Source organism: Paenibacillus sp. OAE614 (assembly GCF_040546645.1).
Classification (GTDB): domain Bacteria; phylum Bacillota; class Bacilli; order Paenibacillales; family Paenibacillaceae; genus Paenibacillus_AQ; species Paenibacillus_AQ favisporus.
This window is the reverse complement of the sequence record NZ_JBEPOD010000001.1, coordinates 2,319,350-2,434,692: the sequence shown is the minus strand read 5'-3', so window position 1 is coordinate 2,434,692 and position 115,343 is coordinate 2,319,350. Positions and strand designations below refer to the sequence as shown.

The following is a 115,343-nucleotide window of genomic DNA, read 5'->3' as shown; positions in this document are numbered from 1 at the left end:
CGCCCCCCGGCCAATGCTTCACCATGGCGTTGACGCTGTCATAGCCCCAGCCTTCCTGAATTTCGCGTTCTCCCTCCGAAGTCTGGAAGCCATCGACGTACGCCCGGGCCATATCGGCCGCCAGCGCCGAATCTTCCCCGAACGTTCCGTTGAAGCGGAACCAGCGCGGGTCAGTGGCGATATCGATCTGCGGGGACAACGCCGTCGACAACCCCAATGCGCGGTATTCCTTCGAGGCGATCTCACCGAATTTCCGCGTCACCTCCGGGTCGAAGGTCGCCGCAAGGCCCAAGGTCTCCGGCCACATGGAGATGGCGCCGCCGGAGCCAGCGTTAAACTCCGAACTGGAGTCGGAGCCGTGCCGCGGATCGGAGCTGTTGTTCGCCGGAATGCCAAGACCATGACCCTCGGCAAACGCCTGCACCCGGTTGTTCCATTTGGCGGCGGTCTCCGGGCTCTCCACAGTGGTAACCAGGATATGCCGCACGTGATCCTGTGCCAGAAAATGAAGCTGTTCATCGGTCAGCTCCCACGGCTTGGCGCCGCTCTCTTCAAAGGATTTGCCTCCGTAGGTTGCGGAGAACCAGCCTCCGCTCGCCGCAGGCACCGCCTGATGCCGGCTGTACAGCATCAGACCGGCAATTTGCTCGGTCGTCATCTTGGACGCCAGATCTTTCGCCCGCTCCACAGGCGACAGCCTCCAATCCTCATAAGGATCCAGTTGACCGTCCCTGCTCAGGTCCTTGAAATAAAGGCCGTCCTGTTCCAGGATCTTTACGCCCGAGGCAGCCGAATAGCCCAGCGTCGGCCCATCGGGATTGTTCACATAACGAATTTCTTCTATATTTAGCGCAGCTTTTGTATTCGACATGTTCTCTTTCCTCCACTCCATCATCCGGATTACGAATTTAGTTTCAACTTGGTGTTCAGATCGTCGATGATTTTCGATAAATCCGCTTCCGACGTTCCCCCGCCCATCATGCCGGACAGCGAGCGCAGAGCGTCATACTTACGCCACTTCACAACGGCCTCGAACAGCTCGGCGATTCCGTCGTCTCCCATGCTCTCGGCAAACATAGCTCCCATCTGTTTCAGGCGCTCCAGGCTGCCCTCCATCGCTTCCTCGGCAATCGCAGCCGTTTCGGGAATGGCCATCAGCTCGTAGAACTTGGTGTTGCGCCCCACTTTCCGGAATGGAATCCCGGTCGATTCCAGGCTAAGGGTGACCGACAGGGGCGTATCCGCCGATGATGGACCTGCAACGATGTCGTAAGCGCCGGATTCGGCAAACCAGTCATGAATATCGGTATTGAAGTAGGCAAAAGCCCGTTGATCCAGCGCAAAATGGACCGTCTTGGCTTCACCCGGCTGCAAATGAACCTTGGCAAACCCCTTCAGCTCCTTGACCGGTCTGACGACATGGCTCTCCAGCGGCTTGACGTACAGCTGCACGATTTCCTTGCCCGCAACCGCACCGGTGTTGCGAATGGTAACAGACACGTTGACGGTGTCGGTATCCTTCATGGAAGTTCGGTCAGCCCGCATATCTTCATAAGCAAAGGTTGTGTAACTAAGACCGTAACCGAATGGGAAAAGCGGCTCCTCTTTTTTCGCTTCATAATACCGGTAGCCTACGAACAAGCCTTCCCCGTACGTCACTTCGCTCTTGCCCCCCGGGAAATTCAGGAACGCCGGCGTCTGTTCCAGCCGAACGGGAAACGTCTCCGCCAGCTTGCCGCTTGGGTTCACCTTCCCGTACAGCACGTCGGCCGCTGCGCTTCCCGTCGCCTGCCCGCCCAGATAGCCTTCCAGCACCGCTTGGACTTGCGGAAGCCAAGGCATCGTCACCGGCGATCCGTTGGACAGCACAACGACCGTGTTGGGCTGCGCCGCCGCGACCGCCTCAATCAGGCGGATGTGCGAGGAAGGCATATCCAGCCGTGTGCGGTCGACGCCTTCCGATTCGAATGAATCCGGCAGGCCGGCGAAGATGACGGCCACGTCTTTGCTTTGCGCCAGCTTCACGGCTTCTTCGATCAAGCTGTCGTCGGCTTCGCCATCTTTGAGCAGGTAGCCCGGGGCAAACGCACAGTCAGCAGACATTCCCGCAATTGCATCGAACGGAGCGTCCATCCGGGTCGGAGTAATGTGCGAGCTGCCGCCATCGAACGGAGCGTCCATCCGGGTCGGAGTAATGTGCGAGCTGCCGCCGCCCTGGTATCGCGGATGCTTGGCGAATGCGCCGATGACGGCGACCGATTGCTCCGGCTTCAGCGGGAGCATGCCTCCCTCATTCTTTAAGAGAACCATACAGTCCGCGGCCGCGCGCCGGGCAAGTTGGTGATGGGCTTCCGCATCGTAGGCGAAGCCTTCCTTTTTACCATCGTATCCTTTAAATATGACAGTGAGCAGACGGCGAACCGCCTCATCCAGCACCGCCTCGTCCAGTTCTCCAGATTGAACTGCCTCTACGATCATCATGTCATGCTCCGGACCGACATAAGGCATTTCCAGCTCCAGTCCGGCCTTTAGTCCCTTCACCCGTTCGTTGATGGCGCCCCAATCGGTCATGACCAGTCCGCCGTGGCCCCATCGTTGCTTCAGCACCTGGTTCAAAAGGTAATCGTTCTCCGAGCAGTAATCGCCGTTCACCTGGTTATAGGCGCACATCACGGTCCAGGCATCACCTTCGATAACCGGCCCCTCAAAGCTGCGCAGGTAAATTTCGTTCAGCGTCCGCTCGTCGACCACAGCGTTAATCGAGTTGCGCAGCGTCTCCTGATTGTTGGCCGCAAAATGCTTCACCGACGTTCCGACGCCTTGGCTTTGGACGCCTTTCACATGGCTCGCACCCATTTCCGAGGACAGGTACGGATCCTCCGAGAAATATTCGAAGTTTCTGCCGCACAGCGGTGACCGCTTAATATTGACCGCAGGTCCGAGGATAATTTGCACGTCCTCCTGCTGGCACTCCTCGCCGATCGCGGCGCCGACCTCCAGGATCAGCTCGCGGTCCCAGGAAGAGGCCAGACCCGCTCCGCTCGGGAAGCAGGTGGCCGGCACCGTCTTGCTCGACAAGTCCCCCGGATTGGCCTGCTTGCGCAGGCCGTGCGGACCGTCCGTCATCACAATGGACGGAATGCCGAGACGCTCAACCGGTTTGGTCTGCCACATATTCAGCCCCGAGCATAGGCTGGCTTTTTCTTCTAAGGTCATTTGAGAGATGATGTCTGTCAGATTTCGTTTCATGATACACTTCTCCCCATTTCCAGATTAGTTGGATTACTTTCACCAGCGTGCTCCCCGACTTCAGGCAGCGGCTTGAGCGCGGCCACCCCGGCCACGACGCAGACCGCAAGCACGATATAGAAGAAGGACCAGCCGCCGATGTTCAGCAGCAGCGGTGCGATGGCCGGCACGATCGACTGCGGCAGCGCGTTGGCTACGTTCATAATGCCAAAGTCTTTGGCCGCGTCTTCCTTGTTCGGAAGGATTCGCGAAACCAGTGCCATATCGACCGCCGTGAAACAGCCGAACCCGAGTCCCATCACGGCGGATGCTACGATAAATGCCGTGTTATGCGCGATAAAAGCATAGATGAGAATGGCTGCGATAATAATGAGAGCCGAGATATACAGGAACGGCTTTTGCTTACGGAACTTATCGGATAAGACGCCGCCGAAAATACTCGTGACCGCCATCGCCACCATGGACACGATGTTAATGGTAGCCACGGCTGCGGTTGCAGCGTTTTCACTATAACCCATGCGGTTAACCAGCATAACGGTCAGATACAAGCTGCTGCAGTACCCCATCATTAACAGAAACTTGGATACAACCGCCCAGCTGAACGCCGGGAATTTTCTCGGGTTTGGGTAGACTCTGCTCAGCTTTTCGCCAAGCGTCATCTTTTCCTGCGCCATGTGTTCGATCTGCACTTTTCCGTCCTGGATGATAAACAGGCTGATGATAGGCCCCACGATCCCGATGGCCGCAAGCAGGCTCCATTTCGTCGTCGAGGAGGCGTCCGTCATGGCCGTCATCAGCACCATGCCCAGCGCCATAGCTACCGGTAACACGGTACCCAGCAGCCCGGAGATCGTTCCCTGCTTCTCTTCCTTCACCTGATCGGGAATCAGCGCTGTGTACGCGGCCATGCCGAAGTTGAAGAACAATTGGGCGATCGCCCAGCCGATGATGATCTGCCAGATTTGCGTGGACATTCCGACCCACAGCAGTGCGGCACAGCCAAACAGGGGGCCGAGCAGAATCCATGTGCGCCGGCGGCCGAAGGAGATGTTGGTCCGGTCGCTGATCGCTCCGCCGAGCGGGTTGCCGATCAGGGCAAAGAAGGCGCCAATCCCGGATACCAAGCCGTAGGAAGAGGTATAGCCGTTCGGATCGATTTCGACCATTTTAAAAGTTAATAGAAGCGTTGCAGGTGTCATGAGAGCCAGCATCATGCAGGCATATCCGAACATGATACCGAAAGTGAGCCGTTTGAATGGCGTGATCGTTTGACCGATAATTTTTGCTTTAGCCATATGGGTTGACCTCCTCATTGTTTGAAAACGTTTACAAATCAATTATAAAACAAACCGCCCAGCTCAGGAGAGGCGGCGGTTTGCAGTCTTTTATGGCCATTTTTAATTCATTTGTAAGCGTTTCACTTCACACAGCGAAAATTCAGGTTAAAAATTGACACAACCGCCGCGTCAAATGACCGGAATCAGCTCGACGAGCTCGACTGCGTGCGGTTCCAGGGTAAATATACAGGTCATATGGCGGTTCTCCACATTAACTTGGGTGATATGGCGACCGGGCTCTGATCTCTGCTTAATGTAATGCAGATCTTCCCCGGTCATGATAGACGGTGCACCCATTTCCACCCACAAGTCAAAGCTGCTCCCGCTCGACCGGTTCAAGGAACGGCGGACGATTTTATACCTGCCGTTGTCTATTCCATCCAGCTGGAATTCCAGCTTGACGGTTCTCTCGTTTTTGAACCCGCTGTACCGGCTGGTCGGTGTTACGAACGAAGTATCCCCCAGAGCATACAGGTCATCAAAGTGGCAGTAATTGTAGCACAGAATCTGATAGGCATTCGCGCTCTTCGTCACAATATAGCCTTCGCCGCGCTCAATAAGCTGATCCCCCAGCTTGGCCAGCAGCTCGTAGGCATACATAGCCGGCTTCGGAATCCCGTATTGGGCGATCAGACCCAGCCCGCCGTGGAACAACGCAGGAGATGCCGACGTTTCTTCGATATTGTCGCTGAGCACCCAGTAGCCGAAGCCCTGAATCCGGTCGAGATTATCGATCAAATTTTTCGCGATATATGCCGCCTTGTACAGCGTATCGTTGGTCAGCTCCCTGTGAAATGCCGTGGAATTGAATTCCGTCAGGTATATCTCGCGGTCCGACAGGCCTTCCTTTTCAAGAAGCTGCTTCTCCCGGGTCAGCATGTCCCGTAAATAATCCGGGTTCGGTGAAATGCCCCGGAACTCCTCCAGCAGGATGCGGTACGGCTCCAGTTTGCGCAGCTCGCTTTGTTCTTCATCCGGCTCGAAAAAACCCTCCAGATTTTCATGCGGATAAAAATGGCACGGGATAAAATCGGGCAGGCAATCCCGCTCCCGGCAAAAGGCAAAAAACCGCTCGCTGAACAAGTTGGAGCGAAGCGTTATAATCCGCCCTGGCGCCCCGATCCGCAAATTCCGCGAAATGTTCTTCATCGTATGGAAAGTCCGGGAATACAACTCGAAGTACTCTTCATCCGTTCCCGGCCAATACACCTCGAGCTCCGGCTCGTTCCAAAATTCGAACATCCAGCTCTCGACTTCCGCCGGACCGTACCTATTCATGCAGTGCCGGATAAAGCGGTCAATGAGCTCGCACCAGGTGTCGAGTGACTTTGGCGGGCTTGTATAGCTTCTGCGAAAATAGAGCCCCTTCTCCGGATCGGCCGCGAGCGCGGACGGCATAAACCCGAGCTCCACAAACGGCTTCAGATGAATGGAGAGCAGAAAATCAAATAATTGGTCAACGAGCCGGAAATTGTAGACGGGCTGCCCGTCCTCCCTCTCGTTGTAAACCATCATGCCGTCATCAAAAATGCCGTGAAAACGCAAAAAGCGAAACGGGCACCGCTCCTGAACGTAACGGAGCTGCCGCTGAACGTCGGCATGAAGTCCTTCCTTGGCTTTGCCGATCGTGATCAAGTTTTTCCACGTATGCGATATCGCCTGTGTCCTCACGGCCGCATCCACCTGGCGGGTGAGCGTTTCCAGCGAATGCACTTCCCTGCCGCCCGGCGATGCGCCCCGCTCCAGATATTGATTGATAATCCCGAGAGCGCTGGATTGATTGAACTCCATATAATTCGAAGTCGATTTTTCCTTCTTCTTTCCCGGCTCCGGCCGGTATTGTTTCCGATACTCGTTCGGCGTCACATGGTATCTGTTCTTAAACGCGGAATAGAACGACTTGGCGTTCGGAAAACCGTGAAACATGGCCAAGTCGGCAATGGGGATTTCCTCTTGGCGCAGCAGATCCTCGACGGCATTTTTTAACCGAATGCTGGTCAGATAAGCCTGAAAATTCAGTCCGATATTTTCGCTGAAAAATTTAGATAAATAAGGAACGGACAGAAACTCACGATCCGCTATGGACTGAAGGGTGATAGGCTCGCGGTAATGGTTATCGATATACGTAATAATCCGCAGCATCCGGTCCATGTACCGCTCACTGATACCGCCTTCGGACAGCGGGACCTTGAACTGCTTGACCAGGATGGAAAGAACGCGAAGCATCGCGGCCTGCATCTCCAGTTCGTACGTCTCTGTCTGCTTGTACTTGAGCTGGACCATCTCGGCAAGCAGCCGGCGCAGCCGGGAAACGGCATCGCTGGATTCCGGCCCGGCCTTACTGGCCTGAAATGCAAAGGAAAAGCCCTCAAAACCTGCAATATGTTCTTTCAAATAAGCGGTTGGAATTTGGTAGGTGGCGATAATGTTCATGTCCAGGCCAATGACCTCATGGACATGATGCTGGTTAATCAGCAGCACATCCCCTTCCTTGAGCGTATGGCTGACCGTGTCAATCGAAACCTCAAGCGTTCCCCGCAGCACAAAAATGATCTCAACGCTGTTATGCCAGTGGCTGGGCACGTAATTTACGCTGTGCAGGGATACGTCAAACGGAAGGCTGTCATCGATCTCGAGCAGCTCAAAAACTGAATTCGCCATACTTGGGCGGCCTCCTTAAACGCATCATTAGACCTAATTATAGCAGATGAAGATAGTTCATAAGTAATGCTTGGTTTCTGACTATGGCAGATGGGTTGTCAAAAGGCCTTGCTGACGGATGCCGATACGATAATTTTCTCATCCTCTGCTGTATAAATTTGTTAATTCCACCGGTCCACAGCAACTTTTATCCCTTTATAACGTCTGGAATATGTATCCAGATATACAAGAAAGGGTTGAGATTTCGGATGAACCACAAATTTGCGTTGTTTGCCGTGTGTGCGATACTGTGCGGATCGCTCAGCGCCTGTGCCGATTCTTCGGATTCAAATCACGTTGCTACAGGGTCTGCGCCAAGTAGCTCCAGCACTTCCGGGCAGCAGCCTACCGCCGATTCGGCCGGTCAATCCGGGACGAACGGTTCCCCGCAAGCGGCCGTCATTCCCAAAGGAGGCGGGAAGATCGCCGCGGAAAAAGCGCTGTATGAAATCTATTCCCGGACAGACATTGGCGATGAGGAGAAAGTGGCTCAAATGATGCGGCAAATTGCGGGGATCAATTGGACGACGTATAACCGGATCAGCGGCCAAAAGTCGCTTGAGACCGTTGAGTATCTCTATAAACAATTGGATAAGATCGAAACCGGAGATTATCCTAACATCATCAGGGGGGAGAACGGCACGGATGGCGCGCTTACCGAGAGTTATGACGCTATCCTGGCCGAGCTGTACACGCGGGAACCATCCAAGTTCATCGAAGCGCTCGCAGGTTTGGAAACTCCATCTCAAGTCGAGTCCGTAGTATCCCATCTGGCTTATGGACTAAGTTATCAGGATACCGCTCAGGTTAAAGGGAAACTGGAACAGTTGAAGCAAACAGGCGACTTGTCTGTGGCCGAGCAAAGCGTAGCGGATCAATTGCTTGATCGGTTGGATCATCCATACTAAAAAAGGCCGTATTCCCAAGTAGAAACCGGGAATATGGCCCGTGGAACGGATACGATGTCAAGATTTTATACATGCTGAGATTGGTTCTACAGCGAGCACGTTCCCATCAAAACTCCTCATCGATCAGATCCGCATTCACCGCCATGGCGGCTTTGCTCCCCTGACCTGCAGCAATGATCAGCTGCGAAGGCCCGAAACGGGCGGTATCGCCGGCAGCGTACACACCCTTCACGCTCGTTCTGCCCAGTTCATCCACGGCAATGCCGCCCGCCCCATCGGGCCGGCAGCCCAGCTGCGCCGCGAAGGGAGCCTTCTGTGACCAATGGGGTACGATGAAGCCTCCGGCTCGCGGTACGAATGCACCGCTGTGAAAGACAACTTCCGTTAACTGCCCTCCGTCTCCCCTGAACGAATGAATCGGCTCTTCCACAACCGGCACCCCCTTGACCTGGAGCCTTTCCTTTTCCCCGGACGTCAGAACAGGCTTGCCGTTCGTCAGGACGATTAAATTCCGGCTCCAATGGTGCACCGTCTTGACGAAGTGATACAGTCCCGGCTGCTCCGACAGCACAAACAATGGCCGGTCCTGCAGCTCATAGCCGTCGCAATAAACGCAATTAAAGATGCTTTTTCCATACAGCGGCTCTAGGCCGGGAACGCGGGGCAGCGTTTCGTGCAGCCCGGTAGCCAGAATGAGCGTTCTGGCCCACACTTCTTCCCGCATCGAAGTGATAACGCGGAAAGCACCGCGGGCCGGATGCACCTCCAGAGCCGTTGCCATGAACCGGCGAACGGTAGGATACCTCCCGATCTCCTCGTATGCCAAGCTTCGGAATTGTTCGGGGCTGACGCCGTCCCGCGTCAGATAGCCATGCGATACCCGTGTGACCCGGTTTCGAGGCTGGTCATTATCGATCAGCGCCGCCGTCCTGCGGGATCGCCCCAGCACCAATGCGGCATTCAGTCCGGCGGGTCCTCCGCCGATGATCGCGCAGTCCCATATCATTTTAAGCGAATCGCTCCTTCCATTCAGACCGCTGCCGGATGGTGATCATCCTGCATCAGGTCGCGACATTGCCGCCAGCGTCCTTCGGCTTCCCGCCACGCTCGTCGAACACCCGGATCCAGCGGTACCTGTTTACTTTTACGATCGCAACAAAGCATTTCAGGATTTGATCGCATTTGAGGCACATAAACGTAATAACCGGCGACAGATCAAACACAAACGCACACAGCGCCGAAGCCGGCAGCACGATCAGCCACATGAAAATGAAGTCGTTGTACAGGACGAACTTGGTGTCTCCTCCGCTGCGGACAATGCCGGTCAAGGCAGGCATCTGGTATGCCGTACCGACGACCGTCACCGACAGAATGGTCATGAACTGCAGGGCCAGCGTTTTGGAGCTCTCCGATATTGCATACAAATCGAGGACGACGTCCTTCACGGCAAACAGCAGGACCGCGGTCAGTACGCCGATGATCAAGTACAGCAGCTGCAGCGTTTTGCTGTAGGAAATGACCTTTCCTGTATTCCCTTCCCCGATCGTCTTGCCGATGATGACCGCCGTCGCGCTGGCCGATGCGTAAGTAACGACCGTGACCAGCTGAAAAATCGTATTCGCCACGCTGTTGGCGGCGATCGCCGCCTCGCCCATATGCCCCAGAATGGCGGTCTGGGCACCCATCGATACGGCCCACAGCAGGTTGGCCATCAGCACAGGTGATCCGATCCGCAGATACTGCTTAAACAGAGACTTGTCGATGCTGTAAAAATCTTTCAGCCTAAAGCGGATCCGCTGATCGAACTTCTTCACGAAGGTGAGGACGATCACGCATTCGATCACCCTTGCGGTCAGCGTGGCGATGGCCGAACCGCTCACCCCAAGGCGTGGGAAACCAAGGTGGCCATAAATCAGCAGGTAATTCAGGCACACATTAATGATCAAAGTGGACAGCGAAACGAGAAAGCCGATCCGCACGACCTCGACGCTGCGGAGCGCCGCCAGCAAAATGTTGGTCACCGCAAAAAATATGTACGAAAAACAGATGATCTTTAAATACTTCGCCCCTTCCGCGATCACGTTCTGCTCGTTCGTAAACAGCGACAGGCAGCCGTGCGGGAAGAAAAAAACGACCGCCCACATGATCACGCTTACAGCCAGGGCAATCCGCATCCCTATGCTGGAGGCCCGTTTGATGGCGTCTATATTTTTGGCGCCCCAATTTCGGGAGGACAGGATGACCAGCCCTTCGGCCGCGCCCATGACCAGCATATGCAAAATAAACTGGATCTGATTGGCCAGCGCAACCCCGGACAGCGCGGATTCACTGTATCCTCCAAGCAGCAGATTATCCGACAAATTGACGCCAAGCGTAATGATATTTTGCAGTCCGATCAGCACGGTTAACCGGATAAACATGCTGTAAAACGACCGTTCACGCACCCATATTCCCATGACTTCTCCTTCTTCGATATGTCGTGTAATAAGCTGATTATATTCTCAGCCAAAAGGAGCGCACAAGGCAGGAAAACGGTGGAAATGTACGGGAAAACCATGCCCGGAATCCTCCCAGCCCGCCATTCCCCCTGATTGCTCACAATACCGCACGTCTACACCGCTGCGCACTAATGACAAAAGCGGGCTCCCACAGAGCCCGTCTTCCATCGGTTTTTCTTTCCGGATTATGCTTGTTCTTAACTTACCTGCTTAGCGTCTTCCGGCTCAATGCGGTTCCAGTCCACCCTGTTTTTCTTGCGGAGCGACCAGGTAAGCAGCACGATGACGCCGATAACGACCGAGCCGATATTGACCAGGTATGCGCCGAGCGGAGAGTTGTACTGCACCTCGATGAGCGCCGAAGAAGACGGAACGACGACGTATCGGACCATTTCGAGCCATGCCACGTGGAAGCCGATGTTCATCCACAGATTGCCTGATAGAATACGGCACATTTGCAGCAGGGTGCCGAAGGCAATCAAGTTGATGATATAGTCTGCCGTAATTTGATCCCATGTGGCAATCCCAGCAGCTACCATGATTGCGGTGAGAGCGACCGGCGCAAGCACAAACAGGGTGACTTGCATCAGCAGAGCGATCCAGCGTGGGAACCGCGTGTTCAAATTGCGGAACAAATAGCCGCGGAAGGAAATCTCTTCGGGATAAGCCTCATAGAAAAATGCGATGGCCGTATTGATCAAAATCGCAAACAGCGTAGGCACGGGAAGATGCAAAGCGACGACTTCGAGCCAGCCTAAGGCGCTGCCGATCAGCAGCGAGGCTGCGGTAAGGAGCGCCAGGAAAGCTGCTCCAAGGAGAAAGTACGGCAGACCGGACGGCGGAGAACTTAGCCCGAGGCCGCTCCATGGCCGTCTGTCGGCATACCGCCTCAGCAAATAAATCAGGGGCACACTTATGCCTGTGGTTACGACGGCGAGAATCACCTGCAGGCCCAAAGTGGGAAAACCATAAGAGCCTGCAACCGTTGCAGCGGCCACGGCCAGGCCCAGCCCGGCGACAAACGCCAGCCAGCCGAGCACAATGCGCCAGAACAGCTGGATTCTGCCCTCTTGATCGCGGAAAAACCGCAATATTGTTTCTTTGCGGGACATGCCGGTTGATCTGAAAATGGCGAATCCTCCTTTCTGATTAAACCGTTGTCTGTCAGAATGCTTCTATCTGACATTGATATATATAGTAAGCTCACGAACGATGTGTTCCTGGTAAGAGACCCATTTTTTCATAGATCAAAGCCATTCTGCTAGAAACGTTACTCCGCTCAAGGGCAAACACCGCCTCTGTTCCGGCCGGCAAGTGACGGATGTTCTGAAGTTTTGAATTTTTTGATGCGCGGCCGGCTTGACAGTTAGAATGAAGAACTGGAACATAGTGGTATAAAAGAACAAATTGTAGGGATCCTATTTGGGGATTCTTATGGAGGAGGGTATCATTATGGAGCTTCAGCTATCTGGACAAACCACGCTTGTCACCGGTTCCACTTCCGGCATCGGCAAGGCCATCGCGTCTTCACTGGCTGCAGAAGGGGCCAAGGTTCTGATTAACGGCCGCCGTGAAGACAAAGTCCACGAAACGATCGAAGAAATCCGGGGGCGGCATACCGGAGCCGAACTCGTTCCCGCAGTCGCCGATCTGGGAACGGAACAAGGCTGCCTCACCATGATGGAACAGCATCCGGATGTCGATATCGTGGTGAACAATCTGGGCATTTTTGAACCGGCCGAATTTTTCGATATCCCGGATGAGGAATGGTTCCGCTTCTTTGAGGTCAACATTATGAGCGGTGTCCGCTTGAGCCGACATTATCTGAAACGCATGATGCAGCAGGACCGCGGAAGAATTATATTCATTGCCAGCGAAGCCGCCGTCATGCCGTCGCAGGAAATGGCGCATTACAGCGCCACCAAGACGATGCAGCTGTCGATCTCCCGCAGCCTTGCCGAGCTGACCAAGGGCACGAACGTGACGGTCAATACCGTGATGCCCGGCTCCACCCTGACGGAGGGGGTTGAGACAATGCTCGATACCCTGTATCCTGGCGAGTCGTTAACGATCCGGGAGGCGGAGCAGCGCTTCATGCGGGAAAACCGGCCGACCTCGATCATTCAGCGGCTGATCCGGCCGGAGGAAATTGCTCACCTCGTCACGTTTATAAGCAGCCCCCTCTCCTCTGCGATCAACGGGGCCGCGCTGCGGATCGACGGCGGGTTAGTCCGGAGCGTATTTTAGTGTGTACCGCCAACCGAAAAAAAGTGCCGTTGTCCCTTCCAAAGGGAGACGGCACTTTTCATTTTATGATGCAGCTGCCCACGCCCAACCTTAATGGGAGCAGCAGTCATTTTATTCAGGGAGGACAATGCCAAAATACTGCCTGAACGCATCCCGCTTCTCTTCCGGTGTCCGGGGAGTGAGAATGCGCACCTCCTTGCCGGCAAAGATCCGGAACTCGTCGCCAGCGACCGTGTTTCGCCCTTCCGGCGTGCGGATAAACACCATGGGCCCTTGTCTGAAAATCGATTCCGGAGCATGCTCGCACCAGAAGGAGGCCATCACATAATCCCGCGGCAGCTGGGGCTCTTCGGCAAAAGAATAAATGAGCCGCCAATCCTCCCCTTTCCGTTCCATCAGCTGCCAGCCGAAGAACGGATCCCGGTCCAGGCGGTAGCATTCGGTTCCCTGCGGCTGTTCCAGATGCTCCTTAATCAGTACAGGCCTGCCTGGGACATTTCCGCCTACCCCGACATCGCACAAATACCGGGCGCCTTCGGCTTCGACCTGAAGCACATGATGCCTCCGCTTCGGGGGCAGGTTATCCTCATCGCGCCAAAACCTTGCGAAATAGTGGGTCACGGGAAATCCCAGTTCGCCCAGCAGCCAGCCAAACAGCGCATTGAGCTCAAAGCAGTATCCGCCGCGCCGGCGCACGACGATTTTGTCGTATAGGTCCGAAATGTCTAGCGATAAGGGCACACCGTTTAAAATATCCAAATTTTCATAGGGAACGCTGTAAATATGGCAGTGCTGCAGTTCCGCCAGCGTGTCCGCCCCATTGTCCAGCTTGCCTTGGAATCCGATCCGGTCCAGATAAGCCTGAATTTCCGGCGTCTGCGATGGATGGTTAGTCACAACGAGCTACCTCCCTGCTGTTATAGTGCTGCGCATATCCATGCCGCTGCGTGCAAGCATCGGAATATCAGCCATACAGCTAATTTCTATAGCAGAGCTTCGTTCACCTTCTGCTGCTTACGATATTTACTCTGTTTTCCGCTTAAAAAATAACCGGGTCCACCAAAATACGGCATTTCCGATCAGCAAAATCGAGAACTCCCACCCTGTCTTACCCGTTGTGATCAAGTTGATAAGCGAATTTCTTTTTACATATCCTAAGAGTATTCAGGCATCATTTAATACAAAAAAGCGCAGAACAGGAGCATTACGGGGTTGCCCCCACTCCATATTCTGCGCTGTATCGGTTTAGTACTCTATCATGCCCAGCAGGTACTCCTCTTATACCGCCGTGTATCCCCCGTCGACCAGCAAGCTGGCGCCAGTGATGAAGGAAGCATCCTCACTCGCCAGGAACAGCACGGCTTTGGCGACTTCCTCCGGCTTGCCGAGCCGTCCCATCGGATGAAGGGCTGTCAGATGTGCGGTAATGGCTTCGTCCCTGCCCTGAATGAGCGGCGTGTCGATATATCCCGGGCACACCGCATTGATCCGGATGCCCTTGGCGGCATAATCGGCTGCCATTGACTGGGTCAACAGCTTCACCCCGCCCTTGGCGGACGCATAGGCCGTGACACCCGCCTTGCCTACATGGCTGTGAATGGATCCGCAGTTCACGATCGCCCCGCCCGTTCCTTGGGCGAGCATCTGCTGGATCGCATATTTGTCACTCAAAAATACACCCGTCAGGTTAATGTCAATCGTCCGCTGCCAGCTGTCCGACGATAACCGGTCCGCCGGTCCGTCCTTGGCGATACCCGCGTTGGCGAACAGGATGTCCAGCTTGCCGAACTTGGCGACCGTCTGCTCGACCATTCGCTGCACCTCGGCTTCTTGCGTCACGTCTGTTTTGACAAACAGCGTATCGTAACCCTGAGCGTTCAGCTCCTCTGAGAGGGTCTGGCCCCTGTCCGAAAAATCGGCGATAACGACCTCCGCCCCTTCGGAAGCAAACATCCGCACCGTCGCTTCCCCGATGCCGCTGGCGCCGCCGGTAACTATCGCTACTTTGGAATCAAATTTCATGATTTAACACGCTCCTATGAACTCACTTTAATGTACGGACTCTTAGATAGCCGTTGCCCCGCCGTCGATGACAAATTCGGATCCCGTGGAATACGACGACTCGTCCGATGCCAGGAATACCACCAGATTCGCTACTTCCTCCACCGTACCGAAACGGCCCATCGGCGCAACCTTTTTACCAAGTTCGGCTTCGGACATTTGGCTCACCTCGGACGCATAAGCGCCCATGGCGGTGTTGATGTAGGCCGGATGGATCGAGTTCACCCGAACGCCTGCGGCTGCGTATTCGATCGCGGCGTCCTTGGTCATCGTCCGGACCGCACCTTTAGAAGCTCCGTAAGCGATATGGCCGGATGCGCCCGTCAGCCCCGCAATGGAGGATGCGTTAATGACGGAACCACCCTTTTGTTTGGCCATGAGCGGCATCACGTGCTTCATCCCAAGGAAAACGCCGGTCACGTTGATCGCCATCATCCGGTTCCATTCCGCCAGTTCGATGTCGGCCAGCGGCTTGATGAAATAAATGCCGGCATTGTTGAACAAAATATCGATGCGGTCAAACTGCTGAACCGCGGCATTCGCTATTTCTTTCCACTCGTCCTCATTGCTGACATCATGACGGAATGCTGCAGCTTCGCCGCCGGCCTGCGCGATTTCCGCAGCCGTCTGCTTGGCGCTGTCGAGATCAATATCGGTAACGACGACTTTGGCGCCTTCTTCCGCAAAGCGGAGGGCCGTCGTCTTGCCGATCCCGGCGCCGGCGCCTGTAATCAGTGCAACTTTTCCTTCGAGTCTCATCATGAATCCCTTCCTTTCGTATCTCACATCATTATGTTAACATGTCTTGAGGTTCAGCAAAATTTAAACCTATTGAATTTTGTTTAAGGAAAACTTAAAGATCAAAGGATGATGCTCATGAATACGGAAAAGCTGGAGTACTTGGTGGAGGTGGCGCGGGCCGGTTCGATTTCCAAAGCGGCCGAGCAGCTTCACGTGACGATTTCAGCAGTCAGCCAAGCCATCACCAGTCTGGAATCGGAGTGGGGGATCAGCATTTTTACCAGGTCCAAATCCGGAGTCACCCTGACTCCCGAAGGCAAAATCATTATCAAAAAAGCGTATGAAACGCTGGAGAAATATGAAGATCTGCTGGAGGCCGCCCGCGGATTTTCGGGTACGGTCAAGGGCCGGCTGCGGGTGGCGACCATACCAAGCCCTATGTCTCTTCTTGAGCGTGTCGTGATCGAATTTAAAAAGAAGTTTCCGGACGTGAAGCTGGAGATCGTGGAAAAAGGCTCGCAGGACATCATTGACGATGTGAACCAGGACAAAAGCGATCTCGGACTCATCATTTTGTTCAAAAACCGGCTGATCGAACGCACCGGCCTGGCCTTCGAACGGCTGCTCCCCGTGCACATGGTCGCCGGCATCAGCAGCGCGTCGCCGCTCGCCCTGAAGCCCGCGGTCGGTCCTGAAGAATTAAGGCAGCAGACCGTCGTCCTCTATAACGACGATTATGTGAAGTGGTATATGGACGACTTTCAGTCACTTTATGGCCCGGTAGACGTGCTCTTCACCACCAATAACCGGGATCTGATCTTCAGGGCGTGCATGAATCATGGCGCCGTGACCATCGGGCTCAACTTTTCGTTCATGAACGAGCCGGCCTTCCGCAAGGACAATATCGCGATTCTTGACTTCGATCTGCCGGATCACGGCCCTGTCTACCTTGGCGTCATCCAGCGCAAGGAAAAGACCCATTCGCAGGTCTCCCGCCGTTTTATGGAGTGGTTAAAACATGACTTGGAAGAATTAGGGGCATCCATGCAGTCTTAAAAGGGGTTCAACTTTTAGCAAAAGAAAAAACATCACGGCATCGCGATGTTTTTTGCGGCTCATACGAGGGATTCATATCGCTCATTCCAATGAATCTCGCCCCTGGATATCCCGCAGGTATTCATCCAGGCGGTCCAAACGGTCATCCCACATCGATCGGAAAGACTCAAGCCAGTGGTCCAGCTCTTGAAATGGTTCGGTACGCAGCTTAATGATTCGCCGGTTGGCGGCAGGCTGCACTTCAACGAGGCCGGCCTCGTGAAGAACCCGAACATGCTTGGATGTCTGGGGCTGATTGAGTTCAAGCCGATTCGCGATATCTCCAATGGTCAGGGGGCCACGGTCGCGAATGAGCTCGATAATATGCAGCCGGTTAGGCTCAGCAAGCGCAGTCAAAGTTGTCGTGTTCATCTTCATGCCTCCTGACCAAATACTACCACAAAGGAATATTTAGAGAAAACGAAAATAAAAACAGCCAAAGCAAGGAAATTCCTGCTATGACTGTTTGGGTCCCAATCCATCCTGAACTTCAGGTAAGGATTGTATTGCCATATTACAGCGTCCCTTAGCGTTTCCGATTCTCCGACTTCATAAGTGCCTCGTTTGTGGAGGACGCCGCGAACCGGTCCACCCATTCGAAAGGAAGGTGATCGGTAATCAGCTTTCCGTAATATGCGGTCCTTACGATCCCCTCTTCATCGATCAGAAACTCGGCCGGAATGCGGTGGAAATTGGCCCCCTCTTCAGGCGTAAGCGGAAAACCGGCCGCCGCCGCTTCATCTGCCAGTTCATGAACATTCGGCAGCGCTAATGTAGCTTCCGTCTTGGATTCCGACGATTCGACTCCGTACAGGCTATAGATGTCGGCATTCGGATCGGCAATGAGCGAAAAAGGCGCCTGCTGCGCGCCTACATACTTGTGCAGGTTCGCTTCCGGCGATTCAAAAAACGCGATGACTTGAAGCCCCTGGCGACGCCAGTCGGGGTACCTCTGGATCATTTGATGAACGCGTAAATTGCACATAGCGCATGCCGCATTACGGAAGAACGACAGCAGCACCCTGCGGCCGCGGAATTGGTCCAGCGAAACCGGATCGCCGTGCTGGTTGATCGATTGGAAGAGCGGGGCTTTGTCCCCGGTCATCAGCAGGTTGGTCATGTAAATTCCTCCTCATGGATCTTCTATGCATGAGATGCATGAACCCACTTTAGCAGGAAGCTCCGGATTCCTCTGTGACCAGGTCACCAAACTCCTCTTCCAGCAGCTTGCGCTGCAAAATACGGACCGTTCCCCGGCTGGTCTCGATCCACCCTTTCCGCTGAAACCGGGCAAGTGCCCTTGTCACGACTTCGCGAACCGACCCGACCTCTTCGGCCAGCTCCTGATGGGTGATCCGAACCGTCGGCGCTTCCCCGGCCGTCATTCGCAGCAGCGCTCCGGCAAGGCGGTTGTCAAGCGGGAGGGTCTTGCGCTGCTGCGTCCGTTCCACCATGCGGAGCATGCCGTCAAGCAGCCCGCCGAACACCGTCGCGCGAATAGACTCGTACTCCTGTACCCAACGCATAAAGCTGCTTTTCCGCACAAACAGCACTTCCACTTCGGTCTCGGCAGTCAGCTCACCGGGATACTCGCGCCCGCTTAGACCGCTCAGCACCAAGAGTGAGCAAATTTCTCCCGCCGTCAGCAGGTTGATGACAGATTCGGAGCCATTTTCGCCGATCACCGTGATCCTCGCGGTTCCACTGAGAAGGAACATACCATATGCCGCTGCATCATCCCGGTGGAATATTCGCGATTTGGCGCTAAATCGACGGATAAACGGCCCGGACTCCCGCCACTCCTCAGGCGAAACTTCCGTCAGACACGGAAATACCTGGACGGGCTTGTCACTCGATTCATGTGATGTGCTCATGCGCTTTGTTCCTCCCAAATAGGTCACCCGTAATGACTATAGTATAGAAGATATTCGGCAGCAGCAAAAGCATAACGCAGCCGCATTCGCAGGGTTAGCGTGGCGCAGCGTCGGCTGGCGGCATAAAGATACAAAAAAACAGCCAAGGCTGAAATGCGATGGCTGGTTGATATAGATAAAACATGTGGGTTGCGCTGTTGATAGATCACATCGGCCTGTTGGCCAATTTTTTCCCTTTAAGCATCGATCTGAAGATCAGCCTGAGCAGCGGCGGTACGGCGAAAAAGATAAACAGGGTCCGGAACAGCTGGTAGCAGGTGACGACCGACAGGTCCCCGTTCACTTCCTTGGCGATCAGCGCCATCTGATCCATGCCGCCTGGCGAAAGGCTGAGAAATGACGTGACTTCCGTTATCGCGTGAAACTTGGTCAGCAGCACGCTGAGCCCGAGGGAGCATGCGATCAGCACGACACCGCTCAATATGGCGAGCAAAATGATTTTCACTTTGTGCTTCAAGTTTTCCGGTTTGAGCAGCAATCCGATATACCCGCCCATCATGAGCTGCGACAGGCTTAGGACCACCGGCGGGAGCGAATGTCCCTCATATCCTGATAAATTGAGCAGGATGGTGCCGATCATCGGCCCCAACAGAAAGGCTGTCGGAAATTTGATCCGTTTGCCCACCAAGGCAAATACGACGCATACCACCGCGAAAAGCCAAATATGCGGAAACAAGGCGGACCAATCGGCCGATGTCGCCGCAGATGCGGCTCCTGATGCATGCGATCCCGAGGGATGGAACAGCGGGCTGAAGATCAAAAGGGGCACACAGAAAATAATCATGATCAGCCGCGACACCTGAAGGAAGGTGACGACCGTCAGATCGATTCCCTCCACTTCCTCCGCCAGCGTGATCATTTGGCTCAGCCCCCCGGGAATGCTGCCCATCAGCACCGTAGGAAATGGGATTCCCGACAGAAAAGCGATCATAAAGGCGATCGCGGCAGCAACGACCAGCAGCAACGCCGTAAACAAGACCATCGTCGGCAGCTGATGCCCGATCTGCTTCAGCGTGGACAAGGTGAAAGACAATCCCATCGTATAACCGATGATGATCATCCCCGTATTGCGCACCTGCCCCGGCCAAAAGAAAGAAACGCCTTTAAACAGCTTGGAGCCGATCATGACAAAAACCATGGAGCCCAGCAGCCATGGTATCGGCATATGGATCCATTGGAAGATGAATCCGCCGATGACCGCAAACACGCAGGTCACCAAAAACCGCAGCCATTTGTTGTTCCTCAAACTTCTGTTGTTCAAGCTTGCGGTGTCTGTCATTACAGGCTCTCAGTCAGTTCAGCGATGCGCGCCCTGGCATCCCCTTGGTACAGACCGCCATGATAGCAGATGACGTTTTCGATCGGAAAGGCTTTGAATTTGGTGATCGACTGCATCGCTTCGTCCATATTCGGCGTCACCGGCGGATTCGGTCCCTGCAGCTCGCCGTTGTTAACGACCATGGCGTCACCGGTAATCAATGTTTTGCTCGGCTCGTGATACAAGCTGATATGCCCTGGAGTATGGCCCGGTGTATAAATGACGGTCAGTCCCCCGCCGAAAGGCAGCTTCTCGCCATCGGCAAGAAGGCGGGTCACATTGGTCACCTTTCCGGAAAAGGTCGCCTCAAAGGCTTCAGCTAATTGGGAGGGCAGCGACTCCAGCAGCCCCTTTTTACGGTCCCCGCTAAATTTAATCATTGGTTTGAGTCCGTCGATGTACGGCTGGTCTTCCGCATGTGCGTATACCTCCACGCCCTCGCCCTTAAATTGAGGCAGGCTGCCCACATGGTCGATATCCTGGTGGGTAACAATAATGGAATGAGGGGCGGCAGGGTCGATCCCAGCCTGAGACATGAGCTCCACGATTTTTTCGTAGCAGCCCGGCATCCCTGTGTCTACCAATACATAGGAATCCTTATCACGGATGACCACAGGATGAATCACCATCTCCCGATCACCCATGGAAAGGGACAGTTCCAGCATTTCGATCTGATCCGAAATTTTCATACTTCACGCCAAAGCATCTCGCTTTGGCTCACCTCCTGTCAACTTCAATATCCGCGTAAAACTCGCTAGTTCATTATATGACTCCCGAGTTTTTTGTGTCAATTCCTTTGTTGACCCTTTGCGGACATCATGTCAAAATGTGTAGGGGTGGTAAGGATGGAGCAAATCAAAAAGCAGCAGATCATCAATACGGCAATGCGTATTTTTAAAGAAAAAGGATATTTCGCCGCCTCCATGCAGGACATTGCGGAAGCATGCGGCATGGCCAAGGGCAGCATTTATAAAGTGTTTCCTTCGAAAGAAGACCTGTTTACCGGCGTTTTCACCTTCGTGCACCGGATGATGTTCGAGCAAGCCCGGGAGTTGGATCGCTCGCTGCGTCTGGCGGGGGACCCGCCGAAGGAAATTTTGCGGCGCAAGATCGAGTTTCAGCTTCAATACATGCTGGAAAACCACTTTTTTACGAGCGAGTTCAAAGAGCTGCCGATCACCGCTAACGAAAACTTCCAGGTGGAATGGAAAAAAAAGCGCGCCGCCTTTCTGACGTGGCACCGCGACTGCTTCTACGAAGCATACGGCGATTCCATCTCCCCTTATCTTGGGGATATCGTGGCGATCTACCGCGGCATGTCGCGGGAATATTTGTCCCATGCCGTCCAAACGGCCATCGCCTGCCCGATGGCGGAACTGGCCCGGTTTTGCGTAGACCGGATGGACGCGGTCATCCGCGACATGATCGATAAGGAGCCGGTCCCGATTCTCAAGGTGTCGAGCGCCTATTTTAACGACATCAATCCGGTGGACCTTCCGACCCGGCGGGCGAACCTGGGTGAGTTTCTGCAGTATTTTGCCCAAAAGGTCCAAGAGCTGCCCCAGCCGGAGCGGATTCAGAAAGAGCTGCTGGAAGTGATCGACCTGCTTCGGCGGGAGCTGGAACAGGATAAACCGAACGCGACTTTGGTCCGGGTATATACCAACTTTCTGGATTCCGTCGACGAGCTGAGACCTTACGTGAGGCAGCTGGGCCTCATGCTGAATCATGCGGCGAAACCGCAAAAAGACAGTCCGGATCAGGCATAAAGGCCTGACGGACTGTCTTTTTGCGGTTTTATTGATGACAGGGTCATACTCCTGCAGGCCTGACTCCAATGCCTTCCGCTTCCAGGCGCACACGAAGCTCCCTGGCAAAGGCTGTGGCATGCTCGCCGTCGCCATGAAGGCAGACTGTGTCAGCCTGAATGCTCACCTCCGCACCGTTCGCGGAAGTTACCCTGCCTTCCTTCACCATGCGGATCACCTGCCGAACCGCCTGATCGGTGTCCGTGATGAGCGCGTGGGGCAGCCTGCGAGGCGTCAGCGTGCCGTCGGGCTGATACGTCCGGTCGGCGAATACTTCGCTGGCCGTTGTGAGCCCGTACCTTGCCCCCGCAGCCAGCAGCTCGCTGCCCGCCAGGCCGTAGAGAATCAGGGACTCGTCCGTGCGGCAGACAGCTTCGGCGATTGCATCCGCCAGGGTAGCGGAGACCGCAGCCATGTTGTACAGGGCGCCGTGCGGTTTGACATGATGAAGGCGCCCCCCTTCCTGTTTGGCAATCGCCTGCAGTGCGCCGATTTGGTACGTCACCAAATCCATGGCCTCCTCCGGCGAAATATCCATGCTTCTTCTCCCGAAGCCGGCCAGATCCGGCAAACCGGGATGCGCGCCGATGGCGACCCCGCGGCTTAAAGCCAGCTTCACCGTCTTCCGCATGACGGAGGGATCGCCGGCGTGGTACCCGCAGGCGATGTTGGCGGACGTAATTTCCCCCATCAGCTCTTCGTCGGCCCCGATCCGATATACGCCGAATCCTTCCCCCATATCGCAGTTCAAGTCAATCCAACCCATCAAGCCATCCGTCCTCCTTTAATTTAAGGGCAATCATCCGGGCAAGCCGCTTTAACCGTATGCCCTGATCCATCCATAATTGTTCCGCTTCCGTCTGACTGATCTCCCTAAAGCGGAGGGTTGAACCGGGCGGTGTCTGCGCAACCACCGGCAGGTCAACACCGGCAACCTGGGCGATCTTCGGATAGCCGCCGAGCGTCTGGCGGTCAGCCATCAGAATGATCGGGTGCCCATCGGACGGTACCTGCACGGTCCCCATCGTCACACCTTCCGATGTGTATTCCTGCGGGCGGTGAAGCTGCAGCCGCGGACCTTCCAGCCGGTACCCCATCCGGTCCGATTGGGGCGTAACCCGGAAATCATGATCAAGCAGCGCGCGCCGGCTCACATCGTCGAAATCGCCGAATTGCGGTCCGCGGACGATCCGGACGTAAGGGTGCTCGCTGTAAGCGGGCCTTTCCGAGGCCGGAACCGCCCACCTCACCGCATCAAAAGGCTGCGTTCCCTTTGAGGATGGATGCCGCAACCGGCCATTGTCGGTCCCAATTGGGATGATGTCCCCTGCCTTCAACGCCCTTCCCTTCATGCCGCCGATCCCGGCACGGATATACGTGCTGCGGCTGCCAAGAATCTCAGGCACATCGATTCCTCCTGCAATTGCCAAATACGTCCGGCAGCCTGCCCTCGGCCCACTGAATGTGAGTGTACTGCCCTTTCGGACAAAGACGGGTCTCCACATCGGAACCGGTACACCGTCAATCTGCGGCGAAAAATCCCCTCCGGTCAGGGCTACCCACATCTCCCGCTCCATGCGGACGGACATCCCCGACCAGGTCACCTCGATGAGGGCGTCGCCCTCATCGTTGCCCACCAGCCAATTGGCCGTCCGGTGCGCAAAGCGGTCCATGGGGCCGGAGACGATGATCCCGTACTTGCCGTAGCCGGATCTTCCCAAGTCCTGGATCGTCGCCATCAGACCGGGTTTTATGACTGCTATGCTCATGACTGCGCCCCCTTGATCCGCTCGTATTCCACCGCGTCAATCTGACGGAACCGGATATATTCCCCTCCCCGCAGTAGCGCGGGCGGATCTTGATCCGGCCTGAACAGGGGAAGCGGCGTCCGGCCGATGATCTGCCAGCCGCCCGGGGTTTCCACCGGGTAGATTCCCGTCTGCGCCCCCGCGATTCCGACCGACCCGGCCGGGATGGCAAGCCGCGGCGACGGTTTACGCGGCGCGGCGATCCGTTCGTCGAGCCCGCCCAAATAAGGGAACCCGGGAGCAAACCCCACCGCATAGACCAAATAGGTCTGAGCTGTATGGATGCGGACCACATCCTGAGTGGTCAGGTTGTTGATGGAGGCGACTTCTTCTAAGTCCGGGCCAAACCCGCCTCCATAGCATACCGGGATGTCGATTACCACCGGCTCCGCTTCGGGCGTTCCCTGGATGTCCGCCATATAAGTTTCCAGAAGGGACTGCACATAATCCATCCGGCCGGTCTCGTGCAGCGGTAAATCAAGCTCGAACGGATCATAAAATACGGTCACGCTCGTAAACGCCGGAACACATTCGACAAACCCTGGAAAGGGATTTGCCTCAATGCGGCGGGTCAGCGTCTGAACCTCACGGTGCAAATCTTCGCTGACCGTGTCGCCAAGATGCACCACAACCGCCGATTCCCCTAAGGGTACGACCCTGCACGCTTCGTTTCGGTTCAAGGAATCCCCTCCTTCTGTATGTATAAATCCTCATCATCTATATGATAGCAGAGTCCATGCGGTATGCATTCGATTTTTTCTACACGGTGGCACTTCTAACTGAAGATTGAAGACCGACCCTTCAATGCAAAAAAGGCGCCTCAGGATCCCTGAGGCGACCTTGTTGTATCTGAATGCAGTACTGCATCTTGCAATGACCACCTTGACCGGGCTACTCAGCTACAACTTCGCCCAGCTTATCCAGCATAATCTTGGTCCCGTGCTCGCGCATCGAGGCTGTATCCAGTCCGTCGAGAAACGCACCATGTTCGGTATAAATCAATCTTGTTCCCTGCCCCGACGCCTGGAACTGGACCGACACGACCGAGATAGACATGCGGCTGTCGCCCTGATCCAACGTATACGTATAGACGATCCGCTCGTTCTCTGCGATCTCCTGGTAAACGGCATCAAAGGTAAACACCGGCCCATCCGGAGGCCCGCCGGCATTGACTTCGCGCCCCCCTACCTTAAACTCGAAGCTGTCGGCTTTCGGAAACCAGGCTGACTTCAGTTCGGGATCGGACCAGGCTGAAAACACCTTCGCCGGCGCTGCTTGATAATTGCGTTCAATAACAAATGTTTCGTGAATGACAGATCGTTCGTTATTCATGGTCATGGCCTCCCTGGATTGTTCCTATTCATTGGATCCGGCTGGTTTTCCCCAAGCGCCTCCCCGAGCCGGTCAAGGCTGCGCTCCATGCTTGTCCGTTTTTCCAAAAAGAACTTTTCCTTGCTCTTCTTCATCACTTCAAGCAGTGCGGTAAACTCGTTGACCGTCAACGTTTGGTCATGCTGCAGAAGAGCCGATACGTTTTCCAGCTCCTGCAGGAGCCGCTGCTGCAACCGGATGGTACTTCTCAGGCGGTCCATCTGGATCCGGACAATGTCGAGCGGGCTGAATTCGTTCCCCTCCACGATTTCCTTGACCTCATCGAGAGATAATCCCAGTTCTTTCAGAGACAATATTTGCTGCAATTTGGCCAAATCATGCCCGTTATAGATCCGGTGACCGGATTCGGTATGCCCGGACGGAGAAAACAGACCGATTTGATCGTAGTACCTTAACGTTCGGATCGTCAGTCCCGTCATGGCCGCCAGCTCCCCGACCTTCCACTGCGTGTTCATAATCATCCCCTTGCTTCGCGAAGACTTGTACCGGTAGCTCTAATATAAAACATTACGCAGCGTAAGGTTCAAGGGATTGCAAAAAAAAAAATCGAACGGCATCATGTCGTTCGATTTCAATATTCAGCAAACATGGAAAAGGATGAGTGGTATGACTAGGAGTGCTAATATGGCTGGAAATATCATTTGCCGAAAGAGCCCGCAAAGTCCGCAAATCCCCTTAGTATTGCTTAAGTCCCGCAGATTGTTATTCCTTATCTGTCTTTCTGAATTGTTCTTGTACCATTCATTCATTTCAATTTCACAGTCGTATAGCTAAAGTCCTGCCGCCATTAGGTGCTATTGTCTTTCTAGTATTGTTACTTATTATCATTCGGCGGACCTGGGTCAAGCTTTTGCTTCTTGACGATGCTTTTGCTTTTATCCATGCGATTGCTGGGCCGGTTCTTCCTCTACCCTCATTTCTAAAGCTGGCTCTTACTGGTGAATTACTCGTTTATTGCTCGGTGATTTGCTCGCGAATTGCTGGTGTATTGCTGTTAACAGTGCTGGTGAATTGATTGTCGCGCTATATGATACGAGAACTCGCTTTTGTCTGCTATGTCCTGCGGTCGCAGATTGCACAATACTATGCCCACCCTGCCTTGCAAAACTCGAACTCCTCATACGGCTCCGGCTATATTATTCGCTTTCGTCCGTTTCTGTCTTTATTTCTAACACGTTCTAACTTTTTCTTTCCTTGCCAGGTTCATGACCATCCGCTTGCCGCATTACAGCCCCAAGGGTTTATCCGAATGATAACAATTCTCCCGACTATTCAGGCTGCTCAAAATACTCCACCTTGACGGCATGAGCGATCAGCTTGCGGAAATAAGCCTCATCCGGATGAGCACACTGGACCCCGGTCCCCTCGAGGTACTCGAGTGTCTGCGGGCATGCGTAGCGGTAATTGGAGTTTTTCGCGCCGTCCCCCTCCAGCTGCGCCATAGCCAGCTCCAGGCCCGCCTGGTCCTTGGCCTGCTTCGGATCGAGAAGCCATTGCTCGTATTCCTTCCAATCGGTCAAGTCGATCGTATAACCGTATGCCTGGAAGAACCGCACCATGTTTCGATAAGATACCGTGACCGGGTTGCAGATATGAAACATCCGTCCGACGGTCGCGTCCTGAAGCGCCAAGGCGGCAATGGCTTCTCCCGCGAAATTGATCGGCGTCATATCGACTTCCCAGCGCACATCCGGCGCCTTCTTCAGCAGCAGCATCGCCTTAAGCATGCGGTAAAACGCATTGTTGTCGATGTTATTCTGGAATAAGCCGTTATCCGACCGGCAGGACAAATTGCCTACGCGATACACGGAAGCAGCAAGGCCTTCCCGGCCGGCTTGCACGACGAGTTTCTCGGCAGCAAGCTTACTGTTGGTATAGACGTTCTCGACGTATGCTTCGTCATAACCGGAGCCGGCCGTGATCGAAGCCCATTGGCCGTTCAGCGCCAAATCTTCCGGAATGCCAAGCGTCGAAATAAAATGGAACCGAACGCCCGGTTTGGATTTGGCCAATGCCAGCAGACGGTTCGTGCTGTCCACGTTGACCCTGGCAAAATAGTCCGCTTCCCCGAAATGCTTGACTTCCGCACCGCAATGGAGGATGGAGTCCAGGCGATCTGCCAGCATGTCCCGAACTTCCTCGCTCAACCCTAAATGCTCCTGTTCCAGATCGCCCTGCACGGCGATGACCCGATTGTCCATCAGACGTTTGACTTCATTCCCGAAGTATCCGACCATCGTCTGTTCCAGCCGGGCGTAAGGCTCCTGCACGCCGGATGGCCGAACGAGACAATAAATCGAAGCTTTCGATTGGCGAAGCAGCTCGTACAGCAGGTGAGAGCCAAGGTAACCGGTCGCGCCGGTCAGCAGAATGTTCTCCTGCGTGTATACCCGCCCTTCGGCAGGATCCTGAGGGTAAAAGCTCAGCGGAAACTCCGCCAAATCCTGCAGCGGAACGTCCTCACCGAATGCCTCCTCGGCTGTGGACGCTTCATGGGCCAGCACTTCGATCCGGCCGGCCAATGCGGCAATTGTCGGGTAGACGAAGAAATCGTTGATCTTCAGCTGCGGATAATTCGGCTTGAGCAGCACCAGAATCTCCAATATTTTCAAAGAGTAGCCGCCGATTTCAAAGAAATCGTCGTGGATGCCGATTCTCGTCTGGCCAAGCGCTTTCTCCCAGGCAGCGGCTACTTCCTTCTGAATGGCTGTGACCGGGGCATCATACGGCGAATCGTCCTCTTCCGGCACGATCTCGAAGGCCGCCAGCTTTTTGCGATCGATTTTTCCTGTCGGTGACAGCGGCATTTGATCCACGAAGCACATATATTTGGGAACCATGTAGCCGGGCACCTTTTGGCCTAAAAATTGGGCGAGGTCCCTGGAAAGAACCGGCTGCCCATCATTTGACGTATAAAAGGCAGCGAGCACTTTGGTTCCATCCGCTTCGGTTCTTGGAATGACAGCGATATCCTTGACGGACTCATGCTTTGCCAGATTGTCCTCGATCTCTCCGATCTCGATCCGGAAGCCCCGGATTTTTACCTGGGCATCCTTTCTCCCCCGATACTCCACCAGTCTGCTCGGAAGAAGGCGGACCATATCGCCCGAACGGTAAAATTTCTTGCCCGACTCCGGCGTAATCGGATCGGTGATGAAGGCTTCCTTCGTTTTTTCGGGCTGGTTCAAATACCCCTTGCCCACGCCGACGGAGCTGATCAGGAGCTCGCCGGTAACTCCGATCGGGCACAGCTCGTCGTGCTCGCTGACAATGTACAATTCATAATTGCTCAGCGGCGTTCCGATACATACTGTCGTCAGATCGTCCGGAACCGGATAATCGACGATATGGGAGGTTGCCACCGCCGTTATCTCGGTAGGACCGTAAAGATTGACGATCGGAACCTGCAGCTTTTTCTGCAGCATGCGTACGGCCTCTCCCGACAACGCCTCGCCACCGACGATGATGCTCTTGATGTTCCCGTATTTGGGCGCATCCTCTTCAGGCAAATGGGCGGCAAGCTGGTTGAAGAAAACGGTCGGCAGAATGGCGACGCGCGTCGCCTGCTGCTCCACCACCGCCGCGGTGAAGGCGTCGATGGAGAAACGCTCCTCATCGGTGAGCAGGTGCAGCCGGCTGCCGCAGGCCAGCGATCCGAAAATGTCATAGACCGACGCGTCAAAGCTGAACGTGGAGTACTGGAGAATCACGTCCTCCTCGGTCAGATCCATCTCCCTCCGCGTGGACTCCGCCAAGTTGACGACGCCTTGATGAGCGATCAGGGCTCCTTTCGGCTTGCCTGTGGAACCGGACGTATAAATGATATAGGCCAGATCATCCGGCTCAATGGCAACCGGGGATGCTGCTTCCGGGTAGGAGTCCGCCTGTTCTCCCGATGGGAGAATTTCCGGCTTCCTGTCAAAACCGGCAAGCAGCGTTTCCAGACGGTCCACATATTCAGCATGTGTCAGGATCATCCCGGTTTGCGTGTCAGCAATAATGTAGGCGTTTCTTTCATCCGGATGGGAAGGATCCAGCGGAATGTAAGCCCCGCCTGCCTTAATAACACCGAGCATGCAAACAATCGTTTCGAGGCTCCGCTTCATGAAAATAGGCACGAACTGCCCTTTTTGCAGCCCTTTGGACAGCAGCATGTTCGCGATCCGGTTAGACTGCCGGTCAAGCTGCTTGTAGGTTAACTGCTGCCCATCTTGAGTGACGGCGATCCGGTCCGGATACTTCGCTACGGTGGAAGCCATCATCCGGACGATCGTCGGCTGTTCCGGAAGGTCCATCTGCGTATCATTCAAAGCAGCATAAGCGGCCCGATCCTCCTCCAGCAGAAAAGGCAGGCGGCTGATTTCCAGATCCGCGTTGCGCAGCGCACCGCGAACGATTTGAGCGTAATGCCTGCTGAACTTGCGCACGGTCTGTTCCCGGAACAGCTGGCGCGCAAAGGCGATGCTCAGCGTCCAACGACCGGATTTCGCCTGAACGTTCCAGCCCAGCCAAGCCGAACGGCTTCCATGAACCTCGCCGTACACCGCTTGATAGCCGAGGGGCTGCCCTATCATTTCTTCAAGCTCCTGCAGACTCAAATCCGCAGCGTCCAGCTCTCCCAGCTTGGCTTCGATCCGCGCATAGACCTGCCGGAACGTATCCTGTCCGCTGATCGCTGCGCGAAGCGGCAGCAGTTCTCCTTGCCGGCTCACCACGCCAAGCAGCAAATCCTGATCGGCGCTCATCCTGTACAGGAACACCGCGTAACCAGCCAGCCACCAGGCACGAGGGTTGCCCAGCCGGCTCAGTTCAGCAGCCTCTTCCGGTCCCAAGTCCAGTGTTTCCGTGATCCGCAGCATATCGGGCTGAATTTCCCGCACCGGCTCATCCGTGTAGAGATTGAGTCCGGGCAGAGGAAGCTCGAGTTCCTGGGACCAGTATGCCTTGCTGCGCTCGCTTATCGATGTTGTGTTCAAAATGTTCAGCTCCTTCATGATTACACCCGCAATTTATCGACTAAGGTTTCCAATTGGTCAGCGACCTGGTTCATCTGATTGGCGGAATCATAAATTCTGTCAAAAGAAGCCTGCTGCTCCTGGGCGCTCGTCTTGATCTCGCTGGATACGGCCGAGTTTTTCTCCGCCAGCTCCGCAAGCTGTTTGATGGAAGCCGTTATTTGCTCGGTTTCGGCAACCATCTGCTGCGTTGCTGCAGAAACCTCCTGAATTTGGCTCGTAACCGAATCGGTCGCGATCATCATGCCTTTAAACAGGGAGCCGGTTTCCTTGACGACCTCAATCCCTTTGGCGACGTTCTGCTCGCCTTCGCTGATGGCCTCGACGGCCAGTGCGGTCTCATCCTGAATGAAGCGGATCAGCTCGATAATTTGTGTGGCGGATCTTCTGGACTCTTCGGACAATTTTTTGACCTCATCGGCTACCACGGCAAATCCCCGGCCTTCCTCGCCGGCCCGCGCCGCTTCGATGCTTGCGTTCAGGGACAGCAGATTGGTCTGGGAAGCAATCTCCGTAATGACCTGAACAATTTGGCCGATTTCCTGGGAACGGACCTGCAGCTTCTCAATAATGTCCACGGAATTTTTAACCGAGTGGTTGATCGAATTCATCTGCTCGATAACCTGCTCAACGTTCTCGTTCCCTTTTTCCGACTGATCCTTCATCTGCATCGAAATGTCCGACAGCTCGGACGTATTGCCGGCAATCGTGTTGACTCCTGACGAAATTTCCTCCAGCGAAACGACGCTCTCCGTGATGGACGTGCTCTGCAGTGCAACCCGCTCGGACATTTGTTCAATATTTTTCGTAATGGCCGACGAGTTTTTGTTATTGTTCTCCACAGCAGAGAACAGGAACTTCGATTGCTCCGCCGACTGCTCCGATACTTTTTTAATCGTCCCTACCAGCTCGTTGATTTGGTTCACCATCGTGTTGAATTTGGCGTTAACCTGTCCAAGCTCATCGTCGCCGGCCTTCAGCTGTACGGTAAAATCGCCTTTGCTGAGCTTGTCCAGCGCCGTCATAAGCGATTTGATCGGTGCAAACGTCCGTCTGTTCGTGTAATACTGCAGCGCCAATACGATAACCAGCGTAATCAGCAGGGCGAGCAGCGTGTTGCGAAGCAGATCATTCTGCCCGGAAGCGACCAGGCTGGCATCCACGTCGATGCCCATATAGGCAAAGATGTTGCCTCCTGCATCCTGGAACGGATACAGGACCGTGATCCATGTACCATAGTTATCTGTGTATGCTTTGGTAAACACCAGTTTTTTCGTTTTCAGCATTTCGCGGACAGCATCGGCATGTATTTTGGGCTGCTCGTACAGGTCGCCCAGATGCAAATTATCTTTGGCGAACATTTCCAGCACAGCCGACGGCATCGAAATTATCGAGGTTTGATTGCCTCCTTCGAGCTCTGGCCCGAAAATATACCCTTGGGCAATATTCGGATGTGTACGGGACAGCTCGTCAAAGATACCCGTTAGCTTTTGCTGGACAGCGGCGTTGGGATCCTTAACATCCTTGGCCTGCTCGACATCTTGTACCGATACGCTCTTCACCAAGGCATCCATCGTTTTACCGGAATCCGACTGCAGCTGCTCGGTCAGAACGGTTCCCTGGATATAAAAGCTTGCGCCAATGACGACTGCCCCGGTGATGAAAATATAAAGACTGGTCAGCAGCATACTTCTGCTTACAATACTTAAATTTCTAAACCGCCATTTCTTAGAAAATTGCTTAAGCTTGCTCATTTTCGTTTCTCTCCTTTAGTCTGTCTCTCTATTATGTAATCTCCAGGCACCTATCCACCCGGCTATCCCAGAAACGATCTTGGATTTCCGATCAACACCTCCCTGTGGCAGAAAACAGCATGTTCAGGGCAAAAAAATAGCAACCTATGGGAATGCAAACCACAGCTCACCAATTCATCTGCAACTGGCTGACATATCCCGTTTCGGAAGTAGTCCCTATAGCTTTGCGTCACTGCTTTTCAGCAGTTTTGCCTATGGATTTTACATGTACATTTTTATAGAAACTAATGAATAATTAGTAACTATAAATTGTTCATTTCGCAAACCTAGTCTACCATAATTTTCATGGATATTTCCATTCATTTCAGAAATTAACCTGCAAACATTTCCATATCCAACAGTTGCTCTATTTCCGGCGTGTAAATTTCGATCGGCCCCTTTGCTTTCGTACAGACCGCGAGCTTATATGGTCCATCCATAGGGATCAGCATAAACTGATAGTTGCGTGCTTCAATATCGGGACCGCTGTACTCTATTTTTCCGTCCGGACGAACCGTGATCGTAAATGAGCCCAGCGGCTGACTTAATCCTCTGCCGATGCACTTGATATAACTTTCTTTGAGCGTCCAGATGTCATAAAACCGGTTCAGCCGCTCTTCTTCGGTCAAGTGTTGAAGCATTCCGAGTTCAGCGGGTGAAAAACATGATTCAGCAATTCCCGGGTTCACAGGGAGCACATGCTCAACATCCACTCCGAGTTCAGATGGGCCGAGGGCGGCTACCACCCAATCTCCGGAATGGGAAAGATTAAAATGAATATCCGGTTCGTCTGCAAAGGCCGGTTTGCCAAATTCGCTGCGTGTCCATGGCTTGGAAAAGGCTGCAGCAGGCTTTACTTGGTTCACCGCCCAGCGCACCATGACCTCGCCGAACAGGCTTCTTACAGCATCCCTCCTGTTTCTGATTCGTCGTACTTGTTTGGTTCGTTCGGGAGAGACCCGTTTCATAAAATGATCGAAATGCGCCGCAGAAACGTTCTTGATCCCAAGCATATACAGTCTGATCATCAAGCCCTCCTGAGCACGCAGCTCCATTCGTAATCACCAGGTCCGCTTACAGCAGCTTTTGCTACTAAAATGAAAGGCGCGAAATCTAGTACATTTTCCCCAATTCATCGATTTGTTTAGGATGAACCTCCTACGAAAAACAAACATTCATTATTACTATTCGGCCAATTTTTCCTATTTTTTAATAGCTTCTAGCATTTGTACACAAATTGATCAACAAATTAGGTACAAACGTCTACACGCGACGCCTCTGGGGACAAGCCTCGCATCCCCTTCAGGCAAAAAAAGCCGGTCCTCGGATACCAGGAATCCAGCCTTTACCCGTACATCACCGCTGATCCGGGGCAGCTGCGTGGGAATAGCTCTCCTGCGAACGAGCCTTTCAACGCAAAAAAACCGCCCGGCAGCAGCCGGACGGTTGTACTTGATTGTAGCGTATTGATTGACAGGGCTGAACTTATCCTTCGGCCGTGACAAGCTGGTCGTCGAAATATACCGTTTTGCCGGTACGGGCAGACTCGTAAATGGCCTCCAAAACTTCCGTTACGACCAGCGCCTGTTCCGGTTTAACCATCGGCTCGGTATCGTTCAGAATGCTCTCGATCCAAAGACGGCATTCTCTGCCGGCTTGGCTCTCGGAATTGCCTGCGAAGTAGGCGACTCCACCTGTCTTCAGCTCCGGCTTCTTCGTATACAGCACACCAAGGTCCTCACCGTTGATGCGCAGGCCGTCCTTCATGTCCGCGCCGCCTTCCGTACCGGACAGGGATGCCTGAGCTTCACCCACGTCGAGCGTGTTGAGCGCCCAGCTCGCTTCCAGAATGACGGTTGCGCCGTTCTCCATCGTAATAAAGCCGAACGCAGAGTCTTCCACCTTAAATTCTTCCGCCTTCCATGGGCCAAAAGCGTTGGCAGGGCTTTCCTTGTCGCCAAGCTTGTAGTACACGTTGCCTTTGACGCTCTTTACCTTGTAGTTGTCCAGAAGCCAGAGCGTCAGGTCCAGCGCATGCGTACCGATATCGATCAACGGACCGCCTCCTTGCTCTTCCTCGTTCAGGAACACGCCCCATGTCGGCACGGCGCGTCTGCGGATCGCATGCGCTTTCGCAAAATAAATGTCGCCGAGGTCGCCTCTTTCGCAAATTTGCTTGAGGGTCAGGGAATCCGGACGATAGCGGTTGTCATAGCCGATCGTGAGCTTCTTGCCGGTCCGCTTGGCAGTCTCGACCATCGCTCTTGCCTCTTTGGCTGTCTTGGCCATCGGCTTCTCACACATCACGTGTTTGCCTGCTTCGAGGGCGTCGATCGTAATAAAGGAGTGCGATTTGTTCGGTGTGCACACATGCACGACGTCAATGCTCTCATCCTTCAGCAGTTCTTTGTAGTCGGTGTAAATTTTAATCGTATCCTCTTTGCCGATTTTGCGGGCGGACTCGATGGCACGCTCTTCGATGATGTCACAAAACGCCACCAGTTCTACGTTTTTCTGGTTAACCAGGTTCGGGATGTGCTTGCCGTTGGCGATGCCTCCACAACCAACGATTGCTACCTTCAATACTCTATCGGTATTTTGCGCCATGACTCATTCTCCTTTTCATATATAAAATGGGATTGTACCAGAATTACAAAATTTCCCGTAAATACTTCAGGCTCTGGCCGATGCTGTCCAGCTGCGGAATTTCATATTCCTCCTGCTCGACCGTAAACCAGTTGACGCCGTACTGCTTGCCTGCCGCCGTAATGGCACGGAAATCCATGATGCCGGAACCGATCTCCGTATTCCGCTTGTCCTCCAGGCTCTTCATATCCTTAATATGCAGAATGGCGCAGCGCTCTTTGTATTTGTTGATAAAGTCCACCGAGCGCAGTCCGGCGTGCTCCGCCCAATATGTATCCAGCTCGATGAACAGATGATCAGGGTCCGTATTGTTCACCAGCAGGTCCAGCCCGTATTCGCCATCGAATTTCTCAAATTCAATGCCGTGATTGTGGTAACCGAAGCGGATACCGCTCTGCTTGCAGCGTTCGCCGATTCGGTTGAACAGCTCCGCAGTACGCTTGTAGCTGTCAGCGCTGTTTCTCATTTCCTCCGGAAGACCGGGACAGATGATGTAAGCGCTATTAATTTCCTGCGAATACTCGATCGTCCGATCCAGGTGATCCGTCAGCTCGGAGACGCCGATATGGCTGCCGGCCGCCTGCAGGCCATACTCGTCCAGCGCTTTCTTCAGATCCGAGGCGGAAGTATTGAAATAACCGGCGAATTCGACGCCATCGTAGCCGAGCTCCGCAACCTTCCGGAGCGTCCCGAGAAAATCAGTTCCTGTCAGTTCCTTGATTGAATATAACTGCAATGCCACCTTTTCCATCCTTTGCACCCCTTCCGTTGATACAAAGTAACGATACCAAAATCCCTCGATAAGTTATACAATGAACCTATTCTAATATATTAAATATTTGTCATTGTATAACGGGAGCGTGCGAAAATGACCGAGCCTTATTTTGAGTCGAACCGCCCATCCATCGGGACGATCCACTATCCGTACGAATGCATGATCCATCAAAGCGCCGGCAGCCGCTGGATCGTTCACGCCCACTGGCACATGTATATCGAGATTCTTTATTTTCTCACGGGAAAAGCCAAGGTGTTCCTGGGAGGAGAGTCCCATACCCTGAGCAAGGGCGATCTGATCGTGATCCACTCGCATGAAACCCATTCCATCTATGCGCTGGATGGGGAGCCGGTCTCTTATATCGTCATTAAATTCGATCCTGAAATTTTGTACTCGACATCCAGAACCGTATTCGAATCGAAGTACGTGCTGCCGTTTACGATGGCGGAATCGAACAATCAGCGGATGTTCGCCGAGTCCGAAATCAAGGATACGGTCGTCCCTGGCCTGGTTCGCGAAATTTATGACGAATTCACGACCCGGTCTTACGGCTTCGAGCTCGCGGTCCGGACGCTGATCTGCAGGCTCTTCCTGTGGTTTTTGCGCGAATCGAAAAACCTCGGCCTCCATTGGGATGTTGCCCACTCCCTAAAGGAGATGGACATCCAGATGCTGCAGAAAGTGTTCGAGTATATCGACGACAACTACCGCTTTGACATCAACGCCCAGGCCGCCGCGCGGATCTGCAACCTGAGCTACAGCTATTTTTCGCGCCGCTTCAAAGCGATCATGGGCAAAACGTTTACCAATTATTTGAACTATATTCGGATTACCGAGGCGGAGAAGCTGCTCCTGACCACCGAGATGACCATGACGGAAATTGCCCAGGAGACGGGATTTTCGAGCTCAAGCTACTTTATCCAGCAGTTCAAGCAGTACAAGAACATTTCGCCGAGCCAGTTCCGTAAAAAGGTCAGCAGCGAGAATGTTGAAATCCAAAACTCCCTCATCCGCAAAGATATGATATAATAGTCCGGCGCAGCACCCTGCGCTTAACTGAAGAAAATCCGCGCGTTCCCGCGCGGGAGAGGTTCGCGAACTCCCTCTATAAAAAACTAAGACTGCCCTCTTTTGGCCATAAAAAGACCGGGCTTGTTTTTTTACGGATGCCAGTTCAAGAACCCTCTCTCTTCTGCCGGAGATCAGGTGCTTTCCAGCCCTGCTTACCGGACCAAATCATGAAGGAGAGGTTTTTTTATGCTCAAAAACGAAAAAGCGGTAGTCGTGTTCAGCGGCGGCCAAGACAGTACGACCTGCCTGTTCTGGGCGCTCCGGCAGTTCAAGGAAGTCGAAACGGTTACGTTCGACTACGGTCAGCGCCACCGGCTTGAAATCGAATGCGCGCAGTCAATCGCCGCAGAGCTCGGCGTGAAGAACACCGTGCTGGACATGAGCCTGCTGAATCAGCTCGCCCCGAACGCGCTGACGCGAAGCGACATTGAAATTACGCAGGAGGAAGGCGAACTTCCCAGCACATTCGTGGACGGCCGGAACCATCTGTTCCTGAGCTTCGCCGCCGTGCTGGGCAAGCAATCCGGCGCCAGACATCTGGTCACCGGCGTATGCGAAACGGACTTCAGCGGTTACCCCGACTGCCGGGATGCTTTCGTCAAGTCCCTGAACGTGACGCTGAACCTCGCCATGGACTACGACTTTGTCATCCATACGCCGCTGATGTGGCTCGACAAAGCGGAAACCTGGAAGCTTGCCGACGATCTGGACGCCTTCCCGTTCGTGCGCGAACGCACGCTGACCTGCTATAACGGCATCATCGGCGACGGGTGCGGCGAATGCCCTGCCTGCCGGCTGCGCAAGGCTGGTCTTGATAAATACCTTCAATCCAAGGCGGAGGCGCTGCAGCCATGACCAAGACTCCCGGCGAATTCCGCATCGTGGACCGGCTGCAAAAGCTGGGGGAAGACATCCAGCCATCCGACCTGCCCTATCATCATAAGAGGGTGCTTGTCAGCAAAGAGTTTACCTTCGACGCCGCGCATCACCTGCATGCCTATGAGGGCAAATGCAAAAACTTGCACGGCCATACGTATAAAGCCGTTTTTGGGATCAGCGCCTATCCGGACGAGGTCGGCATTACCGCCGATTTCGGCCTGATCAAGCAAATCTGGAAGGAACGGATCGAACCTTCCTTGGACCACCGCTATTTGAACGAAACGCTGCCCCCGATGAATACGACCGCTGAGAATATAGTCGTTTGGCTGTTTGAGCGGATGGAAGAGGCGCTTAACTGCGGGGATTACCGAATCGAGGGCGGCCGGACCGAATTCGTCCGTCTGTACGAAACGCCGACGAGTTATGCCGAGGCGAGACGGGAGTGGATGTACGAATGAACATTCCCGTGCTTGAAATTTTCGGCCCGACGGTTCAGGGCGAAGGCATGGTCATCGGTCAGAAGACGATGTTCGTGCGCACTGCGGGCTGCGATTACCGCTGTTCCTGGTGCGACTCCGCATTTACATGGGACGGCAGTGCCAAGGCGGACATCCGCCAAATGAGCGCCGGCGACATCTGGGAGGAGCTTCAGCGGATCGGTGGCGAGCGCTTCTCCCACGTCACCCTGTCCGGCGGCAATCCGGCTCTGCTGCCCCAGCTCGGCTCGCTTGTGAGCCTGCTGGAAAGCCACGGGATCCGGATAGCCGTAGAAACCCAGGGCTCCCGCTGGCAGGATTGGCTCGACGACATTCACGAAGTCACACTGTCGCCAAAGCCGCCGAGCTCCGGAATGGAGACCGACTGGGAGATGCTGGACAGCATCGTGACCCGGCTTGCGGCCAGACCGGCCGCTTACGCGTACAGCTTGAAAGTCGTCGTCTTTGACGATGCCGATTTGGCCTATGCCGCCAAAGTCCATGCCCGGTACCCGCAGGCGCCGATGTATCTTCAGGTCGGCAACCCCGACCTGAAGCGGATGGATATCGCGGGCCATGCCGCCGACCTGCTCGTCCGCTATGAGCGGCTCATCGACGCCGTGGTCGCTTCCCCCGAGTTGAACGCGGTCCGCGTGCTGCCCCAGCTTCACGCGCTGGTGTGGGGAAATAAGCGCGGTGTTTGACCAAATCTGCAGCAGCCTTAAGCTCGCAGATTCGGGCGGATGCCAGCTGAAAACATTTTCCTATTGAACAAATTAGAAACGATCCAGGAGGAATGACGATATGTCTGGAAGACAGCCGCACGAAATGAAGGATTTGACGCTTCTCGGCAACCAGGGGACCCAGTATGTGTTCCAATATGACCCTGATCTGCTCGAGAGCTTTGATAACAAGCATGCCTACCGCGATTATTTCGTTAAATTTAATTTTCCCGAGTTTACCAGCCTGTGTCCGATCACAGGACAACCCGATTTCGCCACGCTTCATATCAGCTACATTCCCGACCAGAAAATGGTCGAGAGCAAGTCGCTGAAGCTGTACCTGTTCAGCTTCCGGAATCATGGAGACTTCCATGAAGACTGCATGAATATTATTATGAACGATCTGATCAAGCTGATGGATCCGCGCTATATTGAGGTATGGGGGAAATTCACGCCGCGGGGCGGCATTTCCATCGATCCGTACTGCAATTACGGACGCCCGGGCACCAAGTATGAGCAGTGGGCGGAGCAGCGCATGATCAACCACGATCTGTATCCGGAGAAAATCGACAACCGTTAAAGCGATAAGCCGCAGGTACGCAAAGCAGCCGCGGGATCTCCCGCGGCTGCTTTGCGTACCTGCGGCCGTCTTCATAACGCTTCCTCTTTGCGCATCTTCTTTACGCTTCTTCGTTACGGCTCTTCCTTCGGCCAGGCCGATTTGTCAATTTCACAGTGTCACTTGGGCCATTGTTACATACGCTATGTTAACGACGGATTTGGGAAAGGAGCCCGCCATGCTCGTCTTCATTCTGCCTTCCCTCCACCAGCGCCACGCACAATCAACCGCCTGTTCCGTACAGCAGGAGCTCCCTGATTCGAATGTCGTCGTGCTGGAACATGGCAGCCTCGGTTCCCGGATGAACCAGGAGCTTGCCTCGTACCAGGAGCCCTACTTTCTGACGCTGCACGCGGGGGAGCGGCTGCTTCCGGGCATGGATGCTTTCCTGCGCACAGAGCTTTGCCATCTTCCCGAAGCGTCGGCCGGCTGCCTCTTCAGCCCCACAACCCCAGAAGAGGGCGGACGCAAACGGTTCCAGCCGCCCAGAGGCCCGCTGATCTGGCGAACGGACGCTGTCATGGCGCCGCCTTCACCAGGTTTCACGGAAACAGTGCTGCTGCCTTTCGAATCCTACATCCTGTTAGACAAACAATACCAGCTGAGCGCCGCTTTCACCTGGACTTCTACCCGCAATTGTCCGGTGGTTCCGGCTGTCTCCTCCCCGTTACCCTGGCAAAAAAAGCGTGAGGAATGGGAGCTGCTGTGTCCGCTGCTCGCTGCACCGATCCAGGTTGAGCCGAGGACGGACGCGTCACATAAAGTGCCGCTGGTAACCGTCCTGCTATGTACTTATAATGATGCCGAGTATGTTCCCTGGGCCGTCCGATCGGTCATGGCGCAAACGCTGCCCGATTGGGAACTCTTAATCATCGATGACGGGTCGACCGATCATACGGCACATATCTTGGACTCGCTGTATCCGGACCACCGCATCCGCACCTGCCGGCTGGAACGCAATTCGGGAAAGGCCCATGCTCTGAATTCGGGATTGTCCATGGCGAAAGGAAGCTGGCTGCTCGAGCTCGATGCCGACGACTGGCTGTCCCCCGACTGCCTGGAACAGTTATACAGCAATGCTAGCCTGCACAGGCAGGCAGGCGTTATATATGCCGATCACATCCAGTGGGAGGAACGGAAAAATAAGCAGCTGATCTATCAGGGCGTACGTACCGCCATTCATCCTTTCTCCACTGCCAGTGTAATCGAAGCCGGCATTCCCATCGCCCCGCGGATGTTCAATACAGCCAGACTTAGATCGTTGTCCGGCTGGAGCACGGATTCCCCGTTCGGCGGCCGTCTGTACGAAGATATCGAAATCCTCGCCAGAATGTCGGGGTCCGCCGAATTGTTGCGTGTCAATAGGGCACTGTACCATCGGCGAATCCGCCTGCACAGCATTACGCACCGCCATGCAGATCATTACCCGGAATGGCTGAGCTGGATGAACGCCGGGGACAATGGGACTGCACCGAAACCATGATCGTTTACTGAGGAAGGATGCGGACCAGCGCTACGCTGCCCGTGGAAATATTTACGCGCTGCGTTGTTGGGATATAATTAGTACTCACCGTATCCACGGCAAGTATACCGCCTGAAGAAGAAACCAGGGTGCCCTGTATAAACTGATTGGGCTGCAGCACCTCCACGTGTCTGCCAACAAAAACGGCAAGTGCTTCCTCAAAGTTCATATGCTTTCCCTCCTGAATTCACTAAGGTTATGAAACGGCCAGCAAGCTGCGGAACGGAATCAACACGTTGCTTCCATCCTGTTCAAGAACCTGCACATAATCTTCGCCAATCAGAATCAAAGTGCCGAATATGGTCCCCACTGGCGTTTCCAGCGTGACGCGTGTATTGATCCGCGGTGTGAGCAGGGCCACGATGCCTGTAGGTCCAGTACCCGGCGCCGGTCCTGGTGCCGGTCCTGGACCGATGCCCGAGCGGCTGTTCAGGTTGGCAACCTGCTGCTCCAGCTTGCTCACTCGAGCCGAAAGCTCCGCCACGGTACCCGCCACGCTCTCGAACTGCTGTTTCAGTTTCAACAGCCGGTGCTTGATATCATGGATCACTTTCAGAAGCGGCCACGTTCTTTTCCTATGGTGATGCCGCTTCTTTTTGTGATGTGCGGGTATTCCGTAATCCTTCACGTGTTTTTTCATGAATACCAATTTCACTTGACCTACCTCCTTTATAGTCATTGGTACAATATGTGAGTAGATTACGATAGGGACCAGGCCAAGTGGAAGTTGATCAAAATGCCCAGCGGTAAGCTTTTACCCGGGCATTTCTCCTAAAAATGATCCTCTCGTATGGTGTTATACCCAAACGTAAATCTGACCCGGTACATATTTTGTACATAGACAATCGTTTAGGGAGGAGAATAACGCTTGAACAAACCGAGGAACCGATCCAGGAAGGGATCCCGTCCATTGTCTGCCTCCGCGGCCCATAAATCAAAAAGCAATCATTCTGCCAAGCCAAAACACACCCTAGACCCGCGTATAACCGCACTTGCTTCACCGCGCAATTCTCTGCCGATGGAGCCTTTTCCAGGGCAGCGCCATGGGGCGTATTCGACCCCTCGCTTCCCAAACTCGGCTCCTCCTACAATGAAGCCCATACAGGATCTTCAAACAGCAAAACCCGGTCCGGATTCGGCGGTACCCTATGATATCATCCGGTTTCCCGTTATTGACTGGGACTTCCGCTGGCAGCGTCCGCAGCAGTTGTCCCGGCAGTTCGCCGCACGAGGTCACCGCGTTTTTTATATAACGACGGACGTCGTCTGCAACTCAAAGGAGCATGCCGCCAGGGATGAAGTCTGCCGATATGTCAAATTCAAAAAGGTAGACCGGAACGTATGGTTGGTGACCCTCTGTGCCCATAGACGTCTAAACTTGTATCAGGACCAAATGGACGATTTGGATATCCAATATTTGAAATGGTCACTGGAGCATGTCCTTGCCAAATTTGCGGTCACCTCGTATGTATCCATCGTCGACCTTCCGTTTTGGACTCCGCTTGTCACGGCGATGAACCGGCACAACATCATGTATGACTGCATGGATGATCATGCCGGCTTTTCGACCAATCATGCCGACGTTATTCATCAGGAAGACCTGCTGATCCAAAAAGCAAATGTGGTGATCACTTCCTCGCAAGTGCTTCATCAGCGCGTCCGTGAGCTGAATCCCGCATCGATTCTGGTGCGCAACGCTGCCGATGTCAGCCATTTCGCCGGCTGGGCGGGCAGCGCCCCCGCAGAACTCAGCAGCATTTCCGGCCCGGTGATCGGTTATTACGGCGCGATCTCGGATTGGTTTGATATCGGTTTGATTGAAACGATGGCCCGGAACAGGCCGGAATGGACCTTTGCCTTAATCGGCCATACGTTCGGCTGCGACACCTCCGGGGTGGAACAGCTGCCGAACGTCCTGCTGCTCGGGGAGAAGCCCTATGAGGAGCTACCCGGCTATCTTCACCGTTTTGACTGCGCGATCATTCCGTTCGTCCAGAACAACTTGACCCAGGCGACAAACCCCGTCAAGCTCTATGAATATTTGGCTGCGGGCAAGCCGGTCGTTTCCACCCCTTTGCCCGAGCTGACCGAAATCGCCTCGGACATGGTGGAAATCGCGGATTCCCCTGCAGCGTTCGAGGCGGCGGTGGAGCGGACGCTCAGCATCGAGGCGGCGCAGCCGGAAGCCGCGAGAATCCGGCGTAAATTTGCCATGTGCAATACGTGGGGGCATCGATACGAAATGCTGCATCGTGCCATTGAGCGGTTTATTTTTCCGAAGGTCAGCATCGTCATCGTGACCCATAACAACTGGTCGTTCACCCGGCAGTGTATGAACAGCCTGCTTCGGAAAGACGCCTATCCGAACATGGAGATCATTGTAGTCGATAACGGCTCCACCGATCAGACCCGTGTACAGCTTGCGGCGTTGGCGCAGAAACCGGTGCAGACCGTCTTTTCACCCATCAATCTGGGGTTTGCCGAGGCGAACTCATTGGGAGCAAGCTGTGCGACCGGCGAATATCTGATTCTCCTTAATAATGATACGATCGTCCCCGACTCGACCTGGGTTCCCAAGCTGATCCGGCCGATGCAGGAACACAGCGATATCGCCATGACCGGACCGATGTCCAACCACGTAGGGAATGATCAGGCGCTGGACTTTTTTATCGGTGACCCCGTACAGGGAGCGGATCCCGGCTGGCTGCAGGAGTTTTATGAAAATTACCGCGGACGCACCCGCGAAACCGGACTGCTCGGATTTTTCTGTGTGGCCATCCGGCGCAGCGCATTTGAAGAGATCGGGCCGCTGGACCGCCATTACGGCATCGGTATGTTTGAAGACGACGATTACTGTGAACGGGTCAAGCAAGCGGGTTACCGGATGGTGATCGTTGAAGACGCCTTTGTGTACCATCACGGCAGCGCAACGATCAAGAAGTTGAAAAGCCAGGAATATCAAGCGCTGTGGGAACGAAACAAGCATTATTATGAAGCAAAGTGGACCAAGTCGTGGCAGCTGCCCAAGGGTCCGTTGAACCCTTTTAACCTGTCCGCAACCCCGGAAGAAGTCCGGGAACAGGCCGATGCTCTCCACCCTGGAGAAAAGCGGGTGCTGCTGCTTGGTGAATTGTCCTGGAGTGACGAACCTGCAAGATGGCAGCAGCTGGTGAAGCAGTTCGCCCAAAGGGACGACTGCACCGTGATTGTCTACACGCTGACATATCTTCAGCATCCCGTCGTGGGTATCCGCAAGGCCGGCCCCCGGCTGTATTTGACCAACCGGATCGATTTGTTCAGCCAGGTCAGCTTCGATTTAGCCGTTTATTGCGGGTCGCAACAGTTGTTCGAAGAGATTCATGCCAATCATTATGCGGTGGATAGAAAATGCTACCAGGCTAGTCAATTCGAGCCGCTGGCCGCCAAATTACCGGAAGTTCAGCTGTACGATGAGCCTGAAGCGTCCCGGATCGTTCAGCAGTCGCTTACATGATAGGCCTTTACGATGGCTGAATCATTCGATTTGAGGCAAAGGGATGTCACAAATAAAGCCCTCACCCGGATCCCGGATTATTCCCGGTTCGGCAGTGAGGGCTTTAGTTCTTTTCATGCTTCAAAGGTTTGGAGTGCTCTTACCATTGCCATTCAGCTGTTCCAAATAGCGCTGAATGACGGCCGGGTGCTCTCCTTGAAAAGGGACCGTGGCAATTTGGTACTCTTTATGGCTGTAATTCCAATCCGGTTCCCCTACATTGTTCAGCAGATTGACATCTCCTCTGCGGTTGTCGTTATATTTGATCCGCTTGCCAATCGCATAGTGGTAATGGTATACGTTGACATCAGCCCGTACGCGCGGAAGGCTCCAAATGCTGGCTCCGCCGGCCGCTTCCAAAGTGCAGTGATGCTTCTCGTCCCGGTAACGGATTCCTTTGCCGGCCCGCCACATCCGGGTGATGTCATTGGACCAGCGCTCATCCCCTGGACTGTTGACCCGAATCGTGTTCGGATCCCTCCAAAAGTTCACAAACGGAAATTGATAGACATCAACGGCGGTGTTTGCCATCAGCTCAGGCAGCAAATCCCGGAACCTGTCGTCCATCATTTCATCGATATCGAGGTTCATAATCCAGTCTCCGGTGGCCTGACCGATCAAAAAGTTCCGCACTTCCGATTCGTTCCAGTCCTCGGTATAGGGAAGACCTGTCTGCGGCATCGTAAACAGCTTGATCGGATACTTTGTCTCCAGCCGGGCAATATGCTCCAGGCTTCCGTCCGTGCTTCCCCCATCCACGATAATGATTTCATCGGCAAAGGCTGCCACGCTCTCCAGATACAAAGGAACAAAGGTCTCTTCGTTCAGGATCGGGACAATGACCGATAATGTCATAGATTCTGCTCCTTCCTTTCCTGTTCATCCCATGCTGCCCTTGTTACGACAGAACGCCTCACAGTCATGGCTTACCCGCCTGCTTTTTCCCGAATCAGCTCGTTCATCGACTCCCTGTCTCCGCGAGCAGCTCTGTATCGTTGAAAAAGACTGTAATTATGCTCATAATGGGGGTTGCCCTGCGGACCTACGAAAGGATGCCAGAAATGGTACATCAGTCCGTCAAGACGGATATGCTCTCCCACCAGTGTATCCATCGTATAAGCAAAAGCCTCGTCCTCGCCCCCCCAGCCGATGAAACGCTCATCGTAACCGCCAATCCGCTCAAATGCGCCCCGGCCGACAATATTTAAGCCCCCGACGAAAAAGGCGGCATGTTCCTCCCTAGTATCCGGTTCGGTTTCCAGGGGCCAGATTGCCTCACCCTCTATGACCAACCTGGAGATGCGCTGCGTCAGCCGGTTGATCCGGCTGAACGGAATGACCCACCGCCCCTGCTCGATCCAGCGGACCGAATCGGCCACCAGCTGCGGGTCGTAGACGATATCACCGTCGGCAATAATGAAGATGCTGCCGCTTGCCCGGGACGCCGCCCGGTTAATCGCCCTGGATCTGCTGAAAGGTTCGTTCGCGCCGATCTCCCCGATGCAAATGTCCGCCGAGGGCAGAATATGCTTGTAAAACCGAAGGACAAAGGACAGCGCCTCATCCCTCGGCCCGCCGTCCGGCTGGTATGGGATCAAAACGGACAATTCGTCATGCATCCACATCTCACCTCCGCTTCCGATAGATTAACCGGCTTGCCGGTCTATGCTTTTCGAAAAACACCGAGTTCCCGGTATTTCCCCGTGCCGAACGTATCCGCCAGCTTTTCATAATGCTTAAAACCGGTATTATCCATCAGCATCTTCTTCTCCGCTTCAATGGCATCCCCGGATTCCCAGAAGAGCAGACCGCAGACGCTTCGGTCCAGCTGGGCGAGAAACCGCCTGCAAGCTTCCGGATCTTTCATGACATGATAAAAAACGGTCAGCAGCAGTCCGATATCATATTGCTCTACGGCTTCGGATTCTTCAAAACGCTCCGTCATGACGGAAAATGCCGTCCGTTCCATCGCGTTCAGCTTGTGAAGGAGGGCATAGTGGACCGGATCCGGTTCCACCCCGGTGACGTCCGCCCCTTCCCTGACGAAATGCCTGGAATAGTAACCAATGTTGCAGCCGATGTCCAGGACGCTCCGCCCTTTCAGCTTCCCTGGCCCCAAAAACCGTGCAATGTGGTCCAGCCTCGTTGGATATGTCTCGTCCCGCTCGCTGCGCATATCATAAAACTGCGGGTGTAAGATCGGCGTGTAAATCAGCGTTCGATGCTGGTCCTTCATCGTTTGCTCGACGTCAGCCGCTGCCGCGGAGTGAAGCCAGACCGTATAATCCTGCAGCGGGATTCGGACCGGAATCCTCCGAAAGCCGAGGCAGTACAAAAAACAAGCCCTGTGATGTCCGTCCAATACGTTGAAATATCCGGCCGGATTCCATTTCGCTTTGACCGGATGATCGAAAAAAAAGTCCGATCCGTCGAGGAGCTCGGACCGCATATTGTCGTATTCCAGCCGTCTTTGGTTCAGCAGCTCTATTCCGGACATCAACGGCGTTATTCCCCGTGTCGCGTGAATCTGTTCATACCAATTCTGGTAAGCATCCGGTGCAGCGCCCGGCACCCCGGCAAAGTAGCGGTACAGCTCCCGGTGCGGAACGAGCCGCATGATGGAAATGTCGGCATACTGAAGATGATGTTCGTACCAACGGTCAGTATACGATTCGATCAGATGGTCGGTACGGGCCGACCGGACATCCAATTCGGTGAACAGCAGCTCAACAGGGATTTCAGTAACTACGTAATCTCTGCTGGCACCATGCCCCGTCATATGGCGCTTCCCCCATTCGGTGTTGATATTGACCAAAGCCCCTGACTTTTATCCGTGCTGCTGTGCGCCCTGGAACAAATAGGTGGCAAATTCACGCTGAATATAATCCTTGAACATATGCTTGGAGGCGGTTGGATAATGGTCCAGCTCCTCTTCCGTCCAAACGCTGCGATGGGTTTCGAATGCATTGCCGTATTCGGCGCCCTGCGGCCAACCGGGGCCAATTGGAACGTTCAAGAGCAGTCTGCGGCATTGCTTCAGACACGCTTCAAGCAGCTCGGTCCCGCGCTCCTTCTCGAAATGCTCAAGGACATCGCCCATAATAATCAAGTCATAGGATCCAAGCTGCCGTTTCATCATCAGTTCGTAGGCATCCCCAATATATATATGGTTGTAAAAGTATGGATGATAGTCGTCCACATTTTTCGGAAAAACTTCGACCCCCTCGATTCTCGTTTGCCACTGTTCTCGAAAGACGCGCCCCTGCCAGACATCGAGAAATTCCCTGCAGAGCATGCCCCACCGGCCGAACCCGACCCCGATGTCAAGAACGCTGGACGGAGCTGCCTGCCGGATGAGTTCCACACAATAAGACAGGTTCTGCCAGTTTGATGTGCCCATGTGAGTCGTCACCTCCTAAATTCCAAACAAGACGGCGAGCCAGCGTTTCACGCCCGCTTCGATGGTCCAGTGCGCTTCGATTTCCGTTCTGCACAGACGCCCGATTTCCCTTAAACGCGATCTTTCCTGCAGGCAGCCTTCAATGGCCTGGATAAACGCCCCGGGATCGTCACGGTCCAAAATCAAATGATGCCCGCTGGGATGGGCTGCTTCCTTTACGTAACCGACGTTGGTGGACAGCACCGGTTTGCCGCTGGCAAAAGCCTCAAGCGCCGTCGCTCCGCCCCCTTCATTCGCCGACGTGATCAGAAGCAGGTCAATATCCCGATAGAAGCGCGGCATCTCTTCGTGCGCATATGCTCCTGCCGTTTCAACGAAGCGCACTTCCTGCCGGCCGGCAAAATGACTTTTGATCGGCTCGTACAGAGCCGCATAACGTTTGGATGCCTTTCCCGGATCTCCTGCCCACCCAATGACGAGCGGCCGGCCTTCCTGCTCCAAGGGCTCCCCGTCCGCAGGAACGGGATGAAACAGCGAATGGTCGACAAAGTGTCCGATATGGCGGACGGAAGCAGCCGGTGCCATCGCTGCGAGGCACTCGGTCAGCTTCAGATTCATCGCCCCGATCGAGCCGATACGGGGAATCACCAGGCGTAAAAAATCGTGATCGGGTACCGGCTTGTCAGCCCATTCACGGAACGTGTCGTAATTTTTGCTGAAATAATAATAGGAGACCGCAGCGGATGAATCGATCCGGATATGCTTAAAGATGGCAAATGCCGCCAGGCCCAGGCACATGGCGGAGATGCGGGAATATTCCCGGTTCAGCGCCTCGCTGCCCCTGCTCCCGATGCTCTCCTCCAATTGTTTGGCGGACATGATATCCAGGCAGGGATGATGCTGTTGAATGATCTTGGCCGTCTTGCCCAGGATCCACCAGTCGACATCGTAAATGAGCAGATGCTTTTCGACCGTCCTCGCCTCCTGTCAGGCTTCTGGCTGGAATACAGCCCGCCAGCCGCCGCAACTGAATTACGTCCTATACGATCATATTCCAGCGCAGAGCCGCGAGTTACGGGAGGGGGCAAAATATGGGACCGACTCAGCAAAAAAAGGCAGAAACCGCATGGGTTTCTGCCTTTTGCTCATTATTGAAGCAGCTGTTTCATTCTCTGTATGGTCTCGTCATTGTATGGCAGGTTCACCGTGGCACGAAGATCATAAGAATCCTCCACCTGGAACGTAATATGGCTGAATTCAAGCAGCCCCACGCGCGGATGGTAGATTTTTTTTCGGCCTTCCTTGACGTTCAGCACATCATGCTGGGGCCACCATGCCCTGAATTCCTCGCTTTCCTTGTTCAAATCTTCAATCATCCCGCTCCACCATGGATCCTCAACATTGAGTCCGTATCCCGCACGAAACTGGGCGAGCCGAAGCCGGGCGTTTTTCTCCCAGCCCTCGCCCAGAAGCTCCTTCGTATAGGGAGAAACGAACATTCTCCAAACCGAGTTCCGCTCCCTGACCGTCATCTGCTCATAATCGCCGAACACGAGCCGTGCCGCCCTGTTCCAGCCGACGATATCCCAGCGGGAATTGGCTACAAACGCCGGGTGTTCCCCCTGTTCGTCCAGGAATGTCTGCAGGAGCGGACTGATCGCCATTTCCGGCTGCTGATAATGAAACGGCAGAAGTCTCGAAGCCAGCAGGAACAGATGCTTCGTTTCATTCTCATCCAGCTGCAGCGCCCTGGCGATGCTCTCGAGCACCTGAGTGGACACAGAGATGTCCCTTCCCTGTTCAAGCCACGTGTACCAATCGACACTCACGCCAGCAAGCAGCGCAACTTCCGCCCGCCGAAGGCCGGGCGTTCTTCGTCTCCCTCCGCCGGGGAGACCAGCCTGTTCCGGAGTCAGACGGGCCCGCCGGGTCTGCAAAAATTCGGCAAGCTGGCTCGTACGCTGATGCGTTGTCTCCATGTAAAGACCCTCCATTTTCTATCCGAAGTGGGCAAGATGACCGATACCTAGGAGTACCACTCCTAGGATAAACCGCTCTCTTCATCCCCGTTTCTTCTGAATATACACTATACAACACATCGATGGGTTTGAAAAAGATCAAGGGAGGGTTTATGGAATGAATGGAACATCAATCACGGCCGGGACCAAGCCGGCCAACCAAAAAAACCGGTCTTCCTGGCTGCTTGCAGGGCTGTCCCTAGGCTACTTCATCGTGCTGCTGGACACGACGGTCGTCACGGTCGCGCTCCCTGCCATCCGGGATACGCTGGGCGGCGGACTCAGCGGAATGAGCTGGGTAACGGGCGCGTATACGATGGTATTTGCCAGCATGCTGCTGGGCATGGGTGTGCTGGCCGATCGATGGGGGGCAGCCCGTGTTTTCTTGGGCGGGATTGTCTTGTTTATGCTGGCTTCGGTCCTCTGCGCCGTTTCGCCTGCCATCGGCTGGCTGATCGGCTTCCGGGCGCTGCTCGGCGTCGGCGGAGCGGCACTGCTGCCGTCCTCCCTGACGATCATTGCGGAGACCTTTACGGACCCCGCCCGCCGGACCAAGGCGCTCGGCATCTGGGCGGCGGTGTCGGGCTTGGCGCTTGCCGCCGGTCCGATCATCGGCGGCATTCTGGTCGACACCCTGGGGTGGCAGAGCATTTTTCTGCTGAATATCCCCGTGGGCATCCTCAGCTGGCTGTGGACGCGGGCGAACGTGGACTTTTCAGCCCGGAAACCCGCGCCGTCCGGCATGGATCCCGCCGGTCAGCTTACCGGCCTGCTGGGCGTGGCAGCACTGACGAGCGCTTTTATGGAAAGCGAAGATCTCGGGTGGGGATCACCCGTCATTCTTGTTCTGTTTGCCGCCGCCGCCCTGCTGATCGGCCTGTTCGTCTGGATCGAAAAGCGAAGCCATTCGCCGATGCTGCCCCTGTCCTTGTTCAAAAGCCGTGTGCTCGTGACCGGATTAACGGCCGGATTGCTTATTAATTTCGGCCTTTCCGGCGTGCTGTTTGTCATGACGCTGTATTTCCAGCAGCTCCATCGTTATTCAGCTATGGGGACGGGCCTTGCATTTCTTGCGCTGACGCTCCCCATGGCGGTGAATCCCATGCTGATGAGCAGGTTGATCAGCCGGTATGGAGCAGCACGCACCATCGGTACAGGATTTCTCCTAGCATGCACCGGAATGCTGATCCAGGCTCTCCTTCCTGCAGATACAGGGTATATTCCCACCGGGATCTCGCTGCTGCTGATCGGCTGCGGCATCTCATTCATCCTGCCGCCGCTCGTCTCCGTGGTGATGAGTGCAGCGCCGCAGGGCAAGACGGGAACGGCTTCCGGCGCGCTGAATGCCTTCCGTCAGCTCGGCGCTACGCTAGGAGTGGCGCTGCCCGGCGTCCTCATGGCCGCAGCCCCCGATTTGTCCCATGGCGTCATGAGTTCCTTGCTGCTGACAGGCATTTTGTGCCTGGCTGGAAGCGTGCTCGTTTTCCGCTATATCGGGGGCACATCAACCAGTTCGTCTCGAAACCGCTAATCGTCAAAAAGCGTGCCAGGAATTTTATTCCGTTGGCACGTTTTTTTGCTTGCGTGCCGACGCGGATTGACTTCCTCCATTTTGATATGATAGGTCATCAGCACGGCCTTGATCTCGTATCATTTTTCCGACAAACGGGATTTGATGAATCATCTGCTGATGAAGCTGGTGGAGCAGTCAACGTCTTATATTTTGGAACGGGTCGAACAGGTAGGCACCCCGCAGGAGAAGCTCAGCGCGTTCATCACTGCCAGTTTGGCGTATCAGGGAACGCAGCCCGCCCACAACACGGCTTTGGACGAAATCGTGTTTAATGCAAGGACGCCTGATAACGTCCCGTATTACAAGCTTGATGAGGAGGAGGAAGATCCTCTGCTGCAGACATTGGGGACTATCCTGCGTGAGGGTCAGGAGCAGGGCGTTTTCGGGGACTTTCACCTTTCCGTCATGTCCAACATGATTCAAGGCGCGATCGGGGAATATATGCTGAACCCGGCGGTCATTGGCAGGGTCGACCTGGAGACCTACAGCAGCGAACTTGTCCGTATCATTCATCGGGCCGTCCGGGCGTAAGCAGGCAGGCAGCTTATTCCTCCCATACGTCTTCCTGGGGAAGCCCTTTCTCCTCTCTGGCCGCATCGACGACCGATTGAATAAATGCCGTTTTGGCCCGCGTGTAAGCATTCATCGATTCAGCGCTTCGGGCCGCCTCCATTTTAATGGCCCCGTACTCCTCTACGAGCTCCGGATGGCGGCGCAAATAATCGCGGAGCAGAATTTCATTGCGGGTATGGAACTGTTCGTCATAAGGCATCAGATGAACATTGTGCGTCCAGATTCCCCCTGTCGATTTGGCAAATAAAAGCCTTCCGCGCATCCCGGTCTCCACGTAAGAATAGCTGGCCGGATCCAGCAGGTCTTTGTAATAAGCAGCTGGACGGAACGGATTCACGCCGACGAACATATCCACCACTGGTTTGGCCTGCTGCCCTGGAATGGCCGTGCTGCCGACATGCTCGATCACGACCGCATCCAAGCCCGCTAATCCGGACAGCCGTTCTTTCTCCAGGGAGAATCCTTCCGCCCATTCCGGCGAATAATCCACAATTTCGATCCCGCTATCCATCACGCACACCTCTTTCGTATTTTTTGCCCTCCAACGGCCGGAGCTGAGCCGCGGCAACTTCCGTGCTTTTCCATCATACACACCCTTGCCGGCAGTTCCAACCTTGTTTTTCCCAGGCTATATAGAATGAACTAAAGAAATGAATGATACTGCCCCCAATTGGCCGTTACATTAGGAAGTTCAATGCAAAACTTTAGTTCAATCTATATAACAGCACAAAAAAACCGCGCATGCGCGCGGCTGGGGCTTATTTGCCCGTTGTTAGGTTCACCGTATTGGAGGCTCCGTCCCACACGACTGAGTAACCGGATATTTCCGACATGTTGCGAAGCGGAAGCATCAGCGAATTCCCCTGGAACCGGGAGGCGGTGATGTTTACCGTTTTGCCGTTCACGACAGCCTTGCCGGAGAGCGCTTTATGGGTAATCTTGCGATTTCCCGTGTAGACCGTCACCGTTTGGGTACTGGCGTTCCATTCAACCGTCCCGCCCAGCAGTTCGAAGCAGGCGCGGAGCGGAATATAGATGCGGGAATCGACCATGATCAAATCCTGCTTCAGCTGAGCTTCCCTTCCATTCACTACCAGCTTACCGTCAAACGACTGCACGCCCACTGCATAGCCGTGATTTTGGGCGATCGTTTCAAAACTTTGGCTGGAGGTTGTTATAATAGCCATCGTATGCAGGGGCACCTGCTCGAACAGCCAGTGGATCTCGTCATTGTACATGCGGATGCATCCCGCGCTGACGTACTTTCCGATCGAGTTTTTGTTGCTGTTGCCGTGGATGGCGTACGTCGTCCCCATCGTCCCATTGACATTGAGGCCGATCCAACGGTCACCGAGCGGATTGCGGGGATCGCCTCCTGGGATCTTTTCCTTGTAATAGGGACGGTTTTTAATCTTGTTGACGATTTCAAACGTTCCTTCCGGCGTCAGCTCTGGCGACTTGCCCGTCGCCACCCTGAACTCCTTAACCAACTTTCCGCTGCTAAAATATGCCAGTTTATTCGTCTTTTTATTGACGATAATGAGGTCTTGCGAGGCAATTTTTGCCTCGGCCCCAGCCGGAAACATCCAGCAAAAGGACAGAACTAGAACGAGTGCTGCCGCGGCATAACGGCGATAAAGGCTGCGGACTGACAGTGGCGAACTCCCTCCCTTCAGATGGTAAACCCATATTCAATATATGGCGCGGGGGCGATGTCCTACGACCGTCTTATTTCAAGCAAGCGGTTCCAAAATGTTTTGTAAGCGTTTATAATGTTCCTAGAACGGACACATTTTAGGGATTTAAAGGAGTGATGATGCTGCTGCAGTACCATATAGCCGCGATGGGAGGCCGAAAACGATGGCAAAATACCGAATCTTATTAACGTGTTTATTGCTTGTTGCTTTCATGGTTAGCGGATGTTCTAGCGGGTCTTCATCTAATAGCAAAGTGAAAACGCTTACTCTTTGGTACTGGAACCGGAGTCTGGACGATAATTTGATCAACGCGGTCCAGAAGCAGTTTCCGGGAATTCGCATCAACGCCCAAAAAATCGGGGGCGACTTCAAATCCAAGCTGAAAACGACGCTCGCTGCAGGCAGCGGCGGTCCGGATATTGTGGCCTTTAACGACTGGGTTACTGAGCTGTTCCCAAGCGCCGACCGTTTCTACAACCTGTATGATCTCGGAGCGAAGGACATCGAGGGGGACTACCTCGACTGGAAATGGCAGCTTGGGGTCACGCCGAAGGGCGAAATGATCGCCATGCCGATCGACACGGGCCCGACCGCATTGTTTTACCGAGCGGACCTGTTCGAGCAAGCAGGTCTCCCGACCGATCCGGAAGAGGTTCATCAGATGATGGGCACTTGGGAGGACTATTTCGCCGCAGGCGAGAAGCTGCAGAAGGCGCTCGGTGGCAAGGTGAAGCTTCTGGACAACATCGGCCAGGTCTACTCCCAGGTCAATGCACAGTCGGATAAAATTTATTTTGATAGAAATGAAAATTTCATCGGTGAGGATCCTTCCTCCTCCATGAAGAAGGCGTGGGACCTGGCGGTCAAGGCCTCTCAAATGGGGCTGCTCGCCAATGCCAGCACGTTCTCCTCCGAGTGGAACGCCGCGATGAACAACGGCAAAATCGCTTCATTCGTGAGTGCCGTATGGGCGAAGCAAATCCTGATGGACGCGGCCCCGGATACGGCAGGCAAATGGCGGGTCGCGAGAGCTCCGGGCGGTGACGGCAACAACGGCGGCTCGTTCCTCGCCATTATGAAAACGAGTAAATACCCGAAAGAATCCTTTGAGGTGATGAGCTGGCTCCTGAATCCCGAAAACCAGGTAACCAGCTTCAAGGAACTTAACCTGTTCCCATCCGCCGCCAAGGCGCTCGATTCGGACGTCATGAAGCAGAAAGAGGACTTTTTCGGCGGCCAGGCTACCGGTGAAATTTTTACGGAGTCCGCGCGCAACGTGAAGCCCTCCTATTTCGGGACGAAATACGCCAACCTGAACGGCATCGTGAGCCGCGAGCTGTCATCGGTCGCCCTTCAAGGCAAAAACCCGGATAAAGCATGGGAAGATGCACTATCTAGAGTGAAAAAGGAGCTGCTGCGTTAAACGGTCATACCATCCCGACAATGGAGGTAGAGTCTTATGGGTCAACCATTACAGAAGCGAACTCAATTCGATCCCGGCAGCTCCATGCAGGTGCCGGAGCGGAAGCGGGGATTGGGGTCTGAAATATGGAAGCACCGGAAAGAATACCTGGCCATCTCCCCTTTCTATATTTTGTTTGCCGTCTTCGGCTTGTTCCCGATCCTGTTCTCGATGTATCTTTCTTTCCAGAAGTGGGACGGCATCGGCGTCATGACCTTTAACGGTCTGAACAATTATCAGTTCATGGTCACCGATCCGGAATTTTGGAAGGCGGTCGGCAACACACTTTTGATCTGGATTTATTCGACCATTCCGATGCTGTTCTTCGCGCTCATCATTGCGTTTTTGCTGAATGCGTCGTTCGTGCGGTTCCGTACCTTCTTCCGGATCGGTTACTTTCTGCCGAACGTCACTTCACTCGTTGCGGTGGCGATTGTGTTCAGTACCGTTTTCTCCAACAACTACGGACTTTTGAATTATTTCCTGTCCCTGTTCGGGATTTCCCCCGTGGAATGGCTGAACAAAACCTGGGGCATCCAGCTGGCCGTATCGATCATGGTCATCTGGCGCTGGGTCGGTTACAATGCGATCATTTATTTGGCGGGACTCCAGAGCATACCTACGGTCCTCTATGAGGCCGCCAAAATTGACGGAGCCACCGGCATCCAGTCCTTCTTCCGCATTACGATCCCGAATTTACGGCCTATCATTCTTTTTACCGTCATTACTTCAACCATCGGAGGCATGCAGATCTTCACCGAATCGCAGGTGCTCGTCGGCAACGACGGCGGCGTCAGCGGCGGGGGTCTGACGATCGTTCTCTACCTGTACCGCGAGGCATTCGTGAACAATTACTTCGGCTACGGCTCGGCCGTCGGCTGGGGCATGTTCATATTGATTGCCCTCATCTCGATCTTCAACTGGCGGGTAGTTCAGGGCGGCGGTGCCAAAGATGAATAAACGGGGTGATACGCATGGTTAAAAGGAAGTCTTCTATCCTGCTGTATTTCGGATTGATCGTCGGACTTATCGTTTCCATCTTTCCTTTTTACTGGCTGGCCGTTATGGCCACGCGTACGACTGCGGAAATCTACAGCTTCCCGCCCAAGTTCTGGTTCGGGACGCAGTTTATCAGCAATGTGACGCGGGTGTTTCAGAACATCGATTTCTTCGGCGCGTTTCTCAACACGCTGTTTGTGGCCGGCTGCAGTACTTTGCTGGTCCTGTTCTTTGATTCCCTTGCAGGCTTTACGTTTGCGAAATTCAAATTTCCCGGCAAAAAGTGGCTGTTCGTCCTGCTGCTCGCCACGATGATGGCGCCGTCGCAGCTCTCGCTCGTTCCTTCCTTCGTCATCATGGCGAAGTTCGGGTGGGTAGGCTCCTTCAAGGCGCTGATCATTCCTGGCATGGCCAACGCGTTCGGCATTTTCTGGATCCGCCAGTATGCGGAGGAATCCGTTCCATCCGAACTGCTGGACGCCGGCCGCATCGACGGCTGCGGCTTCTTCCGGCTCTATTGGAACGTCGCGATTCCAATCCTTCGCCCGGCGCTGTCATTTCTGGGAGCGTTCACCTTCATCGGTTCCTGGAACGATTACCTCTGGCCGCTGATCATTCTAAACGACGAGCGTAAATTTACGCTGCAGGTGGCGCTTTCCTCCCTGAACGGAATTTATGTGACTGATTATGCGATGGTCATCGCGGGCACGCTGCTCGCGGTCATTCCGCTCATCATTTTGTTCCTGTTCGTCAGCAAGCAGTTTATTTCCGACATCGCTGCCGGGGCGATCAAAAGCTGACAGGCCTGCCAGTACTTATGGAATAGGAAGTCATATGCCGGTCCTGATAAACTGAGGAACGCTGACAAAAGAACCCTTGGCAAATGGAAAAAGGAAAACCCGCCCATCCGGGCGGGTTTTCACGCTGTTTATAAGCAGTCCTATCATGGGGCCATTATCGCTTGAACGCAACATCGACGGCGATCGGCCGGTGATCCGAAGCTTCCGTAGCGATCACTCGTTGATTCGAATGCTGAACTTCAGGCGAGGTTACGATGTAATCGATCGTTTCGGACGGCTGGTCTGCCGGAAACGTATAGGCATCTTCAACGCCTTGAAAGCTGTTAATGAATAAACCGCTGTCTAACAGAGCCTGAAACTCCGGGCTGTCAGGTTCCGCATTAAAATCGCCCGTGAGAAGCTTTGGTCCCTTAGCCGTGGAAGCCAGGTTAACGATTTCCTGCACCTGCGCCTTACGGCTTGCGGCATCGAGCCCCAGATGCGTATTATACACATCCACATGAACCCCCCGTAAATTGACCACCGCATGCAGAACGCCCCGCTGCTCATCGCCGAAGCTTCTGAGCAGCACATTGTCAGAGCGGAGGATCGGATACTTGCTCAGAATAGCAGTTCCATATTGGCGGTTGTTCGTCTGGCCTTCCGCCGGTTCCCAATCCAGATTGGCACCATACGCGTAGTGATAGCCGAGCAAGCCTGCTAATTCCTTGGCTTGGTCCTGAAAGTCGCTCCGCTCCCCGAAAAACCGGTCCACTTCCTGAAGGCCAACGATCTCCGCGCCGGAATCCCGGATCACATCCGCAATTCGTTTCAGGCTAAGCTGTTCATCCAAACCGACACCATGATGTATGTTGTACGACATCACGGTTGTGCGAATTTCCTTGCCATTCCCGTTACCAGCCGCCATGGCGCTCGTTGAAAACAAGGATACGATCAGCAGGCTGACGATCGATGTGATGAAGTGTTTTTTCATGATTAACTCTCCCTTCAAAGGTTAGATAACGACTTTGATTCATGAAGAAGCGATTCCGCATCGCGAAGCAGGTACTCCGCAGCGTCGACAGATACATGTTTTCCCTTTTGAGCGTTGACTTCATGGATAAAGCTGCTTACATTTTGATTCTGCAACTTTTTCAGCAAGCTATTCGCAATCCCTTTGTTGTCAATCCAGCCGGCTTCTGCGAAACGCTGAACCAACTCCTCAAGAGCCGCGTTGCTTGTTTTCACATCAAAGTCAACGGACTTTGCGCTGGTATTCCCCGCCAAATCGCTGGCTTTCACGGTGAACGTATGCGCTCCCAGAGCCAGCTCGTACATTGGCGTATCTTTTACATCCGTCAGAACTTTTCCGTCAAGCAAGACTTCCGTTTTCGCATTGTCAACGCCGGTCCATCGATCCGTTATTTCAAATCTCGGCTGGAATGTACCTGAGGTGAATTCAGATGTAGTCACAGGGCCGAGCCTGATTTCGGGGGCTGTCCAATCGACGGTTATTTGACTCGCAGCCTGAAAATCACCATCTTCTGTTGTTGCCGTAATAACAGCCTTCCCCTCCCCTATCGCCTTCACCCGCCCTTCCGCGTCTACCTCAACCACCTGATCATCATCGGTACTCCATTTGACTTTTTTATTGGTCGCGTTGCTGGGACTAACGGCAGCCTGCAGTGCTGCACTGCGATCGGCAGACGCATTAAAAATGATCTCCGGTCGGTCGATCGAAATACCGGTGACGGGTACATGTTCAGGGGTATGCTCAACGATAAGCTCATTCAGCGCGATATTGCCCCATACCCTGTTCGCATCATTCACTTTCAGCCGCAGTTTATAAGCATGAACGGTCGGAAAGGTGACGGTTTGGCTTTCTTTGGTGCTGTCGTTAAGCTTCCATTCGACTGATGCACCAGGCAATGCGGTTAGCCAGCCGCTGCCGTCGTAATACTCCACGTCAAACTTGGTAATCCCTTGACCTATGCCGAAAAAGGTAACCAACGTAACCTTGTTGACAGGTACCGGATCATGTCCGTAATCGAGCGTGATATAGCCCGGAAAAGATACGTTAACGTCGCTTCCCCATGCCGAGTTCAAATTGTTGTCGATAATGTTTGTGATCGTGCCCGCACCCGTTGGGAAGGACGTGGTGACCATGTCTTTGGATAAATCCGGATTGATATATAGTTCTAGTTCGTTCAGCGTGATCCTGCCGGACAGCGCATTTCCTCCATGCACCTTCAATCGGATCTTGGAAAAACGGGTAAGCGGGAACTCTACGGATTTGATCTCATTCGAGCCGTTATTCAAATCCCAGGACAGATGAATATCCCTTCGAATAGGCACCCATCCTGAACCGTTGTCGTATTCCAGATCGAAGTCCGTCATCCCCGATTCCTGACCGAATCTCGTATTGATCTTCAATTGATTGGCAGAAATGGTTTGACCGCCAAAGTCAAGCGTGATATATCCCGGAAAAGAAGGCGAAGCCTCGGTAGACCAAGCGGTATCATAAAATTTATCATTGATATTTTCAATCGGCTGTGAAGACGACGATCGAAATGTCGTGCTTGCGGCAGCCTGTGGAGCCAAGTCATCGACAGGCGTGCTGACCGGCCGGATCTGAACGACGTCGATAGGGTCAGGCATAGAACCGGCTGGAGGCACGCTGCCTTCGTATTCGTGTGCGCCGATGTCCGGAGCCTCATTGTATAACGGATTGCCGAAGTAGTCCCTGCCTCCGTTTTCATTGATGCGAATGCCTGCACCGATCAAAGGAGAATCGGCCAGCAGCTTATAACCGTCGACGGTATTCATCCCTTCCGCTCCGCTGCCGGGGTTCGCAAATTTCGGATCGCCGGTTACCCCATGGGCATCGGCCTGAACGAGCGTGTTCCCCCCGTAATAAGCGTTGTAGTCGAACGTTTGCCCTCTCAAATCCCAGCCTTTATCCCCGAGACTGTAATAAACATTGTTGTAATTTTTAATGTTGCGCGGAGCGCCGGAAGCCTTGGTGAAATAATCGCTCATGACTGGGTTGCCGGATGCTTTTCCGACGTACACCGTATTATTGTAGTTATACACGTTGTCGATCGATCCGCTGTACCGGAAAATGCTTTTTCGGTCATTCTGGCTGATGTTATACCTTACGACCGTATTAATCGTGTCATACGTATCGTTTACAAACAGCATAAATCCGCCTGCGTTATCATGGCTGTAGTTATACTGTACGAGCGAACCGATGTTTCCTGCGTCCACGTCGAAGCCGTGACCGTCTTCAGCGCCGTTGACGCTGGCAAATGATTCGTTGAATTGGACCAAATTGTTGTCCGAATAGGCCCACCAAATGGAAGCATTGGTTGCCAGGTATGTAGCCTGCCCTACCGTATTGCGCTCGACAACCGCTCCATCGGTTACGTTCCAGGCGATTCCTCCCGTTGCGGCTCTGAGGACGGTGTTGTTGGATATGTTCACACGAGTCGAAGGCGTCCAAGGCCCGTAAGGCTTCGGCACCCACGGCCATAAATCGCCCATTCCGTTACGCAGGATGCAGTTGGAGCCGATGTAAATGCCATAGGCATCCACGTCCGTCAGCATATTACCGTCAATCAGGACGTCGTCAAAAGCGCTGGGCGTCGTTGACCCGACCGAGTCGACAATAATTCCGCCGGATCGAGTCGTATAAGAACCGTCTACATCATGAATGTTTAAATTTTTAATATGAATATGGTGCAGCAGTCCCGCTTCTTCGTTTAAGATGTAGACGCCTCGCCGTTGTCCGCGCGAGTTTTCCCAGTCCCTGTCAAATGGCAGTGGGGAGCTGTTCGTCACTTCCAAATTGTTGATCTCCCAGTACTGCTGATTTTTCAACAAGACAGCTTCCAGCTCTGACGTCACGCCGGCGATTAACGGCTTGTTGCCTTCCCCATACCTATCAATGATGATGGGACTTCCCTCTTCACCCGAGCCTTTGGGCCACAGCCTGCCATTCCAGCTTTCCCCGGCTTTAAACAGAATCTTGTCCCCCGGTGAAAAGGTGGTCGCATTGACTTTGTCCAATGTCTTCCAGGCGGAATCTTGGCTTGTTCCGTTGTTCCGGTCATCTCCTCCCGTACGGTCTACGTAGTAAGTCGTGCCGGATGCCATCGCGGCCTGCGGCAAAGCGGTGAAGAAAGAACATACCATGGAGACAATCAAAGTCATGCAAAACACTTTACCTCCCCATTTCCTCAAAAAGCATCATCCTTTCGTTTTATCATGTATGTAAAGCCGATTAGGCGTTACATCGTTACATTTTGAAACGAATCGTATGATCCCTGATTCACGACGACCTTTGCTTCGGAGATGCGTTCGCGGACATATCCCTCGTATTTATAGTCGATGTAGTCTTTGACTACTTGGTCTTTGACAGCGTCAAATGACTGATCCTTCGTTTCCGCGCTTTTTCGAGACTCGTAAAACGGCTTCAGCTGCTGTTCATCGGGCTTCCAATCCTGCTCCATCAGATGGTTTTTGACGGATACGATTGCGTTTGTCATGACGTATTCAAAATAAGCATCCTCACTGTAGGAGGCGGGTCCGAAAACAACCTGATAATCGCGGATCGCCTTTTGCCTTCTCTTATTTTCACGCTCGAGGGATTGTACAAAACTGTCCTCATCGATATCCCGCAGCACTCCCTGCTCCTGCGCAATGATTTGCTGAATTTTGATGTTCACACTCGTTTCCAGCGCTCTTTGTTTGATCATCTCCAGCGGAAATTCTCCTCCGTAAGACGTGGTCCAAAACGCAGGCGACGGCTCAGCGCCATATTTCTCATAAAAATAGCTGATGACTCCAGCTTTATTTGCAGTGATGGCTCTGCTGAATTCGTTGATATGAATCGGTACACCGTTGACTGTCGCGATCACCTCAACGTGATGCTTCGTCTTTGAAAACCCGGACCCAGCAGTGAATATAACAATCACAGAACCTATGACCAACAATCCGGCTGTAAATAGCCATTTGGGACTGCCAAAATGATGAATGATTTTAACCATATGCATCCCTCGCCAGCCTATTTTTTTATCATGCTGTAATTAACATCGCCTTTAATCTTTGACGTGTTATATCATTATAAAGCCCGAAAGAAAGCGCATCCATTTCTCGATCTTTACAAACCTTTCACTTTCTTTACCTCATGAATCCGGTAGTAGATACATCATCAGGGGATCTCTTAAACTTTGGATTCATCGCATGGGCCGGCTCAACGCAAAAAACTCTAAGCCTGATCGTGATCAAGCTTAGAGTTGTAAGGAGCTGGTTCCAGATCCATAAAGCGGCTATCCTAAATCCGGCCGCTCACCAAAATCAATTTCCGGCAGCTCCGTACCGTACAATTCGAAAACGACGATCTCGTTGGCCCCCTCCCGCAAAAGCGGCCCCGGCACATACAGCGTTTTTTGCGGCCCGATGTTCCAATACCGGCCAAGGTTGAAGCCGTTGATAAATACGACGCCTTTGGTCCAACCGTTCAAGCTCAGAAAGGTGTCCGCCCGTTCGTGAACCTGCAGCTCCCCACGGTAAAAGGCAGGGCCTTGCTGCGGCTGCAGCGCGTGAAAATCGAGACCGGACAAGTCGTTTAACGGCAGCGGGTACGTCGTCCAGTCCGATAAAAACTGCCTTCCGTGCCGCACGCCCTCGGTGATTCCCTTCCTGTCTTTCATGTACGGGCCATAATTGATCCGGCCCATATTCTCCACGAGCAGCGTAAGCTGGACGCCCCCCGGCGGAACCTCGAACTCGATTTTCGTACCGGGCTCGCTGCGGTCCAATGTCCCGGCAAGTTCCCCGTTCAGGTAGACCAGAGCGCGGTCGCGCAGGTCCTGAACGAACAGTTCCTCCTTAGGCCGCGGGCCGGGGATCAACGTACTGTACTGAATAAAACCGTAGTTCTGGCCGAGCTTCTCCATCGGTTCGGGATAGGGAGAGCGCACCGCTGCTGAAATCCGGTCCAGGTTGCCGGCCAAAGGAGCAAGCTCCGTCATTGCCACTTTACCGTATGCTTTCTTGGCGATGGGGTTCGGCAGCCCGTCCGCTGCAAGCGGCTTATACTTCGCGATGATGTCACGAACGGCAAAATATTTGTCCGTCGGCTCACCGTTTTCACTTAACAGCGCATCATAATCGTAGCTGGTGACCGTTGGCTCATAGCTGTCTTCCGTGTGGCCGTTGGCTCCGCTCAAGAAGCCGAAATTCGTGCCCCCATGGAACATATAAAAGTTAACGGACGCGCCAAGGCTCAGCATTTCATCCAGAACAAAAGCGGCATCCTCCGCCGGACGGGTATGATGCTCTTCACGCCAGTGGTCAAACCAGCCGTCCCAAAATTCCATGCACATGACCGGCGCATCCGGCTGATACTCCCGCAGCTTCTCGAAGGATTCCCTGGCGCGGGAGCCGAAATTGACCGTTGCCAGTACGTCTTCCACCATCCCGCCCTGGAGCATGGCGTCTTCCGGACCATCCGAAGTAAACAGAAGCACGTCCATCCCCCGGCTGATCATCGCGTTTTTCAAATAGTTCAAGTACTGCTTGTCGTTGCCGTAACTCCCGTATTCGTTTTCGATTTGCAGCGCGATCACCGGGCCTCCCTGGGTACAGAGCAGAGGCTTCAGCTTAGGAAGCAGCACATCATAATAATCATCGACATGGTCGAGGAACGGCTGATGATAACAGCGCAGGCGCATATCGGAATCCGCCAGCAGCCAGGAAGGCAGCCCCCCGAATTCCCATTCCGCGCAGATGTACGGTGACGGCCGAACGATAACATAGAGTCCGAGGCTGCCAGCCAGTTCGATAAACTTCACCAAATCAGCGATGCCCTCAAACTGGAACTCCCCTTTCTGCGGTTCATGCAAATTCCACGGCACATACGTTTCCACGGTGTTCAAACCGCAGGCTTTCAGTTTGATGAGCCGGTCCTCCCAATACTCCGGTACGACACGGAAATAGTGAATCGCTCCCGACAAAATTTGCACCGGCTCATCATTCATATAAAAAGCAGATCCCGAATATCGAAACGTAGTCATAAGTTCCTCCTGTGGTTAGGTTGAAGGTATCGTATTAAACCGATGGCTCGCGGACGACGTAACGCTGTTCGAACTCCTTCAAACGGATAACCTCACCCGCGATTCTGGACTCTTCAGCGGCGAACGCCATCAGATGGCTCTGGACGGAATGGTCTGCAGATGTAAGGCCTTGAGCCTTGGCGTCCGCCCGTACCAGCTTGAGGAAATCGCTCATCAGCTTCATATCGCCGCCGCCATGGCCCACATGGCCGCCCATGTCCCCGAACGTAATCCGTTCGACTTTGCCGCTGCCGAAGTGAATGATTTCGATTTCGTTTTTCTCCATCGCTCCGCGGATTTCCCCGGTCGTGCCCATCAGCTTGATCGTGCGGCTGACGTCTCTTGTAAATGCGCTCATCGTAAACGCAGCCGTGATACCGCCCTCAAACTCGAGATTCACGACCTGATGGTCGACGACGTCGTTATCGCAGTGATATACGCATCTGCCGTATGGCCCTTCCTGCAGCGCTTTGTAACGGGCTTCGTAGCTCATGTCGTCACTGATGGCCGAAGTCGGCCAGTTCGTATCTTCGGTTAAATATTGATCAGGCGCATAATAGAGGCATTCATCCGCGACCGGACAGCCGTCCAGGCAGCGGAGCGGAGCTCCTTCAGGCGCTTCGGATGCCATAAAATGGCTGAGCGTGCCGAAGGAAGATACTTTGACGCAGTCCGCACCGGCAAGCCACAGCAGAATATCCAGGTCATGGCAGGACTTGGCCAGAATCATCGGACTGGAGTCCTCCTTACGGCGCCAATTCCCTCTGACAAAGCTGTGCGCTTGATGCCAGTACCCCACATTCTCATTATGCTGGATCGACATCAGCCGCCCGATCGCACCACCAGCCAGCAAGCTTTTCAGCGTCTGGAAAAACGGCGTATACCGGAGGACATGACAGATGGAAAACACAAGTCCGGCCTGTGAAGCCATCTCCCCCATCCGGATGCATTCCCCGGGATCGGGTGACATCGGTTTTTCCAGCAGCACGTGATAGCCTGCCTGCAGCGCCTGCATGGTCGGCTCGAAATGCTGTTGATCCTGGGTACAGATCAGCACGGCATCAGCCAGTTTCGGAGCTTGGAACAGATCGTCCCAATGCTCAAAGCACATCGAATCCTCAAGCCCGTGCCTCGCCTGAAAGCTTTCCCTCCGTTCCTTGACCGGCTCCGCCACGGCAACTACCTCAAGCTCATGCGGATGCGACAGCGCATATTCTAGGTAATTGATGCCGCGCAGGCCCGCTCCGATCAAGGCAACCTTCACTTTTTTCACGTCTTCTTCCCCTTTCGTTATTCCTTGACGCTTCCGACCGTCATCCCTTTGACGAAGTATTTTTGCAGGAACGGATATACGACCATGATCGGCAGCGCCCCCATAAATATCTGCGCCGTCTGCAGCGTTTTCTCGCTCAAATTTTCCATCGCTTTGATTTGTTCAATGGAAACGGACGTCATTTGGGAATTGATCGACATAATGAGCGTGGACAAATAGGTCTGCAGCGGATATTTCTCCGGTGAATTCAAGTATAAGATGCCGTCGAACCATGAGTTCCAGTGCCCTACGATCGTAAAAAGGCCGATGGTCGCGATCGAAGGTAAAGAGACCGGCAAATAGATCCGCCATAAAATTCTCCAGTGTCCCGCGCCGTCGATCGTGGCCGCCTCGTCCAGCTCCCGCGGAATGGTGCGGAAGAAATTCAGCATCAGCACCATGTTCCATACGTTCAGTGCACCCGGCAAAATCAGCGCCCAGATGGAATCGATCAAACCCGTATTTTTCACGATGATATACGTAGGAATAAGACCTCCGCCGAAAAACATCGTAATCGCAAAGAACCAGACATAGACCGTCCGATACTTAAACTGGTCAGCCGACTTGGATAGCGGATAAGCCGAAATAAAGCACAGGAACATGTTGACCGCCGTGCCGAGCGCTACCCGCTCAATCGAAACCCCAAGCGAACGGAAAAACTCTACCTTTTGCCCCAGGTACCGGTATGCGTCAAAGTTGAAGCCGACCGGCCACAGTTTAACCTCGCCGGCCATTGCCGCCGTATTCGAACTGAGGGACACGGACAGAAGGTGGATAAACGGAATAATGCCAAGAAGCGTAATCGCCGTCAGCAGCGCCGAATTGAAAATGACGAACATTTTTCTGCTCAAAGTTGGTTTGTGCATCTCTCTGCCTCCAGCTTAAAAAATGCGATAATTGTTGTATTTGTAAGCCGCGTAATAAGTTAGCGACACCAAAACCAAAGATATCGCGGATTTAAACAGTCCGACGGCGGCGGCAGGTCCGAATTGCTGGCTGAACATACCAAGCCGGTATACGAACGTATCGATGATATCCGCTCCCTCATACACGGTCGGGTTATACATGATCAGGATTTGCTCAAATCCGGCGTTCAAAATCCCGCCAAGGCTGAGGACTCCGAGTAATATCAATATCGGTGCCATGCCCGGCAGCGTAATGTGAATCATCTGCTTCCATCTTCCCGCACCGTCAACCTCGGCCGCTTCGTACAGCGTGGCATTGATTCCGGTGATGGCGGCGAGCATGACGATCATGTTATAACCCATCCCTTTCCAGACATCCGAGCCGATGATAATTCCGCGAAACCACTCGTTATCCAGCATGAACATAATTGGCTTCAGCCCCATTCCCGTCAGCAGTCCGTTAACAGGTCCACTCAGGGAAAACAGCTCGATAATGACACCGCCTAGAACGGTCCATGACAGAAAAAAAGGCAGAAATACGGCCGATTGGATAAAGCGGGAAAACCACCGCTTGGTGACTTCATTCAGCAGCAATGCCAGAATTAACGGAACTAACAGGAACAACACCATTTTAATCACAGCGATCACAATCGTATTCCACAGCACCTGCTTGAAATCAGGCATGGCAAATACATATTTGAAATTGTCAAAACCAACGAACTTCGAATGAAAAAAGCCGGATAGCGGCTCAAACTGCTGGAAAGCCATGACGAGACCGGCCATGGGGCCGTAGGCATAAATCAGCGTCACGATAACGCCGGGCAGCAGCATGAGATGAAGGATATATTCCTTTTTCAGCGTTCTCACAGATGGACCTCCCCGTTCAATCGTAAACAGGAGGAATCGCCAGGACTAAAGCAGGCTCCTCCTCCCGTTTCACTTCATTTCAGGATTGCTAGCGGCAATCGCGAATCGAATTATTTTGCAGCCTGCTGACTGTACCAGTCGTTAACCTCTTTAGTAATTTGATCGCCGCCAAGGGATTTCCAGCTCTGAACGAACTTGTCGAAATCGTCCAGGGATCCGCCCAAAATGATCTTCGTAAACGCTTCCTGCATCAGCTTATCGAGCTGGGCGCCCTTTTCGACCTGCGTTTCCGTCGGCAATCCGAAGAACTCGTTGTTCACGAAAGCTCCGCTTTCCTTGATCTTCCGTGTCATCCCCCAACCGCCGTCTTTCGCCGCGCGGCTGAAGTATTGGCCCCAGTTTACGCCTTTGGAAGCATTAGCCGTGTTGCCTGCAAGGTAATCCTGAGCTGCTTTGAACACATCGGCCACATTTTTGTAGTTCTCGTCATCCAGCGTAATTTCGGTCTGCTTCGCATCGAGTGCCTTGTTGACTTCCGTGTAGATCGTATCGATCTGGGCCGGGTTATAGATCCGCGGATTAAACCAGTTATAGACATATCCGTTTTCCGCTTTGTTTTGTTCCATGTATTTCTTTTTGCCTTTTTCGATGTAGAAGTTGATCATTTTGATGGCAGCTTCCGGATTTTTCATTTTCTTGTTGACGGCATACACTTTTCCGCTCCGGATCTTAGGCACCAGCGATTTGCCCGGACCGTCCAGACCCGGAATTTGAATGGCGATCCACTCTGCTTTCGGGTCCTTGTCCACGTTCAGGTTCAGCGGATAGTTCGGATACCACCATTCCCCGTACACGATGCCGACTTTGCCTGCCGTAATGTCTTCGACAGCCTTGTTTTCGTCCTTCAAAGCGAACTCTTTGTCCAAAATGCCGTCTTTGTACCAGGATTGCAGCTTGCCAAGCGCATTCTTCACTTCCGGTTGAATCAAGCCGGGAATCAGCTTGCCGCTGCTGTCCTTGATCCAGGCGGATTGATTGTCGCCAATCGACGGATACGCCCCGAAGCCATTAAAGAAGCCTCGCAGATCATAAGCCCAGAAGAACAGATTTTTTTGCAGCGATACGCCGTACGTATCGTTTTGTCCGTTTTGATCCGGGTCGTTCTCAACAAATGCCTTCGCGACCTTATCCAGGTCATCCATCGTCGCAGGCGGCTGCAGTTTCAGGTTGTCGAGCCAGTCTTTACGAAGCCATAGCAGCTGCGTCGACAGGAACGGGTCCTCGAATGCAGGGATACCGAGCAGCTTACCGTCTTCGGAGAACGTCTTCATGGCAAAGCCGCCGTCGGACTCCATGTATTTCTTCAATTCCGGCGAAGCGTAATCGTTGTAAGCTGCGGTCAAATCAGCAAGCATGCCCTGCTTCTTCAGCTTTTCGAAGTTTTTCTGGTCCAGCTCCATAATGTCCGGCAGGTCGGCCGAAGCCATCGCGAGCGAGAATTTTTGCTCGAATTGGCTGGATGGAACGGTCCACTTGTACTTGACCTCGATGTTTAACATGTCTTTCAGATCTTTGAGGTAAGCATTTTGGTCAGGCGTAATGCCTTTCGGTGTCCGCGGGTCCTCTGGCGGGTTATAACCGAGCACCTCCGTTACGGTTACCGTTTCAGGGTATTTGCCAAGCGGCTCGGGCGGTGCGTCTGTGCTCTTGGTTTCTTCCTTGGATGCCGGTTCTGCGGCAGAGTTTGCCGACGAATCGTTCCCCTGGCTCGAGCATGCCGTGAATAACGAAAGAGAAATCGTGGCGAGCAAAAGCAATTTCCATGGCTTGTGTAATTTCATATTGATGGCCTTCCCCCTTTGTATGCTGTCATCTTGTTATCGCTTCACGTCATCATTATAGATTCCGAAGGAAAGCGCTATCAATTTTGAGTTTTTTACTTTGCTTTCACTTTTTTTACTTATTTGGAGTTCCGGTATTCCTGGGGAGCAACCCCCATCTTTTTCTTAAAAAAGGTCGTGAAATAGGAATGTGAATCGAAGCCGACCCGGGCGGCGATTTCGATTAACTTAAGATTGGTGTGCTGCATCAGATGAAGCGCGCATTCCAGTTTTTTCGACTGGATGTAATCCTGCAAATTTTGTCCGGTCATCTGTTTGTAGTAACGCGACAAGTAAGACGGATTGAAATGGACATGCTCCGCGATCGCGGTCAGGGACACATCACCGGACAGATGGTGCTGGATGAAGCTCTGAATCTGGTTGATCACCCAGGATTTCATGTCTTCCTGCTTCATTTGCCCGGAGTCCGGCGAAAATTCTTGATGGGCCTGCTCAATATCAATCACGATCATCCTGTGGCCGAACGAGACTCGGGACTCCAGTGCACCGAGCAGCGCGCTGTATTGGTCGCGGATCGTCTCCCAGCCCTTGCTCAAATCGCCGGAAACGCCGAATGACACGGATGCGCCAAGCAGGCCTTCGCATTCATTTTGCACCAGTTCCAGGATCCCCTTCATATACGCAATGAATCCCTTCCAAGCCTGTGCCTCCGGATCAGGGTGAAGGAAACGGCCGAGCAGTTCCGATTGCGGCTGAAGCAGCCACACAACGATATGTTCATCCGATATGGAGGACTCACAGGTGATCGAGTCAGGCAGGTTATTATGAAACGCCCTTTGCACGGATTCCAGCGCTTCCTGCGGTTTCATATCCTCCGGGTTGTCGATCCTGCCGATGACTAAAAATGCCGGTTCTTCCGCGTTCAGCCGGAAATCCAGCTCCTCGTACCGGGGATCGGCCAGAAGCGAAGCTGCAGGTTCCCCCTTCAGCATCCTTCTGATGCGTTCATTTTTCAAGACGGGAGCGGCGATTTGAAAATGCATGCTGGCCTTTTCTTCCCGGATTCTGCGGCTGTTCTCCTCGTCAAGCTTTTGGCAGGCTTCCCCAACGGCCCGAAAAATCGGGTCGATACCCTCGGTTTTTAATATGTAATTGTCCGCACTCTTCCGCAGCGCAGCCTGCACGTAATCGAATTCGCTGTAACCGGTCAGAAAAATGATCCTGCAGTGCGGCCAATAATAAGCAATTTCGTCGACCAGCTGCAGTCCGGTTTTTTGGGGCATCCGGATATCGCTGACCAAAATGTCGAGCTTCATCTTCTTGGCGATGCTCAGCGCCTGAGCGGCTGAATAGGCTTTACATACATCGAGTTCGAATTCCGTATTTTCCTGAAAAAGCTGAATCAGCCCGTTTACGATAACCGGCTCGTCATCCACGATCAACAATCGGTACATGATGCTGCCTCCTTTTATGCCTCTGATATAATGGTCAGGTTGATTTTTAAGCCGCCATGCATGCTTCTTGACGCCGTTAAGCCGCTCTCCGGCCCGTACTTGAGCTTGAGGCGATTATTGACGTTGATCAAACCCGTGTTCTCGATCGATTTTGAATCCCTGGCGAGCTTGGTGTTCAACTGTTCGATCATGGCATCGGTAGCCAAATTCCCGTTATCTTCGACCGTCACGCACAGTTTCCCTTCCCGGTATTCCGTCCGGATGTAGACCTTTCCCTCCATCATGCCGTCTTCAAAGGCGTGCTCAAACACATTTTCCACGATGGGCTGAATGATCAGCCGCGGCACCGTGATTGTAGCGGGGACTTCCGTCTGCTCTTCGTATTCGAAATGAACCCGATTGGAAAAACGGATGCATTGAATATCGCAATAATCAAGCGCGTGACGGTATTCTTTATCGAAAGGCACCTCGTCCGCACCGCTTCTCGTAATGTACTGGTAATAGCTGCCGAGACGCTGGGAGAGCTCAGCAGCGCTGTCCGAATCGCCTACTTTGCACATCATGTAAATATTAAAAAAGCTGTTGTACAGAAAATGCGGATTGATCTGGGACTGAAGCTGCTTCAGCTGGGAGCGCTGCAGCGCTATTTTTTGCTCATAGTTATCCTCGATCGAATTTTTGAGCTTGCGTGCCATATTGTTAAAGCTGTTGAAGACGTAATGGAACTCATCCTTCGTTTTGGATTCGATCATAATGTTCAGATTGTCGGTCTCAATCATATGAAACGCCTTGACCAGTTTGGATAAGGGCCTGTGGATCATTAGATTGACGGAAAAAGAGTACAGGATCATCACGATGATCGCGATGATGAACAGGGTGTAGAACCATGTAATAAATTGGCTCAACGGGCGCGTGATCTCATTTTGATTCACATACATGATAAGCGATAAATGCAGCGAACTGACGTCATTGGGTGTAATAAAATAGTTCACGCCGTGCATCTTCCGCATCACAGGCATACTCGAATTATGCAGGCTTTCATCATCAAAAAGCCCCAAAACCGCAGCGGACTCCCCCTGCTCCTGCGCTGTCGTCAGAACGGTTCCCGCCTCTTTATCCCCGAGCAGCACTTCGGATTGCGGATACAAATTGGCGATTTCCCTCAAAGCCTCCAGCAGCTTGGGTCTGGAAATCTCGATATAAGACCAGACCGAGCCGTTATTTTCCGTTTCGATGAAAAAAATCCGGCTTCCGCTCCTATAGAACGATGGTTTGGGCGTAACGGCCATGAGCGACGAGATCAGCTTCAGTTCCTCATTGGGCGTATTGGTCACACCCGAGTCCGTAGAAATCGTTTTGCCGATGGCTTCGACGTACACGCCCGCATTCACGACATATTCGCTGGAAACGGTCAGTGTCGCAAGCCGGTCCCGGACCTGATCGATCAGCTCCACCTCTTCATAATTTTCCAGCATGCTGCCCCGGAAGCTGAGCTTCTGCAGATCTTTGTCATTTAACAGCTGAAGCTGCAGGTTTCGGATAAAGTACATTTCTTTATCGAGCTGTTTGCTGTAGAAGGACGCACCTGCCAAAGATGAGTTCAAAATCGCATCCTTGGTGATGGACATCCCCTTATAGTTAAGCCAGATATTCATCGAAATGAGTGGAAGCAAAAATAAAATAAAAACGATGACGATTTTCTGATACACGTACCACCGTGATGCTTTTCCTGCAGATTGCAGCTTCATGCTCTACCCCCGTTAGTCCAATGTCGCCGATAAGCATGCCATCAGCATACTCAAAAAACTTACTTTTTTCGATAAAATTCTCGCTTTTTCCCCTGAACAATAATTCAGCAAAAACAGTCCACATCCTTCTCCGGTTCCCCTTCGGGATGATAAATGTCCTCCGTCCGGCCAAACCTGCGGACCTTTACCCCGTTTTGTCCTGTTTTATGATATAATGGATTGCTTGCAACTTAGGTTGATATGCAGGAATGGCTTCATCTCACATTTTAAATACGCTTGGAGGATAGATCGCCATGTCACCCGCTAGTCCAAATATTCATCGTCAGAATCACAGAAAAACGATTTGGCTCGTGGTTCTGTTTATTCTTATCGCCGCCATCGGCTTGTCTTATGTCAAATGGTGGCCGTACTATCAAAAAGCATTTAAAGCCGCAGCCGAGCACAGCATCGGATCGTCCATTCTAGGAGCGGGCGGATCGGCGCCTTCCTGGCACTCGGCGGTTTCCTATGCGGAGACGTACTTCAAGTCGGTATGGAAAGCGGCCGTTCTCGGCATTCTGCTTGGTTCGCTGGTCCAGGTGCTGCTGCCTGTCCAGTGGCTGTATAAGCTGCTTGGCAAAGCGACGTTTAAGAGCACCCTGATCGGCGGGGTCGCCTCCCTGCCCGGCATGATGTGCACCTGCTGTGCCGCCCCGATTGCGAGCGGCCTGCGCAAGCGCAACGTGTCCGTCGGGGCGGCGCTCGCTTTCTGGCTTGGCAACCCGCTGCTGAATCCGGCAACGCTTATCTTCATGGCTTTCGTGCTGTCCTGGAAATTCACATTGCTGCGCATTATTCTGGGACTGGCCCTGACGTTCGGCGTGAGCTACTTCGCGAACCGCTTTGCCGGTTCCTCCGAAGTGCCGGAACCGCTGGAGGAAGCAACGGTCGTCAAGGAAACGGACCGCGGACCTTTCCTGGTCCGCTGGGCCAAGAGCCTCGGCTTGATGATTCTGAGCGTCGTTCCGGCATATCTGATTGCCGTCCTGCTGCTGGGTGCTTTCCAGTCCACCCTGTTCCCGGTATGGGTTGGGGGCGGGATCGCTGCCATTATCCTGTTCGCCGTTGTCGGCACGCTGTTTGTCATTCCGACGGCTGCCGAAATTCCGATCATCCAGTCCTTTCTGTCCTTGGGCGTTGGTTCGGGCCCAGCCGCTGCGCTCCTCGTGACGCTCCCGGCAGTCAGCCTGCCGTCCATGCTGATCGTGGCCAAGTCGTTCCCGCGGAAAGTGCTGCTGTTCGTGTTCGGCGCGGTCATCGTGACCGGACTAATCAGCGGCCTGCTGGGCGCGTGGCTGCTGTAATTGCGGTGAAACGCATATAAATCAAAGCAATCCATCCACAGGAATTTTGTGGGTGGATTGCTTTTTTCTTTGGGCTGGATAAATGAATGGGAGGCAAAGAAAAATTAAGGCTTTTTTTAGTTGACTACTCAACTTAATTGCGTTATCATTTTCGTAGACTAAGTTTACAAGTCAACTGAATAAAAACAAAATGCACACTCGATGCCCCACAGCAGCGGTGTGAGCAGAAGGGTGAGATACGTATGGTTAGCGGAGCATTTCCTTACGAAAAAAAGCGTCAACGGGTTTATGATTTAGAGATGGCTTATGTAGAGGTCGGCAGTGGTGATCCGATCGTTTTCCTGCATGGTAACCCTTCCTCCTCTTATCTATGGCGCAACATTATTCCTTACGCACAAAACGCCGGGCGCTGCATTGCACCCGATTTAGTCGGGATGGGAGATTCCGATAAACTGCCGGTTAGCGGTCCGGGCGCCTACACCTTCGCCCAGCACCGGGAATACCTCGACGAGCTTCTTAACAAACTTGGGATTCATAAGAAGATCACCTTCGTCGTACACGACTGGGGCTCCGCTTTGGGATTTGATTGGGCGCGGCGGCATCCTGGCGCTGTGAACGGTATCGTGTATATGGAAGCGATCATCAAATCCAGCAGCTGGAGCGAGATGCCGGAACAAGGGCGTAACATTTTTCAAGCACTGCGGTCTGAAAAAGGTGAACAGATGGTCCTGGAACAAAACTCCTTCTTGAATGTCAATCTCCCCGTTAATGTCATTCGTCAGTTAGCGAAGGAAGAGCTCGAGCAGTATCACCGCCCCTTTGTCGAACCAGGGGAAGGTCGTCGTCCGATGCTCTCCTGGGCCAGGCAGCTACCTTTTGACGACGGGTCAACGACGGAGGTGAATGAAATTGTCGCGGCTTATGGCCACTGGTTGGCACACAGCCCCGTCCCAAAATTATTCATCCATGCCGAACCAGGAAGGACTTCGCAATCCCAATTGGATTTTTGCCGCAGTTGGCCCGAGCAGACCGAAGTGACGGTGCCAGGGCTTCATTACCCGATGGAAGATGCCCCCGATATGGTTGGGGAGGCCCTTGCCTCTTGGTTGAAAAGGCTGAAATAGAACTTGGACTAAATCTGCTTGTGGAGAGGAGAACTTGATCAGATGACCATTTCTCGAAGGGAAGTCCTATCGGATGAATTGCTGTCATGGGCAGGTGTAACGGTTAACCCCCACCGATTCGGCGGAATTGAGTTTCTTTATGGGGGAAAAGAAATAGGTCATTTACATGGGGACCATCTGATTGATCTGCTCTTGCCCAAATCGAAACGGGATGACGTGGTAGCCTCTGGTCTTGCCAACCCGCATCATATGTTCCCTCATTCGGGTTGGGTATCTATTCATTTGAAGTCTGAAAGGGACATGACCAACGCAGTTGAACTTTTGCGCTTCAAGTATGAATATCTGGTGAAAAAGATAGATGGTTCCAGCTTTGTAAAAGAAACAAGCGGCTAACGAATCCAGCCGCTTGTTTCTTTTGAGGTTCTGGGTTGTTTGTGGCAACCATGGTGCCGAACGGAAAACGATGACCGCGGGTCACTTATAAATGCGAGCCTCCGGTCGCATCGAGCATTTGCCCCGTCACCCAACGGCTGTCCGGTGAAGCCAGGAAAGCGACGGCATCTGCGACGTCCGCGGCCTCTCCGATTCGTCCAAGAGCGGACATTTCCGCCGCTCCCTGACGGGCTTCCGGCGTGTTCAGCCAAGACGCGTTCACATCGGTGTCGATAATGCCGGGAAGCACGGCATTGACGGTAATGCTGCGCGGACCCAACAGCTTCGCAAGGTGCAGCGTAAAGGTGTTCACCGCCCCCTTGGTCATGTTGTAGGACATGATATGCGGAAATGCGATGCGGGTCACGCCTGAAGAAATATTGATAATCCGTCCTCCGTCCCGCAGCCGATCCATCGACTGCTGCACGAGAAAGAACGGCGCTTTCACATTCACGGCAAACACCTCGTCGAAGTCTGCCTCCGTTGTTTCTTCCATCGTTTTCGATGTTCCGATACCGGCATTGTTCACCAGAATGTCATACTGGCGGCTGCCTGTCCGCCGGGTCAGTTCGGCATCCAGTGATTCAAGCAGACGATGGACACCTTGGATATCCTGAAGATCGGCACCGATGGCAAACGCCCGGCCTCCCTGTTCCTCAATCATCTGTACGACCTCGTCCGCTGCATCCCTGCGGCTGCCGTAGTGGACCGCAACAAGCGCACCTTCAGAGGCAAGACGCAGTGCAATGCCCCTTCCTATCCCCCGGCTGCCTCCGGTCACGAGAGCTGTTTTTCCTTCCAATCTTTTCATCCCTGCTCACTCCTTCTTCTCTTCTGTGGTTTGTAAACCCACTGTACACCCTCCCCTTAAGGGGAGAGTCAACACCTGGAGTGAGCCTTTGTCTAAAAATAACGAATCAAGAGCTAAAGAGTACCGCGCAGCGGGAGGAAGACTTCGGACCTGCGGAATTTTCCGTACATGTCTCGTTCGGCGGCAATATAGACTTCACGGACCGGCTCACCGGGTAACGGTTCATATCCCTGCGAAGCGGCCCATTCCATGACATGCGCTGCTGCAGGACAGTGGGCGGCATAGGGGTTGCAGTCATGAATCAGAGATGCGGCGGTTTCATAGCCGGGCAGCTCTACAATGCGGACGCGACCGCGCTCTGGCGTCGGTTCCTCAAGAGGAAATGCCACTTCGATGTCAATGACTTCCCTTTCGCCGTTCCCGCCCGCGTCATGCCAGAGAAGAATCAACGGTCCGTCCGCTGTTCCGCAGCCGTTAGCCATGACATAGTCCCTGACCTCATTAACCAGCAGGCAGAGGTCCTGCCGCGGGATCGTATCCCTGACCGAGGCGGCCCATTGCGGCTGCAGCTCGCGGAGCGTTACGGCTTCGGATCCATCCACCGCAGCCGCCCCGACTTGTTCCAGCCGCTGCATTCTCCGGTCGATTTCTTCCAGCTGACGCTGTGCTTCCTCGATGGCGGTCTCCAGATCAGCCCGCTTCATTGCGAGTGTATCCGCAGCCGTACCGGGCGTTCCCTCCTCCTGAAGCAGCGGAGCGATCTGCTCCAGTGTCAGCCCAAGCTCTTTAAAAGCACGGATGCGTTCCACCGTCAGCAAGTTATCGGCGGAATAATACCGATAGCCGGAACTCTCATCCACAGCGGACGGTTTCAGAATCCCCAGCTCATCGTAATAACGCAGCGTTTTGATCGATATCCCGCTCATTTTGGCAAAAGCGCTGATTTTAAACATGTTCTTCCGTTCCCTTCTGAGGTATGATCTCAGCTTCATTGTATGGAGGTACAGCATCTGCGTCAATTAGGGATTAGCAAACACTTAACTACTCTGAACTACCCCAAAAAAAGACTGCAGTCCAGGGCATCCATGATGCCTCAAGATTGCAGCCGTGGTGATCTTAGCCCAAGTTTTTACTTAGTGAACCGGAGAATATTCCTTCCCTTCGCCGCCTGCGGGAGCAACCTCCGCCGTATGATCCAGCTTCTTACTGCCCATAAACAGTGCCGCAAGCAGGGCCAGAATCGCAGGCACGCAGGCCCATGCGAACGTCTGGACGATTGAAGAAGCGAGCATCTCGGAAATGTTATGCAGCACTTCAGGCGGAATGAGCGAGCGTGTCTCCGGAGCCAGCAGCGCATGCGGGTCCTTGATATCGAGCCCCGCCGGCATTGCCGCTGCTCCTCCCGCGTTTGCTGCGCCAGCCCCCGCAGAGCCGAACCTTTTCGTCATTTCATGTGTAAACGAATGGCTCTGAATCAATCCGAAAGTCGTGATCCCGATGGTCATGCCGAGCGAGCGCAGGAAGTTCAGCGTCGAGCTCGCCGTTCCCCTTTGGCGGTAGTCCAAACCATGAATGGCTGCGTTTCCGAGCACCGAAAACGACGCGCCGATTCCAAGCCCGATCAGAATCATATAGATCGTTACGATCAGCCGGGTCGAGTTCACCGATAAGGTGGCGACCAACGCCGTGCCGACCAGGAATAACAGCAGCGTCGGAATCAAAATGTTCCGGTACGGCATTTTGTTCATCAGACTGCCGCCCAGCGTCGCCGTGACGACCGAGCCGACCATCATCGGCAGCAGCACCAGCCCTGAGTTGGTGGCTGAACCGCCCAGCACACCCTGGATAAAAATCGGGATGTACACCGAAGCCGCGATAAACGCCGCCCCGCTGAACAGCCCGACCAGGACGCTGGTAGCGTACAGCCGGTTTTTAAACAATCCGAACGAAATAACCGGCTCTTTCGCTTTGGTCTCGGCATACAGGAAGGCGATCAGCAGCACCGCAAATCCTCCGAACAAGGAGAGGATCTCCCAGGAATCCCAGGCGATTTCCTTGCCGCCCAGCTCCAGGGCGAACATGAGGCAGATGACCGCTCCCAGCAGCGTAAAGGCGCCGAACCAGTCGATCGGCTGCTTGGAATGCTCATGCGACTCCTTGTAGAAGAACGCCACCATGATGAAGGCGATGACGCCCAACGGCAGGTTGATGTAGAAAATCCACTCCCAGGCGATATGATCCGTTATGTACGCCCCGAGAAGCGGTCCGAAAATGCTGGACATGCCGAACACGGCGCCGAACAAACCGCCGAGGCTGCCGCGCTTCTCCAGCGGGACCGCATCGAACATGATCGTAAACGCGATCGGGACCAGCGCTCCGCCGCCAATACCCTGAACCGCCCGGTACAAGGCCAGTTCCGTGATCGTGGTCGCCGTGCCGCACAGCGCAGACCCCAGCATGAACAGAATAATCCCGAAGACAAAAAACTTTTTGCGGCCGTACATATCCGACAGCTTTCCGAAGATCGGCATCCCGGCCATTTCCGCCACCATGTAGGCCGAGGTGACCCATACAAACTTATCCATGCCGCCGAGCTCACCCACGATATTTCCCATGGCCGTGGCGACGATGGTGTTATCCATCGAGGCCATCAGGATGCCCAGCAGCAGGCCGGCGATGACGACCGGAAGACTGCTTTTTTGTGCAGGTTTCACGTTCTCAAACACTCCTTTAATTTCTGATTTCTCTGTAACCGATTCTGAGTGTAAACAAAAAAGTATGACAACAGTATGTCATACTTCTGAGTATTTCCGAATCATTTTTTTTAATTTGGCGTGGACAACCTCCCGAAGCTCCGTGGGCTCCTTCACCTCGGCCCCGTCGCCGAAGCTGAGCAGCATCGGGATGAGCCACTGCGTTCGCTCCATATGCTCCAGGGTAATGCTAAGCAGGAACGAGCCGTCGTCGAGATACGTTTTCTCCGCTCCATAGAAATAGTCCATCGCTCTCGCCAGGCAGTCGGCGGAAAAATGAATTACCGCATGCACCGGGTTTCCTTGGTTGTGCAGCTGCTTAAACGTCACTTCCTCGGGAGCCGCATGCTTGTGCTTCGTAAAATGCTCGCCCATCGCCTGCAGGTCAGCCATCCGGGACAGCCGGAATTTCCGGTAATCCTGGCGGTCCCGGCAGTAGGCGAACAGGTACCAGACGTCGTACTCGTAAATCAGCCGCACCGGCTCCACGACGCGCTCGGTCTTCTCGTTTCTGGCGTTGATATATTTGAAGCGCACGACACAGCATTCCGTGATCGCCGCCCGCAGCAGCCGCAGGGAGTCATTATACAGCTGCCGGCTCGCTAGGTTCATCGACAACACCGGCGAATCCTTTTCGTGCTGGATGGTCTTCAGCTTTTGAATCGTTTCGGCCGCCTTTTCGTCCTCGAACACGGTCGACATGCTGGAGAGCAGCGTCACGAGCGACCCGACGTCATACGAACCGAGCAGGCTTTTTTCCATTTTATAATCCTTGATGATGCCGAAACCGCCCTTGACCCCTTGGTAAGACACCACTGGAATGCCAGCCGCGCAGATGACATCGATATCCCGGTATATGGTCCGCTGCGAAACGTTGTACTTCTCGGCCAGCGCCGACGCGGTAATAATTTCGTGATTCAGCAGCATGTAAATCATCGATATGATGCGTTCGAGCTTCAATGCGTTTTCCTCCTGCACCTGTTCGCCGCCGTTCTTCAAACGGTTAGCAGTTCTCTACGCCTCATTATAATTTACAGTACTTCTTCAGCGCAAAACTATTTAGCAGGATAAGCGCGATTTTTGCACGGGCCGCCTTCATTACGCCTCCACAGTCTGTGTCTCGACGGTACCTCTTGCTGTTTGCCGGTTTTGCCGAGCCTTCAGAGCCGAGCCGAGCAGAACAACCAGACTAACCGCGGCAATGCCGGTTAACACGGCAGTCGAATGATTCCAATCCAGGCCCCGGCCGAAGAAGAACATTTCACGCAGCCCTTCCACCATAAACCGCATCGGCAGCCAAGGGAACACGTAGTCGCGGTAGAACGATCCCATCATCTCGGCTGGAAGGCTCAGCAGGGGAGCCCCAAAGAAGAGCAGCAGGACAAACAGCACCATCGACTTGAGCCCTGCCCAGGACAGCACGGCGGAGATCATCAGAAAAAAGGCAAAGTAGCATAGTGACAAAAATATCGCAGTAGCCGTTCCGTCCGGAATATGGAGTCCCCAGCTCCCGGCAAACCAGGTCAGGCCGAACCCGGCAATAAGTGCCAGAACAGCTCCCGCGACGGTCTGGACTACTCGGGCAGCGAGCAGAGATCGGCGGTAGGCGAAGTTCAGCTTGCTGATGACGAGATAGAATATAACCCCGCCCAAGATGCTGCCCATCCAGATCGGCTGGAATAACGACACCGGCGCGTTGCCGTTCGCCGTATGGGTGCCTGTCTCATGGACATTTTTTACGTCCTTCGCAATAGGCGCCGCCAGCACGGATGCCTGCTGCACCGTAACCTTGCCGCTCTGCTTACCGGCTGCAGCCAGCAGGTCAGCGCGGATCTTCGCATTCATCGTGTCGACGATTTGGTTGAGCAACTGACCAGCCATGGTGGAAGCCGAAGCGCTCATGCCTTGGTTCACGTAAATGCGCAGCTGAGGCTGCACCGGTTGTTCCGTGAGCAGCGTCGCTTGATTCTGGCTGAAATCGGCCGGAACCACCAGCGCGGCATAATATTTCTGTTCATCCAGACCGGACATCGCTTCCTTTTCCGTGTTTACATGAACCCATTCAATCGCCGGTCCATCTGCTGAAGCCGTGGATGAAGTCTGCTGTTTGATCATACCGGTCAGCGTTTCTCCCATATTCGTCGCGGTTCCGTTCGGCAGCGTCACGCCTTGATCCTCGCTGACCAATGCGATCGGCAGGCGGACCGGGGTCGGATTTATGGTCGGAATCATCGCCAAACTAAACACAAATATAACGGCGGCTACGATCAGCGGCAGTACCCACACCAGCTTTTGCTTCATCAAAGTCATTTCACTCATCACTCCTATGCCTTTATAGTTTGTTCAAGATAATGAACATCGCGTTGATTATCTCGGGCAAACTCATTATAATAAGAGCGCATAGACGGTTCAATAAACAATAATCCGGAATGTGCGCATTACTCGACACATTCTTTTAAAGTGTCTACCTCGGATTCAAGGAGTGATCACATGGACGGAAACACAGACCGGCGGATCGTGCGGACGCGGCTGGTCATCCGCGATGCGCTGACGGAGCTGATTGAGGAGAAGGGCTTTGAAGCCGTATCTGTAAAGGATATTACGACTCGGGCGAATATTAACCGGGGAACGTTTTATTTGCATTACCGTGACAAATTCGACCTGCTCGAGCAGAGCGAAGCTGAAGTGATTGAGGGGATCATCGCGATCATTACGAAGGCGACGTCAGAGGATCTGGAAACGTACCGGGAAACCGGCATTTCGGTCTCCCTGATCGTTACCGTGTTCGAATATATCGAGGAGCATGCGGCTTTTCTCAAAGCCATATTGGGGCCAAAGGGAGACGTGTCTTTCCAATCGCAGCTGAAAGCGATGTTCCGGAAAAATCTGCTGGAGAAAAATTTATCGCCGCTGATCCGCAAAGAGAACCTGCAGGTCCCTGCCGAATACTTCCTGTCATATGTGTCTTCCGCCCATCTCGGCATTATCCAGCAGTGGCTGATGAGCGGAAGACAGGAAACGCCGGCAGAGATGGCACGCATTCTGTCGCTGCTCACGTTCCGGGGTCCTTTCTTTGCCGCAGGCATAGCCGTATCGGATCCTAAGGCTTGACGCCAACCACGGTAAGCATGTACATCGTTATGGATTCAGCATCAGACTGAACCCATTGCCGGTACTCCCGCTCCGCGCGCTCATATTCCCCGCGTGTTATGAATCCATCGCGTTCTATCTGCGGCCCCCGGCTGGAAGCGGTATCCGCCCACAGGCCAGACCGCTGCGCATAATCGGGATCATCCTGCCGCACCTCTTCATGGCAGGGCGTGGCCTTGACCTGTGCAAGTCCTGCCTGCTGCAATAAGTCCGGGAGATCGTCCGCAATCCGGTTGTTCAGGCCGGCATCCTCCCGCCAGTTCAGATACGCGGAATAGAACGCGAGCATGCTGGCAGGCGGCGTCGGCGACCAGGCGATTTTCTCGTGATTATAGTCGGCAATGACAACCCTTCCGCCGGGCTTTACCGCCTTGACCATTGCATTAAGCGCCGTTAACGGATCGGGGAGCCAGACCATGAGCCTTGAGCAGGTGACGATATCAAACCCAGGACAATCCTCCATTGCTTCCTCAAGCGAATAGATATCGCCTTCCGTAAACGATAGCCCGGGAACTTTTCCATGCGCTTGCTGCGCCTGCTTAATCAAACGGGGGTTTTGATCCACCCCGACTACGCTGCCTTCCGGACCTACGGCTTCCGCGATGCCGCGGGTAATGGCTCCCGTGCCGCATCCAACATCAAGGACCGACATGCCCTTCGTTAACATTCCTTGCAGGATGGGATGCGATAATGCCAGCGTTCTGGCCTGAAGAACATTCGTCAGTTTGCCGGATAATTCGGTACGCCGGGTCATCGGCTCATTATTCATTTGCTGCCGCCTCCTTTTAACCGGATGATTGGGTTCTGATTAAGCTTACACAAAGGATTGTTATAGTTCTAATATATAAATCGTATAGATATAATAGTTTTTAACTATAAAAACCATCATCCACGGCATCCGATCAGGAAAGCTGGAGGCTTCCCTTCCCCATTATTCATGCGCCGCAACAGAAAAAAGAGCCTCGTTGTCATCAACGTGGGCTCCTTCCCAACCATACCCTAAACTTTATAAGTGCTGACTGTTTTATTCCAACCGGGCAACCGGGATCAGGACTTCCTTAGAACGCAATGGCTGCCGCTGGCTGAACCTTCGCAAAATCACGGAACATCCCGTTGTATTCCTCGATAATCTCCCGGGCGGTCCTGCCGCCTTGGTCATACGTCGTGTGGGCGTCTTCAACAACCACCACCTCGTAGCCTAGCTGTCCAGCGCGCTTGCTGGTAGCTTCAACGCACATGTCGGTTTGAATTCCCGACACGATCAGCCTCTGCACGCCAAGCGAATTCAGCTTCTCCTGCAGGTCCGTCTCATGAAACCCGTCGGGCGTAAATTTCTGTACGACGATCTCCCCTTCGGCAGAAGCGATTCGGGACTGAATCTGCCATGCAAAGCTGTTCGGCTCCAGCTGCTCGCCCGGTTCTTCGTTATGCTGAATGTACACGACAGGTACACCGCTTGAGCGCGCCTCTGTGATAAGACCTTGGATCTTGTCCAACAAAGATTCGCCGTCAAAAACGGGATATTCCGGTACAAACATGCCTTCCTGCACGTCAATGACCAATAATGCGGTACCGCTGCTCATTTTTGCTTTCTCCTTCCAGAATGGAATTCATTGGCTCTGTGTTCATTCCGCATGCTGTCTTGAAATCATCATACCGGAACATATGTTCCTGGTCAATGCGAAATTATGCTATGCCGTGAACCACTCTGGGTAATGCTCCCGCAAATACCGCAGCTTAACCTCGGTCTGGCCTGCCCCGCCGCCTTCATGTCCGTTGAACGGATAGATGACGATGTCCTTGTCGCTTTGAATCCGGTTATAGGTCGCGAAATACATCTGGGGAGGACAGGTTTCGTCCTTGAGTCCAACACTGGCCAGTACCCGGCACGCGATACGATCGGCCATATTCATCGTGTCAAAATAGCTCAGGTTGTCCATTACAAGATCCGTCTGCTCCGGGTGGCGGTTTAAGTACTCGGCTACCGCAGCAAAAGCTCCGTGGTTGCCTTCGATCCGGCAGACGAGATTGCTGTTGCTCGGCACGTCAACCATCGCCAGCACAGGACGGTCGTCCAGGGCGGATACCGCCGTCCCAAGCGCACCGCCTTGGCTGCCGCCCTCGATCACGATTTTTGAAGCGTCGATATCCGCTTGAGCGCAGGCAAAATCGATCGCCTTCAGCGCATCCATGTATGCATACCGGTAATAATATTCCCACTTGTTATGTACGCCTTTGCTGGCCACGTTCGCCACATATCCGTGCGAGTATGAAGCGCTGTTGCCGGTCCGTCCGCCTTGGTCACGGCAGTCTACCGACAATACAGCCATCCCCATCATCACCCAGTGCATCAGCTCGGAAGGCTTGCCCCTGCTGCCGGTAAAACCATGGTAATGAATCAGGCAGGGATATTTCTCTTTGTTCTCAAAATCGGGAACGATCAGCCAGCCGTAAATTCTCGTCTCATCCATTCCGCAATACGAAACGTCGTATACCTTCACGTGCCGCGCCGGATATTCGATCAGCGTACGCTCCGGGTCCAGCGGGACCTCCTTGGCCTGCATGATGGTCGTCTCCCAAAACTCGTCGAAATCGTCTTTCTTGGTGAGAGGGGGAAGGTAACTGTACAGTTCCTTCGACACCTCGTCCGTGTAGCCCATCGGTTTCATCCTCCTTCATAACAAGCAGTATACCGGATATGCCCCGTATTTGCACCGATATTTGCCTCGGTCCTCCGATAAGAATATTGGCAGCTCCGGGCTATCCCAAAGGACAGAATCAGCTTCTGCTCCACATTCCCTGGAGACGTTGTTTAGGCACGTCAAATTCACCGCAACACGAAAAAACCGTGAATTCTACCGTCATACGCGGATAGAAACACGGTTTGCCCGCACGCTCTCCAGCTTGCTTATCACGCCTCTGGCTCACCCATCAGCCAGCGGTTTGACTCATTCGCTTCCGTAAACTCCTTAATGTCGTAGGAGGCATAGTAACGCTCCTTAATAAAAGGATCCTGCATGACCCAGTCCTCAACCTCTTCGGCGCTGCGTCCGCTGAAGACCATCACCGCACCGTCCCCGTCTGTAAAAGGTCCGCATAACCGCAGACAGCCTAACCGGCTCATCGCCTCAAGATGCTGAACATGCTGCTCTAGTAAATCAGTGCCGAGACTCCCGGTTTGTTTCTTCCTTAATAACACCAGAAAGCTTCTCATAAAGTCCCCTCCATCCGAATGTACGTTCTTGTTCTATTATAACGGATGGTGACGAGGGATCCATAGTTTGTAGAAAGCGGCAGTTATGCTTGACGATTCATCAAGCCCCGGCCGATCAAATTGGCGGAGACGGGCTTGATCCCGAGTTCCCTGGACCAGACGGACAGCTGCCCGACATGGTGAATCTCGTGAGCGATCATATGCCGGACCACTTCGCCCCATCGGTCCTCAACTGGGTGGCCGTCCGGATGGACATCGCGGAATACGTTGTATTCCCAAGCATCATTCCAGGAGTAAACAAACTCCTCTACTTCAGGCTTGAACGATTCCTGCAGTTTCAGCACCTTGTCCAGACTGCGGTACCCATCAAAGCTCTCCTGAAAATCAGGCTTTCCCTGCAGGCAGCGAACCCAGCTCCATTCCACGTCGACGATATGAAACAGGGTGTGCAGAATTCCGCCTACTCCGCCTGTGCGCGTGCGAAGCAGCTCCTCCGCCGGCACGCTCTCACACCAGCGGAACCAATCTTCGCGAACCTGCCAATTATATTGGAATAACGTTTTAATAAGCAATCTCCTCCGCAGCTTGTCGTATCGGAATTTGTCTTGGTCTTTCGCGCCTAAACGGCTATTTCATTTACTCATATAGCGCGCGGGAGCACAATGGAAAATTAAAATATACCCGTTTTATACCGCTGCCTTTCAAGTAGAACGAAAGATTATATCTTGGTTTGTTGAAGAGGTGTTGAACCACAGGTCACTACTGCCCGGGCTTGTCATGTACCTCGATGACGATGCTTCCACTTGCTTTCCCGTCGATGTATGCGTCCAGCTTCCATAATCCTTTGGCCGGCAGATTCAAATAGCCAACAGATTCGACGTACTCCCGCGGCTCCTTCACAGGATCGTCATTCTGGATTTGCGTCTTCCCTTCAAAAGCCGTCGCCTGCTCTCCCGTCTCCCGGCTTGTTCCGATGACTTTCACTTCTTTATCCAGCAGCCGCCCGGTTTCTTCCGGCGTGTCACCCCAAAAGTGGAGGAGCTGCTTGTTGCTCGAATTCGCTTGTACTAAGCCGTCTACGATGGCAAATCTGTCTTTGCTTCCCTTGAGCCCATATGGCACCGGATTCCCATCAGATCCGGATTTGGAAATCGTAAACGAGGGGCTCTGCTGCCAATCTTCCGATCCCCCTGCTGTCTCTTTCTTAACTTCGCTGCAGCCGGACAGCAGGAAGACAAACAAAAACGTTGCCCATATCCATCGCAAAATACATTCCTCCTTATTTTTGAGTCAGGGGCTGGATAAAGGGATTTTCTCGTAAACCTTCTGCCCGCCGCTCCATTTTAACCGGATATTTTTTTCTCCAGTGATCGGACCTGGTCTTTCAGTTCCCGAATCTCCCGGTATAGGTCCTTGTAAGCAGAATAAACGAAGGATCCGATTACCATCAGCAGTAAGCCTGCGGTGGGAAGGAGAAGTTTCAGGCAGTACCATACAATATAATACGCATCGGGCGTATCTGATCTCGTCGTTCTGGGGATCCAGAGTGCCAGTCCCGAGAGAAGGAGCATCAGCCCCGCGGTCATGGAACAGGCATAGAGGATCCGGTATTTACTAGTTTCCATTCCACTGCTCCTTTCACAGCTCCATCCCTTACTATATACCATATTTTTCAAATAAAGTCTGCCTTTACCCATGATCCAAAAAGCACATAGTCCGCCCCAACCATCTACAGGTTAGCCATAAATCAAACCCAAAGCCTATCCATTCAGGACTCCCCTGCTGCCCACCGTGCCGCTGCGGCAATCCAATGGTGGATGAACCATTCATCCAACACCCCGGCTAACCATGAAAAAGGAGCAGGCATCCCGCCTGCTCCTTCTTACCGTTTGCTCTGTCCGGAAGGGATAAACAGCACCCGCCGGGACGCAGACTTTGCCTTCTTCAAGCGCCGCGTCTTGCTTGGGAACCGGCTTCCTGAAGCAATCGCCGCGGGTATGACCGCTGCGGGTGCGACCTGCAGCAGTCCGGCGCCTACCGCCTGCCTGCCACCCGGAATCTGAAGCGCACTGGCTTCGAAACGGCGTTTAATTTCGGCCGGTCTCATCCTGGGGAACAGCGCCTTTAACAACGCGGCTCCCCCCGTCACATGAGGAGCCGACATCGATGTTCCCGACATCTTGCCGTACGTGCCTCCGGGCAGGGTCGACAAAATATCGACGCCCGGCGCCGCGACGGAAATGCCGTTCCCCCGGCTCGAAAAATCGGCGACCCGGTTCGCTCGATCCGTAGCTGCAACGGCGATGGTCTCAGGATAGCGGGCCGGGGCGTCGATCAGCGGGCTGAACATCGTCCCCTCGTTTCCCGCGGACGCCGAAATGACGGCCCCCTGCTTGGCTGCCCGTTTAATGGCATCCTGCAGCGCCTTGTTATTGCCTGATCCGGTCAGCCCGAAACTCATGTTCATCACTTTGATTCCCCGTTTGAGGCACCAGTCGATCCCTTCCACAATGTCGGAAACAAAGCCGTTTCCGTTTTGGTCCAGCACCTTCACGGCGAACAGCTTGACTTTGGGCGCGTTGCCGAAAATTTTTTGCCGTCCGGTGGCTGCCGCGATTCCGGCCACATGCGTGCCGTGGCCGTTATCATCCTGAAACGATCCGCCGGTAATCGTGTTTACACCGCCCGCGATACACAGATCCGGATGTTTGGCGATGCCCGTGTCGATGATGGCCACCTTTACTCCTCGGCCCATCGTCCGGTTCCACAGCTCGGGCGACTTCACCCTGCTTACATTCCAGGGAATTTTGGCCGTGTCCACCAATGCGCTTTTCTTGGTGGCCTTGTTCGCACCGCCGCGTTTGGCGGCGGCCGCAGGCTTGATCGCGTGCGCCTTCACTTTCGCGTCCCGCTGGACATAGGCGACACAGGGATGCTGTTTTATTTTTTCCATATCCGTGGAGCGATGAAAATGGCAGCAGATCAGCCGGTGGCTGTCCACGGCCTTCACCGGTTTGATTCCATTTGCGTTGAGTATATCAAGGCACTGCCGGTAATCCTGCTGCGTTTTGAACACGACGATCTGACGACTTGTTGTTTTGCTAGGACGGCTTACGGCCGTTTTTTTCAATAACTTCTCCAGCTGCTTCACTGTATGCACCTCATTTGGAGGATGTATTCCTGATAGAATATGTGACATCGCCCGCATTGGTGTGCCTTTGCCCTGCTGCCTCAGCGCTAGCCCAGGAATAACCCAAACCGCCCGGAAGAGTCATCAAATTAGCGCTCATGCATGCTGGGCCTGGAGCAATCGTTGAACATAAAAAAAGCCCCCGTCCTTCCTACGCAGCATTGGCGTAAGATAGACTGAGGGGCGTCACCGTTCTCAGATGCTTTGTTCTATCATTTTAATATAAAAAGCTATCTCATTGCTGATCTGTTTATTCGTTACCTCTTTGCGATCTTACTTCTGATCCTTCGTCACCAGCTTCAGCGGCGCCGGGATCGACTTGTCGACCGTTTTGCCCTGCAGCACGTCCTTCGCCGCCTGCACGGCCATCTGGCCGATCAGCTCAGGCTGCTGCGCCACAGTGGCGGTCAGCTTGCCGGCTTTGATCGAATTCAGCGCGTCTTCGTTGCCGTCGAACCCGATGACCGGGATATTTTTGCCGGAGCTTTGGATCGCTTCGATCGCGCCTAGCGCCATCTCGTCGTTGTGGGCAAAGACGGCTTGCACGTCAGGGTTGCCCTGCAGCAGATTTTCCATGACGTTCAGACCTTTGGTCCGGTCAAAATCGGCCGCCTGCTTGGCAATGACGTTCAATTCGGTGTCGGCCACTTCGTGGAAGCCTTTCCCGCGTTCGCGGGTTGCGGATGCCCCCGGCACGCCTTCCAGCTCGATGACTTTGGCGCCTTTGCCGAGCATCTTCACGATGTATTCGGCCGCCATTTTACCTCCCTTGACGTTATCCGATGCAACCAGAGCTTTGACGTCCCCTTTGTCTGAGGAGCGGTCCAGCGTAATGACCGGAATACCCAAATCGTTGGCGTTCTGCACGACCGTGGAAATCGCGGCGGAATCTGTCGGGTTGATCAGGAGCACGTTGACCCCTTTTTGGATCAGGTCGTCCACGTCATTGCTCTGCTTGGCCGAGTCGTTCTGGGCGTCGACGACGATCGTTTCCATGCCCTGCTTCTTGGCTTCGGCCACCACGCCGTCCTTCAGCGAGACGAAGAACGGATTGTTGAGCGTGGAGACGGACAAACCGATTTTCATTTCCTTAATATCGCCGCCCGTTTTGGGTTTGGCCCATTCCGGCGGTTCCAGCGAACAGCCTGTGGTCAGAATCAACAAGAGTGCAGCTGCGATTAGCGTTAATTTTTTCATGATGATCTACTCCTTCTTATGCGGATTTCTTCCGGTCGATCAGGACGGCGATCAGAATGACGATCCCTTTGACGACCATTTGGTAAAAGGAAGAAACGCCGAGCAAATTCAGACCGTTGTTCAGTGTACCGATGATAAGCGCGCCGATCAGTGTGCCGACGATGCGTCCGCGTCCGCCGGACAAGCTCGTGCCGCCAAGGACGACCGCCGCGATGGCGTCAAGCTCGTAGGATGTGCCCGCCGTCGGCTGCGCCGAGTTCAGGCGGGAGGTCAGGATGGCGCCGGCCAGAGCCGACAGCAGTCCTGCCAGGGAATAGATCATGATTTTTACGCGCGGTACCTTGATACCGGATACGATCGATGCTTTTTCGTTACCGCCGATGGCATAGGTTTTACGGCCAAATGGCGTTTTATTAAGAATGACCCACAGAATGACAAACGTAATGATCATGGTGATCGCCGGTACCGGGATACCGAGCTCGTATCCGCGCCCGAACAGCTGGAACAGCCGGCTGTCGCCAAGTCCTGTAATCGGGTTACCGTCCGTATACACCATCGTCAAGCCTCTGAATACCGTCATCGTCGCCAGTGTAGCAATAAACGGCGCCATTTTACCTTTTGTAATGAGCAGGCCGTTCACCATACCCATCACGCCGCCGAGAAGACAGCCGATGATGATCGCCAGGATCGGATCAAAGCCCGACACCAGCATATTGGCGACAAACGCACTGGACAATGCAAGAATCGAACCGACGGATAAATCGATGCCGCCTGTCAAGATGACGAAGGTCATACCAAACGCGATAAGCGCGTTGATCGACACCTGGCGGAGCAGGTTCAGAATGTTAAGCGGTTCCAAAAAGCTCGGATTCAGCACCGACACGATGATGATCAGGATGATCAGCCCCAGCAGCGGACCCAGCTTTTGCGTCACTTGCGATAGTTGGAAGCCTTTTGGTTTTTTAGCGTCTTGAATGGTTGTCATGTTACTGTCCCCCTGTTGCTAACGTCATTATTTTTTCCTGCGTGGCTTCTTCGCTGTTCAGTTCCCCGCTGATTTCGCCTTCATGGACGACCAGGATCCGGTCGCTCATGCCCAGCACTTCGGGCAGCTCGGAGGAAACCATAATAATCGCAACGCCGCGTTCGGTTAATTCGTTCATCAGTTGGTAAATTTCGCGCTTCGCCCCGACGTCGACCCCGCGCGTCGGCTCATCCAGGATAAGCACTTTCGGACCGATGCCGACCCATTTGGCGATGACGACCTTTTGCTGGTTACCGCCGGACAGGTCGCCTGCCGCGGTTTCCGCAGACTGCGTTTTGATCTGCAGCCGTTTGACCAGCAGGTCGACGAAGTCTTTTTCCCGTTTCCCGTTAATAAAGCCCTTAGACGTAAAGCCGGACAAGCTAGGTAGCACCATATTTTCCCGGATCGAAAAATCGAGCAGCAGCCCTTCATCCTTCCGGTCTTCGGTAATAAAACCGATGCCGCGTTTGACCGCATCGTCAGGCTTGCGGATATGGGCTTTTTTGCCCTTAATCCATATTTCGCCGCTGTCCAAGTGATCGAGCCCGAACAGGGCGCGCATGATCTCGGTCCGCCCCGAACCCATCAGGCCGGAGAAGCCGACGATCTCACCGGAACGCACCTGGAAGCTGACGTTCTCAAACAATCCCTTGCGGGTGGCGTTCTTCACTTCGAGCACCACATCGCCGGGCGACGGGTTCCGGTGCGGGTAACGCTCGGTGAGCTCGCGGCCGACCATTTTTTTCACGACTTCGTCAAAGTTGGTATGCGGAATGTCCTTTGTATCCACCGTTTTACCGTCGCGCATGACTGTGATCCGGTCGCAGATTTCAAATATTTCTTCCATCCGGTGCGAAATATAGACGATGGAAACGCCTTCCTTTTTCAAGGCGGCAATGACGTCGAACAGCTTGCGGATTTCCCGCTCGGTCAGTGCGGCCGTCGGCTCGTCCATGACGATGACTTTGGCATCGGTCATGAGCGCCTTGGCGATCTCGATCATCTGCTGCTGGCCTACCGAGCACTCCCCGGCTTCACGCTGGAAGGGGATGTCTACCGACAGCTTGTCGAATTGGGCCTTTGCCAGCGTTTTCATTTGTTTGGTGCTGAGCAGTCCCCATTTTGTGGTCATTTCCTTGCCGATAAACAGGTTTTCAATGACGGTCATGTCGGGCCAAATGTTCAATTCCTGGTGGATAAAAGCGATGCCCGCTTTTTCCGCTTCCTTCGGGTTTGGAAAATACGTCTCCTTGCCATCGATCCTGATGACGCCCTCATCCCGCTGATGCAGACCGATGAGAATGTTCATCAGGGTGGACTTGCCGGCGCCGTTCTCCCCCATCAAGGCGTGAACTTCGCCTTCCCGAAGCTCAAAATCCACACCGCTCAGCACGTGGTTGGTGCCAAAGGATTTATAAATGCCTTGCATTTGTATGTGCATAAGGGTTCCTCCTCTTTATCCAAAATGGACGCCGGATTGCAGAATGCAGTTGGCGAACGGCTTGGCTTCTCCGGTCCGGATGACCGCCTTGGCTGTGCGGGTCAAAGCTTTAAACTGTTCGTGAGGCACGTCCTCAATCGGGCAATCCGCAAATGTATGGTCAATGTAAGCTTGCGCTTCTGGGTTATCCGTTTTCATTTCCGCGGCGACGATGACCTTTTCGATTTCCATGTCTTCCGCGATGGAACTCACGACCTCCTCAAAGCTCGGATTCCCAAGCTTCAGGGCGAGGTCGATTTTGGTGATCCCTTCGGGGATGGGAAGGCCCACATCGGCCACGACGATCGTGTCGGTATGGCCGAGGTCGGCGAGGACTTTGGCAATGTGACTGTTCAGCATCCCATGCTTTTTCATTACAGGTTCTCCTCCACTTCTTGACGCGTCGGCATGCCGCCCTGCGCGCCGAACTTCATGACCGACAGCGAAGCGGCACGGTTGGCGAACCGGACACTGTCCGCAATCGGCTTGCCTTCAGCCAACGCCACGGCAAAGGCCGCGTTAAAGGTGTCTCCGGCGCCGGTCGTATCGACGGCTTCGACTTTATAAGAAGGAATCACAACCTCCTCCTGTCCGTCAAAATAACGCACACCGCTGCTGCCTTCGGTAATGAACAGCTTGTTCGGATACCGGCGCAGCGCTTCGGATACCTGGCCTTCGCCGAACATAATCGCAGCTTCGTGCTGATTCGGCGTGATGTACGCCGCGTTCTCGATCACTTCGTCCTTGACCGGACGCGCCGGCGCCGGATTCAGCAGCAGCGGAACGCCGTGCTCGGCACAGATCCGGCTTACGTGCTCCACCGTTTCTTCGGGGATTTCCTGCTGGATCAGTACCATATCGGCTGCGGTAATCGCTTGTACAGCCTTGTCGATATAGGCCGGTGTGACTTCGTCATTGGCTGCTTTAACGACAACGATGCTATTGTCCCCTTCGGCAAGCACGATGTGAGCTGTTCCGCTCTCCATACCTGTAACCGGTTCCACATAGTCTACAGAAACTTGATTGGCGCGAAAATTGTTCAAAATGGCTTCGCCAAAGTGGTCGTCTCCCACCCTGCCGATCATGCTGACTTTCGCTCCGAGGCGGGCGGCCGCCACCGCCTGGTTGGCTCCCTTGCCTCCGGGCACGGTTTTAAAGCTCTCTCCGAGAACGGTCTCTCCCGCTCCCGGACGTTTGGACGATGTCACTACCAGGTCCATCGAGCTGCTTCCGATTACGCAAATGTTAGCCATCTTAATCCACCTTTCTGGTCGTATCCCGCTCTACAAAAGATACGGGCATTTGTATATTTCGATTATCCACTTTACCCTGTTCGATCAGGCGGATCAGCAGCAGCGCCGCTTCCTTGCCCATGTCGTAAGCTGGCTGACGGATCGTGGACAGCGACGGGGAGAGCAGGCTGCTGAGCGGAATATCGTCAAAACCGATCACCTGCACATCCTCCGGCACTCGCTTGCCAAGGCGCTGAGCCTCGTGCAGAACGGCGGTCGCCACGATATCGTTACTGGCGATGACCCCGTCGGTGTCGAGATGCTTGGCGAACAGCTCTTTGGCCCAGCTTTCCGCTTCCGCAAAGGAAAAGGACGATGTCTGAATGACGTTGTAGTCGATCCCCGCTTCCTCCAGTACCTCGACGGCGCCCTGGAACCGGTCCTGGGCGGGACGTATATGTACGGGTCCGCGCAGAACCGTGATCCGCTTGCTGCCGCGGGCGATCATTTCCTGGGCGGCCAGCCGTCCGCCTTTGCGTCCGTCCGAGTACACCGACGGGCTGTCGCTGGACGTCCGGTCCAGAAACACGACCGGGATGCTCAGCTTGGCGTATATATCCGAATCCGGACGGTTGGTTGAAGAGATGACGCCGACCACGTTATTTTGAATGAAGGTCTGGATGTACTCCTGTTCCTTCTGCTCGTTCTCGTCACTATTGCCGAAGATGATGCGGAATTCATTAGCCTGCATGCCGTCCTCCACGCCCCGCGCCAACTGCGGGAAATAGGGGTTCGTAATGTCAGGCAGCAAAAGTCCGATCAGCCTCGACTTGCGTTTGTATAATGATCTTGCAACCTCGTTTGGCGCATAATTCAACGCCCGAACCGCGTCTTCCACTTTCTTGCGGGTATCGGCGTGTACGTATCCTGTTTCATTAATGCACCGGGATACGGTCGCAACCGAAACCCCTGCATGGCGTGCTACATCTTTAATCGTTACCATCTGAAATTATCACCTCGAAATGTGGAACCGGTTACACACATAAAGTAACACATCACTTTGCGTTTGACAATAGCGCTTTCAAAAGTTTTCGACTGGATATTTTTTGCAGATGGCATAAAATGCAGGCGCGGTGCAGAAAAATAAACACAGTGTGCTTGGTGTCCTCAGTGCCGTATAGTTGTGAAAGAAGCAGCTATTTGGGGAGCGCCGCTCCCCCCCATTCATCAATAGATGCAAAAAACAGCAAAGAACAATTATTTGCAGTCAAAAAGTCTGCATTGGCGAACAACTGAAAAAGTGCAGTTCATTTCCGATTCATTGGCTTGCGGCCGCTTCACCGGAAATGAACTGCACTTCTACTCCTATTTAGCTTGTAGCGCTCTGTGCTGCAAAACAAGAGTAAATTTCAGGTACTTCGAGGCACTATGCCCCTTGCCACTTAAACTTTCTTCATTCGTGCTTCATGCCTGCTTTATTCCTGCTTCGTTCCTGCCTTATTCCTGCTTCATTCCGGACCGCTCCACCCATACGATCTCCGCCTGCGGATCGGCTTTGCGAACTACCGCCTTGAAGCGCGGAACATCCAGCAGATGCACACTGTACATCAATCTCGTCTGAGCTGGAACCCGTGCACAGTCGCTGTCACTATCAATCTCACGATGACGGTCATGGCCGATTCCGACATCATTCCACGCGAGTCCTTCAAGCCGCAGCCGGCTTTTCATTTCGGCTTCCACCTGCCGGGGATTCGCCGTCGTCACGCCGGCCAATCGGCGAAACCCAAATATGACGACCCCGGCGGTTTCATACGCCGCCAGGCAGGCGAACGCGGAGTACAGCGTCCGCTCCCACCCCAAAGCCGCGCCGGCGGTGACCAGCACCAGGGCGTGGCAGAGCAATAGCAGCCGCTCCACGGAGATGGCCGGGCGGGTGCCCCCTGAATCCCGGCCGAATCGGATGCGGTCGGTTTTTTCAAGGCCGAGCGCGTCCAGCAGGCCGCCTGATTTGACGGCCAGCCCGCCGCCGAAGCCAAGGCACAGGCCGCCTGCCAGCGCGGCAATGACCGGCTCGCCGCTGACGGCTGGCAGCGGCGCCAGCAGGAACGCCGACCCGGCAAATGCAAGCAGCCCCGGGAGCACCTGGAGCAATATTTTTTTTCGGCCCAGAAGTGAATAAAAGAACAGCAGCGGCAAATTGAACAGCACCAGCAGCATCCCGAAATGATTATCGGTGTGAAACGACACCAGGCCGGAAATCCCGGTGACGCCGCCGGCGATCAGATCGTGCGGATGCAGAAACAGCTCCACGCCGACCGAGGCGGCGATGCCGCCGATCACCGATTTGAAAATGGCATGCTTGCTGTTTCTGCCGGAAGCTCCAAATGTTTTTCTCATGACCATACGGCCTGCTTGATCGGATCATGCATAACCTTCCCTCCCTAAACTGAAATGGAAGTCCATTGGATGGGATCGCATTTACCCAAACATTCGTTAGTCTTATCCAGCCACTTCACCATCGCGAACAATGGAACTAGCCTTGCGGCATTCTTTCGGCTTTTTACAGCGCCTCTTCCTTCTGAATCCCCGGTTTTCGGTCCTTAAATTTGAACCAGCGGTTCAAGAAGGTAAAAATCGATTTCGACTGCTTGGTCAGCAGCGGACCCAGGATGGCCAGGATCAGCACGTAGATCGCCGAGAACGGCTGGAGGATTTCCATCAGGCCGCCGTCTTTGCCCAGGTTCGCCATAATGATCGAAAATTCGCCCCGCGAAACGATCGTCAGCCCGATGTTGGCCGATGCTTTGGGAGACAGCGAAGCCGTTCGCCCGGCCAGCATGCCTGCACTAAAGTTCCCGATCAGCGTCACAATGACCGCTGCCAGCGCAAGCCATATGGCACTTCCGCCCAAGGACATCGGATCAATGGACAGGCCGAAGCTGAAGAAAAAGATCGCCCCGAAAAAATCCCGGAACGGCATGATCAAATGCTCGATCCGCTTGGCGTGTTCCGTTTCGGCCAGCACCAGCCCGACCAGCAGCGCCCCGATCGCCTCGGCCACGTGGATCGTTTCGGAAAAGCCGGCAACCAGAAACAGCGCGCCGAAAATGACCAGGGCAAACAGCTCATTGGAACGGATCCGCAGCCATTTGTTCAGATAAGGCACTGCTTTACGTCCGAGAATAATGACGGCGAGCATAAACCCGAGCGACACGAGTGCCGACAGCAGCACGCCGCCGATCGAGCTGGAGTCGCTGAGCACAAACCCGGACAGAATCGAGATATACACGGCGAGAAAGACGTCCTCGAACATGATAATGCCGAGAATCATTTCGGTTTCTGCATTGGCGGTCCGTTTCAGGTCCACCAGCACCTTCGCTACGATCGCGCTGGACGAAATCGTCGTAATTCCCGCGATAATCAGCGTCTCGGCGAGCGGAAACCCGCTGAAAAATCCGAGCATCAGTCCAAGCGTAAAATTAATGCCGATATATATTGAACCGCCTACGGCGATCGACCGTCCCGACTTGATCAGCCGGCCGACGGAAAATTCGAGCCCGAGGTAGAACAGCAGGAACAAAACGCCAATCCGTCCCATAAAATCGATAAACGGCGCACTGTCGATAAACCGGAAATCGAAATGCCACAGCTCCATCGCATGCGGACCTACCGCCATGCCGATCAGAATATAGAACGGGATTACCGAAAACCGCAGCTTTGCCGAGATCAGTCCCCCCAGTGCAATGAGGACTAGCGCTAAACCAATTTCAAATACCAAATGCTCCATCCTTTCACCCGCTTCCGTTCATTAGAATTTGTTTGAACCGCTTTTGCTGCTCCCGTTCTCCGATGGCGACGACCGTCGCCTCCGCGTTCAGCACGGCTTCCGGTCCGGGATTCACTTGTTTGCCGTTACGTTTATCCAGCAGCGCGATTACCGAAACACCGGCATTTTGCCGGATATTCAGCTCACCGATCGTTTTTCCCGTGCATCCATAATGCGGCTCGATCCGGTACCACTCGATCGTCAGCTCGTCAAACGCCATTTCAACCCGTTCGAGCTGCTTCGGTTTGTACGTCATACCGCCGACAAGAGCGGCCAGCTGCCGCGCCTCCGGATCTTCCAGGGTCACCATCGAGATGCTTTGGTCCAAATCCTCGTACGAAAAATGGTACAGCTCACGCCGGCCGTCATCATGAATGACCACGACCATCCGGTCGCCGCTGGCGGTATCCATTACATATTTCATCCCGATTCCGGGCAATACAGACTCACGAATATCCATGAGAATAGCCTCCTGTAATTACATGTTTATATTTGAGAAACATTTCACATATTATTGGGTTGATGCAAGTGGCAGAATGCCACGTTTTTTTGAAAAAGCGCAAGGCAACCGCAACAAAACACACTCAGACTAAATGCTTCCGTAACAAAGGTATACAATTTGCCATCAAAGCCATTGCAATCCGCAGCCAATCCAGCACTGCATCAAAGCCCAAAAAGCCTGGCTGATCCACAAAAAAAACAACGAAACATGCCTAACCGATTTACTTTCATGCTAAATCCAGCCGTTGCAGAAAAAACGAACGATTCAACGATAAATCGTGACAAAAATACCATTAACGAAATTCTTCACACGTCAGCCAACACAACGGCATTGCCATACGCAGCGAACAGCAGCTATCACAGGCCAAGCCATCCTGCGGTCTTTCATCGATTTTTGGGTACACGAAATGAACCGTCCCGCTATCGGCTTTTTTACAGTCCAGGTGCGAGAATGCCCCGGCGCATGCCAATAAGGAACCGTCTATTCAGGAAGGAGATTAAGCCACATAACTCGAGGTAAATTTTATCGGAAGCAGCAGTAAATATTTTTTACGGAGGAAAACACACGGAACAAAGGGTAGCCGCGGTTTCGGAATACGCAGCACAAGCAGCAGCGGCAGCACAAAACAGAGAGGAAGCGCTGACGCCAGCATGATCAGTCTCTGCATGAGGGTTGGCGTTTTCCGTACCAGCGGTTTGCTTGGAGGATCGATCCGGCTGTACACCGTCTCGGTTTCCGTCGAACTTGCAGGGGAGGTAAACACTTCTTCTTCCAGGGAAACGGGAAAGGTTGCCATCTGAATGACACCCAGAACGACAATGAACATCATCCGAAGTCTATTCATCCATGCTGCCATCCTATCCCCCCTCTTGTGAAAAATTCATATATGATTATTCTAACACAAATTAGAGGATGTCTTCAAACCGATGGACAAGCCGGGACAAGCTGAGAACACCCTGATAAAAATTTTTGATCGATTTTGAAGGGCCGACGCAAGCGGTTGCCTCGATACCAGAACTCCAGAGGTGATGACCTAGACAGCAATAGGGCCAAAAAACCGGCGGAACCAAGGGGTTCCACCGGTTTTCATCAAAATCTCATGCAGATAAGCTTATTCCGCCCAATTCACCGCGATCTCAATCCCTTCCGTTACGCCGGGGTATCGGATCAAGACCGTTTTTGAACCGGGATCATAGGCACAGGCTGCCGGCTGTCCCCCTGCCGTCACTGCCGACGGTTCAGCCGGAACGCGAATACGCGTGCTGACCGTCATTTCGGAAGGGGACTCGGAGACGAATGTCAGCTTGCCTTCGAGGTACTGCTCCTCGCGAATTCGGGATGCGCTGACAAGAATGACCGGCTGGTCCTGCAACTGTGCCGCCGGATGGTCCAGATCATACAGAAGGCGGTCATCACCGGGCTGAAGTTCCACGCGGCTCAGCACGGGCAGCTCCGGATTAAAGAGATCGACGAACGCCCCTTCGAGCTGTGCCGCCGGCTCCGCGGCATCGCGCTCGTCGAGCGCATGCGCGATCACATACGGACCGCGCCGGATGTGAAGCAGGCCGCTCTCAAGGTACGCGTCCTGCTCCCCGCGGAACTGAAGCGCCTGACGCACGCTGCTCCGCACCTGCTCGGCGCCTGCATCCGAGCGGGACAATTCCGCAGGATGCTGCCGGTAGTACAGCACGGCCCCATCGCCGACCCGGTGCTCTCCTTCGCCCGGGTTACGCCCCAGCCCCATCGACTCGAACAGATGCTCTTCCGGCCGGTCATAGGCGCGGCCGGCGTCACGGTTCCACCATTCCTGCACGTTGTGGAATGGATCGCTCCCATCGCCGTAATAAATCAATACGCCTCCCTCGCGGACCCACTGCCCGAGAACCTGGTGAATACCGGGATGCTCCGGCTTCATCAGCTCGTAGCTCAGCAGCAGCACGCGGTAATCCGCCAAATATCCGGGAAAGGTCAGGATATTGTCCAGCTGGACCGGCCGCAACGGAATGCCTGCTTTGACGAGGGGCAGCGCCATCCCGTAAAAGGCGGACCAATCCAGCAGCTCCTGCTGCGCTTCGCTCAGCTCTTCCGTGCCGGAGGTGCCATCGTACTTAAACTCCTGCTTGCGTCCGTCTTCTTCCGGATCGACGTCCCCCCGCTGATACATCGCAGAGTTCGCCAGGAGAACACCGACGCCGGTCGTCGCCTTGCCTTCCTGCACATCCCCGTCATACCGGTGAATGTCACGCAGCACGTTCATGACGGTGAGCAGGGACGTTTTGTAGCCTGCCGGAATGATTTCCTTGCCGCTGCCGTCCTCCTTCGGGTACCCCCGTTCGAACACCCGCCAAGGCCAAGGACATACCTCGTATTGGGAAACGCCCGGATGCAGCAGCGAGGCCACGACCGTCGAGCGGTAATTGTACGCGTAATCCTTCCACGTATAGCGCGGATTATCCTCGATCGGGTCGTGAAGGAACCACATTTCGCGGCCCGTGCCGCGGGTCAGCTCCTGCATGACGCCATACTCCAGGAATGCCGTTTCAAAGGTGCGCTCCTTGCGGATACCCTTATAGACGTTTGCAGTCCGAGCGGTTCCCGTCCAGATCTGGGCGATGAAGCCGTCGCAGGCCGGCATGTTCACAAGCAGCGCTTCCGGGCTGATGATCCGCCACTGGGTGTAGTTGATCAGGCTGTGCGTCGGGACATAGAAGCGGACTGTGCGGCCATAGTGAACAAGCGCATACTCCTTCATCTGGCTGCAGATCCGGTCCAGCGTCCGGTAGTACACATACGCTTTCAGCTTGGATGCGCGGTATTGGGCGTCAGGCGACGAGTGAGGAGGAATCCAATCCTCGCCGTAATAGTTCCGCCACTCCCGCTTGAAGGCTTCGGAGTAACCCGAAGCCGCCCAGAATTCCGGTTCCTCCATATGGATGGCCTCGACGCCGCTGTCGATCGCCCGCTTGATGTGGGTCGCCAAATACTCGGCGAACGAGACGGTCGGCACCATGTACGGGACGTCCTTGCCGTGGCTTACCTGATCACCCGCCCGGTTGACCTGGGCTTCATCCCAGTGATTGCGCCCGTCGAAGCGGCCGTACAAATAATCCTGGTACTCCCCCCAAGATACGCCGGTCATCAGATGAATCGTGTATCCTGCCTGCTTCCAGCCCTGAATGCGCTCCGGCAAATCATCTGATATGCCGTAGACCATGACGAAATCCGTGCGGAGATCATACTTCGGCCCGTAAGGACGGGATTCCTGAAATCCCGTCCACTCCGGCCCTTTGCTTCCCAATCGGCTGCTCAAGGGTAAACCCTCCTTTAGTTAGGCATCGACAATTTGACGACTTCTTTCCCTTTCAGTTCTTCGTTTACAAACTTCATGGCGTCATCGTAACCGGTGTTCTTGATTTGCTCGCGAAGGTCGTTGATCACCTTGAGGGCCGCATCGTCCGACTTGGCGAAGATCGCCTGCTTCCATACGTCGTTGATTTGGTCCATGGACGGCTTAAGCGTTTCCCATTGCGGCGACTTGGTGATCACATCTCCCGGATTGAAGGCGGAAATGACGCTGATGCCGTTCGGACGCAAAATTTTACGCGCGTTGTCCATCGCTTTCAGGCGTTCCTGGTCTGCCCAAATGTCTCCGCCGCCGACCGAATTAATACGGTCCATGCCGGTCATATTTTCCAGACCGATGCTGATGCCTTCGTTCTTCTTGGCTTTGCCCGTCGTGTCCGCCGTAAACTTGTCGAACCATTCCTGCTTGGCGGCCGGTTTGCCATCAGCCATATCCCAATGCGTCCCCTGAATGCCGTAATGCACCAGCATGAAGCCTTCGTCGGAAGCGAGGAAATCGAGCAGCTTCAGCGCGGCGTCGACGTTTTTGGCTTTTTTCGTGATGACGGTAACGTTATTTCCTTGAATGTTCAGGTCGACCGGACGGTTCGGTTCTGCCCCTGCCCGCTCAAGAGGTCCGACAGGGACGTAATCGCTGCCCGGATGCGCTTTCACATATTCCTTGGAAGCGTCCAAGATTGCTGGATAATGGGCTGACAGTACCGCGATGCGCCCCTGCTTGATTTTCTCGTTCGCGATCGGGTCGGTCTGCGTAAAAGCATCCGGATCCAGCAGTCCTTCGGAAATCAGCTTGCGGTAATACAGCGTGTAATCCTCGTAAGCTTTCGTAAAGAACACATGCTCCAGCGTACCGTCGCCTTTGTCTTGGTAATCGGCCCCGTAGAACATTGTATTCCCGATGCCTACCGCCCATCCGTCATGGAAGCCGCCGAGCGGAATGACCGGTGCGCCGTTTTCGCTCAGATTGGCGTCCTTGATCTTTTTCAGGAAATTGTAGAAATCGTCCTTGGTCTTCACGGACTGCGGATCGACTCCGATCTTATCGGCAATGTCCTTCCGCACGTAAAATCCGTATAGCCAGTCGTTGACGTCCTTGTCGGTTGCCGGCTGGTTCTGGTACATCATGTACTTCTTGCCGTCAATTCCGCCAATCGCTTTTTCGTAAAGCGCCGGCGGCACGTTTTCCTTGGCGATCGCCTTGGCCAGGTTCGGATACTGGTCGATTTTATCCGTTAAATCCACGAGCTGGCCTTCTTTAGCTGCCTTGATGATACCGTCCAGCTCGCCGCCCCAGGCAGGGCCGGTATAAATGTCCGGCAGGTCCTGCGTTGCAAAAATCGTGTTGACTTTCTCGGCCTCGCTGCCTTTCGTGTAGTCGATTTTTACCTTGATACCGGTTTTCTCCTCGATCGCTTTGAGTACAGGGTTCGTTTCCGAATCGGAGCCTGAGGAACCGTTCCAGTTATTCAGCACCGTGAGCGTAACCGTCTTGGAGTCCGCGCCTTTGTCTCCCCCATCCGCACTGTCGCCGCTGCCGCTGCTGCTGCAGCCGTACAGCATGCCGGATATCAGGGTAAACGCCATCAGAGAAGCTGCCATTTTAAACCGCTTTTTTCTCATATGAACCCTCCCAATTTGAATGAATGTATATGATATAGTCCCGCATGCAGGACGTCTATCCTTACCCTTTGACGGATCCGATCATCGTTCCCTTGACAAAATAGCGTTGCAGGAACGGATAGATACACAGGATCGGAAACACGGTAATGACGAGCAGTGCCATCCGGAGCGATTCCGGCGTAGCCCCCGCCGCGTTGACATTGACGGTTTGTCCACCCTGCTGCGCAGCCCGCTGCATCGAGGACGACAGCGCTTCTGCTTCTGTCAGCATTTGCTGAAGCAGGGTCTGCACCGGGATGAGGCTTTTGTTTGACACGTAATAGGTGCCGGTGAACCAGTCGTTCCAGTGCATCACGCCGACGAACAGCGAAATGGTCGCCAGTACTGGACCGGACAGCGGCAGTATGATGCGCATGAAGATTTGGAAATCGCCCAAGCCGTCAATCCGGGCGGCTTCTTCGAGCTCTTCTGGGATACCTTGTATAAACGTCCGAATGATGACGATATGCATAAAATTGAACAGGAACGGGATGACATACACCCAGAAGTTGTTGATCAGGTGAAGCTTCTGCAGCGTAATGAAATACGGGATAAAGCCTGCGCTGAAAATCGTGGGCAGAAAAATGTAAAAGGTGAAAAACGTACGCCCGGGCAGCGTTTTTTTGGCCAAGGCATAGGCCATCAGCGTACTGAGCAGCACGCTAAGCACCGTGCCGAGCAGCGTCCGTAAAATCGTGATTTTATAAGCCTGCCAAATCTGCGGATTATCGAACACCTGGGCGTAATTGTCCAGCGTGAACTTCCGCGGAAAGAAATACAGAGCCCCCATCATGGAATCTTTACCGTCATTAAGCGAATACACAAGCACGTATATGAACGGATAAATCATGGAAAAGGCGAACAGCGTAAGCAGGAAATAATTCAATACAGTAAACCAGGAAAACGACCGTTTCTCCACGTATGTTCCCTCCTTAGAACAGTGATACGTCGCTGACCTTCCGCGCAATTCTGTTGACGGTGACGATCAGGACCAGCGCAATCAGGCTCTGGAACAAGCCGACAGCCGCCGCATAGCTCAACCGGCCCTGCTGAATGCCCTGAGTGATGACATGGACGTCGAGCACGCTGCCAATGGCTGCGGTGGATGGACCGTTCAGAAGCAGAAGCTGTTCGAAGCCCGCGCTCATCAGGCTTCCCGTCGCCAGAATAAACAAAATGACCGCAACGTTGCGGATGCCCGGCAGGGTAACGTGCCAAATCAGGCGGAAACGGCCGGCGCCGTCGATTTTCGCTGCTTCATACAGCTGCTGGTCAATACCCGCAATGGCCGCCATGTAGATGATCGAGTTCCAGCCGATGTTCTTCCAGACATCCGAGCCGATAATGACTTCATAGAACCACGAAGTGTTGTACAGAAATTGGATCGGCTCTACGCCCATCGACGACAGCAGGTCGTTCACCGGCCCGCCATAGGTAGCAAAGAGGCGCTGCATCAAGGTGACGACAACGATCCAGGAAATGAAATAAGGCAAATAGGATAAAGTTTGAACGGTCTTCTTGAATTTCAGATTTCGGATTTCATTGAGGAGGATCGCAAGGATGATGGGCATCGGAAATCCGATGATCAGTTTCATCAGGCTGATGATGATGGTGTTGCGGATAATGTCTGTCGATTGGTAATAATCGAAAAACTGCTTGAAGTATTTCAATCCCGCCCATGGGCTGCCGGTAAAACCGCCCACGAACGTATAGTCGCGGAAGGCGACCTGAATCCCGTAAAGCGGAACGTAGGAGAACAGAAAAAACCAGATGATCCCCGGAAGCATGAACAAGTAAAACAACTTATGCTTCCAGATCCGCTTCCACAGTGTTGACGAACTCATAAGCTCCACCTCTGTTTTCGGATAGTTTGGACGTTCCAGGTTTCGGCAAAGCGCTTGTTTCTCAGTCTTCCTCCCCTCAACTAAATGTAAGCGATTACACAATGTATTCAGCTGTTCTCTTATCTACTTGACCTCCCTTGAAACGATGTCGATTCATGGAAGCTCTTGGATTAACCATAATATAATATAAATATTTAACATATTCAATATGTTAATAAAAATAAAAAAGACCTTTTCGAAGTGAAAAGGTCTTTTTTCTATACTGCAGCGCTTCTTCCGATGGAAAATTAACGCGGTTTTACGGGGCCGGTCGTCTGTCCGACGACCAGCTCGGGAACGAGCAGCGTCTTCGTGTACCCGCCGCTCCGGTCCGCCCCCTCCCCAATGATGTCTACCAGCGTTTCCGCCGCGCGTAAGCCCATTTCATATTCAAACTGCTTGATATGCGTAAAAACGCTGAGCTCTTCCACGACGGAGGTCGGGTCGTCGAAGCTGACGATCGAGAGGTCGTCCGGGATGGACAGCCCGTTTCTCTTCGACATCTGCTGGATCTGCACGCCAAGCTTGCCGTTCAGCGTGATATAGGCGGTCGCCAGACCGCTGCGGATATACCGGTACAGCGGGTGCTTCTCCGGCTCATCTGAAGCATGAATCCGGAAGCCGGTAATGATATGGGCCGGGTTGATCAGCGCGCCCTTGTCCTTCAAGGCGTCCATGTAGCCTTCGATGCGCTCCTGGACGGTGACGGTCTGCAGCGGAGAATCGGAGCAAATGGCGATTTCACGGTGGCCCAGCTCCCACAAGTGCTCTACGGCAAGCCGCGTCCCCAGCCGCCCGTCAGCCGCGATGTAATTGGTTTCGACACCCGGCAGAAACCGGTCGATCAAAACGAAAGGAAAGCCGGAAAACTTCAGGTTCAAAATTTCGTCGTTGTAATGCTCCTCGTCCACCGGGAACACCAAAATTCCTTCCGCACCGATCTGTTTCAAGGTTTTGATCGCTTCCTTTTCGTGCTCCAAATCCCCCTCGGACAGCAGAATCATGGTCCGGTATCCTTTGCTGCTGAGGCCTCTGCGGACACCGTCGATCAGCCGGACGGCAAAATAATCGTAAATCGAAGGCATCACGAGCCCGATGAGCCCCGTTTTCGGCTTCACCTCTTCCGGAGCCCGGCCAAAGACGGGACGCGGTACCTCAGCTTCTTCCGCGGCCGCCGGCTCGCTGACAAAGCTGCCCTTTCCGGGAACCCGGCTGATGACGTTTTCGTTCGCGAGGCCGGTCAGCGCTTTCACAACCGTAATTTTGCTTACATCAAAGCGTTCCATGAGTTCCTTCTCCGTAGGGATGCGATCACCGGACTTCAGGCCTTCCGACTCGATCAGTTCCCGGATGTACTGCTGTATTTTTTGATACAGCGGGGTCCGTGCGGTAACATTCAACAGGATCACCATACTTTAATTTGAGATTTTGTTATATATATTATCGGCTGGAACATGGGTTCGCAACATTCATCCTGACTAAAAAAATGGTCTATTCGTCTGATTCCTTAATTTGATATATTATATATGTTATATTGAATAGCGTATTTTGTATAGCGGGGTTTTGCAAAATTGTCGCAATAACGCAAAAAAAGACGGCCGCAATGCGGCAGCCTTTATTTGAGTCCATGCCTTTTCGAAATCGGAGTGAGCTTACACATTCAGCTCCAGCTTGGCATGATATTGACGGTACTGCGGGTCCTCCCCCGCGACCATCATGCCCATGCCCCAATCGATATGAGTCTCCCGGCTAGGCGGATCGGCAGGATCGCGGTATTGAAACAGGACGTTTCTGCGCGGCCGGCTGCTCTTGTTGCGATCGGACCCGTGAATCGTCAGGTAGTTGAAGAACAGCACATCGCCTGCGCTTGCCGGGCATGGTGTGCCCATGCTCACCGGGTAATCGCGGTGATCGAGGTAGTACCTGCCTACATGGGGAAGCGGTCCCTGCTTATGGGATCCGGGAACGACGCACAGGCAGCCGTTTTCCATATCCGCATCGTCGAGATGAACGCTGGCGGCAAGCATCGTATGGCGATCATGAGGGAAATACGGATAGTCCTGGTGCATCGGAAAAGCGGCGCCCTGCTCCGGCGGCTTAACCAGCATTTTGGTATGATGGAGCTGGACGTTAGGACCGATCAGCTGCGTCAGAACGCCCGTCATACGCGGATGTGCTACGGCTCGGGTGAAGCATGCGTCGTGAAACTGCAGATCGTGAAAGCCTTTGAGCACCAGCTTCTTCAATTCGTCCTGGGGAATGTAATCCCCCTGCCAAGTATGGTTGGCGTCCTGCTTGGCCGCAGCCGCCTTGGCAATCGTACGCTCCACCGCATACTGCATATCCTTGACTTCCTCTGTGCTGAACACGCCGCGGACGAGCAAATAACCGTTTTCGTTATAAAATTCGACGTCTTCTCTGCTAATCATCTTCCCGTTCCCTCCCGTAACATTTGAATGACAAATCGTGAATACGCCTTCATTATAGGGATAACTGACACCTGACGTCTTTGCCGGATTGGAACCTGTTTTTGTCGGATTCGGACACGAATGGATGAGGAGGACTTGAAATGGATCATCTCGTCTGGGGAGCCGCCCTGTCTAAACTGCATTCAACCGTCGGAGAGCTAACCGAAGAGGATTTATGCATCCGCATACATTATTGGGGAGCCCTTGCGGAGCACCGGAGCAACTTAGAGCATAAGCATTCTTTTTTTGAAATGTGTTATGTGGCGGGCGGTGAAGGAAGGTATGTTGATGAAGGCCGGATCCATCCGTTAGCAAAAGGAACGCTGTTCATTTCCAATCCCTACCGCATGCACCGTATTGAAAGCACAGGGATGCAGCTCATATGGCTCGCCTTCGATGTGGATGCCGGGCGCACCTCAGCGCCCTGGAACGGTCAATTTGCGCGATTGGCGCAGTCGGACTGCTATATTCTTCATGGGGCTGAAGACAGTCCGGCCGTCCTGCTCTGGAAAGCGATTATGCAAGCGGCCGCCGAACTGGATACCGCCCGGTTTCCGCTGGACCGGCTGGTACTTGCGCTTGTGGCTGCGCTGCCGCAAACCTTTACGCCGGACCGCCAGCAGCACAAGCCGACGCTGCCTCCCCCCCGCTCCGCTTCTCTGAGGCAGGCGCTCCAATTCATCCGTGATAACCTGGAGTCGCCGCTAAAGCTGGAAGATGTGGCGCGGTATTTTCATATATCGGGAAGACATCTGGCCCGTTTGTTCCAGAAGGAGCTCAAAATGACCTTCACGGCATACGTCCGCCAGGAAAGGATCCGGCTTGCGGCGTACCTTCTGCGCGAGACGGACCACTCCGTCAAGGAAATCGCCGACCTAACAGGATTCGGCTCCGTCCACTATTTTACCAGGATGTTCTCGGCTGCCGCCGGCATTCCCCCGGCCGCTTACCGGATCGCGCCACAGCAAAAAGGCATGCCCTGCGAAGAGGAGCATGCCTGATTTCAATACGTGTTCATAGGCGTATGATTTGAACGATTCAATGCGGTCTTCAAGCTCTCCCGGTAATGGGCGGAGCCTCATTGGGACCAAAGGATACATTGATCCGGTGATCCAGCACGACGGCGTCTTCCGTTTCAAACCGGATGTCCGTCGTAATATGAAACGGCGTCTCAATGAAGCGGATGCTCAGCTCCAGCGTATCCGGGGACTTCCACGTAAAGCTTGACACCGTTGCGGTCTCGCGGGGCATGATCAGATCGGACGTGCCTTCCAGCCATTTCCCGCGTCCCAAAGGCAATGCAAAGTGCTTCCCGCCGGTCTCATACAGGTCAACCACCGCCTGATCGGCCTCGAAACGGACCGAAATCCGGCTCCAGTTCATGTCGTTGTCGTCCAGCACATAGTTTTTGCCGCTGACGGCGGATTCTAATTCCGGTTGAATACTGTACGCGAGCGGAGCAAGCTGCAGGCCGCGGATCCGTTCCTGCAATCGGTCCTGCGTTTCTTCGTCCAGCGGGAGCTCCTCTCCGGCCATCGCTGGCAGCAGACGCTCCCAGACGGCGTTCATCACTTCCTGCATCTGGTTCGTTCCGCTCGTGGCGGCAAGCACCGCCTCCTGCTCCGGCATGACGATGCAGAACTGGCCGAAGGCTCCGTCTCCGCGGTAGGCGCCGTGCCGGCATCTCCAGAATTGGTAGCCGTATCCCTGCGCCCAGTCGCTTTCCCCGCCGTCTCCGTTGGAGATCTGTTTCGAGGTCGCCTCCTCTACCCACGCTTCCGGAATCAGCTGGCTGCCGTTCCATGCCCCTCGCTGCAAAAACAGCTGGCCGAACTTGGCGATGTCTTCCGTCGTGATGCTCAGTCCGAAACCTCCAGTATTGATTCCCCGCGGACAGGAATCCCAGGTGGGGTTGTGAATGCCCAGGGGCTCAAACAACCGCTTCTGCAAAAATTGAAGCAGCGTCTGCCCGGTCACGGATTGCAGAATGGCCGACAGCATGTAGGTGGCCCCGGTATTGTACACAAAATGGGTGCCGGGCGTATGCTCCACCGGTGCCGCCAGGAACGCCTTAGCCCAATTCCCTTCGGTGCAGCGATCAATGGCCCCCATCGTATCCTGGTCGTTTCCTGTGCCCATCATCAGCAAATGCCGGATGTTCATCGCGCCCAAATTCGGGCTGACTTCCTCCGGCAGGTCGTCCGGGAAGAACGTAACGACCTTGTCTTCCAAAGACAGCAGACCCTCGTGCACCGCGAGACCGATGGCTGTGGAAGTAAAGCTCTTGCTTAGCGAAAACAGCATGTGCGGCAGCTCCGGGGCATATGGCCCCCACCAGCCTTCTGCAGCCACCTGTCCGCGGCGAAGCAGCATAAAGCTGTGCAGCTCAATGCCATTGGCCTGTACCTCGTCCAGAAAATCAAGGATGGCCGCCCCGGGAATGCCCAGCGCTTCCGGTTTGCTTCTTGGTAATTGCAGGCTTGTATTTTCCATGGTTTCACACCCCTTTCGTTACAAACGTACCGCAGCCACATAGCAATTTCAAGCATTTTGTTTCCGCTTACAATCGGATTCCTTTATCGCCTTGCGTTGACCCTGTCCTGCTGTGCTATTATAATCCCTGATACCAAATCAAGATGGGAGGCTGACATGTCATGAAGTACCGCAAATTGGGCGGCACAGGCTTGGAAGTATCTAATCTTTGCCTGGGCACGATGGCTTTTGGAAGATGGATCGATGAGGAAGCGTCAGTGCAGATCCTGGATCACGCGATCGACCAGGGAATCAATTTTATCGACACCGCCAACTATTACGGCAAAGGGCAGGATGCCGACGTTCCGCACGGAACAGGCGAAAGCGAGGACATTATCGGCCGTGCCCTGAAGGGCAGACGGGATCAGGTCGTTCTGGCGACGAAAGTGGGCATCCGGTCGGGGTTCGGGAAAAATGACAGCGGCCTGTCGCGGACCCATATTTTGCGCGAAGTCGATAAGTCGCTGCAGCGCCTTCAGACGGATTATATAGACCTGTACCAGGTACATATTTTCGACCCGCACACGCCGCTGGAAGAAACGCTGCGGGCTCTGGACGACCTTGTTCGCCAGGGAAAAGTAAGGTATATCGGCTGCTCCAACTATGCCGCCTGGCAGATTGCCAAAGCGCATGCGATCAGCGAGCGGATGAACCTCGAAAAGTTCATTTCCGTGCAGCCGCAGTACAACCTGCTCTCCCGGGAAATCGAACAGGAGCTTCTTCCGTTCTGCGCCTCGGAGGACGTCGGCGTAATGGTATACAGTCCGATGGCCCGCGGGATGCTCTCCGGCAAGTACAAAGCGCCAGGGGATGCCCCGCCGGAGAGCCGCGCCGCCAGCGGGGAGAAGCCGCTGCAGCAGTATTTTACCGAGCGGAATTATGAGCTTGTCAAAAAATACGCGGTGCTTGCCGGTCAATACGAAGTCAGCCTTTCCCAATACGCACTGTCGTGGGTGCTTAATCAGCCCGCGGTCACAGCCGCCATCATCGGTGCCAGCAAAGTGCATCACGTGACGGATGCCGCGCAGATCAGCGACTGGTCCTGGACGCCGGAAATGCAGCGGGAAGCAAGTAATGTCCGCAGTTCTACGGATGCATCACAGTAGCCTCATTAAAAAACAGTCCCGACCAATATCTTGGCCGGGACTGTTTTTTGTCATGCTCACTCGCGCGCCAGTCAACGGATGGCGATTATAACTAGGCACGTTCGGGCTCCCATTCGGCATTCAGCACAAATGTTGCCCGTATTTCGGTACCATGGTCCAGATCCGGCGCTGCCTGAATCCAGATTCCTATCCCCGCTATACTTCCGGCGTTGGCGTCGGCGCCGCGTATTTCCCGTTGGAATACGTCTGGTCGATGATGGCGCGGATCTCTTTCACGCTTTTGCCCTCTTTGACCAGCGAAGCTGCAGTAAGCGCCGTCTCGACGCACACGCCGCAGCGGGTGCCGTGATCGTCCCATACCACACTTCCGTCCGGGTTGACTTCTTTAATAAAGCAGTTCAAATTGCTTTTGTGGCCTGCACTTTCCCCGCATCCGCAGTAACATGGAATTTGGCTGAGCACTTCCTTTACCCCGGCTGCCGCCATATAGGCCGTTCTGACAGTATCGTTCGCCGGCTGCAGAAACGAAGGAAGCTGCTCCTTCCCGCCGGTCGTCTCCTGCAGATCGCCGTTTGCGGCCATCTGCTGGTGTGCGCCGTGATCGTGCTGCATCGTCTGCTCCGCCGAATCCGGGCCGCCCTTATCCGAGCAGCCGGATACCAGCAGCCCGCCCAGGACGATTCCGAGCACAGACAGCCTTGCCTTACTGCCCATCATCATGTATCTCCCCTTTGATTGTTGTCCATTTTACATAGTATACCATGCCGCTTGCCGGATATATAAATTCGGATGGCTTCGCAGCCGGTCACGGTGCCTGATCATGTCAGACCCGAGTGCCGGCGGAGCATGGACATTTTCTTAACAGTAATTATTCCGTTTAAGGTGCCGTTTTGATATAATACAGGTATCTAACCTTTATTCCGGATTTTCACAGAAAGGTGATTGCCATGGAACAGTCCATCCATCCGTCCCAGGAATGCGACGCAACCTGCACGGGCTCAGACAATGAATTGGGCAAAATCAAAGAAGCGCTGATCGATGATCAAGCTGCCTCGCAGGTAGCCGATTGGTTTAAAGCCTTTAGTGATCCCACGCGGGTCAAGCTGATCGACGCGCTGCTGCAAAGAGAGCTGTGCGTGCATGACCTGACCACCCTGCTCGGCATGGGCCAATCCGCGGTGTCCCACCAGCTGAGGTATTTGCGCAATTTGCGGATCGTCAAACGCCGCAAGGAAGGCAAAACGGCCTATTACTCGCTTGACGATACGCACATCGAACAGATTTTCCTGCAGACGCTGCAGCATACCCAGCATGGATAAATATTTCTAACCCAAGACCCTCTGCCTTTGGCGGAAGGGTCTTTTCTTTTTTTGCTTTCGCGGCCAACCGAACCATCCGACGCCCCCTCATTTTTTCCTGAGAAGAAACCAAGGGTTGCCGGCTCCAATAAAGGTCAATGCTGATAACAAGTAATCCATTGATCAGGAGGCAGCTCCTTATGAACAGAACGAACAGAAGCCTGATATCAGTATTTCTCTTTCTCTCGGTAACCTTTCATGCCGGATGGAGCTTTGTATGGCCTGCAGGAGTGGCTGATGCAGAACGTGCCGATACGTTCTTCGGCCATGATTCTATTCAACAACCTAAGGTTGTTGACGGGAGCGCCGGCCAAACCGGGCGGGACCCTTCCTTGGATCCGTCCCTTTTATCGGCAATGCTGCTGGCAAAGGATCCCGTACAAGCCGCGGTGCAGTTTTCCAGGACCCACTGGCCGGACGGAAGCAAGAATAACAGCCCGGACGTCGTCATTCTAGCCGATCCCCAGGATAAACCAGGCGCACTTGCGGCAAGCCGTCTCCTGCTTTCCTCAAAGAACGGAACCATGCTGTTTACAGGCAGATATGTAACACCGGAGGCCACCCTAATCGAGCTTGTCCGGCTTCGTCCTTCCGGTCTTGTTTCGCAAAGCGGAGTGCAGGTGATTGCAGCGGGCGACATACATCAGCGGGTTATCGATCAGCTCCGCAGGCTGGGCCTTCGCACCGAGCGAATTCAGGCTGCGGCGCCCGAAGCTCTGGCGGGAGCGGTGGATGCTTGTACGGCACAGCTGTCCGGCAAACATAACCGAGCCATAATCATGCTCCCCTTGGATCAAAAGCCATTCTCCTCCTCTTTGCTCCACCTTTTGCAGGAAAAAGAGGGCTCCCTCCTTTTCGTCAAGCGGTTTTTCATTCCAAGGGAAACCCTTCAGGCGTTAGAACAGCGAAACGGCGGTTCAAATATCTACATTCCACGTTCTCTGGAAGCGGTCTCCAAACAGGTGGAGCGTAGGCTGCAGCGTTATGGAGAAGTGACAAGAATATCGGGGGACTAGCAGGAGCTTCCCAAACGGCAGCGGGCGGCACCGCATACAGCGGACCGCCCGTTATTTTGTACACCACAGTTTTGGAATCGTTTCATTATTTCAGCTTCAGCACCCGCATCGCATTTAAGACGGCCAGCAGAGTGACGCCGACATCGGAGAAGACGGCTTCCCACATCGTTGCGATGCCAAAGGCTCCAAGCAGCAGGAAGATCCCTTTGACTGCCAGCGCAAAAACGATGTTCTGCCATACGATTTGGCGCGTACGCCCCGCAATGCCAAGCGCGGTGACGATCTTGGACGGCTCATCGGTCATGATGACGATATCCGCCGCTTCAATGGCTGCGTCCGATCCCAGGCCGCCCATCGCGATCCCCACGTCGGCTCTCGCCAGCACCGGCGTATCGTTCATGCCGTCCCCGACAAAAGCGATTTTTTCCTTAGGCTGCTTCAGCCGGCTCAGCTGTTCCATATGCTCTACCTTATCCTGTGGAAGAAGCTCGGCATGCACCTCGTTAACGCCAAGCAGCTTCCCGACCTTCTCCGCCACCGGGCGTGCATCGCCTGTCAGCATAACCGTCTGTTTGCCCCGCTGTTGAAGCGCGCCGACCGCTTGAGCAGCATCTTCCTTCACCTCGTCCGAGATGAGCAGATAACCGGCGTATTCTCCGTCTACGGCCACATACACGACGGTGCCCGGCGCATCCGGCTGCTGAGCCGCAATGCCTTCCTCCTTGAGCAGCTTTGCGTTGCCGGCCAATACTTCCACGCCGTCCAATTTCACGTGAACGCCGTGTCCCGCAGCTTCATTGTAGTCCTGTAAGCGTGATGCATCTATTTCTTTCCCGTAGGCTTCCCTGATCGATTCGGCAATGGGATGGCTCGAATGAAGTTCGGCGAAGGCTGCATATTCCAGCAGCTGTTCAGGGCTGATTCCGTCGTGGGCCGGACGGGTTTCGGTCACCCGGAACGTGCCCTTGGTCAGCGTGCCGGTCTTATCGAACACAACGTATTTCACATCATTCAAGGCTTCCAGGTAATTGCTCCCTTTGACCAGGATGCCCGCTTTGGAAGCGGCGCCGATCCCTCCGAAAAATCCGAGCGGAATCGATACGACCAACGCGCAGGGACACGAAATGACGAGAAAGATCAGCGCCCGGTAGATCCAGTCAGAGAACGTCGCGCCGCTCACCACGAGCGGGGGTATGAGCGCAAGAAGCAGGGCGACGATAACGACGACCGGCGTATACAAACGGGCGAATTTCGTGATGAAGTTCTCGGTAGGGGCCTTGTTGCTGCTGGCATTTTGGACGAGGTCCAAAATTTTGGCCGCAGTGGACTCCCCGTAAATCTTGGTCACCTTGATGGTAAGGACGCCGTTTTTATTGATGAATCCGCTCAGCACCTCATCGCCCGCTTCCAGCTCACGTGGTACGGACTCGCCGGTCAGCGCCGAAGTGTCCGCCATCGACCGGCCCTCGGTCACTTTGCCGTCGAGCGGGATCTTCTCTCCCGGTTTGACGATGATCAAATCGCCGACCTGAACTTCCTCGGGCGTCACCTGTTTCGTTCCGTCCCCTGTCTTCAGGTTCGCATACTCCGGCCGGAGATCCATCATGGCACTGATGGATTTGCGCGAACGGTTAACCGCGATGCCCTGGAACATTTCGCCGATCTGGTAGAAGAGCATGACGGCAACCCCTTCGGGATACTGTCCTACGCAGAACGCCCCAATCGTCGCAACCGACATCAGGAAGTACTCGTCAAACACCTGGCCCCTAAGGATGTTGCGGAGCGCCTGCAGAACGATGTCTCCTCCGGTAATGAGATAGGCCGCCAGAAACATGGCGAGCTCGGCCCACCCCGTGACCGGCAGCAGCATCGCGGCTGCCGTGATCACCGCCCCTGCAGCCAGGCGGATCGACATGACCCGGATGCCGGAACTGCCGTGATCATGCGAATGACCGTGATCATGGCCGTGGGCATGATCATGTGAATGACCGCCCGCTCCGTGGTCATGACCTTCGTGGGAATGACCGTGATCATGCGCGTGCCCTTCATGATGATGGCCGCGGGACCTTTGCGGATGAGTTCCTCCCGCTTTCGGAACCAACTCGCGCACACTGACATGCGGTTCTAATTTTTTGATTTTCTTCGTAATCTCCGGTATCAATTGGTCCTGATCTTCTGAGGATTCAAAAGTCAGCGTCTGCTTGACGAAATTTACTGAGCAGGAAGAAACCCCGTCCATCTTCCGGACTCCATCCTCGATCTTCATGGCACAGTTTGCACAATCCAAGCCTTCAAGCAGCAGCTCGCGCTTCACCTTAGAGACGGCTTCAGTCATCAAAATGCCTCCGATCCAATCACGAATATAATATGAGCATATATTCATATATAAACTTGTTAAGGACATTATATTCAGGGATGGAGAAGAATGTCAACCAGCTTTTCCGGGCTTTTCCACCAATGATGGAACAAACGAAAAAAAGGCAGAGGCTGTTCCCCTGCCTTTTCTTGCAGCTCACCCGGTCTCATCCGAGACGCACGACATCATCAGCTCCCGGTATTTCCCCGGCGTGACGCCCTCGATCTTTTTAAAAGCCCGGATAAAGACAACGTCGCTCGTATATCCAACCAATTGCGCGATTTGTGCGTTTGTGAATTCCTTGTCAGCCATATGGCGTTTGGCAAGCTCAATCCGTTTCTTGGCGATATGGTCGCTGAGATTGATCCCGCTCTGTTTTTTGTAAAAGGTTGAGACGTACTGCGGCGTCATATCGAAGTGATCCGCCAC

Annotated in this window: 102 protein-coding genes and 2 riboswitches (2 of these 104 running past the window's edge); of the genes, 24 read left to right on the top strand and 78 right to left on the bottom strand. The window is 53.9% G+C overall.

Going from position 1 to position 115,343, the window contains the following annotated elements; genetic code table 11:
* The 4 genes from ABIE48_RS11430 to ABIE48_RS11415 form a co-directional block, all read right to left on the bottom strand.
* Positions 1-871: the 5' portion of a glycoside hydrolase family 3 protein gene (locus tag ABIE48_RS11430; RefSeq protein ID WP_192714524.1), read on the bottom strand. It extends 1,400 nt beyond the left edge of the window; only the first 871 of its 2,271 coding nucleotides appear in the window; the start codon lies at positions 869-871; its stop codon lies beyond the left edge, outside the window.
* A 29-nt stretch (positions 872-900) separates the two neighbouring features.
* The gene (locus tag ABIE48_RS11425; protein ID WP_354518894.1) at positions 901-3,249 is read right to left on the bottom strand and encodes a beta-glucosidase; all 2,349 of its coding nucleotides are present in this window, start codon (positions 3,247-3,249) and stop codon (positions 901-903) included.
* Positions 3,246-4,544, bottom strand: a complete 1,299-nt coding sequence (locus tag ABIE48_RS11420) for an MFS transporter (RefSeq protein ID WP_145020898.1) — start codon at positions 4,542-4,544, stop codon at positions 3,246-3,248. The genes ABIE48_RS11425 and ABIE48_RS11420 overlap by 4 nt, the downstream gene beginning before the upstream one ends.
* 171 nt (positions 4,545-4,715) lie before the next feature.
* Positions 4,716-7,247, bottom strand: coding sequence for a GH39 family glycosyl hydrolase (locus ABIE48_RS11415; RefSeq protein WP_192714526.1), 2,532 nt, complete (start codon positions 7,245-7,247; stop codon positions 4,716-4,718).
* Positions 7,248-7,495: 248 nt separating this feature from the next.
* On the opposite strand from ABIE48_RS11415, the gene ABIE48_RS11410 reads away from it, so the two are divergent.
* Entirely contained in the window at positions 7,496-8,194 is a 699-nt protein-coding gene (locus tag ABIE48_RS11410; protein WP_192714527.1) for a hypothetical protein, read from the top strand.
* Positions 8,195-8,300: 106 nt separating this feature from the next.
* Here the strand turns inward: ABIE48_RS11410 and ABIE48_RS11405 are convergent, their stop codons facing one another.
* The 3 genes from ABIE48_RS11405 to ABIE48_RS11395 all read right to left on the bottom strand — a co-directional run bounded on the left by ABIE48_RS11405 (position 8,301) and on the right by ABIE48_RS11395 (position 11,804).
* Positions 8,301-9,200 (bottom strand): NAD(P)/FAD-dependent oxidoreductase, encoded by a 900-nt coding sequence (locus tag ABIE48_RS11405; RefSeq protein ID WP_192714528.1) that lies wholly within the window; start codon positions 9,198-9,200, stop codon positions 8,301-8,303.
* A gap of 55 nt (positions 9,201-9,255) precedes the next feature.
* Positions 9,256-10,650, bottom strand: coding sequence for an MATE family efflux transporter (locus tag ABIE48_RS11400; RefSeq protein WP_145020909.1), 1,395 nt, complete (start codon positions 10,648-10,650; stop codon positions 9,256-9,258).
* Between the two features lie 239 nt (positions 10,651-10,889).
* Positions 10,890-11,804 (bottom strand): CPBP family intramembrane glutamic endopeptidase, encoded by a 915-nt coding sequence (locus ABIE48_RS11395; RefSeq protein WP_192714529.1) that lies wholly within the window; start codon positions 11,802-11,804, stop codon positions 10,890-10,892.
* A 340-nt stretch (positions 11,805-12,144) separates the two neighbouring features.
* Between ABIE48_RS11395 and ABIE48_RS11390 the strand changes: the two genes are divergently transcribed.
* The gene (locus ABIE48_RS11390) at positions 12,145-12,939 is read left to right on the top strand and encodes an SDR family NAD(P)-dependent oxidoreductase (RefSeq protein ID WP_192714530.1); all 795 of its coding nucleotides are present in this window, start codon (positions 12,145-12,147) and stop codon (positions 12,937-12,939) included.
* A 111-nt stretch (positions 12,940-13,050) separates the two neighbouring features.
* On the opposite strand, the gene ABIE48_RS11385 is transcribed toward ABIE48_RS11390, so the two are convergent.
* The 3 genes from ABIE48_RS11385 to ABIE48_RS11375 form a co-directional block, all read right to left on the bottom strand.
* Positions 13,051-13,836, bottom strand: coding sequence for an arylamine N-acetyltransferase family protein (locus ABIE48_RS11385; RefSeq protein ID WP_145020916.1), 786 nt, complete (start codon positions 13,834-13,836; stop codon positions 13,051-13,053).
* A 381-nt stretch (positions 13,837-14,217) separates the two neighbouring features.
* The gene (locus ABIE48_RS11380; protein ID WP_145020919.1) at positions 14,218-14,961 is read right to left on the bottom strand and encodes an SDR family NAD(P)-dependent oxidoreductase; all 744 of its coding nucleotides are present in this window, start codon (positions 14,959-14,961) and stop codon (positions 14,218-14,220) included.
* Between the two features lie 42 nt (positions 14,962-15,003).
* Complete coding sequence (locus tag ABIE48_RS11375; protein WP_186325945.1) at positions 15,004-15,759, bottom strand: SDR family NAD(P)-dependent oxidoreductase; 756 nt, start codon at positions 15,757-15,759, stop codon at positions 15,004-15,006.
* Positions 15,760-15,876: 117 nt separating this feature from the next.
* Between ABIE48_RS11375 and ABIE48_RS11370 the strand changes: the two genes are divergently transcribed.
* Positions 15,877-16,797: a LysR family transcriptional regulator gene (locus tag ABIE48_RS11370; RefSeq protein ID WP_145020925.1), complete on the top strand. Its 921-nt coding sequence runs from the start codon at positions 15,877-15,879 to the stop codon at positions 16,795-16,797.
* A gap of 81 nt (positions 16,798-16,878) precedes the next feature.
* Here ABIE48_RS11370 and ABIE48_RS11365 read toward each other — a convergent pair whose 3' ends face one another.
* The 5 genes from ABIE48_RS11365 to ABIE48_RS11345 form a co-directional block, all read right to left on the bottom strand.
* Positions 16,879-17,208, bottom strand: coding sequence for an ArsR/SmtB family transcription factor (locus ABIE48_RS11365; protein WP_483312652.1), 330 nt, complete (start codon positions 17,206-17,208; stop codon positions 16,879-16,881).
* Between the two features lie 154 nt (positions 17,209-17,362).
* Positions 17,363-17,956, bottom strand: coding sequence for a redoxin domain-containing protein (locus tag ABIE48_RS11360; RefSeq protein WP_354518889.1), 594 nt, complete (start codon positions 17,954-17,956; stop codon positions 17,363-17,365).
* A gap of 49 nt (positions 17,957-18,005) precedes the next feature.
* Complete coding sequence (locus ABIE48_RS11355) at positions 18,006-18,710, bottom strand: Crp/Fnr family transcriptional regulator (RefSeq protein WP_192714532.1); 705 nt, start codon at positions 18,708-18,710, stop codon at positions 18,006-18,008.
* Between the two features lie 205 nt (positions 18,711-18,915).
* The gene (locus tag ABIE48_RS11350; protein ID WP_145020938.1) at positions 18,916-20,049 is read right to left on the bottom strand and encodes an AbrB family transcriptional regulator; all 1,134 of its coding nucleotides are present in this window, start codon (positions 20,047-20,049) and stop codon (positions 18,916-18,918) included.
* The gene (locus ABIE48_RS11345) at positions 20,049-20,777 is read right to left on the bottom strand and encodes an MBL fold metallo-hydrolase (protein ID WP_192714533.1); all 729 of its coding nucleotides are present in this window, start codon (positions 20,775-20,777) and stop codon (positions 20,049-20,051) included. Before ABIE48_RS11345 ends, ABIE48_RS11350 begins: the two co-directional genes overlap by 1 nt.
* A 156-nt stretch (positions 20,778-20,933) precedes the next feature.
* Between ABIE48_RS11345 and ABIE48_RS11340 the strand changes: the two genes are divergently transcribed.
* Complete coding sequence (locus ABIE48_RS11340) at positions 20,934-21,857, top strand: TetR/AcrR family transcriptional regulator (protein ID WP_192714534.1); 924 nt, start codon at positions 20,934-20,936, stop codon at positions 21,855-21,857.
* A 43-nt stretch (positions 21,858-21,900) separates the two neighbouring features.
* On the opposite strand, the gene ABIE48_RS11335 is transcribed toward ABIE48_RS11340, so the two are convergent.
* The 10 genes from ABIE48_RS11335 to ABIE48_RS11290 all read right to left on the bottom strand — a co-directional run bounded on the left by ABIE48_RS11335 (position 21,901) and on the right by ABIE48_RS11290 (position 35,301).
* Positions 21,901-22,662, bottom strand: coding sequence for a LamB/YcsF family protein (locus ABIE48_RS11335; RefSeq protein WP_145023063.1), 762 nt, complete (start codon positions 22,660-22,662; stop codon positions 21,901-21,903).
* Positions 22,649-23,665: a 5-oxoprolinase subunit C family protein gene (locus tag ABIE48_RS11330; protein ID WP_192714535.1), complete on the bottom strand. Its 1,017-nt coding sequence runs from the start codon at positions 23,663-23,665 to the stop codon at positions 22,649-22,651. Before ABIE48_RS11330 ends, ABIE48_RS11335 begins: the two co-directional genes overlap by 14 nt.
* A complete protein-coding gene (gene pxpB / locus ABIE48_RS11325) occupies positions 23,662-24,384 on the bottom strand; it encodes a 5-oxoprolinase subunit PxpB (protein ID WP_192714536.1) in 723 nt (240 codons plus the stop codon). Before pxpB ends, ABIE48_RS11330 begins: the two co-directional genes overlap by 4 nt.
* Positions 24,385-24,595: 211 nt before the next feature.
* The gene (locus tag ABIE48_RS11320) at positions 24,596-25,036 is read right to left on the bottom strand and encodes an SRPBCC family protein (RefSeq protein ID WP_145020953.1); all 441 of its coding nucleotides are present in this window, start codon (positions 25,034-25,036) and stop codon (positions 24,596-24,598) included.
* 2 nt (positions 25,037-25,038) lie between these two features.
* A complete protein-coding gene (locus tag ABIE48_RS11315; RefSeq protein ID WP_145020956.1) occupies positions 25,039-25,551 on the bottom strand; it encodes a MerR family transcriptional regulator in 513 nt (170 codons plus the stop codon).
* 813 nt (positions 25,552-26,364) lie between these two features.
* Positions 26,365-30,072, bottom strand: coding sequence for a non-ribosomal peptide synthetase family protein (locus ABIE48_RS11310; protein ID WP_192714537.1), 3,708 nt, complete (start codon positions 30,070-30,072; stop codon positions 26,365-26,367).
* A 20-nt stretch (positions 30,073-30,092) separates the two neighbouring features.
* Complete coding sequence (locus ABIE48_RS11305; protein WP_145020961.1) at positions 30,093-31,865, bottom strand: methyl-accepting chemotaxis protein; 1,773 nt, start codon at positions 31,863-31,865, stop codon at positions 30,093-30,095.
* 176 nt (positions 31,866-32,041) lie between these two features.
* A riboswitch (cyclic di-GMP riboswitch) is annotated at positions 32,042-32,128 on the bottom strand.
* Between the two features lie 108 nt (positions 32,129-32,236).
* Positions 32,237-32,932 (bottom strand): 4'-phosphopantetheinyl transferase family protein, encoded by a 696-nt coding sequence (locus ABIE48_RS11300; protein WP_186325878.1) that lies wholly within the window; start codon positions 32,930-32,932, stop codon positions 32,237-32,239.
* A gap of 457 nt (positions 32,933-33,389) precedes the next feature.
* A complete protein-coding gene (locus tag ABIE48_RS11295; RefSeq protein WP_089546859.1) occupies positions 33,390-34,511 on the bottom strand; it encodes a Gfo/Idh/MocA family protein in 1,122 nt (373 codons plus the stop codon).
* A gap of 43 nt (positions 34,512-34,554) precedes the next feature.
* Positions 34,555-35,301, bottom strand: a complete 747-nt coding sequence (locus ABIE48_RS11290; RefSeq protein WP_192714538.1) for a sugar phosphate isomerase/epimerase family protein — start codon at positions 35,299-35,301, stop codon at positions 34,555-34,557.
* A gap of 117 nt (positions 35,302-35,418) precedes the next feature.
* Between ABIE48_RS11290 and ABIE48_RS11285 the strand changes: the two genes are divergently transcribed.
* The 6 genes from ABIE48_RS11285 (at position 35,419) to ABIE48_RS11260 (ending at position 40,575) form a co-directional block, all read left to right on the top strand.
* Positions 35,419-36,354, top strand: a complete 936-nt coding sequence (locus ABIE48_RS11285; RefSeq protein ID WP_076167260.1) for an AraC family transcriptional regulator — start codon at positions 35,419-35,421, stop codon at positions 36,352-36,354.
* Between the two features lie 52 nt (positions 36,355-36,406).
* A riboswitch (PreQ1 riboswitch) is annotated at positions 36,407-36,450 on the top strand.
* A gap of 132 nt (positions 36,451-36,582) precedes the next feature.
* On the top strand, positions 36,583-37,251 hold the full coding sequence (gene queC, locus ABIE48_RS11280) for a 7-cyano-7-deazaguanine synthase QueC (RefSeq protein WP_192714539.1): 669 nt from the start codon (positions 36,583-36,585) through the stop codon (positions 37,249-37,251).
* Positions 37,248-37,733, top strand: coding sequence for a 6-carboxytetrahydropterin synthase QueD (queD, locus tag ABIE48_RS11275; RefSeq protein WP_192714540.1), 486 nt, complete (start codon positions 37,248-37,250; stop codon positions 37,731-37,733). The genes queC and queD overlap by 4 nt, the downstream gene beginning before the upstream one ends.
* Entirely contained in the window at positions 37,730-38,455 is a 726-nt protein-coding gene (gene queE, locus ABIE48_RS11270; RefSeq protein WP_192714541.1) for a 7-carboxy-7-deazaguanine synthase QueE, read from the top strand. Before queD ends, queE begins: the two co-directional genes overlap by 4 nt.
* A gap of 100 nt (positions 38,456-38,555) precedes the next feature.
* Positions 38,556-39,053, top strand: coding sequence for a preQ(1) synthase (gene queF, locus ABIE48_RS11265; RefSeq protein ID WP_192714542.1), 498 nt, complete (start codon positions 38,556-38,558; stop codon positions 39,051-39,053).
* Between the two features lie 217 nt (positions 39,054-39,270).
* Entirely contained in the window at positions 39,271-40,575 is a 1,305-nt protein-coding gene (locus tag ABIE48_RS11260; RefSeq protein WP_354518882.1) for a glycosyltransferase family 2 protein, read from the top strand.
* Positions 40,576-40,579: 4 nt separating this feature from the next.
* On the opposite strand, the gene ABIE48_RS11255 is transcribed toward ABIE48_RS11260, so the two are convergent.
* Positions 40,580-40,783 (bottom strand): hypothetical protein, encoded by a 204-nt coding sequence (locus tag ABIE48_RS11255; RefSeq protein ID WP_145020978.1) that lies wholly within the window; start codon positions 40,781-40,783, stop codon positions 40,580-40,582.
* 27 nt (positions 40,784-40,810) lie between these two features.
* Positions 40,811-41,269 (bottom strand): hypothetical protein, encoded by a 459-nt coding sequence (locus ABIE48_RS11250; protein ID WP_354518880.1) that lies wholly within the window; start codon positions 41,267-41,269, stop codon positions 40,811-40,813.
* A gap of 435 nt (positions 41,270-41,704) precedes the next feature.
* Between ABIE48_RS11250 and ABIE48_RS11245 the strand changes: the two genes are divergently transcribed.
* Complete coding sequence (locus tag ABIE48_RS11245) at positions 41,705-44,107, top strand: glycosyltransferase (protein ID WP_354518878.1); 2,403 nt, start codon at positions 41,705-41,707, stop codon at positions 44,105-44,107.
* 120 nt (positions 44,108-44,227) lie between these two features.
* On the opposite strand, the gene ABIE48_RS11240 is transcribed toward ABIE48_RS11245, so the two are convergent.
* The 6 genes from ABIE48_RS11240 to ABIE48_RS11215 form a co-directional block, all read right to left on the bottom strand.
* Positions 44,228-45,001, bottom strand: coding sequence for a glycosyltransferase (locus ABIE48_RS11240; RefSeq protein ID WP_145020984.1), 774 nt, complete (start codon positions 44,999-45,001; stop codon positions 44,228-44,230).
* 71 nt (positions 45,002-45,072) lie between these two features.
* The gene (locus ABIE48_RS11235) at positions 45,073-45,765 is read right to left on the bottom strand and encodes a galactosyltransferase-related protein (protein ID WP_145156989.1); all 693 of its coding nucleotides are present in this window, start codon (positions 45,763-45,765) and stop codon (positions 45,073-45,075) included.
* 44 nt (positions 45,766-45,809) lie between these two features.
* Positions 45,810-46,925: a class I SAM-dependent methyltransferase gene (locus ABIE48_RS11230; protein WP_192714545.1), complete on the bottom strand. Its 1,116-nt coding sequence runs from the start codon at positions 46,923-46,925 to the stop codon at positions 45,810-45,812.
* 48 nt (positions 46,926-46,973) lie between these two features.
* Complete coding sequence (locus tag ABIE48_RS11225; protein WP_192714546.1) at positions 46,974-47,546, bottom strand: class I SAM-dependent methyltransferase; 573 nt, start codon at positions 47,544-47,546, stop codon at positions 46,974-46,976.
* A gap of 15 nt (positions 47,547-47,561) precedes the next feature.
* Positions 47,562-48,425 carry a glycosyltransferase family 4 protein gene (locus ABIE48_RS11220; RefSeq protein ID WP_260869203.1) on the bottom strand — a complete coding sequence of 288 codons (864 nt, stop codon included), beginning with the start codon at positions 48,423-48,425 and terminating at the stop codon, positions 47,562-47,564.
* Positions 48,426-48,694: 269 nt separating this feature from the next.
* Entirely contained in the window at positions 48,695-49,525 is an 831-nt protein-coding gene (locus ABIE48_RS11215; RefSeq protein ID WP_076167287.1) for a helix-turn-helix transcriptional regulator, read from the bottom strand.
* Positions 49,526-49,682: 157 nt separating this feature from the next.
* Between ABIE48_RS11215 and ABIE48_RS11210 the strand changes: the two genes are divergently transcribed.
* Together ABIE48_RS11210 and ABIE48_RS11205 are read left to right on the top strand one after the other, a co-directional pair.
* Entirely contained in the window at positions 49,683-51,095 is a 1,413-nt protein-coding gene (locus tag ABIE48_RS11210) for an MFS transporter (protein ID WP_192714547.1), read from the top strand.
* Between the two features lie 144 nt (positions 51,096-51,239).
* Positions 51,240-51,668, top strand: a complete 429-nt coding sequence (locus ABIE48_RS11205; protein ID WP_260869204.1) for a TetR/AcrR family transcriptional regulator — start codon at positions 51,240-51,242, stop codon at positions 51,666-51,668.
* 13 nt (positions 51,669-51,681) lie between these two features.
* On the opposite strand, the gene ABIE48_RS11200 is transcribed toward ABIE48_RS11205, so the two are convergent.
* Together ABIE48_RS11200 and ABIE48_RS11195 are read right to left on the bottom strand one after the other, a co-directional pair.
* Complete coding sequence (locus ABIE48_RS11200) at positions 51,682-52,221, bottom strand: GrpB family protein (protein WP_145021006.1); 540 nt, start codon at positions 52,219-52,221, stop codon at positions 51,682-51,684.
* A gap of 247 nt (positions 52,222-52,468) precedes the next feature.
* Complete coding sequence (locus ABIE48_RS11195) at positions 52,469-53,311, bottom strand: L,D-transpeptidase family protein (RefSeq protein ID WP_483312683.1); 843 nt, start codon at positions 53,309-53,311, stop codon at positions 52,469-52,471.
* Positions 53,312-53,708: 397 nt separating this feature from the next.
* Here ABIE48_RS11195 and ABIE48_RS11190 point away from each other — a divergent pair, with 397 nt between their 5' ends.
* Genes ABIE48_RS11190 through ABIE48_RS11180 form a run of 3 tightly spaced genes read left to right on the top strand, consistent with a single transcriptional unit; the run spans position 53,709 to position 56,668 of the window.
* Positions 53,709-54,830 carry an ABC transporter substrate-binding protein gene (locus tag ABIE48_RS11190; RefSeq protein WP_354518873.1) on the top strand — a complete coding sequence of 374 codons (1,122 nt, stop codon included), beginning with the start codon at positions 53,709-53,711 and terminating at the stop codon, positions 54,828-54,830.
* A gap of 36 nt (positions 54,831-54,866) precedes the next feature.
* Positions 54,867-55,829 (top strand): carbohydrate ABC transporter permease, encoded by a 963-nt coding sequence (locus tag ABIE48_RS11185; protein WP_397340972.1) that lies wholly within the window; start codon positions 54,867-54,869, stop codon positions 55,827-55,829.
* A 14-nt stretch (positions 55,830-55,843) separates the two neighbouring features.
* Positions 55,844-56,668, top strand: a complete 825-nt coding sequence (locus ABIE48_RS11180; RefSeq protein WP_076167304.1) for a carbohydrate ABC transporter permease — start codon at positions 55,844-55,846, stop codon at positions 56,666-56,668.
* A 154-nt stretch (positions 56,669-56,822) separates the two neighbouring features.
* Here the strand turns inward: ABIE48_RS11180 and ABIE48_RS11175 are convergent, their stop codons facing one another.
* From ABIE48_RS11175 to ABIE48_RS11130, 10 genes are all read right to left on the bottom strand, one after another.
* Positions 56,823-57,641 carry an endonuclease/exonuclease/phosphatase family protein gene (locus ABIE48_RS11175; RefSeq protein WP_192714550.1) on the bottom strand — a complete coding sequence of 273 codons (819 nt, stop codon included), beginning with the start codon at positions 57,639-57,641 and terminating at the stop codon, positions 56,823-56,825.
* 14 nt (positions 57,642-57,655) lie between these two features.
* Positions 57,656-60,859, bottom strand: coding sequence for an Ig-like domain-containing protein (locus ABIE48_RS11170; protein WP_192714551.1), 3,204 nt, complete (start codon positions 60,857-60,859; stop codon positions 57,656-57,658).
* 77 nt (positions 60,860-60,936) lie between these two features.
* Positions 60,937-61,695: a hypothetical protein gene (locus ABIE48_RS11165; protein ID WP_192714552.1), complete on the bottom strand. Its 759-nt coding sequence runs from the start codon at positions 61,693-61,695 to the stop codon at positions 60,937-60,939.
* A 282-nt stretch (positions 61,696-61,977) separates the two neighbouring features.
* Complete coding sequence (locus ABIE48_RS11160) at positions 61,978-63,726, bottom strand: glycoside hydrolase family 35 protein (protein ID WP_192714553.1); 1,749 nt, start codon at positions 63,724-63,726, stop codon at positions 61,978-61,980.
* Between the two features lie 34 nt (positions 63,727-63,760).
* Positions 63,761-65,038, bottom strand: coding sequence for a Gfo/Idh/MocA family protein (locus ABIE48_RS11155; RefSeq protein WP_145021028.1), 1,278 nt, complete (start codon positions 65,036-65,038; stop codon positions 63,761-63,763).
* Positions 65,039-65,055: 17 nt separating this feature from the next.
* The gene (locus tag ABIE48_RS11150) at positions 65,056-65,943 is read right to left on the bottom strand and encodes a carbohydrate ABC transporter permease (RefSeq protein WP_145021031.1); all 888 of its coding nucleotides are present in this window, start codon (positions 65,941-65,943) and stop codon (positions 65,056-65,058) included.
* Between the two features lie 15 nt (positions 65,944-65,958).
* Complete coding sequence (locus tag ABIE48_RS11145) at positions 65,959-66,849, bottom strand: ABC transporter permease (RefSeq protein WP_116230978.1); 891 nt, start codon at positions 66,847-66,849, stop codon at positions 65,959-65,961.
* 110 nt (positions 66,850-66,959) lie between these two features.
* The gene (locus ABIE48_RS11140; protein WP_145021034.1) at positions 66,960-68,690 is read right to left on the bottom strand and encodes an extracellular solute-binding protein; all 1,731 of its coding nucleotides are present in this window, start codon (positions 68,688-68,690) and stop codon (positions 66,960-66,962) included.
* Positions 68,691-68,809: 119 nt separating this feature from the next.
* Positions 68,810-70,144 (bottom strand): response regulator transcription factor, encoded by a 1,335-nt coding sequence (locus ABIE48_RS11135; protein WP_192714554.1) that lies wholly within the window; start codon positions 70,142-70,144, stop codon positions 68,810-68,812.
* A gap of 14 nt (positions 70,145-70,158) precedes the next feature.
* Entirely contained in the window at positions 70,159-71,892 is a 1,734-nt protein-coding gene (locus tag ABIE48_RS11130) for a histidine kinase (protein WP_192714555.1), read from the bottom strand.
* A 293-nt stretch (positions 71,893-72,185) separates the two neighbouring features.
* Here ABIE48_RS11130 and ABIE48_RS11125 point away from each other — a divergent pair, with 293 nt between their 5' ends.
* From ABIE48_RS11125 to ABIE48_RS11115, 3 genes are all read left to right on the top strand, one after another.
* Positions 72,186-73,235, top strand: a complete 1,050-nt coding sequence (locus ABIE48_RS11125; RefSeq protein WP_192714556.1) for a permease — start codon at positions 72,186-72,188, stop codon at positions 73,233-73,235.
* Positions 73,236-73,477: 242 nt separating this feature from the next.
* Positions 73,478-74,359, top strand: a complete 882-nt coding sequence (locus tag ABIE48_RS11120) for a haloalkane dehalogenase (RefSeq protein ID WP_192714557.1) — start codon at positions 73,478-73,480, stop codon at positions 74,357-74,359.
* A 42-nt stretch (positions 74,360-74,401) separates the two neighbouring features.
* Complete coding sequence (locus tag ABIE48_RS11115; RefSeq protein WP_483312651.1) at positions 74,402-74,752, top strand: luciferase domain-containing protein; 351 nt, start codon at positions 74,402-74,404, stop codon at positions 74,750-74,752.
* Positions 74,753-74,837: 85 nt separating this feature from the next.
* Here ABIE48_RS11115 and ABIE48_RS11110 read toward each other — a convergent pair whose 3' ends face one another.
* The 5 genes from ABIE48_RS11110 to ABIE48_RS11090 form a co-directional block, all read right to left on the bottom strand.
* Positions 74,838-75,602 carry a glucose 1-dehydrogenase gene (locus ABIE48_RS11110; protein ID WP_192714558.1) on the bottom strand — a complete coding sequence of 255 codons (765 nt, stop codon included), beginning with the start codon at positions 75,600-75,602 and terminating at the stop codon, positions 74,838-74,840.
* Positions 75,603-75,715: 113 nt separating this feature from the next.
* Positions 75,716-76,555 (bottom strand): MerR family transcriptional regulator, encoded by an 840-nt coding sequence (locus ABIE48_RS11105; protein ID WP_192714559.1) that lies wholly within the window; start codon positions 76,553-76,555, stop codon positions 75,716-75,718.
* A gap of 180 nt (positions 76,556-76,735) precedes the next feature.
* Positions 76,736-78,253, bottom strand: coding sequence for an MDR family MFS transporter (locus tag ABIE48_RS11100; RefSeq protein ID WP_244169231.1), 1,518 nt, complete (start codon positions 78,251-78,253; stop codon positions 76,736-76,738).
* Between the two features lie 141 nt (positions 78,254-78,394).
* Entirely contained in the window at positions 78,395-79,315 is a 921-nt protein-coding gene (locus ABIE48_RS11095) for a helix-turn-helix transcriptional regulator (protein ID WP_145021053.1), read from the bottom strand.
* Between the two features lie 138 nt (positions 79,316-79,453).
* Positions 79,454-80,659, bottom strand: coding sequence for a YhgE/Pip domain-containing protein (locus tag ABIE48_RS11090; RefSeq protein WP_192715314.1), 1,206 nt, complete (start codon positions 80,657-80,659; stop codon positions 79,454-79,456).
* Between the two features lie 186 nt (positions 80,660-80,845).
* Between ABIE48_RS11090 and ABIE48_RS11085 the strand changes: the two genes are divergently transcribed.
* The gene (locus tag ABIE48_RS11085; protein WP_076167339.1) at positions 80,846-81,466 is read left to right on the top strand and encodes a TetR/AcrR family transcriptional regulator; all 621 of its coding nucleotides are present in this window, start codon (positions 80,846-80,848) and stop codon (positions 81,464-81,466) included.
* Here ABIE48_RS11085 and ABIE48_RS11080 read toward each other — a convergent pair.
* From ABIE48_RS11080 to ABIE48_RS10965, 24 genes are all read right to left on the bottom strand, one after another.
* On the bottom strand, positions 81,456-82,274 hold the full coding sequence (locus ABIE48_RS11080) for a methyltransferase domain-containing protein (protein WP_192714560.1): 819 nt from the start codon (positions 82,272-82,274) through the stop codon (positions 81,456-81,458). The genes ABIE48_RS11085 and ABIE48_RS11080 overlap by 11 nt on opposite strands.
* A 289-nt stretch (positions 82,275-82,563) precedes the next feature.
* A complete protein-coding gene (locus ABIE48_RS11075) occupies positions 82,564-83,088 on the bottom strand; it encodes a cysteine hydrolase family protein (protein WP_192714561.1) in 525 nt (174 codons plus the stop codon).
* A 108-nt stretch (positions 83,089-83,196) separates the two neighbouring features.
* Entirely contained in the window at positions 83,197-84,165 is a 969-nt protein-coding gene (locus tag ABIE48_RS11070) for an acetylxylan esterase (RefSeq protein WP_192714562.1), read from the bottom strand.
* A gap of 251 nt (positions 84,166-84,416) precedes the next feature.
* On the bottom strand, positions 84,417-84,719 hold the full coding sequence (locus tag ABIE48_RS11065) for a YciI family protein (protein ID WP_192714563.1): 303 nt from the start codon (positions 84,717-84,719) through the stop codon (positions 84,417-84,419).
* Between the two features lie 83 nt (positions 84,720-84,802).
* Positions 84,803-85,285 (bottom strand): DinB family protein, encoded by a 483-nt coding sequence (locus ABIE48_RS11060; RefSeq protein WP_145023071.1) that lies wholly within the window; start codon positions 85,283-85,285, stop codon positions 84,803-84,805.
* Between the two features lie 193 nt (positions 85,286-85,478).
* Positions 85,479-85,985 carry a hypothetical protein gene (locus ABIE48_RS11055; RefSeq protein ID WP_192714564.1) on the bottom strand — a complete coding sequence of 169 codons (507 nt, stop codon included), beginning with the start codon at positions 85,983-85,985 and terminating at the stop codon, positions 85,479-85,481.
* 77 nt (positions 85,986-86,062) lie between these two features.
* Positions 86,063-86,344 carry a hypothetical protein gene (locus ABIE48_RS11050; RefSeq protein ID WP_192714565.1) on the bottom strand — a complete coding sequence of 94 codons (282 nt, stop codon included), beginning with the start codon at positions 86,342-86,344 and terminating at the stop codon, positions 86,063-86,065.
* A gap of 257 nt (positions 86,345-86,601) precedes the next feature.
* Positions 86,602-87,870 (bottom strand): S8 family peptidase, encoded by a 1,269-nt coding sequence (locus ABIE48_RS11045; protein ID WP_186325881.1) that lies wholly within the window; start codon positions 87,868-87,870, stop codon positions 86,602-86,604.
* A gap of 312 nt (positions 87,871-88,182) precedes the next feature.
* A complete protein-coding gene (rbsB, locus tag ABIE48_RS11040; protein WP_145021077.1) occupies positions 88,183-89,106 on the bottom strand; it encodes a ribose ABC transporter substrate-binding protein RbsB in 924 nt (307 codons plus the stop codon).
* Positions 89,107-89,122: 16 nt separating this feature from the next.
* The gene (gene rbsC, locus ABIE48_RS11035) at positions 89,123-90,091 is read right to left on the bottom strand and encodes a ribose ABC transporter permease RbsC (protein ID WP_076167363.1); all 969 of its coding nucleotides are present in this window, start codon (positions 90,089-90,091) and stop codon (positions 89,123-89,125) included.
* A 1-nt stretch (position 90,092) separates the two neighbouring features.
* A complete protein-coding gene (locus ABIE48_RS11030) occupies positions 90,093-91,574 on the bottom strand; it encodes a sugar ABC transporter ATP-binding protein (RefSeq protein WP_192714566.1) in 1,482 nt (493 codons plus the stop codon).
* Between the two features lie 15 nt (positions 91,575-91,589).
* On the bottom strand, positions 91,590-91,988 hold the full coding sequence (gene rbsD, locus ABIE48_RS11025; RefSeq protein WP_192714567.1) for a D-ribose pyranase: 399 nt from the start codon (positions 91,986-91,988) through the stop codon (positions 91,590-91,592).
* Positions 91,988-92,866, bottom strand: coding sequence for a ribokinase (rbsK, locus tag ABIE48_RS11020; protein WP_192714568.1), 879 nt, complete (start codon positions 92,864-92,866; stop codon positions 91,988-91,990). The genes rbsD and rbsK overlap by 1 nt, the downstream gene beginning before the upstream one ends.
* Position 92,867: 1 nt before the next feature.
* A complete protein-coding gene (locus ABIE48_RS11015) occupies positions 92,868-93,848 on the bottom strand; it encodes a LacI family DNA-binding transcriptional regulator (RefSeq protein WP_145021083.1) in 981 nt (326 codons plus the stop codon).
* Between the two features lie 494 nt (positions 93,849-94,342).
* A complete protein-coding gene (locus ABIE48_RS11010; RefSeq protein ID WP_192714569.1) occupies positions 94,343-95,242 on the bottom strand; it encodes a YitT family protein in 900 nt (299 codons plus the stop codon).
* 163 nt (positions 95,243-95,405) lie between these two features.
* Complete coding sequence (locus ABIE48_RS11005) at positions 95,406-96,632, bottom strand: cation:proton antiporter (protein ID WP_145021089.1); 1,227 nt, start codon at positions 96,630-96,632, stop codon at positions 95,406-95,408.
* A 4-nt stretch (positions 96,633-96,636) separates the two neighbouring features.
* Positions 96,637-97,131 (bottom strand): cation:proton antiporter regulatory subunit, encoded by a 495-nt coding sequence (locus ABIE48_RS11000; RefSeq protein ID WP_076167379.1) that lies wholly within the window; start codon positions 97,129-97,131, stop codon positions 96,637-96,639.
* Between the two features lie 538 nt (positions 97,132-97,669).
* Positions 97,670-98,017 (bottom strand): hypothetical protein, encoded by a 348-nt coding sequence (locus ABIE48_RS10995; protein WP_143811838.1) that lies wholly within the window; start codon positions 98,015-98,017, stop codon positions 97,670-97,672.
* Between the two features lie 267 nt (positions 98,018-98,284).
* Complete coding sequence (locus tag ABIE48_RS10990; protein WP_192714570.1) at positions 98,285-100,483, bottom strand: hypothetical protein; 2,199 nt, start codon at positions 100,481-100,483, stop codon at positions 98,285-98,287.
* Between the two features lie 14 nt (positions 100,484-100,497).
* Positions 100,498-102,156: an extracellular solute-binding protein gene (locus tag ABIE48_RS10985; RefSeq protein ID WP_145021095.1), complete on the bottom strand. Its 1,659-nt coding sequence runs from the start codon at positions 102,154-102,156 to the stop codon at positions 100,498-100,500.
* Between the two features lie 61 nt (positions 102,157-102,217).
* On the bottom strand, positions 102,218-103,114 hold the full coding sequence (locus tag ABIE48_RS10980; protein ID WP_145021098.1) for a carbohydrate ABC transporter permease: 897 nt from the start codon (positions 103,112-103,114) through the stop codon (positions 102,218-102,220).
* A gap of 13 nt (positions 103,115-103,127) precedes the next feature.
* Entirely contained in the window at positions 103,128-104,039 is a 912-nt protein-coding gene (locus ABIE48_RS10975; RefSeq protein WP_089546755.1) for an ABC transporter permease, read from the bottom strand.
* 287 nt (positions 104,040-104,326) lie between these two features.
* Positions 104,327-105,490: a GntR family transcriptional regulator gene (locus ABIE48_RS10970; RefSeq protein ID WP_397340987.1), complete on the bottom strand. Its 1,164-nt coding sequence runs from the start codon at positions 105,488-105,490 to the stop codon at positions 104,327-104,329.
* A 240-nt stretch (positions 105,491-105,730) separates the two neighbouring features.
* Complete coding sequence (locus ABIE48_RS10965) at positions 105,731-106,507, bottom strand: phytanoyl-CoA dioxygenase family protein (protein ID WP_145021103.1); 777 nt, start codon at positions 106,505-106,507, stop codon at positions 105,731-105,733.
* 140 nt (positions 106,508-106,647) lie between these two features.
* Between ABIE48_RS10965 and ABIE48_RS10960 the strand changes: the two genes are divergently transcribed.
* Positions 106,648-107,547, top strand: coding sequence for an AraC family transcriptional regulator (locus ABIE48_RS10960; protein ID WP_192714571.1), 900 nt, complete (start codon positions 106,648-106,650; stop codon positions 107,545-107,547).
* Positions 107,548-107,596: 49 nt separating this feature from the next.
* Here ABIE48_RS10960 and ABIE48_RS10955 read toward each other — a convergent pair whose 3' ends face one another.
* Positions 107,597-109,039 (bottom strand): serine hydrolase domain-containing protein, encoded by a 1,443-nt coding sequence (locus tag ABIE48_RS10955; RefSeq protein ID WP_192714572.1) that lies wholly within the window; start codon positions 109,037-109,039, stop codon positions 107,597-107,599.
* Positions 109,040-109,200: 161 nt separating this feature from the next.
* On the opposite strand from ABIE48_RS10955, the gene ABIE48_RS10950 reads away from it, so the two are divergent.
* Positions 109,201-110,184 (top strand): aldo/keto reductase, encoded by a 984-nt coding sequence (locus ABIE48_RS10950; protein ID WP_145021112.1) that lies wholly within the window; start codon positions 109,201-109,203, stop codon positions 110,182-110,184.
* Positions 110,185-110,379: 195 nt separating this feature from the next.
* Here the strand turns inward: ABIE48_RS10950 and ABIE48_RS10945 are convergent, their stop codons facing one another.
* Positions 110,380-110,904, bottom strand: a complete 525-nt coding sequence (locus tag ABIE48_RS10945) for a PCYCGC motif-containing (lipo)protein (protein ID WP_397340990.1) — start codon at positions 110,902-110,904, stop codon at positions 110,380-110,382.
* Positions 110,905-111,131: 227 nt separating this feature from the next.
* On the opposite strand from ABIE48_RS10945, the gene ABIE48_RS10940 reads away from it, so the two are divergent.
* A complete protein-coding gene (locus ABIE48_RS10940) occupies positions 111,132-111,503 on the top strand; it encodes an ArsR/SmtB family transcription factor (RefSeq protein WP_076167400.1) in 372 nt (123 codons plus the stop codon).
* A gap of 179 nt (positions 111,504-111,682) precedes the next feature.
* Positions 111,683-112,558, top strand: coding sequence for a hypothetical protein (locus ABIE48_RS10935; protein WP_192714573.1), 876 nt, complete (start codon positions 111,683-111,685; stop codon positions 112,556-112,558).
* 85 nt (positions 112,559-112,643) lie between these two features.
* Here the strand turns inward: ABIE48_RS10935 and ABIE48_RS10930 are convergent, their stop codons facing one another.
* Positions 112,644-114,893, bottom strand: coding sequence for a heavy metal translocating P-type ATPase (locus tag ABIE48_RS10930; protein ID WP_192714574.1), 2,250 nt, complete (start codon positions 114,891-114,893; stop codon positions 112,644-112,646).
* Between the two features lie 177 nt (positions 114,894-115,070).
* Positions 115,071-115,343 carry the 3' portion of a helix-turn-helix domain-containing protein gene (locus tag ABIE48_RS10925; RefSeq protein ID WP_260869206.1) on the bottom strand. The gene runs 2,118 nt beyond the window's last position, so 273 of the gene's 2,391 nt are visible here — the last part of the coding sequence; the start codon falls outside the window, past its right edge; its stop codon occupies positions 115,071-115,073.

Coding starts and splice junctions, on each gene's coding strand:
- ABIE48_RS11130 (WP_192714555.1), bottom strand. CDS start 71,892: ATGAAGCTGCAATCTGCAGGAAAAGCATCACGGTGGTACGTGTATCAG.
- ABIE48_RS11160 (WP_192714553.1), bottom strand. CDS start 63,726: ATGACTACGTTTCGATATTCGGGATCTGCTTTTTATATGAATGATGAG.
- ABIE48_RS11345 (WP_192714533.1), bottom strand. CDS start 20,777: ATGAAAATTTCGGATCAGATCGAAATGCTGGAACTGTCCCTTTCCATG.
- ABIE48_RS11135 (WP_192714554.1), bottom strand. CDS start 70,144: ATGTACCGATTGTTGATCGTGGATGACGAGCCGGTTATCGTAAACGGG.
- ABIE48_RS11340 (WP_192714534.1), top strand. CDS start 20,934: ATGGAGCAAATCAAAAAGCAGCAGATCATCAATACGGCAATGCGTATT.
- rbsD (WP_192714567.1), bottom strand. CDS start 91,988: ATGAAAAAGCATGGGATGCTGAACAGTCACATTGCCAAAGTCCTCGCC.
- queE (WP_192714541.1), top strand. CDS start 37,730: ATGAACATTCCCGTGCTTGAAATTTTCGGCCCGACGGTTCAGGGCGAA.
- ABIE48_RS11380 (WP_145020919.1), bottom strand. CDS start 14,961: ATGAAATTTGATTCCAAAGTAGCGATAGTTACCGGCGGCGCCAGCGGC.
- ABIE48_RS11170 (WP_192714551.1), bottom strand. CDS start 60,859: ATGACTTTGATTGTCTCCATGGTATGTTCTTTCTTCACCGCTTTGCCG.
- queC (WP_192714539.1), top strand. CDS start 36,583: ATGCTCAAAAACGAAAAAGCGGTAGTCGTGTTCAGCGGCGGCCAAGAC.
- ABIE48_RS11420 (WP_145020898.1), bottom strand. CDS start 4,544: ATGGCTAAAGCAAAAATTATCGGTCAAACGATCACGCCATTCAAACGG.
- ABIE48_RS11165 (WP_192714552.1), bottom strand. CDS start 61,695: ATGGTTAAAATCATTCATCATTTTGGCAGTCCCAAATGGCTATTTACA.
- ABIE48_RS11315 (WP_145020956.1), bottom strand. CDS start 25,551: ATGAACACGCAGTGGAAGGTCGGGGAGCTGGCGGCCATGACGGGACTG.
- ABIE48_RS11150 (WP_145021031.1), bottom strand. CDS start 65,943: ATGCACAAACCAACTTTGAGCAGAAAAATGTTCGTCATTTTCAATTCG.
- ABIE48_RS11000 (WP_076167379.1), bottom strand. CDS start 97,131: ATGGATATTCGTGAGTCTGTATTGCCCGGAATCGGGATGAAATATGTA.
- ABIE48_RS11075 (WP_192714561.1), bottom strand. CDS start 83,088: ATGAGCAGCGGTACCGCATTATTGGTCATTGACGTGCAGGAAGGCATG.
- ABIE48_RS11010 (WP_192714569.1), bottom strand. CDS start 95,242: ATGAGAAAAACATTTGGAGCTTCCGGCAGAAACAGCAAGCATGCCATT.
- ABIE48_RS11390 (WP_192714530.1), top strand. CDS start 12,145: ATGGAGCTTCAGCTATCTGGACAAACCACGCTTGTCACCGGTTCCACT.
- ABIE48_RS11300 (WP_186325878.1), bottom strand. CDS start 32,932: ATGATCAGACTGTATATGCTTGGGATCAAGAACGTTTCTGCGGCGCAT.
- ABIE48_RS11330 (WP_192714535.1), bottom strand. CDS start 23,665: ATGAGCATAGCAGTCATAAAACCCGGTCTGATGGCGACGATCCAGGAC.
- queF (WP_192714542.1), top strand. CDS start 38,556: ATGTCTGGAAGACAGCCGCACGAAATGAAGGATTTGACGCTTCTCGGC.
- ABIE48_RS10965 (WP_145021103.1), bottom strand. CDS start 106,507: ATGATTAGCAGAGAAGACGTCGAATTTTATAACGAAAACGGTTATTTG.
- ABIE48_RS11005 (WP_145021089.1), bottom strand. CDS start 96,632: ATGGAGCATTTGGTATTTGAAATTGGTTTAGCGCTAGTCCTCATTGCA.
- ABIE48_RS11185 (WP_397340972.1), top strand. CDS start 54,867: ATGGGTCAACCATTACAGAAGCGAACTCAATTCGATCCCGGCAGCTCC.
- ABIE48_RS11425 (WP_354518894.1), bottom strand. CDS start 3,249: ATGAAACGAAATCTGACAGACATCATCTCTCAAATGACCTTAGAAGAA.
- ABIE48_RS11225 (WP_192714546.1), bottom strand. CDS start 47,546: ATGGGCACATCAAACTGGCAGAACCTGTCTTATTGTGTGGAACTCATC.
- ABIE48_RS11285 (WP_076167260.1), top strand. CDS start 35,419: ATGACCGAGCCTTATTTTGAGTCGAACCGCCCATCCATCGGGACGATC.
- ABIE48_RS11115 (WP_483312651.1), top strand. CDS start 74,402: ATGACCATTTCTCGAAGGGAAGTCCTATCGGATGAATTGCTGTCATGG.
- ABIE48_RS10995 (WP_143811838.1), bottom strand. CDS start 98,017: ATGAATAGACTTCGGATGATGTTCATTGTCGTTCTGGGTGTCATTCAG.
- ABIE48_RS10940 (WP_076167400.1), top strand. CDS start 111,132: ATGGAACAGTCCATCCATCCGTCCCAGGAATGCGACGCAACCTGCACG.
- ABIE48_RS11320 (WP_145020953.1), bottom strand. CDS start 25,036: ATGAATAACGAACGATCTGTCATTCACGAAACATTTGTTATTGAACGC.
- ABIE48_RS11350 (WP_145020938.1), bottom strand. CDS start 20,049: ATGACAGACACCGCAAGCTTGAACAACAGAAGTTTGAGGAACAACAAA.
- ABIE48_RS11080 (WP_192714560.1), bottom strand. CDS start 82,274: ATGAATAATGAGCCGATGACCCGGCGTACCGAATTATCCGGCAAACTG.
- ABIE48_RS11335 (WP_145023063.1), bottom strand. CDS start 22,662: ATGGGTTGGATTGACTTGAACTGCGATATGGGGGAAGGATTCGGCGTA.
- ABIE48_RS11175 (WP_192714550.1), bottom strand. CDS start 57,641: ATGAAAAAACACTTCATCACATCGATCGTCAGCCTGCTGATCGTATCC.
- ABIE48_RS11065 (WP_192714563.1), bottom strand. CDS start 84,719: ATGAGAAGCTTTCTGGTGTTATTAAGGAAGAAACAAACCGGGAGTCTC.
- ABIE48_RS11140 (WP_145021034.1), bottom strand. CDS start 68,690: ATGAAATTACACAAGCCATGGAAATTGCTTTTGCTCGCCACGATTTCT.
- ABIE48_RS10930 (WP_192714574.1), bottom strand. CDS start 114,893: ATGACTGAAGCCGTCTCTAAGGTGAAGCGCGAGCTGCTGCTTGAAGGC.
- ABIE48_RS11370 (WP_145020925.1), top strand. CDS start 15,877: ATGAATACGGAAAAGCTGGAGTACTTGGTGGAGGTGGCGCGGGCCGGT.
- rbsB (WP_145021077.1), bottom strand. CDS start 89,106: ATGAAAAAATTAACGCTAATCGCAGCTGCACTCTTGTTGATTCTGACC.
- ABIE48_RS11375 (WP_186325945.1), bottom strand. CDS start 15,759: ATGAGACTCGAAGGAAAAGTTGCACTGATTACAGGCGCCGGCGCCGGG.
- ABIE48_RS11360 (WP_354518889.1), bottom strand. CDS start 17,956: ATGACCAACCTGCTGATGACCGGGGACAAAGCCCCGCTCTTCCAATCG.
- ABIE48_RS11030 (WP_192714566.1), bottom strand. CDS start 91,574: ATGCACATACAAATGCAAGGCATTTATAAATCCTTTGGCACCAACCAC.
- ABIE48_RS11410 (WP_192714527.1), top strand. CDS start 7,496: ATGAACCACAAATTTGCGTTGTTTGCCGTGTGTGCGATACTGTGCGGA.
- ABIE48_RS11405 (WP_192714528.1), bottom strand. CDS start 9,200: ATGATATGGGACTGCGCGATCATCGGCGGAGGACCCGCCGGACTGAAT.
- ABIE48_RS11050 (WP_192714565.1), bottom strand. CDS start 86,344: ATGGAAACTAGTAAATACCGGATCCTCTATGCCTGTTCCATGACCGCG.
- ABIE48_RS11015 (WP_145021083.1), bottom strand. CDS start 93,848: ATGGTAACGATTAAAGATGTAGCACGCCATGCAGGGGTTTCGGTTGCG.
- ABIE48_RS10975 (WP_089546755.1), bottom strand. CDS start 104,039: ATGAGTTCGTCAACACTGTGGAAGCGGATCTGGAAGCATAAGTTGTTT.
- ABIE48_RS10970 (WP_397340987.1), bottom strand. CDS start 105,490: ATGGTGATCCTGTTGAATGTTACCGCACGGACCCCGCTGTATCAAAAA.
- ABIE48_RS11230 (WP_192714545.1), bottom strand. CDS start 46,925: ATGACGGGGCATGGTGCCAGCAGAGATTACGTAGTTACTGAAATCCCT.
- ABIE48_RS11260 (WP_354518882.1), top strand. CDS start 39,271: ATGCTCGTCTTCATTCTGCCTTCCCTCCACCAGCGCCACGCACAATCA.
- rbsK (WP_192714568.1), bottom strand. CDS start 92,866: ATGGCTAACATTTGCGTAATCGGAAGCAGCTCGATGGACCTGGTAGTG.
- rbsC (WP_076167363.1), bottom strand. CDS start 90,091: ATGACAACCATTCAAGACGCTAAAAAACCAAAAGGCTTCCAACTATCG.
- ABIE48_RS11305 (WP_145020961.1), bottom strand. CDS start 31,865: ATGAGCAAGCTTAAGCAATTTTCTAAGAAATGGCGGTTTAGAAATTTA.
- ABIE48_RS11220 (WP_260869203.1), bottom strand. CDS start 48,425: ATGTCCGCCAAACAATTGGAGGAGAGCATCGGGAGCAGGGGCAGCGAG.
- ABIE48_RS10945 (WP_397340990.1), bottom strand. CDS start 110,904: ATGATGATGGGCAGTAAGGCAAGGCTGTCTGTGCTCGGAATCGTCCTG.
- ABIE48_RS11245 (WP_354518878.1), top strand. CDS start 41,705: ATGAAGCCCATACAGGATCTTCAAACAGCAAAACCCGGTCCGGATTCG.
- ABIE48_RS10950 (WP_145021112.1), top strand. CDS start 109,201: ATGAAGTACCGCAAATTGGGCGGCACAGGCTTGGAAGTATCTAATCTT.
- ABIE48_RS11100 (WP_244169231.1), bottom strand. CDS start 78,253: ATGGCCTCGATGGATAACACCATCGTCGCCACGGCCATGGGAAATATC.
- queD (WP_192714540.1), top strand. CDS start 37,248: ATGACCAAGACTCCCGGCGAATTCCGCATCGTGGACCGGCTGCAAAAG.
- ABIE48_RS11200 (WP_145021006.1), bottom strand. CDS start 52,221: ATGGATAGCGGGATCGAAATTGTGGATTATTCGCCGGAATGGGCGGAA.
- ABIE48_RS11070 (WP_192714562.1), bottom strand. CDS start 84,165: ATGGGCTACACGGACGAGGTGTCGAAGGAACTGTACAGTTACCTTCCC.
- ABIE48_RS11415 (WP_192714526.1), bottom strand. CDS start 7,247: ATGGCGAATTCAGTTTTTGAGCTGCTCGAGATCGATGACAGCCTTCCG.
- ABIE48_RS11365 (WP_483312652.1), bottom strand. CDS start 17,208: ATGAACACGACAACTTTGACTGCGCTTGCTGAGCCTAACCGGCTGCAT.
- ABIE48_RS11255 (WP_145020978.1), bottom strand. CDS start 40,783: ATGAACTTTGAGGAAGCACTTGCCGTTTTTGTTGGCAGACACGTGGAG.
- ABIE48_RS11180 (WP_076167304.1), top strand. CDS start 55,844: ATGGTTAAAAGGAAGTCTTCTATCCTGCTGTATTTCGGATTGATCGTC.
- ABIE48_RS11215 (WP_076167287.1), bottom strand. CDS start 49,525: ATGGAGACAACGCATCAGCGTACGAGCCAGCTTGCCGAATTTTTGCAG.
- ABIE48_RS11085 (WP_076167339.1), top strand. CDS start 80,846: ATGGACGGAAACACAGACCGGCGGATCGTGCGGACGCGGCTGGTCATC.
- ABIE48_RS10935 (WP_192714573.1), top strand. CDS start 111,683: ATGAACAGAACGAACAGAAGCCTGATATCAGTATTTCTCTTTCTCTCG.
- ABIE48_RS11105 (WP_192714559.1), bottom strand. CDS start 76,555: ATGTTTAAAATCAGCGCTTTTGCCAAAATGAGCGGGATATCGATCAAA.
- ABIE48_RS11290 (WP_192714538.1), bottom strand. CDS start 35,301: ATGGAAAAGGTGGCATTGCAGTTATATTCAATCAAGGAACTGACAGGA.
- ABIE48_RS10985 (WP_145021095.1), bottom strand. CDS start 102,156: ATGAGAAAAAAGCGGTTTAAAATGGCAGCTTCTCTGATGGCGTTTACC.
- ABIE48_RS11355 (WP_192714532.1), bottom strand. CDS start 18,710: ATGAGCACATCACATGAATCGAGTGACAAGCCCGTCCAGGTATTTCCG.
- ABIE48_RS11125 (WP_192714556.1), top strand. CDS start 72,186: ATGTCACCCGCTAGTCCAAATATTCATCGTCAGAATCACAGAAAAACG.
- ABIE48_RS11120 (WP_192714557.1), top strand. CDS start 73,478: ATGGTTAGCGGAGCATTTCCTTACGAAAAAAAGCGTCAACGGGTTTAT.
- ABIE48_RS11110 (WP_192714558.1), bottom strand. CDS start 75,602: ATGAAAAGATTGGAAGGAAAAACAGCTCTCGTGACCGGAGGCAGCCGG.
- ABIE48_RS11235 (WP_145156989.1), bottom strand. CDS start 45,765: ATGCATGACGAATTGTCCGTTTTGATCCCATACCAGCCGGACGGCGGG.
- ABIE48_RS10960 (WP_192714571.1), top strand. CDS start 106,648: ATGGATCATCTCGTCTGGGGAGCCGCCCTGTCTAAACTGCATTCAACC.
- ABIE48_RS10955 (WP_192714572.1), bottom strand. CDS start 109,039: ATGGAAAATACAAGCCTGCAATTACCAAGAAGCAAACCGGAAGCGCTG.
- ABIE48_RS11205 (WP_260869204.1), top strand. CDS start 51,240: ATGAATCATCTGCTGATGAAGCTGGTGGAGCAGTCAACGTCTTATATT.
- ABIE48_RS11210 (WP_192714547.1), top strand. CDS start 49,683: ATGAATGGAACATCAATCACGGCCGGGACCAAGCCGGCCAACCAAAAA.
- ABIE48_RS11240 (WP_145020984.1), bottom strand. CDS start 45,001: ATGACATTATCGGTCATTGTCCCGATCCTGAACGAAGAGACCTTTGTT.
- ABIE48_RS11400 (WP_145020909.1), bottom strand. CDS start 10,650: ATGGGAATATGGGTGCGTGAACGGTCGTTTTACAGCATGTTTATCCGG.
- ABIE48_RS11395 (WP_192714529.1), bottom strand. CDS start 11,804: ATGTCCCGCAAAGAAACAATATTGCGGTTTTTCCGCGATCAAGAGGGC.
- ABIE48_RS11295 (WP_089546859.1), bottom strand. CDS start 34,511: ATGGCGCAAAATACCGATAGAGTATTGAAGGTAGCAATCGTTGGTTGT.